Source organism: Flavobacterium sp. MMS24-S5 (genome assembly GCF_050320125.1).
GTDB classification, from domain to species: domain Bacteria; phylum Bacteroidota; class Bacteroidia; order Flavobacteriales; family Flavobacteriaceae; genus Flavobacterium; species Flavobacterium tyrosinilyticum.
In genome coordinates this window covers 5,365,982-5,481,324 of record NZ_CP190016.1, presented here as the reverse complement: position 1 = coordinate 5,481,324, position 115,343 = coordinate 5,365,982, and the positions used below count along the sequence as shown (strand labels likewise).

Sequence of the window (115,343 nt, the reverse complement as noted above, 5' to 3'; positions counted from 1 at the left end):
ACAGAATCAAAACGACTACTGTTGCAATGGTTACGTTTAAACCTTCAAAGATTCCGTGCAAATAATGCATTCCTTCAGAAGCAGAAATAACAGCTGTTGCCATATAGGATAAAACCGTTAAAGTCGCTGCTAAAGAGGCCAGACGTTTGGTTGAAGTGTTTAATAAAACATTATAAGCGCCACCATTTAATGGAATTGCTCCAACAACTTCGGCGTAAATTTTTCGGAAAAGAAATAATACAACAGCAACAATTAGAAGTGAAATCCAAGCATATTGACCTGCGTATAAAATGGTTAACGCTGAAACATATAAGCAAGAAGAGCTAATGTCGTTTCCGCAAATTGCAGTTGCCTGTAATTCATTTAATTTTTTGTGTACGATTTCTTTCATTAGTATCTAAAATTTACACTTTTAGTAAAATTAATTAACAAAAAAATTAGAATCGAGCGTCAGGCAAATATTGATATATTAATTGTAACGTACTGTTTTATTTGGTCTTCTGAAATTGTTTGAGTGCTGATAAGGCTTGCGATTGAACTTTCTTCTGAAAAAATCCTGTCCAGCCTAATAAATAACCAGTGATGCCAAAAGCTTGTTTTGACCATTTCCAGACATCAAAACTATCGGTGTGTTTAATAATTAATCCGTCTTGAAAAATAAAATGGGCAGAGATATTATTTACAACCTTTCTATTTGTTTTGCTAAAATTATAGGTGGCGGTCCAATTTGCTGAACCAGTCGAATCGTCGGCAGTTACGTTTGAAAATTCGATTTTTAAATTGCCTTTACTTTTTAGAAGCAGCATTTCCCACATTTTAGAAACCTGTTCTTCTTTTAGTAATCCAAAAGCTGGATCTATAAAATGAACTTTCGGATGATAGCATTCACTCATCGTTTTAGCATCTGCATTTGCGAAAGCAGTATAGAATTTTGCAATTAAAGCCTCATTTGCATTCATAAAAATATATTTATGTTAAATATAAGGTTTATTAAATTAAAAAATCATTACAAAACACTAATTTCTTTTGCTGTATCAAATGTTTTTTTAGTTTTATCAAATGCTGTTGAGAAATACTTCACTTTACTGTAAGCGGTAAAATGTCCCGTTAGATTTCCTGAAATATCTGAACCTCCAGCAATTATAAATCTTATCGCATAAATGTCGGTCTTTTTAAGTTTCAGCCATTCAGCAGGCGTAAAATAATAGTATGCAGTAGTTTTTCCGTCTGAAGATTCTTTAACGTTTTTATCTGTACAGGCAATAACATCTGCATTGGTCAAATCGACATAAACACCGCCAACAATTTTTGCTTTATCGCTTGCCGTTGAAACAGTTAGTTTTAAAATGCCTCCTTTTTCCGTTTTAGCTATTTGAACATTAATTTCGCCAGAATAAGCATATTTTTCGCAGATAAAAGTGTATTCTTGTGTCGCTGGATAGGGAGCTGAACCTTTTACACTCATTGTTTGCTGTGCTGAAGCAAAAGTCGAAATAAAAAATAATAGGAGTAGTGGCAGTTTAAAATTCATATATATATGGTATTTATTGTTCGGCTAATTTAGCATCAAATTTCTCATCCCAATCCATAGATTTTATGGCAGAAATAAGATTGTCTTCATTTACAAAAATGCGTAACTCTTTATTGGCCACTTTTTTAGTGTACAAGGCATGATAGCGGTAAATGACTTCCTGTTTGGTTTTGTAAACTCCATCTAATTTTAAATCTATAAAACTTCCGTAATATTGTCTAAATCTTTGGCAGGTCTTAGTCAAACGCTCTTCTGTAGTGTTTTCCATAACCGATTTAGTTACTTCAGTTTCATTAAAAGGTTTAAATTTTGAAGTGTTACAAGTTTCTAAAACTCTCTTTCCTAAATCATACGCTTTTCGCTGCTGATTTGCATTTATTTCTTCTACAGAAACTTTTTTAATTTTTAAATCTTCTGTATCTCTACTTACTGTTTTCGATTTACATCCAATTAACAATAACAAACATATAATCAATCCTGCTTTCTTCATAACTATTTAAGTAATTTTTAATAATAAGTTAGGATCGGGACAATTTTCGATATAAAAGTTTAGGTCATTTGTATTGCAGACGCCTGGATAGTCTCCCCAATAATCGCCAATATTATGGATAATCTGAAAATGTAAATGAGGGGCGTAATCTCCATTTACTGAGGCATTTCCTAAAGTCGCAATCTTGTCGCCTTTCTTAAATTGGTCTCCGATATTTAAATTTTCTATACTTTCTAACGATAAATGTCCGTATAAAGTATAAAATTTCTCATTTTCTACTTCATGTTCTAAAATAATTGTCGGTCCATAATCGCCCAGACCAATATTGTTTTTAAAACTATGAACAATTCCATCAAGGGCAGCAAGCACGGCTGTTCCAGCTTCGGCCTATAAATCTAATCCGATGTGAATATTACGTTCGGGTTTGGATACATCTAAAAAAATAGGACTTCTTTGATATAAAAATCTTCCTTCTATATAACCGCCAAAGGCAACTTTAGCGTTGTTTTCTTTTAAAAATTTTGAAATGTATTTTTCAAAATCTTCTGAGGTATCCAATTTTTGACTTACTAATTCCTCATTCGAAACCGATAAATTTAACGGCGTGTATTCTGAAATATTAATTGAGGCATCAATAATTTTAGTAGGTGGCTGGGCATTTAAGATTGAGGTTAGGGGCTTCATAAAACTAGGCAACTTTGTTAATAATTATTAATTCATTATGTACTTCGATTCGGGGTAGCATTTTGGTTTGAAACAATTTCGGATTAACTTCTGTCACATACTTTCTATTTCGAACATTATGTGCTTCGTCTAATATCATGGTGTTGAATAAAACAAAGCCCTCATCTTTTAAAATCGTGCAGATTCTATCTACAAAAAACTTCTCAAACAAAAAGTTAGGCATATGCGTATCTTCAAAAATATCAATTATTATAAGATCGTATTTCTCTTTTGTTTTTAATACAAATTCAAATGCATCATCAATAACCACTTCCAACTGCTTAATTTGATTAAGGTTAAAATACTGATTTGCAATCTCAATCATGTCGGGATCGATTTCTACGCCAGTAATCTTTTCCTTGTATTCGATCTCATCTACTAATGTTTTAACTACGCTTCCGCCCGCTACACCTAATAATAAGATGTGTTCCATTTCTAGAATTTTATCGTAACCAATATTTCGAAGTCCGTATCGTAATATACGTTGCAGGCTTCCGTAAGAATAATTTGTGTTTTCAGTGTCCAATACTAACTCCCCATTTGCCCAAGTAACTTCGATAATTTTACTTCGGGTTGATTTTTTCTTAAATATTTTTATAGGAATTAAGTAACTGAAAAATTTTCGAATCATTTTTTATGCTTTTACTCAAATTTACCATTAAATCTTTTATTTTGCACGAAATATTGAATCTTTAATGAAAAAACTATTCTATAAATTCGTCTTTTTTAAGCTAATGGGCTGGAAAATAGTGGGAATCGAAAATGCAGAAATTAAAAAATGTATTCTCATGGTAATGCCTCATACGAGTAATCATGATTTTTATATCGGACTTTTTACTCGAGGCATCTCTGGACTACAGATGAATTGGGTAGGAAAGAAAGAATTGTTTCGTTTTCCGTTTGGTTATTATTTTAGAAATGTTGGAGGAGAGCCTTTAGATCGTTCCGGCAGATTAAATAAAGTAGATTCTATTGCTGCAATTTTTGATAGAAAAGAGATCTTTCGTTTGGCTGTTGCTCCAGAAGGAACTAGGAAAAAAGTAAATGAAATTAAAACAGGATTTTATTTCATCGCGCTTAAAGCGAATGTTCCAATTGTTCCTGTAGCTTTTGATTGGGGTAAAAAAGAAGTAAATCTGGGCAAACCATTTTATCCAACTGGAAATTACGAAGCCGATTTTGAAATCTTAAAAAAACATTATGAAGGAGTTTTGGGGAAAATTCCTGACAATGGAGTTAAATTGTAATTTCTGAGAATTTTTTCAAACGCGTGAGAATTGCATATTTGAAAAATTTCTGGACTAGGAATCAAATACGCGCTAATTTTTGCATCACGGAGAATAGGCTTTAAAAGTTCCATTTTTGTAGAATAAGACTATTTTTTCAATTTCATCATCTTCAAAATTAATAGTTGCATTTTTTGAAGGTGATACTTTTTTTATTTCCCTCTTTTCTTCTTCATTTTTTTCAATGGAAGAAAATAAATCTGTACCCATATTTTCATGAGATGAAATTGGAGTAGGAGATTCTTGAATTTCTAAATTTTCGTCATGGTTTTTAGGAAAACTTCCTTTCCCAACTAAAATCCAATATAGATCAACATCAGGGAAAACCTCTAGAATTTTCATTACAAAATCTAAACTCGGCTTGTTTCTACCAGATAAAAGATGAGACATACTAGAACGTTGCACACCAATTTTATCTGCAAAGGTAGAAGCATTTAAACCATAATAATCTAATATGGTTTCGAGTCTTTTTACAAAATCATCTATGTTTACCATTGTGAATTTATGTTTTAAATTATTCTATTTACAAATGTAAACAAAAAGTAAAAGCACTCCAATCTTGTTGTTGCATTTTTAATAAGAGTTTAGTTTTATGTTAAATATGAAATTCATATAAAGCTTTATAATTGACTGAAATTAATATATTTATGAATCAAAAATAAATTAAACGACTCTATTAAAACAAGTTAAAGCTTAAACAAATAAATCCTTTCTGAAACTGTTTACAAATCTAAATTATTAAATTTTTCCTTTGTTTACAATTGTAAAAATAAAGATATTTACTTTTGTAAACTAATCAAAATATAATGAATTTAGAACAGCTTTTTACACAATACAAGGAACAGTCGATATCTGGAAGATATCTTACTTTAGACCATATTAAACCTCTATTAGATAAGTTAAATACAAATGGCCAAGTAGAGATTATTGGTACATCTGTTTTAGGCGAACCTATATATAGTTATCAAATCGGAACAGGAAAGATACGTGTTTATTTATGGTCTCAAATGCATGGTAACGAAAGCACAACAACAAAAGCTTTATTTGATTTCATTAATTTATTAAATGATGATACTGATTTTGCTAAGCAAATGCTAGAGACTTTTACTTTCTACTGTATTCCAATGCTTAATCCTGATGGAGCGAGACTATACACACGAGCAAATGCAAATGAAGTAGATTTAAATCGTGATTCTCAAGACCTGACACAGCCAGAAAGCAAAGTTCTACGTGAAGTATTTGAAAAATTTAAACCTGATTTCTGTTTTAACCTTCACGACCAGCGTACTATATTTGGCGCAGGAACAACTGGAAAACCTGCTACAGTTTCTTTTTTAGCTCCTTCTTATAATGAGGAGAGAGAAGTGAACGATAACAGATTGAAAGCGATAAATATTATTGCAGGAATCAATGAAGAACTTCAAAAATACATTCCCGGACAGGTTGGCCGCTTTGATGATTCGTTCAATATTAATTGTATAGGAGACACTTTTCAATTTCTAGGTGTTCCTACTATCTTATTTGAGGCTGGCCATTTTCCAGAAGATTACGAGCGAGAAATTACAAGGAAATTCATATTTTTCTCGTTAATTTTAAGCTTCAAACTAATATCCGAAAACGATTTAGTTGATAACAGATTTTCTGAATATTTGAATATTTCACAAAATAACGTGGTTTTTTATGATTTTATGTATAAAAATGTCAAAATAAATTATGATGGTATCGAAATTATTACGAATTTTGTCGCACAATACAAAGAGGAATTAATCGAAAATAAGATTCATTTTAATGCTTACATAGTAGAAGTAGGTGAGCTGGAAAATTATTTTGGTCATTACGAATACGATGCAAAAGGAGCAGAATATTCGGACGATTTCCAAAATTTTCCAAAAACGGGTCAGAAAGCAAATTTTTATTTAAATAAAAATGTTAAATTTGTTAACGGATTAATAAAAAGTTAATTTTTATGTGAATTTGTTGTTTTTTATATATAATTTTATACTTTGTAATAGCAATTAGTAATATTAATTAAACAATTATGAGTAAATTTCGTTTAGATGAAGTAGATCACCAGATTTTAGATATGTTAATAGACAATACGAGAGTTCCGTTTACTGACATTGCAAAAAAACTATTGATATCTGCTGGTACAGTACACGTTAGAGTTAAAAAGATGGAAGATGCCGGTATCATCATGGGGTCTTCATTAGCCTTGGATTACGATAAATTAGGTTATTCATTTATTGCTTATGTAGGGGTTTTTCTTAATAATACATCTCAAACTAAATTTGTATTAGAGAGAATCAATCAAATTCCATTCGTAACTGTAGCTTCTGTAACTACAGGAAAATTCAACATCTTTTGTAAAATTAGAGCAAAAGATACTAAACACGCGAAAGAAGTTATCTTTATGATTGACGATATTGATGGTGTTTACAGAACAGAAACAATGATTTCATTAGAGGAAAGTATAAACGATAAGAAGCGTTTGATGCATACTATTTTCAAAAATATGTAAGAACTTTTCTTGAATGCTATATTAAAATATAACCTCAAGTTTATTCTTGGGGTTTTTTTATGACTAATTAACCAACCAACTATAACACGATTATGTATACGTTGCCAAAAATTGAGCGTTTTAATCAAGACGTTCTCTCAAAATACCACATTTATAATAGTGTTTTCATAACATTACCTTTTGACTCTATAGATAATACAGGAGTTTTACTTCCTTTATTTACAGAGACTTGCGAAACGGGCTTTAAAAAACAAGAAACACCAAAAGAAATCGTAGATTTCTTTTCTAATAAATTCTTAAACAATACTTCTGAAGATGAAAAAATCGATCTTATGTTTCGATTTATTCAATATATAGAACGTCAGATTGTATTGTTTGATGCCATTGAAGATGCTGCTTTTCCAGAAGTTAACAATATGGAAGGCCGTGGATCTCTTCGTGATATTAAGGAGAAATCGGATGCTAAAGAGAAAGATGACGAATTGGTAGAGTTTCTAGAAAACTTTAACGTTCGTACGGTTTTAACAGCGCATCCTACTCAGTTTTATCCAGGACCCGTTTTAGGAATTATAAATGACCTGACAGAAGCTATTCGTCAAAATGATTTACTTCAAATTAAACAATTACTTGCTCAATTAGGAAAAACGCCTTTCATTCAGAAAGAGAAACCAAATCCTTATGATGAAGCAGTAAGCTTAATTTGGTACCTAGAAAATGTATTTTATGCTACTGCAGGAGAAATTGTGCATTATTTGCAGAAAAACATTTTAAATGGAAATCCGATTCATAATCAATTAATAAAATTGGGTTTCTGGCCAGGAGGTGATCGTGACGGAAATCCTTTTGTTACTACCGATATTACACTTAAAGTTGCAGATCGTTTGCGTACCTCAATTTTGAAGTGCTATTATGTAGAAATGAGAAATTTAAAACGTAAGCTAACTTTCTCAGGTGTAGATGATTTGGTAGCAGAACTTGAACATAAGCTTTATCGTTCTGTATTCTATTCTAAAGGGGATATTTTTATTACTTTAGAAGAATTACTGACTCAACTAAACAAAATTAGAGATATAATTATTGAGAAACATCAATCTTTATATTTGGATGAATTAGATGCGCTTTTAGTAAAAATTAATTTATTCGGATTCCATTTTGCAACTTTAGATATTCGTCAGAATAGTAAAATTCATAATGCTGTTTTCAAAGATGTGGTTGATTACTATTTAAATTCTGGTTCAGATGTTTTTCCTAAGAATTATTTCGAATTGACAGAAGATCAAAAAATTGATGTTCTTTCTAAGGTAAAAGGAAATTTAAATCCAGTCGATTTCGAAAATGAAATCACCAGATATACTTTAGAATCTGTTCAAGCTATTAAAACCATTCAGCAAAATAATGGTGAAGAAGGAGCAAACCGTTATATTATCAGTAATAACGAAAGCGCGCTGAATGTGATGGAAACATTTGCGATGATTCGTTTGAATAATTGGGAAAAACCAACAGTTGATATTATTCCGCTTTTTGAATCTGTAGACGATTTACAAAATGCACATGCTATTATGGAGCAATTGTATACCAATCCAGAATATGCTAAGCATTTAAAATCAAGAGGAAATAAGCAAACTATAATGCTTGGATTCTCTGATGGAACTAAAGATGGCGGCTATTTAATGGCAAACTGGAGTATTTATCAAGCTAAAATTTCATTGACTAAAATTTCTAGAGAATACGGAATTAAAGCTATTTTCTTTGACGGACGTGGTGAGCCTCCAGCTCGTGGCGGTGGAAAAACACATAAATTCTATGCTTCTTTAGGTCCAAAAATTGAAAACAACGAGATTCAGATTACAGTTCAAGGTCAGACTATTAGCTCTAATTTTGGAACTTTAGATTCTTGCCGTTACAATATCGAAAACTTATTGAGCGCTGGTGTTACCAATCAAGTATTTAGTAAAGAGAAAAATGAACTGACAGCTGATGAAACTCAAATTTTAACGGATTTAGCTAATTTAGGTTATGAGAAATATTTAAGTTTCAAAAACCATCCAAAGTTTATTCCGTATTTAGAAAAAATGAGTACGCTTAAATATTATTCAAAAACAAATATTGGAAGCCGTCCTTCAAAAAGAAGTAAATCTGAATCTTTAGATTTTGCCGATTTAAGAGCAATTCCGTTCGTAGGTTCATGGAGCCAATTAAAACAAAACGTTCCAGGATTTTTTGGAGTAGGTTCGGCTTTAAAACATTTTGAAGAATCTGGTCAATGGAACAAAGTAAGTGATTTATATCACAATTCATTGTTTTTCAAAACTTTGCTTGAAAACAGTATGATGTCATTAGCAAAATCATTCTTGCCTTTGACAGCTTATATGAAAAATGATCCTGAGTTTGGCGAATTCTGGCAGATTATTTACGATGAATTCTCAGAGACAAAACGTCTTTTGTTGAAAATTGCTGATCATAAAACATTGATGGAAAATTATCCTGATGGTATTGCTTCTATTCAAATAAGAGAGCGTATTGTTTTACCTTTATTGACAATTCAGCAATATGCTTTATTGAGAATTAATGAGCTAAACAAAGAACAAACTCCTGATGAAGAATTGATTAAAGTTTATGAGAAAATCGTAACGAGATCACTATTCGGAAATACGAATGCAAGTAGAAACTCAGCTTAAAAAAATAAAAAATGAGAGCATCAGAATTATTGGAAAATGAATATTCAGGTCATTTTGGAACTTACATTAAAGCAGCTGGAGATGGTATTTTAATTGAAGAATTGGAAATTTCTCTTCATGAGTTCATTCGATTTGTTCAAAATATTCCAATGGATAAATTTGATTATCGCTACGCGGAAGGGAAGTGGACAATCAAAGATATTATTCAGCATGTAATAGATACCGAAAGAATTTTTGCATATCGTGCTTTGCGTTTTTCAAGAAACGATAAAACGCCTTTGCCAAGTTTTGAAGAAAATGATTATGCTGACAATACAAATTCAAATAGCAGAAGTATTCAAGATCTGCTTACTGAATTTTCAGCGGTAAGACATGCGACTTTATTGTTTTATAAAAGTTTATCTGAAGAACAGTTGAAGAGAATTGGTACTGCATCAAATAATCCGATTTCTGTTCGCGCTTTAGGTTTTGTCATAATTGGACATCAAAAGCACCATCAGAAAGTTTTTGAAGAACGATATTTGTAAAAATTAAAGATTTAAATATTTAAAATTCCAAATTCCAATTTCGTTGGAGTTTGGGATTTCTTATTTATTTGATACTTAGTAAACCTGACAGTTTTTTAAAACCTGTCAGGTTTGTTGCTTAATCACTAGAAAATTCACAAAGTTTGACGACCGAATTTCTAGTGTGATCTTTCCTTCGTCAAGATGACAAAAGTGATTTTTATTTTCTCTCCAGGAACGCCAATCCAAATCTAATCTTGTCATAAGACATTTTTTCTTCAAAGTAATCGAAATAAGGTCTTAATGCGTTTGGATTTTCTAATTCAATCTGAGCTTTTTCAATTTGAAGAATTTCCTCTTCCGAAACAAATTGATTTAAATCTATATCATTTCCGTCAACATATAATTTAGCCAAATGAGAAATGATTGTAGTTTCGCCCAGATTTCGTTGCTCAGCAATTTCCTTCACAGAAAGTCCGGCTTGAAATAATTCTAACGTTTTTTTATAAGTATTCTCTTTTTTATCTTTTTTGACAACCGATTTATTTCGCTGAAATTCAATTATAGCATTTATAAAATCAGCTCCGTATTTTTCTAGTTTAGCTTTACCAACACCTTCCACGGCAAGAAAATCTTCATCAGACATTGGTCTTAAAATTTCCATTTGCCTCAATGAAGCATCGCTAAAAATAACATATGCTGGAACTTCTTCTTCTTGAGCAATTTCGTAGCGTAGTTTTCTAAGCGTTTCAAAAAGAGAATTTTTAGCAGCTTTTTGTTTTGTTTCCTTGACTTCGTTTTTATCAATTACTTTTTTGACAACCGTGGTCAGTTTTACTTTTTCTCCCTCAAACAAAACTTTCTTCGCAAAAGGAGTAAGCAAAATTTTATTATGTTGATGAAAAGCAATTTCGCAATATCCTAAGTTTATAAGTTGGATAAGATATTGATTCCAATCGTACCAAGAAACATCAGCGCCTATTCCGTACGTTTTTAGCTCTTGATAATTTTTTTCGTAGATATACGCGTTTCTCGAACCTCTCAAAAAATCGACAATTACAGCTAGAGGTTCAGATTCTTTTAATCGTACAATTGCAGATAAGGCTTTTTGCGCGAGAATCGTCCCATCGAAAAAAGTTGGCGGATTTTTGCAAATATCGCAGTTTCCGCAATTTTCAGTTACCAGTTCGCCAAAATAAGACAGCAGAATTTTTCTGCGACAGCTTACAGCATCGGCATATTGCTTCATACGATCTAACTTTGCAAGCTGAATATCTGAGTTCAATCCTTCTGATGCAAATTTCTGCAATTGAATTACATCGGCGTAACTTTCAAATAAAACGGTTTCGGCTGGAAGACCATCTCGGCCCGCACGCCCAATTTCTTGGTAATATCCTTCAATATTTTTTGGCAGATTGTAATGAATAACCCAGCGGACATTTGATTTGTCAATTCCCATTCCGAAAGCAATAGTAGCACAAACTACTTGACAATCGTCATTAATAAATTGATCCTGAGTTTTAGCACGTGTTTCATTATCTAAGCCCGCATGATATGCTTTAGCTTCAATTCCGTTCTTTTTGAGTTTTTCAGCAAGTTCCTCTGTAGTTTTACGACTCAAACAATAAATTATTCCAGATTCATTGGGTTTGTTTTTAATAAAATCAATGATTTGCTTAACGCGATCTAAAGCAGGACGAACTTCAAGACTCAAATTTGCTCTATCAAAAGAAGCAATAAACGTTTTTGGATTCTTAAGATTTAATTGCTTGGTTATATCTGTTCGTGTTGCTTTGTCAGCAGTCGCAGTTAAGGCTAAAATTGGAGTAGAAGGGAAGCGACTTTTTAGATAACCCAAATTAGTATAAGCAGGTCTAAAGTCATGACCCCAAGACGAAATACAATGTGCTTCATCAATTGCTATTAAGCTAATGTTCAACTCATTGAAAGCCATATCCAAATAAGAAAGGCTTTCAGGCGCGATATAAACTAACTTAAAATGATTTGTTTTTAAATTATCAATATAATATTGCTGCTCTTGAGAAGATTGGCTGCTATTAATAAAACAAGCAGAAATTCCGTTTGTCTTTAAACTATCAACCTGATCTTTCATTAATGCAATCAAAGGTGATATAACAACTGTTATTCCTGGTAGAATTAAAGCGGGTAGTTGAAAACATATTGATTTTCCACCTCCAGTAGGCATAATTGCCAAGGTATCTTGTCCAGATAAGATGGTATTAATTATGGTTTCTTGATTGGGTCTGAATCTTTCGAAACCAAAATTTTCTTTTAGTGTAGTATGTAGAATTTCTGAAGTCATAGGCATATATTTTTTATTCAAGATTTAAATGTAAAAATAATCCTATAAAAATAAAAATATAAATTGGTTTTGTTTATTTTTTGTGTGTCATAAAAAAAAGGAACTCCCAATAGAGTTCCTTTTATTTATTAAAAAGAAAATGAATTAATCTTCATCGTCTTCGTCTTCTTCGTCATAATCAGTATCTGCTTTGTCATCATCATCGTCATCATCGTCACCACCGTCAGTATCTGGCTTGTCAAGATTATCATCATCTTCGTCATCGTCATTGCTAATATCATCATCAAGATCGATACCTTTAACTGGTGCAATTGCATCTACATCAACATCTAAATCATCATCTTCATCGTAGTTTTCAATTCTGTCAGCCAATTTAGTACTAATTTTTACTAAGTAAATTGTATCTTCAGTACGAACCTCTACAGCTTCAACCAATTCGTTTTTAGCATTTCTAAAACGGATAACATCCGAATCATCATAACCATCAGGAAATTTTTCAACCAAAAGGTTTAAAATTTCGTTGGTAAGTTTGGCGTAGTCTACTATAACTCTTTTCATAAATTATCTTATAAATCTAATAAGTATGCAAAAATTAACGGCGCAACGATTGTAGCATCCGATTCAATAATAAATTTTGGGGTTTTGATGTCTAATTTACCCCAAGTGATTTTTTCATTTGGAACTGCCCCAGAATAAGAACCATAACTAGTTGTTGAATCTGAAATTTGGCAGAAATAACTCCAAAATGGAACATCGTGCATTTCCATATCTTGGTATAGCATTGGCACTACACAGATAGGGAAGTCACCCGCGATACCACCACCTATTTGGAAGAATCCAATTCCGTTTGAACTGTTTTTAGAATACCAATCTGCTAGGAAAGTCATGTATTCAATTCCAGATTTCATAGTAGACGCTTTTAATTCTCCTTTAATTACGTATGAAGCAAAGATGTTACCCATTGTACTATCTTCCCATCCTGGAACGATAATCGGTAAGTTTTTCTCTGCAGCTGCATACATCCAGCTATCTTTTAGATCAATTTCATAATATTCTTCTAAAACGCCAGACAACAACATTTTGTACATAAATTCATGTGGGAAATAACGCTCACCTTTGTCATCAGCGTCTTTCCAAATTTTGTAAATATGTTTTTGCAAACGACGGAAAGCTTCATGCTCAGGAATACAAGTGTCTGTAACACGGTTTAATCCTCTTTCTAATAAAGCCCACTCATCTTCTGGTGTTAGATCACGATAGTTAGGAACTCTCTCGTAGTGAGAGTGAGCTACTAAATTCATGATGTCTTCTTCTAAGTTTGCTCCAGTACATGAAATAATATGCACTTTGTCTTGTCTGATTACTTCGGCAAAAATTTTACCAATTTCTGCTGTACTCATTGCGCCAGCCATACTTACCAGCATCTTAGCACCATCAGCTAATTGCTGCTCATAAGCTTTTGCAGCATCTACTAATGAAGCAGAGTTAAAATGCAAATAATGTTTTTCAATAAACTGACTGATTGGTCCTTTCATTTTTTTTGTTTTTTTTTGAATTAAAAAGTTTTAACCTTTTTTGATGTTAACGCAAATTAAGAATTTTTTAAGAAAAATTATTACTTAATCTGCCCTTTTTTTTACACCTTTTTTTTGTATCCTAAAATCTTTAAAACGTCGTCTGAAGTTTGTTGTTCTGAGAACACTTCGGTTGCCAGAATTCCATTTTCATCACGATCAATTAAAATATGTTTAGGTTGCGGAATCAAACAGTGGTGCAGACCTCCGTATCCTCCAATTGTTTCTTGATAAGCGCCAGTATTAAAGAATCCAATATACAAAGGTTTCTCTTTGTTGTATTTAGGCAAATAAATGGCGTTCATGTTTTGCTCAGAATTGTAATAATCGTCACTATCACAAGTCAGACCTCCTAACAGAACCCGTTCGTAAGTATCATTCCAGCGATTTACTGCCAGCATAATAAAACGTTTGTTTATAGCCCAAGTATCTGGTAAAGTGGTAATAAAAGATGAATCAATCATATTCCATTTTTCTCTATCATTTTGTTGTTTTTGATACAAAATCTGATAGATTGCACCACCGCTTTCACCTACAGTAAATGATCCAAATTCCGTAAAAATATTCGGAACATCAACTTCGGCTTCATCACAAGCAATTTTAATCTGATTGATAATTTCATCAATCATATATTGATAATCATATTCAAAGGCAAGTGAGTTTTTAATTGGAAAACCACCTCCGATGTTCAAACCGTCTAGAGTAGGGCACTCTTTCTTAAGAGCAATGTATACTTTAATACATTTTACAAGCTCATTCCAGTAATATGATGTATCGTTAATTCCGGTATTGATAAAAAAGTGAAGCATTTTCAGCTCTAATTTATCATTTTCCTGAATTTGTTTTTTATAGAAAGAAACTATGTTTTTGTAACCAATACCTAATCTAGAAGTATAAAACTCAAATTTAGGCTCTTCTTCAGCAGCAATACGGATTCCGATTTTGAATTTTCCTTTAATTTCCGCCTGAAGCAAATCTAACTCTTCATAATTATCAATAATCGGAATAGTGTTCTTATGTCCGTTGTTGATTAATCTTGCAATGTTAGAAATATATTCATCTCTTTTAAAACCATTGCAAATTACATAAGTACTTTTGTTGATTTTTCCATTTTCTAATAAATTTTCCACAATATTCACGTCAAAAGCAGATGAAGTCTCGATGTGAATGTTATTCTTGAAAGCTTCATTCATAATATATTCAAAATGAGAGCTTTTTGTGCAATAACAGTAGTAGTATTTTGCTTCGTATTTATTCTTTTCCATTGATTTTCTGAACCAAGCTTTTGCTTTGTTGATGTTTTCAGAAATCTGAGGCAGATAAGTAAACTTTAATGGTGTGCCATATTGTTCAACCAATTTCATCAAATCGATGTTGTGAAACAATAGGTTGTCTTTGTTTAGTTTGAATTCCTCTTGTGGAAAGTAGTATGTTTGATTTATTAGATCAGAATATTTTGTATTCATTTATTTGTCAATGTTTAGAGATTGTAATTTTACTTAATGTTAGGCTTTCTGGGGCTTAATCTTAAATTCAAACTCTAATATTGGCAAATATAATTGGCAGTTTTTCATGCTCAGCTTTAGTACATTGGAAAACATCAAAACAAAACGGGCTTTTACTATTATAGAAACGGTTCAACATTCTTAATAAAGAACTATTGAGTCTGTTTCTGTAAGAGCTAAAGCGCCTTTGCTGATTCTTTGTTTTCATGGGGCAAATGTAAAAAATAATATATACCAAATGCAATGCTTTTGATTAAAAAAAGTTTAAGATTTATAATCCTCAAACGCTTCTAGAATCAATTTATTTTCAACGGATTGGTTAATTTTTATTTTTCCGATTCCTTCAATCAATGCAAATTGAATTAAACCGTATTCATTTTTTTTGTCGTGAATTAGCAATTCTAAGATCGGATCGATGTCTTTTTCTTCAAAAATCACATCGTCATAAATGTCTTTAATTACAGTTTTAATCTCTCTATATTCTTCTTCAGAAATCAGTCCTTTTTGAAGTGAAATATAGCTTTCTAAGATCATTCCAACCGCAATGGCTTCTCCATGCAGTAAAGTGTTTTTTTCTTCACTTTCTAAAAAATATCCTTCAATAGCGTGCCCTAATGTATGTCCGAAGTTTAAAGCTTTACGGATGTTTTTCTCAGTTGGATCCTGAATAACAATTTCATTCTTGATTTCAACCGAACGATAAATCAATTGATCTAATTCATCAAAAACAATCGATTTTAAATCTGAAAATTGTCTCCAGTACGGTGCATCATATATTAACCCGTGTTTTAGCATTTCTGCCAAACCAGAACGCATTTCACTTTGTGGTAAAGTTTCCAAATATTGCGTGTCAATCAAAACCATTTGAGGCACGTTGATAACGCCAATCTGATTTTTAAGATTCCCTAAGTCAACACCTGTTTTTCCTCCAACAGAAGCATCAACCATAGATAATAATGTAGTAGGGATATTAATGAAATTTACACCTCTTTTAAAAGTAGAAGCGACAAAACCGCCCAAGTCTGTAACAACGCCACCGCCTAAATTAATAACTAGCGATTTTCTATCTGCACCAAGTTCTGTCAATATATTCCAGATTTCAATACAAGTCTCAATATTTTTATTTGCTTCTCCAGCTTCAAATTCAATAATTTCGATCGCCAAATCTGTCTCTAAAAGAGGAATAAATTTAGGCAAACAATGTTCATTGGTCTGATCGTCTACGATTATAAATATATTAGAATATTTATTCTCTCTCAAATGTTTATTTAAAGCTTCGTAAGCATTCTCATTAAAATGTACGAGATAATTATTGGCTTGAATAGATTGCATAATACTTTAGTTAATTGAAAGCGCAAAATAAGGCATTTTTAACGTAATAATATTCAAACTTCTGGGCTAATTTGTTTTAAAATAAATTATTCGATATAATTTAAACAGCTTTCTTAAAATCAAAATTATTACTGCTTAGCTAATTGCATTTATTAGCAATTAGCGCTTGAGCATCACGATAGCTTTTGCTTTGTGATATATGCAAATACTTACATGCATTACTGTTATCATTTTCCTGGAGATAACAAATTGCAAGGAAATATTCTGTTTTTCCGCCATTTAAGCCGGGATACTTTAAAGCATTTAATAAATAACTTATCGCTTTTTTTGATTGACCGACTTTTAAATAATAAAAACCAATATTTTGTGCAGCGTAAATACTTTTTGGATCAATTTTTAAAGCTTTTTGGTAAGACTCAAGAGCTTCATCCATTTTTTTCTGTTCTTCAAATTTTTGTCCTTCTGTAATTAAATCTGCGATTAAAAGATCATTTTTACGCTTTTTAAATGCAGCTTCTTCTGCATCAGTATTCTGAATTTTAGACATTAATTGTTTTGCAACCGAATAATTTTTCTCTTTTGCTAAGTTCAAATACTTAAGTGCATTGGCTTTATCATTTTCTTTTAAATAACAAATACCTAAGAAAAACTCTGTCTTTCCGCCATTTAAACCAGGCGATTTTAATGCTTCAAGAAAAGCATTTATTGCTTTTCTATTTTGCCCCTGCTTTAAATAATTAAATCCTATATTTTGAGATACGTACACATTTCTAGGATCAATTTTTAATGCTTTTTCATAGGATTGCAAAGCATTTTTTAAATCCGATTTGTTTTCAAAATTTTGACCTCCAATTAGATAACTTGTAATTAAAAGCTCATTTTTTTGTGTTGTTAAGATACTATCTTTAGGAAATTTCCTCAATCCTTCATCAATAAATTTAACTAAATTTCGATAATTATAACCGGAATATTGAAGTCCGCGAGCTGCAATATCCCATGTTTGAGGCATTGGTCTGTATTGCGAAAACAACTTGTTCTGTTTTATTATTTCTAATGTGTCCCTTTGAGATATAGCAAATTTAATTGCATTGTTAAATATGTCATAATTTCTTGGACGCAGATAAAAAGCTTGTTTTGAGTAAATATAAGCACTATCAATATTTCCTTTTTGTTTGGATATAATTTGTTTATAAAACTCAATACGTCCGGCATAACCATTAATTTTACTTGCTTTTGAAAAACAGTTAAGTGCCTTTTCGTAATTTTTCTCGCGTACATAATAAATTCCAGCATATTCAAAAAATGACTCTGAACTACTAAGTGTATTGGGATACGCTGGCATTTTATTCACTACTTCATCTCCGCTAAGAACACCTTTTGTGTTCATGTTTATATCGTCACTAGCAATTAAGTACTCTAAGTTGGAGGCTTTATAAATTATAAAAGCAGAATAACTTGTTAGTAGAGATATTATAATTATAATTGAAGCTATAATTTTAAATAAAATTTTATTTGATGGCACGATTTGATCTATTTCAGTATTAACCAAGCTAAAGGCTAAAATCAAACTAAAAAATATTGCCATTGTGGGCCTGTACATCGGGAAATTAAAGAAAGAATCTATCCCGTAAACAATTAGCAACATCAATGTTAAGATTGCGATAAGTTGCTTTTCGTTGCTATTTGGCTTAATTATCTTTTTCAAATTAATAATTAAAAGATAAATAAATATAGAAAGGTAAATTAAACCATTAAAAATACCTGTTTCAGCCAAGATTTCAAGAAAGTCATTATGGGCATGCAAAGAAACAGTTGAATCGTTAGAAGTAGTCCTTTCATAAGGAATGGATTCGACTTGATAATTACCTAATCCAATTCCAAAAATTGGATTTTTTTCGCTCATTTTAATTGCATTACCCCAAAATGTTAATCTAGCTTTTGATGAAGCGTCATCAGCATTAATCTGGCTAACTCTGTTCTCCAACGATGCATATCGTTCCTTGTCTTTAGATTTTTCAAAAATTGAATTTACAAATAATACAGCTATTAAAACAGGAATTATTAAGTATATAATCCTTGTGAAATTCGATTTGCTAAGAGATCCTTTAAGCAGATAAATGATATAGACCGTATAGATTAAAAAAAGATTTATTAAAGGAGTCCTTGCACCAGTTAGAAAAATGACTGCACTTACAGAAAATAATGCGACGAGAAGGAACCATTTTTTATAACCATCGTAATAAGTTATTCCAAGCAATAAAAATGGAACTTTGATTGTAAGACTTGCTGCAAGTATATTTATATTTCCTGTATTTCCTTTCATTGCATGCAAAAGATTTATTATGGAAGCATGTCGCGGAATAATTATAAAATTGCATAATTGCAACCAAGCCTGCAAGAAAGCGCTAATACCTACGATTATAGCAATTTTATAAAGTAGATCTAGCTTGTCTTTAAGTAGAATAGTGAGATTTATGAATAAGCAAAAAACAATTACTATTTCAGTAAATTTAGTATAAACTAGAGATGTGTTTTTTGCGGCAAAAAGAGATATTCCGCAAAGAAATACAAAAGCTAAATAAAGTTTAAAAAGAAAACTCTTTTTTAATATTGCCAATGCGGTAATTGAAGTTTTATCTGAATAAAAATAAAAGCCCAATAGCATATTTATCAATGACAAATAAAGGAATTGAGGATTGATGATTTCTAAACTTTTAAAATAAGGGAAAAAGTCAATTGCGAGTAATGAAATAATAACTGTTAGAACAGTAAAGCTTGAAGTGCTTTGCTTTCTTTTTGTTTCATTAAGTATTTTATCAATTGCATTCATAACACTCATTTTTTTGCAAAATTAGTAAAAATTCAAAGTAATTTCTTACTTATTTAGAAAATAATTATTCTATAGCATTCTTTAGCTAAAATTGATTTCTTTTTTATTGCTAAAATTGAAAAATATGATACCATTTAGTGAATAATATTCAAAACACTCTATATCTTTGCACAAAAACTAAACTTAATGGAAAAAATATTCGATAACACACAAGTTGCGTTTTCGCTGAAAAGTGATACAGAACTTGATAGAGCTTATTTCCTTTTCAAAATGATTGACAGTGAGCCTCTAGTAAGAATAGGAACTGCTGTAACAAATTTTGCAATTAAAGCTCATTTACCAGTAGAAGGATTAATTCGTGCAACTGTTTTTGATCACTTTTGTGGTGGTGTAAACGAAAACGACTGTCTTACTGTTGTAGATAAAATGTTTACAAAAGGCGTTTCGTCTGTTTTAGATTATTCTGTTGAAGGAAAAGAAGAAGAGGAGCAATTTGATGCTGCATTAGAAATGACTTTAAGAACTATTGATTTTGCTAAAGAACGTTTAGCAATTCCGTTTGCAGTTTTTAAACCAACAGGTTTAGGTCGTTTTGAATTGTATGAGAAATTAGGAGAAAAACAAACTCTTAATCCATCAGAACAAGCAGAATGGGATAGAGTAGTGGCTCGTTTTGATAAAGTTTGTGGCGAAGCTCATAAAAAAGATGTTGCCTTATTAATTGATGGTGAAGAAAGCTGGATGCAAGATGCAGCTGATGATTTGGTTACCGATATGATGCGCAAATACAATAAAGAAAAAGCAATTGTATTTAACACTTTGCAAATGTATCGTTGGGATCGTTTAGATTATTTGAAAAAACTTCATGAGGTTGCGAAATCCGAAGGTTTTTATATCGGAATGAAACTAGTTCGTGGCGCTTACATGGAAAAAGAAAACAAAAGAGCGGAAGAAAAAGGTTATGTTTCTCCAATCTGTGTTTCTAAAGAAGCTACAGATATCAATTACGATAATGCTGTACAATATATGTTAGAGCATATTGAAAAAATGGCCATTTTTGCAGGAACTCACAACGAATTGAGCTCTTATAAATTGATGGAAATGATGGCGCAGAAAGGAATCGCAAAAAATGATTCTAGAATTTGGTTCGGACAATTATACGGAATGAGTGATAATATTAGCTACAACTTAGCAGAAAATGGATATAACGTTGCTAAATACTTACCATTCGGACCTGTAAAAGATGTTATGCCATACTTGATTCGTCGTGCAGAAGAGAACACTTCTGTTGCTGGTCAAACTAGCCGTGAATTATCTATGATTAAAGCAGAACGTAAACGCAGAAAAGGGAAATAAGTTTTAGTTTTCAGTCTCAGTTTATAGTTTACAGTTTATATAAAAAAAGCTTCAATTTTCGTTGAAGCTTTTTTATTGGAATTTGGATTTTATAAAAATTGGAATTTCAAATTAAGAGTTACTAAACTGTAAGTTGCTTAAATTCTTATAAATTCCGTTTTCTAAGTTTATTAGTTCTTGGTGTGTTCCTTCTTCAGAAATTCTTCCGTTATCTAAAACTAAGATTTTGTCCGCATTTCTAATTGTTGAAAGCCTGTGCGCAATGATAATGCTTGTTCTTCCTTCCATTAGAACTTCTAGAGCTTCTTGAACTAGTTTTTCGCTTTCACTATCTAAAGAAGAAGTGGCTTCGTCTAAAATCAAAATACTTGGGTTTTTAAGCAGGGCTCTCGCAATTGCAATACGCTGACGCTGACCTCCAGAAAGCTTAACTCCACGTTCTCCAACCAAAGTTTCAAATTTCTCAGGGAAACCGTCTACAAAATTGAACGCATTTGCTTGTTTCGCGGCTGCTATAATTTCTTCTTCTGAAGCGTTTGGATTTCCATAAGCGATATTTTCTCTAATCGTTCCACCAAATAAAATAACGTCTTGAGGAACGATACTCATATTGCCGCGAAGATTTTCTAAATCATAATCGTAAATATTTTTTCCATCAACTAAAATTTCTCCTGAAGTTATATCGTAAAAACGCAATAAAAGCGAAGAAATAGTAGATTTTCCGGCTCCACTTGGTCCAACGATTGCTATTTTCTGGCCGAATTCGGCATTGAAATTCACATCTTTTAAAACCTGAACTTCCTTTCTTGAAGGATAACTAAAAGCAACGTTATTGAAAGCTACATTTCCTTTTATTTTTTCAACTGCCGAAAGCCTTGGCTTAGCATTGATTTCTTCTGGAGTTTCTTCTAATAATTCAAAAACACGCTCTGTTGCGCCAACTGCTTTTTGAATTTGTGCGTACATTTCTGCAATTCCACCAAAAGAAGCACCAATAAATGTAGTATATAATACAAATGAGATTAAATCACCAACACCTTCAACTTCTCCTTTAATCGTTAATGTGATTCCGTACCAAACAACAGCAACAACACATCCGAAAAGGCAAAGAATAATAAACGAAGCAAAATAACCTCTATATTGACCACCTTTAATAGCGATTTTTACAATTTCTCTAATTTTGTTTTTATAGCGCTGAATTTCGTACCATTCGTTAGCAAATGCTTTTACATTGCTAATTCCTTGTAGCGTTTCTTCAACTATAACCTGGCTTTCGGCAACTTTATCTTGTGTTTTTTTTCCGTATTTGCGAATGAATCTTCCAAAGATCACAGCAGCAACTGCTACAATAGGTACAATTGCCAGCATCATTAAGGTTAATTTTGGACTAATGCTTCCTAAAATTACAAAACCTCCAATAATTAAAATAAACTGACGCAGAAACTCTGCAATAGTGGTGCTAAATGTATCTTGCAATTGCGAAATATCGGCACTGATTCTACTATTAAGTTCTCCAACACGTTTTTGAGAATAAAACGACATGGGTAATTTTATCAGATTCTCATATAATGCAAAACGAATATTAGAAAGAGAGTTTTCGGTAAAATTTACAAACAATGAAATTCTGAAAAACGAGAAAATTGCCTGAAGTCCAAGAATTACCATTAAACCAAGAGCAATTTCGTTTGCTTTAGAAAGGTCTTTATTCGTAACGCAATCAACCAGCATTCCCATCAATTTAGGAAAGGCTAGGGCAGTGGCGCTTGTTAAAAATAAGAAAATCAAACCTAGGAAGAATTTCCATTTGTGGTTTTTAGCGTATTTAAAAATTCGGAGAGCTTTTTGAAGGGAGTTAGAGTTTAATTTAGCTTTAGGTAAATCATTTTCTTGAAATCTTGCCATTTGAATATACAATTAAGGTACGCAAAGGTATGACTATAGCAAATGAATACAAAAAGAATATTCTGAATTAGCTTTCGAGCATTGAATTTTTAACTTAAATTTAGAAATTGCAGATTTTTTTGCTTTTTTAATTCACTGAAAAATAGTTTTCTAGATATTTTTATTGATGTTTTTTTTACTTTTTTCAAAAAAAGGCTTGGAAATATAAAATCTAGCTGTATATTTGCACTCGCAATCACAAACGATAGCAACCTAGTAAAATAGGGCGATTAGCTCAGCTGGTTCAGAGCACCTCGTTTACACCGAGGGGGTCGGGGGTTCGAACCCCTCATCGCCCACAAAAATATCCTTAAGAAATTAAGGATTTTTTTTTGAATTTCTTTAATGCAATAAATTGTAATTTGCAATCCGATTTTGGGGAGATACTCAAGCGGCCAACGAGGGCAGACTGTAAATCTGCTGTGTGAACTTCGCAGGTTCGAATCCTGCTCTCCCCACAAAGAAACGAAAATCCTGTAAGTCTTTTGATTTACAGGATTTTTCTTTTTTAGCACCTTATTTTATTTCTATACTTCCGCACAAAATTTCTTTATCTCTTATTTTATAAAAAAGATTTTGTCGCTTTAAACTAAATTCTGCTCGCAAGACACCATATTGATTTCCTCCAATCAAACGAAACATTACAACATAAAATCCAGTTGATTCTTTTGGTTTAATAGTTCTTTTTAATGAAGACGGTTTATCAATATTCTTATCAAAAAAAGGTTCTAAGTTTGTCAAACCATAATTAAAAAAGGTATTTTCTGAATTGTCATCGTGTCAGATGGAATCAATGTTTTGTAATATTTTCCAGGCAAAGTAGGAATCTCATAAGAATCTATAGGAAAGTTAATTCTCAATTCAATAGAATTATCTGTTTCATTGATTATTCGAGTCCAAAATCCAGCATAAATGTATTCGTTTCCTTTAGGATCAGTATATTTTATTCCGCCTTTGGGCAGACTATTTTGTACTATTAGACTTTTGTCTTTAGAATTAGTGTATACATATTTAGTATAAATGCTCTTATCAATATTACTATTAGATTTTTTATTCTTTTCTGTATTCTTTACTGAATCTAAAGTTTGTTTATCAACAGTATCAAATCCTGAATTAATATCTTTCTTACAGGAAAAAAGTACGGTTACTAGTATCAGTAGTATTGTTATTTTATTCATTTTCTGTAAATAATAAATTGATTTCTATTTCAAGCAATTTAAAAAATATTTCAGGTTAATACATTAACCTTTTTAATATAAACAAAAGCCCTATAGCAAGAACAGTTAGAATGTTAAGTTTATGATTTTTGGAGGAAACTGGAATTATATAAAAAAAGACCCTATTTTGATACTTTAAAGTCTTAATAGGCAAAAATATACATTCAATTCATCTTTAATTTTGCAACTCCAAAAATTAAAAATTTGATGTTATGACTGAATTGAATATACCTGACTCTTTATTGATAAAAAAATACGTAGAAGGCAACGAAGAAGCATTCTCAAAATTAATCAACAGACATAAATCTCGAATATATGGTTTTATATACTCGAAGATTAAGGATACAGATATTGCAAATGATATTTTTCAAGATACGTTCATTAAAGTAATTAAAACACTTAAAAGCAATTCTTATAAGGAAGAAGATAAATTCGTTTCTTGGGTTATGAGAATTTCTCACAATTTGATTATGGATCATTTCCGTAAAATAAAACGAATGCCAATACATAGAGATACCGATGAATTTTCCATTTTTTCTATTTTATCTGATAATTCTCCAAATATTGAAAATAGAATAATTACAAACCAGATTCAAATTGATTTAAAAAAACTCATAGAAGAACTCAATGACGATCAAAAAGAAATAGTTGAAATGCGATTATATCGTAATATGAGTTTTAAAGAAATATCTGAAGAAAAAGAAATTAGCATAAATACAGCGTTAGGAAGAATGCGTTACGCAATAAACAATTTAAGAGCAATTATTAAGAAAAATAAAATTACACTAACATAAAAAGCTTATTTTATATTAGGGTAAATGGCATTGCACTAAGATTATCGAATTAGCCGAGAAAGGCAATTAAATTCTAAATTTTAGTTGTTTGTGTTTTAGTATTTGTAACAAATTATACAAAATACTACTTATACTAAATCAATATATTTTTAGTATAAAAAGACAAACAATTAAACCCTCAAAAATATGAATTTATCGCAATGGCTTATTTTTATCTTAATCGTTCAAATTATCCATGGATTATCTACTTGGAAACTTTACATAAAAGCTGGAAGAAAGCCGATAGAGTCATTTATTCCTTTTTACAATTTAGTTGTAATGATGAAAATTATAAAACGTCCTCTTTGGTGGGTGTTATTACTTTTCATTCCGATAATTAATCTTTTGATGATTCCTGTAGTTTGGATCGGATTCATTAGAAGCTTTGGTAAAAACTCCACAAAGCATACGCTATTGGTTTTGATAACATTTGGCCTCTACATTGCGTTTTTAAACTACGCTTCAAAAGATGTATACTATATTGAAAATAGAGATTTACGCTCAGAATCCAAAACAGAAGACACAATAGGATCTCTTGTATTTGCTATCATTGTCGCGACATTGGTTCACACCTATATTATTCAGCCCTTTACAATTCCGTCTTCATCTCTAGAAAAAACATTGTATACGGGTGATTTTTTGTTTGTCAGTAAAATTAATTTTGGCGCACGAGCACCAATGACTTCGGTTGCATTGCCTATGGTTCATGATTCGATTCCTATTTTGGGCTTGAAATCTTATTTATTTAATGATGATTTTACCAAAAAGGAAACCTCATTATTGAATAAGTTTCAGTTGCCGTATTTTAGATTTCCAGCCTTAGAAGAAATCAAACGTAATGAAATTGTGGTTTTTAATCAACCTGCAGATACTTTGCGAAATATGGATAATTTTAATCCGGATCGAAACTATTACAAACCAATTGACAAAAAAACAAATTTAGTTAAACGATGTGTTGGAATACCTGGTGATACTCTAGAAATTCGCGACGGAGATATTTATATTGATGGAAAAATGTCTGTATTGCCAAAAAGTGCAAAACCTCAATATAATTTTCTAATTGACACAAAAGGGCAGGCAATAAGCCAGGATGAGCTTAAGTCTTATGGAGCAAGAGAAGGTTTGAGATATGACAACGGCTATTTTGCATTAACCAATACTGGAGCATATTTTTTGACTCTAACAGATGATGAAGCTAAGTTAATGGCAAGCAATCCTGTTGTAAAAAGCGTTAAAAAACAATTGACACCAAAAGGCGAAGACGGAAATGTATTTCCTCATATCCGATCATTGGGTTGGAATATCGATAATTATGGTCCGATTTATATTCCGAAGAAAGGAAAATCCGTAAAATTAAATATGGAAACGCTCCCTTTTTACAAACGAATTATCGAAGAGTACGAACACAACAGTTTAAATATTAAAGGCAACCAGATTGTGATAAACGGAAAACCAAGCGACACTTATACTTTTAAACAAGATTACTATTGGATGATGGGAGATAATCGCCAAAATTCTTTAGATGCAAGATTCTGGGGATTTGTTCCTTTTGATCACGTAATTGGAAAACCCGTATTTATCTGGTTTAGCTGGGAGAAAAATGCTTCTGGCATTAATAAAATAAGATGGAATCGTGTTTTTTCTGTAACAAATGGAAGCGATGAACCTAAATCATATTTAATCCATTTTTTAGTCGTTCTAGGCCTTTTTATGATAGCAAACAAATTGATAAAAAGTAGAAAAAAGCAATAGGTTTAAACACATAAAAAAGAAACTCCTTAATTTCTTAAGGAGTTTTTTTATGCTATATTTTTAAGCTTTATACTTCTATTTGTTTTGAAAAGAAATCATCCATTGATTCTTTATATTTTGGCAAAGCATAATCAATTATTTCTTCTCATAATCGAGAGCTGTATAAAATTCGACAAGGCCTATTTGCGCTCTTTTTAGGTTTTATGCTACTATTAAATGGTTTGGCAAAAATTCCGCAGAAGATCAATTATATTCTTATTGGAATTTTTATTGCAGCCATAGCCATTATGCGATTTTTTGAGATAGGGCGATATTAATTTTAAACTTTAAAACGATTGCAGATCTTTAGAAAAAGCAATACATTACAACAATATAAAAAACTACAATACACAAGACAAATGAAAGAGTACAAAGACTGGTCAATAGATGAAATTCAGAATATTTGGAAACTGGTTTCAAAACTTCATGATGGACAAAAATATGGTGGATTTGATGAAGGTGAAAAAGTTGAATATCTGAATCATATCGGAGGTGTGGTTTTCGAGATTCTAAATGCCGCGCGATTCACAGAAAATATGAATATTGATTTGGCAATCAAATGCGCAATGCTGCATGATACTATAGAAGATACCGAAATGAAATATGAAAAAGTGATTGACTTATTTGGCAGTCAGGTTGCATCTGGCGTTCTTGCTTTAACTAAAGATGATAAAATCGAGGATTCTTCAGAAAAAATGATGGATAGTTTAAGAAGAATCAAACAACAGCCAATAGAAGTTTGGGCAGTTAAAATGGCCGACAGAATTTCAAATCTATACGAACCACCTTTTTATTGGAATGATGATAAAAAGCTAAAATACATTGCCGAAGCCGAAGTTTTGCACAATGAACTGAAAGACGGAAACGAATATTTGGCAAACCGATTGAAAATTAAAATTAATGAATATCATCGATTTTTGAGTTCGAATCAAGTGTTATAATAGAAAAACTCCTCAAGTAATTGAGGAGTTTTTCTATTTTTTCTATTTAACTTTCACTAGCATTTATTGTTCAATACAGTCACAATTTTTATCTCCATAATAACCAGCTTGTCTTCTTTCAGTTTTTATTTTCTTAAATACAATTGTGTCCGTTACTATTGGTTTAACATCAGCACTGTCTTTTGATATATACTGTGAAAAAAGAATGATTAAATCTTTTTCCAACTTATCAGTACTAACATTATAACAATTACAATCTTCTCTAAAAGAGCTATCATTCAGAGAATTTTCTAAAAATCTAAAAGAGTATGTTTGTTTATTTGGACACTGTTATTCTAAGTGCAATTCTAAAAATAAAATAGGAGTCTTTAGTTTTATCAACATAATTGTTTTCAGAGGTGCAGGCTTGACCAATTTGAATAATACTATTGTCAAATAGCTTTACTTGTTTTTTATCTGGTTCGTATAAATATCGGTTATAATCTAAAATATTTTTGTCTACATAAGATCTTGGATAACAGAAATAAAATATAGATGAGTAAGACAAAAAGTTTAATAAGAGAAGTAGAAAGCGAAACTCTTTAGACGGATTAACTTTAAAAGTTTTTTTGTAAATGAATATCTCAATAATTGACAATACGGCTAAGGACAAAATAAAAACTAGCAGAATTATAATTATTTCTGTCTTTTCATTTCTGCTAAAAACAGAAATATTTACTCCTTGAAAAATTGATACTAGGTATAGAGCAAATGATAAGATTAAAAACGAGAAATTTGGAAGGATAGCCTTAAAAAACAGGTTGTTTTCTTTACACTTCAATAGCAAAAAAAATAATGAAACTATCGAAGACACTACAAATGAAAAAAATAAAACAATTATTAGAAAAATAATCGCATCTAACCCCTGATTCAAATGATACATATTTATCTCTATAATTATTAAGTTCTAATATTTTATTCTTCCTTCGTCAATCTATCCAATTCTTTCAGTAAAGTTGGAAATCTAAACTCGCCGGCCATGCTCTCCACTTTTTTGTACGCTTCATCCAAATCAATTCCGATAGAAGTTATGTATAGTGGTTTCTTGCTATCGCCTCTGAATAGGGCTTTTTTATTCTTTTCTATAGAAGCGAAATTCGTTTTGGCAACACCAATAATCGGAATTTGTTTATTCAGTTTCTCGTATAAATAACCGCCTAGACCGTATTTGTTTTCATCGTTTAAATAAACAAAACCATCAACTACTATAACATCAATAGTCGACAAATCTATTTGTTTTAACAAGCTCAGGATACAAGGCAATTCTCTTTTGTAGAATTCTCCGGGTATATATTCTTCTACGTTATCTATTATTTCTGAATGAACTTTGAAGTTCTTATCTTCATTCCATTCTGCGAATTCAAGGCAGATTGTTTTTGCTTTTTGGTCAAAATAATAGGTGTCAAAGGCTAAGATCATATGGGTATGGTATGTTTATTTTGAATTAATTTTCTGCAATTCGGCGTACATTTCATTTAAAAAAGACTGCTGTCTGGAATCGTCTTTAAAATAACGCTGATAAATGACACTGCAACTTTGTACATCAGCTATATTTTCTTTATTAAAAGACCAATCATCAGTGTTTTTAATTGTTATTCCTAAACCGTCATTGCAGCTTTGCCAAAGTTCTGAGAATTTAGTTTTTTGATCCTCGTTCAATTTACTAAAATCAGCAGTAACAGTATAACCGCGCATTTCTGAATTAAAAAATTTATAAATCGATTTTACAGGAACGCCGCCCCAAATTAGTTCTTTTCCTTCAGGGAATTCTATCGTAGTCAGTTTTTCTTCTTTGAGTTTATGATCTTGCTTTCCTTCTTTAAAAAACTGCTCCTCGTAAACCAACTTTGATCCTATTGGAACTGGAACTTTTTTTACAATTAAAGGTTCAGTAGTAATGAAATAGGGATAGTTTGGAGTTGAATTTCCGCCTGTCGGATTCATGTTTCCAACGCATCCTGCAACTATCAAAGCAAATAATGAGCTAAATGGTCTTAAGAGTTTCATATTCAATAATTTTACTAGTGTCCTAAATAAGGAGCGGCCATCATTTCTGTCTTAATATATTTTTCAGAAACAGTATCTGTATCTATAGGTTTCATTTCACTTTTAACCTCTTTTAACCAGCCTTTTTTATCTGGGACATAACTTTCAATTAATGCGCCACCATGATAGGGATTGTAGTAATTAACCGTAAGAATTAAAGTATCTCCTTTTACTTTATAAAATCCCTCTCTGGCAATCTTACCTTTTATGGTCGCATATTTTTGAATATTTGCTACAGTAGATTTAGTATTACCGAATGTAAAATCGTATTCAATCAATACATCATTTGGAGTTTGTTCGGACATTAAAGTATTCATGCTGTTTTGGTAAACATCATAGACATGGCCTTTCAGTTTTATTTTTGCTATTCGCTGGCTTTCTTTAGTGGTATTACTATAAGAAACAGGAACCGTTGTCGTTTTTTTAATTTTCTTTTGTTGAGAATGTCCACTAAAAGCACCTAAAATAAAGGCAAATACAAGAAATATACTTTTCATGTTTTATAATAAATCGATTAACTAAAATCCTTTCTCATTTAGGTTAAAAAAGAATTCTTTTGAAGCTAATATAGGAAAAATCATCACTTAGGCAGTGAAATAAATTAATTAACTTAAATAAACGATTTATTAAATTCAAAATCAGGTTTTTGAAAAATCCTAAAATAATGTAGTTTAGCTAAATTTTAGAAAACATTCTTCAAATAGTATTTCAAAATGAAATGGATTACCAGAGAGAGACCTAAAATAGATCGAATTGCCTGTCCGTGGCTGATTCGAAAATTTGTCGATCCTGAATCTGAATTTATCTATGTTCCTTTTGATGACGTTTTAACCAAAGCAAAGAAACTTGGCGCCATTCCGTTTGATATTCCAGATGTTGAGTTTACTCATTATAATGAAGAAAGCACTTTTGATTATATAGTCAAAAAATATGAGATTAAAGATCCAGCAATTAAGATTATTGCAGGAATTGTACGCGGCGCTGATACTGATAGGCACGAAATTGCTAAAGAATCGGCGGGACTTTGGGCCATTTCTGCTGGACTGGCTTATAATATTACCAATGATTACGAATTGTTAGAAAAAGGAATGCTTTTGTATGATGCCTTATACAGTTGGGCAACACATTTATATCAGCAAAATCATTTGCAGAATAGTCCATTCGAAAAACTATTGCATGAAGTGTATAATAAGTTTTTAAATGACAAGAAAACATCGGGCAAGACGCCGTCTTGGGTAAAGGATTTAAAGAATATCATTCAAGACCAAATTGACACTCAGTTTACTTTTGATTTAAAGAAAATTTCAAGCGAATTAGATTTGAATCCGTCGTATTTGTCTAGAGAATTTTCAAAGCATTTTGAAGATTTGAATTTTGGCGAATACGTTAGAAAACTTCGTATTGAAAAAGCAATTCATCTCATTGAAAATTCCTCGAGTACTTTAACAGAAATTGCTTATATAACGGGCTTTTCTGATCAAAGTCATTTTACGAGAATTTTCAAACTTCATACAGGAAAAAATCCTTCTTCCTATAGAAAAAAAACAAAAAAGTAAACCAGATACAAAAGGTAAATTGGATTCTATTTTTTGAAAATGAATGCTTCTAGCTTTGTTTATCTAATCAAAAACTAGAAACAATGTCATTTAAGCATATTTTATTTTTTACAGTACTACTTATTGGTTTTACGTCTTTTTCTCAAACTACATATCCTAAAATAGTGGGATATTCTGGCATTATGCATCCAATAGTTACTATTAACGAAGATGAAACTACTATAAATTTTAGAGATTATTACGCTGTTGGTTTTCCTACTGGAATAAATATCTGGAAAAACGAAAAAATCGGATTCTCATTTGAAATCGTTCCCAACATAAAAGAGGATCAAGGAACGAGCAAAGTAACCAATTTGTTATTCCATCCAGGTGTTTTGGTCGCTTTAGGAAAAGGCTACACATTTGCCGGACGAGCCGCTTTTGAAAGTGGTGGCAGATATGGTTTTACTCCGGTTTTTAATAAAACAATTATAAAAAATACAAGCTGCAGTTATTACGTTGCTGTGCCATTGCCCGTTCGTTTTGGAAATGATCATCCTGCTAGTTTTACCGTAGGTTTTCAGTTTGGAATTGCTTTTTAAGGTTCGTAAATAGAATTAAACCAAGTGTTTACCAAATTAATTGATTAATTTAGTTATCAATAAAAACTTAAGTTTATGAAAACTAAAATGATATGGGCCAACTTGGTTTCGAGCGATATACAGAAAACAATTCAATTTTATACTGCTCTTGGTTTTAAGCAAAACGGAGAAGAGACAAAAGAATTAGTTAGTTTTGTTTTTGGAGAAAATGATTTTGTAATTAATTTTTTCGCGCCAAAAAGACTAGAAAATGCTATAAAAGGAAAACTCTCCAACACGAATGTAGATAACGAAATTATATTTTCTTTGTCTGCAAATAGTGTAGAAGAAGTGGATCTTTGGCATCAGAAAATTAAAGAAATAAAAGGAACTGTTTTTTCTGAGCCTGAAAATTTTGAAGTCGGTTATACTTTTGGTTTTTCGAATCCAGACGGGCATAAATTTAATTTTCTATATTGGCCAGAAATGTAAATTTTAATCAAAAAACATCTTAATTCTAGAAACAAAATAATGCAAATAATAGAATACACATTTGGAGAATTTCTTATTACAACAGACAAATCTAAACTCGACATTACTGCAATACATGATTTTTTGTCTAAAGATTCTGGATGGAGCGATAATATTCCGTTAGAAAATGTAAAAGTTTCAATTGATAATTCATTGAATTTTGGGCTTTTTCATGGAGAAAAACAAATTGGTTTTGCTAGAATTATATCCGATTTTTCTACTATTGCCTATTTAGGAGATGTTTATGTTTTGGATGATTATAGCGGAAAAGGACTTTCTAAAGAAATGATGGACTGCATTATGTCGCATCCTAATTTACAAGGCTTGAGACGATGGATTTTACTGACTTCTACTGCAGAATGGCTTTATAAAAAATATGGTTTCCAGAATGTTCCTAACCCAGAAGTTTACATGGAACTTTACAATCCCAATGTTTATAAGGACACTCAAAAAGTTTAATTCTTTTTGCCATATGGCAAATTCTCAATAAAAACTTATACTTAACTTTCGTGCATGAAAGAATTAGTTAATTATATATTGCAGTTTGGCAATTTGAATCAGCAGCAGATTGATTTGATTTTGACGAAAGCCAAAGAAAAAGAAATCAAAAAAGAGGAATATTTTTCTGAAGCCGGAAAAATAGCCGCAGAAGTTGGATTTATCGTTGACGGAATAATGCGTGTTTGTTACTACAACAACAAAGGTGAGGAGATTACAAAATACTTTATCGACGAGAATAATCTGGTTGTAGACTTAGAAAGTTTTGACAATAATATTTGCTCGTCTGCTTATGTCCAAGCGGTTACAGACTGTAAAGTTATCGTATTTTCTAAAGCCGATTGGCAGGAATTGCTCGATACAATAGTAGGCTGGGACACGATTGTGCATAAAATCATTTCGAAAGCATTAATTCAAAAAGTGGCTAGAAGAAGTCCGTTGGTTTCAGAAGATGCTACAACTCGTTATTTGTCATTTATGGAAATGTTTCCAAAAGTAATCAATAGAGTTCCGCTTTCGTATCTCGCTTCTTATCTCGGAATAACACAATCTTCTTTGAGCAGGATTAGAAAAAACATCCGTTAAAATCGTTTTTTGCCATATGTCAAATGTTTTTATTTTTTATCCATGCAACTTTGCTTCAGATAATTTTAAAACATAAAAAATGAAAATAGTATTAATTACAGGCGCAAATAGAAGCATTGGTTTAGAAACTGCTAAACAGCTGTCCAAGAAAGGATTATTTGTTTATTTAGGAACGCGTGATCTTGCAAAAGGAGAAGAAGTAGTAAAAGAATTGCATGAAAAAGGATTTCAAAACATTAAAGCTATTCAAATTGATGTTACAAATGCAGCAAGTGTTTTAGCAGCAAAAAACAGCATTGAAAAAGAAAAAGGCAAATTGGACATTCTGATAAATAATGCTGGAATTCTAGGTGATGTTCCGCAAGATCCTTCTACGACTTCTATAGAAAACATTCAGAAGGTTTTTGATACGAATTTCTTCGGAGTCATAACCGTTACGCAAACTTTTCTTGAATTATTGAAAAAATCAGACAGTCCGAGAATTAGTAACATAACATCCGGGCTTGGTTCTCTTACTTTGCATAGTGATCCAACTTGGAAATATTATGCAATAAAGGCAATTTCATACGTTTCTTCCAAAACTGCTTTAAATGCCTTTACAGTTACTTTAGCTCATGAATTAAAAGAACTGCCATTCAAAGTAAACTCAATTGATCCAGGCTATACCGCAACCGATTTTAATCATCATAGCGGACCAGGAAGTGTAGAAAGCGCAGCTAGTTTTATAATAAAACACACTTTACTGGATGAAAATCGAACCAACAGGAAAATTCTTCAGTAACGATATTGAAGATGAAAGCGAAGAAAGTCCTTGGTAAAAGAAGAAAACCTTCCAAAGTCATTGATTTTGGAAAGTTTTAGCATTATAATAATGATTCGTTCTAGAGAAAAGTAGTAAATTTAACCCGTTATTAATTTTTAAGAAGCAAAACAATGTCCATTACAACTGAAGCAGAATTAGCAGGAATGAAAAAAATAAGTGAAGCTGTAGCTTTTACTTTAAAAGAAATGAGAAAATTTGCCAGACCTGGAATATCTACAAAAGAATTAGACGATTACGGCGGACAAATTTTAAATGATTTAGGAGCTAAATCTGCGCCTTATCTAACGTATGGATTTCCTGGTTGGACTTGTATTAGTGTTGATAATGAATTTTGCCATGGAATTCCTTCCGAAAAAAGAATTTTACAAGAAGGCGATTTAATTAATATCGATGTTTCTGCAGAATTAGACGGATTTTGGTCAGATAATGGAGGTTCTTTTGTAATTGGTTCAGATGTAAACGAACATCAAAAACTCGTCGATGCTTCTAAAAATATTTTGCATAAAGCGATTCACAATATAAAAGGCGGCGTTCGTATTTCTGATATTGGTTTTTTAATTGAGACAGAAGCAAAAAGACGCGGTTACAAAGTAATTAAAAACCTAACGGGACACGGAGTAGGGAGAAGTCTTCATGAAGCGCCACATGAAATTGCGAATTACAGAGATCGTTTTAATCAAACTAGATTTAAGAAGAATTCTGTTGTAGCAATTGAAACGTTTATTTCTACCGCTTCTACATATGCTGAAACCCTAAAAGATGGTTGGACAATGGTTGGAAATAAAGGCGGATTCATGGCACAACACGAACATACCATTGTTGTAACTGATGGAAAGCCCATCATCTTGACAGAAATGAATGAAATTTGGAATTAAGAAGAACATAAAATAAAAGCTCCTTTAGAAATAATGGAGCTTTTGTGTTTTTAAACAGATTTATTCTGTTTATTAAATTCGTTAACTAAATTTTTATTTGCTTCAATTATCTTACTTGGATGTATCATATTTGGGTTGAATATAAAATCGTAATTCACGTCTTTTGGTTTAAACTTATTTACTCCAAAAGCTACACTATTGGGCGGAATATCTTTTGTGATAATAGAACCAGCACCAATAACAGAATTTTCTCCAATTACTACTGCGCAAAATTTTAGCTCCATCGGCTATTACAACATTTTTAGCAATAATAGGGTTTCCAACATTTTCCCATTCTTTACTAATTTTATTATACTTTAAATTGGCTCCGATAGAAACGTTTTGAAAAATTACTACATTTTCGCAAATTTTAGAAGCAACAATTGTACACCCGCGTCCGTGATGCGCAAACAAAACACTCTTGTCCATTTCAGCGCAATTGATTTCACAGCAATAGAGTTTCTCTAATAAATTGCAAGCAATTAGTTTTAAAAACCTATTTTTTGAATGACAGTTTATTTTAACTAATGTATTAAACATATTATTTTCCAGCTTTGGGAATAACTTCTAACTCATAATCCATAACTCACAACTCAATTAAGGTTCCCAAAGTTCAATTTTATTGCCTTCTGTGTCCATTATATGAACAAATTTTCCGTAATCGTACGTTTCAATGTCATCAAGAACAGTAACGCCGTTTGCTTTTAATTGCGTTACAAGTCCTTCGATATTTTGAACACGGTAATTGACCATAAAATCTTTCTTAGACGGAGAAAAATAGGCATCCCCTTTCTTAAAAGGGCACCATTGTGTTGATTCGATTTGCTCTGGATTTTCAAGATTTCGAGATTCAAAACTTGCAGAACCCCAATCGTTTATTTCCAATCCTAAATTTTTAGCATACCAATCTTTTGTTTCTTTCGGATTGTCAAGAAAAAAGAAAATTCCGCCAATTCCAGTGACTTTTGGAGTAATTTCATTTGAATTATTTTCCATATAATTAGTTATTTAAGATTGTTTAAACAATGTAATTTTTAAGTCTAAGTTATTAAAAATATTCATTGCGTTTTCCTTTTTTTATTCTTTTGATTTATCTTTACATCAAAGCTTTTATCCTAAAACATAGCATTATGAAAACGGAAAGAATTTACAAAATACTATTTTCTAGCGTATATCCTTTATACATTCAAAAAGTCGAAAAAAAGGGGAGAACGAAAGAAGAATTAGATATCGTAATCAAATGGCTTACAGGATATAGCGACGATCAAATTAAAGTACAAATTGAAAAGAAAGTAGATTTTCAAACCTTCTTTGCTGAAGCTCCAGAAATCAATCCGAATGCATCCAAAATTACTGGAGTCATCTGCGGATATCGAGTAGAGGAGATTGAAGATACATTAATTCAAAAAATGCGATATCTGGACAAATTGATTGATGAAATTGCCAAAGGCAAAAAAATGGAAAAGATTTTAAGAGAATAAAAAAAGACCTTCAAAACTACTTGAAGGTCTTTAATTTTTAAACTCTCAATAAACCGCGAAAGCCTCTCGCGGCATAATAAGAATCGGCTCCATTATGATATACAAAAACAGTATTATATCTGAAATCGGAGAATATTGCACCTCCCAATTTTCGTATTTCTGGCGGAGTTAGAATCCAGCTCGAAGTTTTAGCATCAAATTTTCCTAGCTTTTGAAGTTCTTTATATTGCTCTTCGGTTAAAATTTCAATTCCCATTTCTTGTGCCATATTAATAGCGCTGTCCGCGGGTTTGTGTTCTTTTCTTTTTTCGAGCGCCTCATGATCGTAACAAATGCTTCTGCGACCTTTAGGACTCTCAGCCGAACAGTCTACAAAAAGATATTCATCTGTTTTTTTATCATAACCCATAACATCCGGTTCGCCTTCAGTTCTTTCCATTTCGTCAAGAGACCACAATTTTAAAGGACTAGCTTTTAATTTTGCTTCTATTTTTGCCCAATCCAAATTCTCATGTCTACTTTTATTTTTCTCAAAACGTTTTTCAAGAATGCTCAAAAGTTCTTCTTGCTCATTTGCTGTCAATTGCTTTTTCATGATTTGAGTTTTTTAGTTAGAGCTGCATTTTCTGTTTTCTGGTCTGAAATACCAAGAAACTACAGTTAAAACAATTAATAATACAGGTCCGAAAAAGGGTTGAAGCCTCATCTTTTATAGCCAAATGCGACACTACAGCCCCAGACATTGCAAAAAAGAAGCCTGCATATGCCCATTCTTTCAATAAGCCAAATTTAGGAATCAAAATTGCGATAACGCCTAAGAGTTTCCAAACACCTAAAAGCGTTAAAAAGTATAGAGGATAGCCTAAACGTTGTATCATTTCTGCCTCTTCTTTCATTGGTATAAGTTGTACAATACCGGTAGCCGTCATTCCTAAAGCCAGCCAAAGTGTAGCAATCCAATAAATAATTCTATTACGTTTTGTCATGATTATTTTATTTTAGTTACAATTTCTTCTAGTCTATTATGTGCCATATTCAAACCTTGAGCAAAAGGCAGTTTCAATTGCGCCGCTCTATGTTCGATTGATTTGTAAATAATCTGCATCGTTAATTTACTCGTGTCATCTGTTAGTTTTTCGAATTCAAGAAACTCCAACTGAGGCGCAAAATTGATGTTTTCCATCTCAAACGTGCGCACTATCTTTTGATTGGGAACAAAATCATGAATAACACCGTTGGCTTTAAAAACTACATTTCCGTTAGCGTCGCTTGTCTCAAACTCCCAGCCACCATATTTTTTATTTTCGAGTCTCAAGACTTTTGTTCCCATCCATTGCGCTACAATTTCAGGATCTTCATAAGCCTTAAATAGCAATTCTACAGGCAAATCAAATTCTCTTGTAATGACAAGATCATGTCTGTCGTCTTCAGCATGAATTTTGGTTTTCTTTTCCATGTTTTATTTTTTGTAGTTTTTCATAATTGATTCTAATTTATTAAAACGATCGTCCCACATTTTTCTAAAAGGCTCAATGAATTTGTCAATTTCTTTCATTTTTTCAGGATTTAAATGATAATAAATTTCTCTTCCGTTTTGTGTCTGATGCAATAATTCACATTCGTTTAGAATTTGAATATGCTTTGAAATCGTCTGTCTTGACGAATTAAAATTCTCTGCAATTGCCCCAGGAGTCATAGCCTGAATGGCAACTAAACTTAAAATAGCTCTTCGAGTAGGATCGGCTATTGCTTGAAAAACGTCTCTTCTAATTTCCATTGCGCAGTTATTTGACTGCAAATATAATGAAGTCATTTGACTGCGCAATATTTTTTTTAGCTTTTTTTCAAAAAGAAAACCTTCAAACTTATCAATTTGAAGGTTTTACGTATGCTTTTCATTTAGATTAATCTAAACCAGCAAACTGAAAAGGTTTTGTTTCTTTGAAGTTTAGAAGAGAATCTCCTGCATAGTTTTCATTATTGGCGAGACTCAATTTCTTGATTTTTCCTTTTTCGCTAAAATCAATTTTACTGAATTCGACCCAAATCACATTCGGATTTAAAACGTTGTCAAAATAATAAACCAAGTTTTTCTGGTCGGCTACCGTTCTCCAACGCGTAGAGGAGATGTTAGGCTCAGTTTCAGACGAAATCCCAAGAGGAACAGAACAATTTCGAATTACACCAAAAACACTAGCCAACGCCGTTCTTGTATTATCTGTCTTTGGAATTGCATCAATATAATAGGAAGCCCGTACAAAGCGATCTGCTGCGCGATTCGTTCCAGGAAGCATAATCGTGCCGGGAATTCCTTTCCAATACGCATTGATTGCCAATTGCTGGTCAAAAATCGGAGAATTGGCCATTGTCACATATTTTCTATCATGATGAATAACCAGTTTGCCATTTATATATTCAAAAATGGCATTGTCTCCACTAGAATCGGAAATAGATAAATGGACGGTAGCAAAAATATTGGTTCCTGGAATATGTGAAGAGGCAATTACAAAATCGTTTTTTTCTAATGCTGATACCGTTTCTGCAACTGTCGAAAAATTATCCAAAACATATTGAAGCCATAAAGAAACAGCCAGACCTTTTACTTTTCCATTTTTCTCAAATGCAGGATATTGCGATTCTACCAGCCACAAAAGATTGCCTACAAGTCCTTTTTCATTCATCCCATCAGAAGAAGCAATATCCCAAGAACTCGTAATAACGCTTCCATATTTGGATTTCCATTTAATAGAACTTGTTCCGGCTTCTCCAGCTCTTTCAATTCCGCGAGGAAAAATCCATAAATTGGCAGGAATTTCTCCACGCCAATCCATTGAACGTGCTGTAATAATTGTTCCGTTCAAACCTTCGTAAACAACTCTTGTACAAGGAAGAGCAGTTTCGGTTATTAATAAAGTAAAAGCAAGTAGGACAGGAAAAATTCTGTTTTTTGGTTTCATAAAATTTTAATTTTGAATTAAACGTTCAATTTGAATTTCATCAGTTTTTACTGCAATTTACGGAAATTTTAATTTAATATTTTGAATATCAAATTAATACTAAAGAAAAGCGCCAAGAGAATTCTTAGCGCTAATTGTTTTCGTTTTAAAGTGAAATACTTTTTCCGATATTAATTTGTTCCAAAAACGACTGATCGTGCGAAATCACAATTAAAGTGCCTTGGTATTCATTGATAGCCGCAGTGAGGATTTCGATATTTTGAATATCCAAATTGTTTGTTGGCTCATCTAGAATGATAATTTCTGGCGTTTCGTTACTAATCGTTAGACAACACAGCATTAAACGCATTCTTTCGCCACCACTGAGCGCATTACAAGGTTTGTTCCAATCATTTCTAGAAAATAAAAAACGATTTAATCTCATTTTGATATCATGTTCTTCTAAACCAGAATCGTTAAAAATCTGAGCTTGCTCATAAATTTTCAAGTTTTGGTTTAATAAAGAATAATCCTGATCGATGTAAATTGCTTTTTTGGCTAAAGAAGTAATTTGTCCTTTTGTTGGATTCAACTCGCCCAGAATAATTTTAATTAAAGTAGTTTTTCCCGAACCATTTAATCCCCTTATGACTAAGCGATTACCAGACAGAATTTCAAAACTGAGACTTTTATTCCAAAGATCTTTCTCACCATAACTATAATTGATTTCTGAAGCTTTAAGAAGCGTTTTCCCTTTAAGAAAAGAAGTGTTATTAAAACCAAATTTCATTTGATCTATAGCGGGAAGCGACGAACGCAGGTTCCTTAAATCTTCAGAAATACCACTTATTTTTTCAGCATGAACATCCTTGATCTTTGAACTGCTGTTTTCGGCTTTATTTCGGAGTGTATTCATCATAATTCTGGCAACACCCGATTTTTCCTGTTTCTTTTTTCCTCTCGAATCTAATTTGTTTTGGCGTTCGATACTTTCTCGTTCTTTTTCTTTGGCTTTTTTCAATGCCTTTTCTTTACTCTGAACGTCTTGTTCTAAAGCATTATTTTCTACTTTTTTCTGTTCGCTGTAAAAGTCATAACCCCCGCCATAGACCGAAATTCCGTTCTTTGTCATTTCTAAAGTCTTATTCAGAATATTAAGCAAAGTTCTGTCGTGGCTGACAATTAGGAGCGTGATTGATGTTGATTTTATAAAATCGTACAATAATGTTCTTGCCGCAAAATCTAAATGATTACTAGGTTCGTCCAATAAAACCAAATCGGGTTCATGAATCATAATTCCGGCCAGAAATACTTTTGTCTTCTGTCCGCCACTTAACGTTTCCATTTTCTGGTTCAAATCCAAATCGTGCAATTTCCAATAGGAGAGAGCTTCATTACAGCGTTCTTCAATTGTCCAATCATCATCCAATAATTGAAGATTTTCTTCGGTTACTACACCTTCAAGTATTTCTTTAAGTGAAGCTATTTTTTCCTTTATTTGCAAAGCTTCAGCAATCGTTAAGTCATTAAACTGACCGAATAATTGCGGAACAAAATAAGGCTTAGCATTCTGAATGATTTGCCCTGAAAAAGGTTGCAAGTCGCCAGCAATAATTTTTAATAAAGTTGATTTTCCGACACCATTATTTCCGACCAAAGCGGTTTTGTCGTGATTATTTAGCGTAAAGCCAATGTTTTGAAACAGCATGTCTTTATTCTCATGCTGATAAGAGATATTTTGAAGAATAAGCATAATTCCTTTCTTTTATAGATAAATATTCTAGCCATCACAAAATCGTGATCGCTTACTCAATTTTCCTGAAAGAAATTATTTTTCACATATAGGAGTGCTTATTTAAGTAGTGCAAAGATATTTATTTTAGTTTTAAAAATCAAAAAACCATTCTTTACAATTGTAGTGAATGGTTTTTTGTATCAAATTACAAGGTAATTTGTATTCTAAATTTTATCAAATGTTAGTTTGGCTTCTTTGGTATCTAAAATTAATTTATCATCTGTGATCGTGCTTTCACAAACATATGGTGTTCCAACTTCGTCTTTAATAACAAGTTTTTTACCTTTTTGGCTTAACGCGTAAGTTCCGTCTGTAATTTCACGAAGCAAATATCCAGTAACATGCCCATCTTCAGTAAAAGTAAGCATCCCATTGGTTAAAATTGCATTTTTTGTAGAATCAGAAACGGTTTCTTTTGGTTCTACGGCACTAACTTTCCATGAATTCACAAGCTTGTCTCTTTTACGATGACATGAAACAATTAATACAACGACAGCAATGGCAATTACGAGGGTAAATAATTTTGAGTTTTTCATGATTTTGTGATTAAAAGTTAAACAGGAAAAAGTTACAAAAAAAAATAACATTAAAATATTCGTAATCAAATATTTATAAAGATTTTTTTTACTTCTAAAAATGAATTGCTTTTAATACAGAAAGTCTTTGTTTTCGGGACTTTTACTGATAACCAGTCTTTTACAAATTAACGATTAAAATCGTCTTAATTGGACAAATTGCCTTTTAGAGACCGTTAATTTAGAGTTAAAGCTCCTAAAATTTCCTCATACATGAACGGACAGCTCCAGGATAAGTTGCAGTATAATCCAGATTCATCCAGACCTGTCCGCGCTCGTCTATGTGGTAGTGGAGTTTTTTGCCGTAGCTTTCTTTTACAAAAAGAACGTTTTTGATTAGATAATTGACTTTTTCCAAATCGATCATCGAACCAATTAAAATTTCAGGATAAATGTGCCCTTTGGTATGAATAAGGCGAGGAGTTCCGCCAATAGAACGCACAGCAGCCGCCATCAAAATAGAGTGATCATCGCAATCGCCTGAGAAATACTCAAGTGATTCGCTGGCGGTTGCGATATAATCACCGTCTTTTGGATCGTTTACATAATTCCATCTGCCGTTTATTTCTTTAAAAACAGCAAAACATTGAATTATGGTACGATAATCTGAATAGCCTCTAATGCCTTTAAAATGCTTTGAAGTTGCCATAATAGCAAAATTTCGCACTTTAGGGTTTTGATATTCAATAGCATTTATAATCTTTGATTTATTAGGAAATGGAAGCAGTTTTGCCACAATAATATCCTGCGGATATGGATTATCTGACATGGTGTAAATCATAGAATTGTAATCTTCTGAGATTTCGTTAAAACCATAATTTCCAATTACCGATCCGTAAAATAGAATCAACAAATAAACTGCAACGCACAGAATAATAATTGTTCTGAGATACATCAGAAGAAAAAACACAGTTGCAAAAACAAAAATAAAGATAAATATACGATCTAGATTGAATGCCCACTCTAAATCGATCAAATTTTGATGCAGTATGATGAAAATCGGTATGGTGATCAAAAGACTCAACAGCGAAATAATAATCCTATCCCACGGCGATTTCACCTGTAGTTTGGATTTTAAATGCGGTAAGTCAATTTTAGGGAATTTCATCATACGAATCAAAAAGCAGTATTTACAAAGCTTTTACTGTTTCTACAAAAATACTTTTTTTATCAATAATTCCCAGATCAAATAATTGATTTTGAATTTTATTAAAAGATTTTTCTGTCAAATTTTTCTGTGACCACTGAGTCAGTTTCAACCATTCTTTAATATCTTCTGCTTTTTGATTAAACAGTTCAGATAATTTTTTGTCAATTTCTGGAATTTCTTTAAAATCAACCGTTGTTTTGTTGATTATTTTAAGAATCGTCTCTACCGTTTTGGCATTCTTTTTTAAGAACTCATCACGTCCTACAATAATAAATGAAGGCCAAGGAGTAGGGCAGTCGTCAATTCTTCTAAAAACACCTTTATCTACAAGTGGTTTAGTCATAAAACGTTCCCACATAAAATAATCGGCTTTTTTATTGGTCAAAGCATCGACAGCACCATCTATAGTATTTACAATTTCAAATTCGAGATCATCCATTTCCCAGCCTTGCTCATTTGCATTTACATAAGCCATTAATTGCAATCCCGATCCTAATCTGGAAATAGCTGCTTTTTTGTTTTTAAGATCTTTCAACGTCTGAAAATCAGATTTTGCATCAACGTGAATTCCCCAAATTAAAGGAGATTGCACATAAACCTGAACAATTTTGCTCGGATTTCCAGCTGCAATATCTTTTAAAATTCCTTCGGTTAAAATAACAGCAAGATCTGTTTCTCCGTCTCGAAGCATTTGACACATTTTCCCGGTTCCCTCGGGTACATTTGTCCATTGTAAATCGATGTTCTCTTCCTCAAATTCGCCGTTTTCGATACATAGATGCCACGGCAAATTGAAGTGTTCTGGAACACCCGCAATTTTGACAGTTTTCATTTGTTTTAAGTTTAAGTTAAGTTGCTTGGTATGCGTATGCGTAATCTTATGGTTAGTTTTTTATTCGTCAAAATTGTTTTGACACATAAAAACACAGCTACTTTATAACATTTACTTTTCCTACAAAATTAAAAGGATATAATAAAAAGCACTGTTTTTATGTATTCAAATTTTTAATTTTTTAATAAATCTGCTCGGTGCTTTTCTGAAAGACAAGGTTCTGCAAATTCGATAATGTCTTGTGATTCGTATTCGTTCAGAAGGCTTCTTACCAAAGAATAATCAATATCTTTGGTAATTTCTGCCGCAAAAAAAGTTTCATTTAATCCTTCAGACAAACAATTTAGCGCTTTTAATTTCTCCCGAATGATTTCTTTATCAAAACCTTTTTCTAAAACTGCAACCTGAATAATCGAGTTACCAGAATTTTGGATCGTTTTCCTATGCATAAAACGTTCTTCTGTTTCGTCATACTCTGCATAAAAAATGTCATCCGTAGCAATTAAAGGTGCCAAAGAACGGAATATTATCCAATTTAAAAAGTCCTTTTTCTAGATCTATAATTTCTGCCCACATGGTTTCAGACACTACTTCATCTAGATAATCACTATAATATTTAAATAATATTTTCTTATGAGTTTCCTGTTCCATTATTCAATTTCGCTAATTACAGCTTTTAAAGGTGATATTACAATTCTATAACCATCTGGATCCTGAATCATTTTTCCATTTTCATTCCAAAACGGATTAAGCGAAGGTATAACTGCAATATCCTGTTGCGTTAATTTATTTACTAATTTATCATAATCTGCAATAGTTTTAGGATATAATACCACTGCGTCATCTTCATCAAATGTATGTTTGGCCGTGGCTTTAGATTGCGTAAACTCAAAATGCCAGTCTAAGCCTGGTTTTCCAATAAAGACGCCATCATAATTATTATGATTTTAAAATCCTCCCAATTGTTCAAACCCGAGTATATCGACATAAAAATTCTCTATTTTCTCTAAATCATTCGTATGTCGTGCCACTCGTAAAAACATAAATTCTATGATTTTATTTGATTAATATGATGTTCTAAATGCTCTACATAATCGCTCATCAAAAACCTTAAATCAATTACAGATTCATCGCTTAAAATAATTTTATAATCCAAAGCATTTTCGTCTACAGATTTCATGATTCTCACAATCTGGTTGTTTATTGAAAACCACAACTGAGTCAGGTCACTTAATATCTGTTTTCTGATACTGATTTAAATTTACTAAATCGATCTGATTATACGGTCTGTGACGATATGGTTTTTCCGAATAATTAATCTCTGTAAAACGTACCAGATTATGGATTGCAGAATCTATCAAATGACCTAAAACCTCTTTCTTAGACCATTTGCCAGGATTTTTTGCGTCTAAAATTTCATTCTGTATTGTTGGAATATAATTTACATTCTCATTCAATAACTGCTCAAATTTGAGAATAACACTTTCCATCAAGTTCTAATTAATTAGTTTCCTGCCAATTTATTTAATGTATATGCAATAAGCTCATATACTGCTTTATACGGATCTTCACTAAAAGTTCCGCTAGCACGATTTGCAATAATAGCATTAAGCGATAAAGCATTGTGACCTAACAGAGCCGAAAGCCCGTAGATTGCCGCTGTTTCCATTTCTAAATTAGTGATTTTAGTTTCATTAAAACTAAAATTATCCATTTTGTTATTCAATTCTTCATCTTGAATGTTCAAACGTAAAACTCTTCCTTGTGGACCATAAAATCCTCCAGCAGTTGCCGTAATTCCTTTAAAAATTTTATCTGATTCTATTAGTTTTTCTAATTTTTCAGAACATTGCGTTACGTAAGGTTTTCCTTTTTTTGGATCCCAGTTTGTATGTGCTACAAATGCATCTTCAATTTCTGTAATCGAAACGCCGTCAATTAAGTAGGAGCGAAGCATATTGTCTAATCCCAATCCGAATTTTGACATCACAAAGCTATCAACAGGAATATCTTCCTGCAAAGAACCCGAAGTTCCAATTCTGATAATGTTTAAAGAAGTTAATTTTTCTTTTGGCTGACGCGTTTTCAGATCAATATTTACTAAAGCATCCAATTCGTTTAGTACAATATCAATGTTATCAGGGCCAATTCCTGTAGAAACTACTGAAATTCTTTTGCCTTTATAAATACCGGTTTGGGTTTTAAATTCTCTCTTTTGAGCAGAATGTTCGATTGAATCGAAAAATTGAGTGATTTTTTCTACTCTATTTTGGTCACCAACAAAAATAATGTCGTGTGCTATATGTTCAGGACGAAGGTTTAAGTGGTAAACGCTTCCGTCAGGATTTAGTATTAATTCTGATGATTGAATCATTTTTTTTTAGTTTCTAAGGTTCTAAGAGGCTAAGGTTCTGAGTTTTTTAACTTGGAATTTGGAATTTTAAATTTGGGATTTTATTATTCTAGCCTCCTACACGTTTGGTTTTGAATCCTTTTTCTTTTAGGATTGCCATAATTTTATCTCTATAATCGCCTTGAATTATAATCGAATCGTCTTTAAAAGTTCCTCCAACGCTCAATTTGGTTTTAATTTCTTTGGCTAAGATTTTAAAATCTTCATCAGAGCCTTCATAACCTTCAATTATAGTAGTTGGTTTTCCTTTTCTTTTTTCAAATTTACAAATCATTGGTTCTTTCTGAACATAAAGAACGTGTTCCTGTTCTTCAACTTGCTCAGGTTCATTCGATTCTACGTGATCTGGAAATAAGTTTTTTAATTGATCTTTAAAGTCCATATTTTTTTATTCTAAAAATAAATTTCAAGCATAAAGATATTTAAAAATTAAATTCCAAACCCCAAGAAAAACTTGGAATTTGGAATTTTTAATTTAAAATTTATGTAAGTTTATTTTTTAATTAAACCTAATTCTACTAAACGTTCGTATAAGAACTCTCCGGCAGAAATATCTTCATATTTCTTCGGGTTTTCTGCATCAATACAATTTTCAAGGCAATCCAAACGCATATCGCTTACTGGATGCATAAAAAATGGAATCGAATAACGTGAAGTTCCCCACAATTCTCTTGGCGGATTTACAACTTGATGAATTGTAGATTTTAATTTGTTGTTGGTATGTCTAGACAACATATCTCCAACATTGATCACCAATTCGTCATCTTCAGCAATAGCATCAATCCAATCGCCATTGTGGTTCTGAACTTGTAATCCTTTACCTTGAGCTCCCATTAATAAGGTAATCAAGTTAATATCACCATGAGCTGCTGCACGAATTGCGTTTTCTGGCTCAGAAGTAATAGGTGGGTAATGGATTGGTCTTAAGATTGAGTTTCCTTCTTTTGCATAATTATCAAAATAAAACTCATCTAAACCTAAATGTAAAGCCAAAGCTCTTAAAACATAAACCCCAGTTTTTTCTAGTTTTTGGTACGCTTCTTTACCCACTATATTAAAACGTGGTAATTCGGTAACTTCAACATTGTCCGGGTATTCTGAAGCCCATCTTGAATCTTTGTCAACGTATTGACCAAAATGCCAAAACTCTTTTAAATCTCCTTCTTTGCGTCCTTTAGCATGTTCTTTTCCAAAAGAAACATAACCTCTTTGTCCGCCGATTCCAGGAATTTCATATTTATGCTTAGTTTCTATTGGCAAGGCGAAAAAATTTCTAATTTCACCATAAAGTTCGTTTACCAACTGATCATCAAGGAAATGACCTTTTAAGGCAACGAAGCCAATGTTTTCAAATGCACTGCCGATTTCATTTACAAATTTTTGTTTACGTTTCGGGTCGTCCGAAAGGAAATCACGTAAGTCTACACTAGGAATGTTTTGCATACTTTACATTTTTTATTTTAAAAGATAAAAGGTGTCATAAGCACCTTTCGCTAACAAAGGTAGATAATATTTTAGAAAATAATCTTAAGCTCAGGCATTAAAAGCAGATTTCTTATTAAAATTTTATAGCATAATCCAATAAAATTGGCGCAAATTGTTATATTTGAAACACTAAAAAACAAAAATTTTCATGATTTTTTACCGACAAAACCTTACTAACACCGAGTTATTAGATTTATATAAAAAGATATTAAAGCCAAGATTGATCGAGGAGAAGATGCTGATCCTGATACGACAAGGAAAAGTCTCTAAATGGTTTTCTGGAATAGGACAAGAAGCCATTGCGGTTGGAGTAACTGCCGTTTTAGATCAGTCCGAATACATTCTTCCAATGCACCGAAATCTTGGCGTTTTTACAACAAGAGAAATCCCGCTTCATCGTTTATTCTCGCAATGGCAAGGAAAAGCAAATGGTTTTACCAAAGGAAGAGACAGAAGTTTTCACTTTGGAACGCAAGAATACAATATTATCGGAATGATTTCGCATTTGGGTCCGCAGTTAGGAATTGCTGACGGAATCGCACTTGCGAATAGACTTCAAGACAATAAAAAAATTACAGCAGTTTTTACTGGAGAAGGCGCTACAAGCGAAGGAGATTTTCACGAAGCTTTAAATATTGCCGCCGTTTGGAAATTGCCTGTAATGTTTATCATTGAAAATAATGGCTACGGACTTTCAACTCCGACAAACGAACAATATGCGTGCGAAAACCTTGCCGATAAAGGAATTGGCTACGGAATTGAAAGCTGGATTATTGACGGAAATAATATAGTTGAAGTTTATAATAAATTGTCTCAGCTAAAAAAGGAAATGCAAGAAAATCCGCGTCCTATTTTGTTGGAATTTAAAACGTTCAGAATGCGCGGGCACGAAGAGGCGAGTGGTACAAAATACGTTCCTCAGGATTTAATGGATCAATGGGAACTGAGAGATCCTGTTACCAATTACAGAAAATATCTAACGGATAACGGAATTTTAACGGCAGAACAAGACGAACAATTTCACGCTGATATAAAAAAAGAAATTGATGAAAATTGGGCGATGGCAAATGCAGAACCTGAAATAGAACCAACTTACAGTGGAGAATTAGATGATGTTTATAAACCATTTCAATATGAAGAATATACACATAACTCTGATTCTACAAATATTCGATTTATAGATGCGATAAGAAACAGTTTGGAGCAATCTATGTGGCGCCATAAGAACCTAGTTATTATGGGGCAAGATATCGCCGAATACGGTGGAGCCTTTAAAATAACAGATGGTTTTGTTGATGCTTTTGGAAAAGATAGAGTACGAAATACACCAATTTGCGAAAGTGCCATTGTTTCAACAGGAATGGGATTATCAATCAACGGATATAAAGCAATTGTAGAAATGCAGTTTGCAGATTTTGTTTCAACTGGATTTAATCCAATTGTAAATTTATTGGCTAAATCTCATTATCGTTGGGGCGAAAATGCCGATGTTGTCGTTCGTATGCCTTGCGGCGGAGGAACTCAGGCAGGACCATTTCATTCGCAGACCAATGAAGCTTGGTTTACTAAAACTCCAGGTTTAAAAGTCGTTTATCCTGCATTTCCTTATGATGCAAAAGGACTTCTAAACACTTCTATTAATGATCCGAATCCCGTTTTATTCTTCGAACATAAATTATTATACAGAAGTATTTATCAAGATGTTCCAACAGACTATTACACTATTCCTTTAGGTAAAGCGGCGTTGGTTAAAGAAGGGAATTCGGTTACCATTATTTCGTTTGGAGCACCTGTGCATTGGGCTTTAGACACTTTAGCAAAGCATCCAGAAATTGATGCCGATTTAATTGATTTAAGAACTTTACAGCCTTTAGACACAGAAACAATTTTTGCCTCAGTAAAAAAGACAGGAAAAGCCATAATCTACCAAGAAGACACTATGTTTGGCGGAATCGCAAGTGATATTTCGGCTTTAATTATGGAAAACTGCTTCGAATATCTTGACGCTCCTGTAAAACGTGTAGCGAGTTTAGATTCTCCAATTCCGTTTACAAAAGCACTTGAAGATCAGTTTTTACCAAGAAATAGATTTGAAGAAGTTCTCCTTGAGTTACTAAGATACTAAGTCTCTGAGATGCTGAGTTGCTAGGACGCTAAGAAAAAACTTAGAATCTTAGCAACTTAGAACCTTAGCCTCTTTACTTAGCCTCCAATTCAAACAATTGCACCTGATTTTTCAAACGATCAATCAACAAATTCATCATTCGTTTATTCAAATCAGAAGAATTCTTAATATAGGTATTGTATTCGTCAACTGTAAAAAGCGCCATTACAATTCCTTTTAAAGAATTTCTAAATTTAATGTCTTTCTGAATGGAGTTTTCGATGGTCTGAAGTTTCTTTTCAACCGAGTAAGAATAAAAATCTGGTTTATTTTTGTTTACATAATTGATAAAAACAGCTATAAATAAGTCGTTTTGAAGTTTTAAAATTGGACGGATGGTCTGGTTTTGAAAGATCTCATCTGCTGAAGATTGAGCACTAACGGTTCCTAAAGTTTCGCCTCTGAATTCTTTTAAAAAAGTGTCTCTATCTTCCATGGTATTTGCTTAAAGTTTTTCTTAAAGTTAAAGAAATAATCCCATAGTAAAAACCTATTTTTGTTTTTATAAAAATAAATTATGCGATTCTTTCTGTTTCTCTGCTTATTACTAGCTTCTTGCAATTCTAAAGAAGATAAAGAAAAATACAATCATCAATTATACCGCGCTGTAAACAATAAAGACACCGCTATTTTGGATATTCATATAAATGACAAACGTTTTTACGGACGCTATGAAATTAGTCATTACGGAACTGGAAAAGATTCTGGCGATGTACGAGGAGATTTAAGAGGCGATACGCTTCGAGGAGATTATCATTATATTTCGTTTGGCGGTGCTTGGAAAAGGGTTCCGTTGGCTCTTTTAAAGAAAGATGAAAAGCTTTATCTAGGAAAAGGAGTTATCGGAACTTATTTTAATCTTCCGTGTTACGTCCCAGAAGTTCCAATTGAGTATCATAATCCTGAATTTCTGTTTGAAAGGATAGAGGAGAAGTAGTTTTTTTTGTTTCAAGTTTCAAGTTTCAAGTTTCAGGTTGATATAGCATATGTATATTTAACCGCAAAGTTCGCAACGGTTTACGCAAGGTTCGCAAAGTTTTAACAAAAAGCTTTGCGAACTTCGCGTTTTTATTAAGTCTAATATATAAAAAAAATTGCGTGCTTTGCGTTTAAATATACACAATCCAATTCAACTTGAAACTTGAAACAAAAACTAACTCAACGTAGAAGGCAATTCAAAAATTTCAAGATCAAAATATCGTACTGAAGCCATAACATGGTCGAAAATATCAGCCATGATGTATTCGTAATTAGCCCAACGTTTATCGCTCGAAAACACATAAATTTCTAAAGGAACACCATGTGCAGTTGACTGTAATTGTCGGCACATGATATGCATATTTTTGTTCAATCCTGGATGATCATTTAAATATTGCATGATGTATTTTCTAAACAAACCTAAATTGGTCATATTTCGGCCATTTAGCGAAAGCGTTTTATCAATTCCTCTAAGATCATTGTATCGGTCAATTTCCGCTTGACGGCTATCTATATAAGAGGTTATCAGTTGTACTTTTTTCAGTTGGTGCAAATCTTCATCATTCAAAAAACGAATTGTGCTGCTCTTTATCAAAACATGTCTCTTGATACGTCTTCCATCAGATTTCTGCATTCCGCGCCAGTTCTGGAACGAATCTGAACTTAATGCATACGTTGGAATTGTGGTAATGGTATTATCAAAATTTCGAACTTTTACTGTCGTTAAATTGATTTCGATTACGTCTCCATCGGCACCGAATTTATCCATTGTAATCCAGTCGCCAATACGAACCATGTCGTTTATCGCAACCTGAACACTCGAAACAAATCCTAGAATTGTATCTCTAAAAATCAAAATGATAATGGCCGAAAGTGTTCCTAAAATGGTTAATAATTCGCCTTTTTTAATTCCGAATAAAGTCGAAATAATCATGGCAACTCCAAAAATCCAAAGCACAATCATAATAACCTGAACAAAGCTATCGATTGGTTTATCGCTATATTCAGGCTTTTGTTTTAAGTAATCTCGTAACGAATTAAAAACTGTTCGAACAATCCACAATCCAAGTAATACAATATAGATACCGACAATTTTTCCGAAAATCGATTCCCAATATTCATATTTATCTAAAATAACAGGAACGGCTTTGTATATAAAGAAAAACGGAATTAAATAAGCGGTATATCTTGTTGTTTTGTTTTGGATTAAATAATCGTCAAACTTGGTTTTGGTACGTTGCGCAAAAACAGCGGTCAAAGTGACCAAAAGGAATTTGGCTGCGTAATAAATTACATAAGCCAATGCTATTAAAATAGCGATATTAAAGATCAGACTCGTATAAGACGCCACATTACGGCTCATTCCCCAATCTCTAAAAACAGGATATAAAAAATTAAATATTTTCTCCAAAAGCTTATGCATTTGCTTTAGTTTCTAAATATTTTTTCTCGATGTAAAAAGTTCCAAACGGAATAAGAGAAGCAACTAGAATGATTGCAAATGTTTTTAAGTCCCAATTCATTGATTTTTTCAATAAAAAAGCTAAAAGAATATATCCGATAAATAGAACACCGTGTGTCATTCCTAACGGACGTAATAATGTATGGTAAAGTTCAGGATTATTATTTTTGATAATCAACATATTAGCAAATAATACTAAATAAGAGATTCCTTCTAAAATGGCAGTAATTTTGAAAATCTTGAGCATGTATATATTTTTTAAGTTTTATGCCAGCAAAATTAAGGATTCTGGATTGATTTTAGGATTTAAAAACTCAAAATTAAATTAGTTAAATAGCCTTAAAATTCGAATTTGGAATTTAACAATTTGGAAATTATCTTTACTGTATGAGCAAAAGAGATTTAAAAAAATATTTAGGCGAATTAACTAAAGAGCAACTAGAAGAACAATTGATCGAATTGTATGAGAAATTTGCTCCTGTAAAAGTGTATTATGACTTCGTTTTCAACCCAAAAGAAGACAAATTACTTCAGGATGCAAAAGTCAAAATCTCGCATGAATATTTTCCAATCAAAAAACCTGGAGCAAAATGGCGCCCAAAAGCTAAAATGCGAAGATCGGTTGCTCAAAAATTAATTAAGCATTTTATGATGCTTGGAGTAGATTCTTATATTGTTGCCGATATTATGCTTTATAATATCGAAATTGCGCAAACGTTTTCTTCGCAAAACTTCATCAAGCAGGAATTATTTTACAAAAGCATTCTTAATTCTTTTGAGCAAGCAGTAAATTTTATTGTTTCAAACGGAATTTTTAACGATTTTAAATTGCGAATTAATGCAATTCAGCATGAAACTTCCGAGCAAAAATGGAAAAATAAGTACGATTTTGAGGCAATTTTGGAAAAAATCGACTATTAAAACCCTTTCTCATAAAAAATCTTTATTTAAAAAAAACATTTATTTTAAGTTAAAAGAAGATGAATAACTGTTTTTTCGGTGTATTTTTGCAAAAATCCAAAAATAAACAATGTCTCAAAACACTTTAGAAATACAAAGAGAAGAGAAGAAAGAACTGTATGCATACCAAAAAGGCGATATTGATGCCATTTTTGACCGTTTAGACAATGCTCCTCCAAAACACCACTTATTGTATCAGCTTCCAACAGGAGGAGGAAAAACAGTAATATTTTCTGAAATCGTTCGCCGCTATTTATCTCATAATGATAAAAAAGTGGTGGTTTTAACGCACCGTATCGAACTTTGTAAACAAACTTCAAAAATGTTAACTGGTTTTGGTGTAACAAACAAAATAATCAATAGTAAAGTAAAAGAATTGCCTGATCAGAATGATTTTTCTTGTTTCGTGGCGATGGTTGAAACTTTAAAAAACCGTATTAACGATGAAAAACTTCATTTAGACAATATCGGTTTGGTTATTATTGATGAGGCACACTACAACTCATTTAGAAAACTATTAAACTCATTTAAAAATGCTTTTATTCTTGGAGTAACAGCAACGCCTTTGAGTTCAAACATAAAATTGCCAATGCATCAAAGTTACAACGAGCTTATTGTTGGTGATACTATTGGTTCTTTGATTGAAAAAGGTTTCTTGGCAAAAGCTACAACTTACAGCTATGATGTTGGTTTGACTTCGCTAAAAGTGGGTATCAATGGAGATTATACTGTAAAATCTTCAGATGATTTATATACGAATACTTTGATGCAGGAAAAACTGCTTCATGCCTATACAGAACGTTCTTTAGGAAAGAAAACATTAATTTTCAATAACGGTATTCATACTTCATTATATGTTTATGAAACGTTTAGAGAAGCGGGTTACGATATTCGTCACTTAGATAACACAAGTAGTTCTGAAGAGCGTAAAGACATTCTGCAATGGTTTAAAAAGACTCCAGATGCCATTTTGACTTCTGTAGGAATTTTGACAACTGGTTTTGACGAACCAACTGTAGAAACTATTATTTTGAATAGAGCAACAAAATCATTGACGCTATATTTCCAAATGATTGGTCGTGGTTCTCGTAAATTGCCTGGAAAAGATGAATTTACAGTTATCGATTTAGGAAACAATGCCGCTCGTTTTGGTTTATGGAGTGATCCTGTAAATTGGCAGCATATTTTTAAATCGCCAGAGTTTTACTTAGAAAATCTTCGTGATGACCACGAAATCGAGATGTTCTTTAAATACAGTATGCCACCAGAATTGCGTGCCAAATTTAGTAAAACTGCAGACGTTAGTTTTGATGTTGATGAAGAACACAAATTAATCATCAAACAAAATCTTCGTTCAAAAGTAGTTTTAGACAAATCTTTAGATCAGCATGCTGGAATGTGTGTAGACAATACAGAAACACTTCAGGAAGCAAAAATGCTAGCTAAAGAATTAGAAGATGATATCGAAGACCGTATCAAGCGTTATTCTAAATGTTTGAGCCAATGCAGTAAAAACTACCGCGAATGGTTGGTTGACGATTACAAACAAAGATTGACTTTATTGATCGGGAAAAAATATCGTGAGAAAATCATGAACGAACCAGATTGATAAATCTGAGTTTTTAAAAATATTTGTATGATCTTTGTCAAAGTTTAAAACTTTGACAAAGATTTTTATTTTCAAGTCATTCCAAAAAAAATATTTAAATATTGAGTATCTGTATTAAATCTAAAATCTAAAATCAGAACTCTAAAATCTAAAATAATCATGTCTAAACTATTCTCAACATTAGGAATTTCAGCTCCAATTTTAAAAGCTTTAAGCGAATTAAATATTGTTGAACCAACAGAAATTCAACAAAAAACAATTCCGTTATTTTTGAGCGAAACCCATGATATTGTTGGTTTAGCAAAAACAGGAACCGGAAAAACTGCTGCTTTTGGATTGCCTTTATTACAATTGGTAAATGCAGAATCAACAATAGTTCAAGCTGTTATTTTAGTTCCAACGAGAGAACTGGGACAGCAGATATTTAGAAACTTAGAAAGTTTTTCAAAATATATTCCTAATATATCTATTGCTTCAATTTGCGGAGGAACTCCAATAAAACCACAAATCGAAAGGTTAAAAGAAGGTGCTCAAATCGTGGTAGCAACTCCAGGACGTTTAATCGATTTGATTCAGCGTAAAGCAATCGATTTAAAACAAACCGAATATCTGGTTTTGGATGAAGCCGATGAAATGGTTGCCATTCTTAAAGAGAGTTTAGATGAAATTGTTGCGGAACTGCCTAAAAAGCACCGTACTTTATTATTTTCTGCTACACTTCCTGGAACCATAAAACAACTGATTCAGAATTATTTGAACAAAAATGTAGTTCAGATAAGCGCCAATATGGAAACTGTTGGAAATGAAGGAATCGACCACGAATATATTGTGGTAGACCCAATTGAAAAACTAGAAGTTTTAATGCATTTCTTGAATTCTAGAGATGGAGAAAGAGGAATTATTTTCTGTAAAACTAAAGCTGCTGTTAATAAATTAGCTAAAAATCTGGCCATCAATAAATTTTCTTCGGGAGCACTTCACGGAAGTTTGACACAGGGAATTCGTGATCGAATTATGGAACAGTTTCGTGAAGGGCATATCAATATTTTGGTTGCAACCGATTTGGCTGCGAGAGGAATCGATGTAAAAGAAATTTCGTATGTAATTAATTATCATTTACCTGATACTTACGAAAATTACGTTCACCGAAGCGGAAGAACAGCAAGGGCAGGAGCAAATGGACTTTCTTTGACAGTTTTACAGCAAGAAGAAGTTTTTGAAATTGCTGATTTTGAAAGAGAATTAGGAATTAAATTCTCTGAATTTAAAAAACCTTCAGCAGCAAGTCTTGAAGAAAACAATATGCTTTTGTGGGCCAAACAAATCTTCAAAACAAAGCCCAATCATGAGCTTTCGCAAGATTTGAAAACGAGAGTAAAAACCGTATTCCATCATTTGACAAAAGACGAACTAATCGAGAAATTAATAGCAAGTTATGTCTTACAGAACAAAATCGATGTAGTTGAAAAAACAGTTAAAAAATTCAAAAAGTAATAAATATGACAATTGTCATTGCATATTAAAGTTGTATATTTATAAGGAATTATTTTATAATCCTACTTAATACAACATATATGAGAATAGTCATTATTGGAGGGGGATTTGCAGGAATTAACCTAGCAAAAGAACTTGTAAATCAGCCTCAAATACAAGTAACACTTGTAGACAAGAATAATTATAACTTTTTCCCACCACTTATATATCAAGTTGCTACGGCGTTTTTAGAACCTTCGAGCATTAGTTATCCTTTTAGAAAATTTTTTGCAGGTAAAAAAAATCTAAGTTTTCGTCTAGGCGAATTATTATCTGTTTCTCCTGCAGAAAAGAAAATCACTTTAAGCAACGGGGAACTTGAATACGATTATCTTGTTTTTGCAACTGGTGCAGAAACAAGTTATTTTGGCATGGAAAACGTAATGAAAAATGCCATTCCGATGAAAACCTTAAATGATGCCATCGTAATGCGTAACACATTGCTTAAAAATCTTGAAAAAGCAGCCATTTGTAAGGATATGCGAAAAAGACGTAAATTACTTACAATTGTAGTAGCAGGAGGGGGCCAACAGGAGTGGAGGTTTCTGGAATGTTTGCTGAAATGAGAAAAAGTATTCTCCTTAAAGAATATCCAGAATTGGATACTTCTGCAAGCAATGTTTATTTGGTTGATGGTGGAGACGCACTTTTGGCGCCAATGAGCAAAGATTCACAAAAAGATACTCTGGAGGCATTGACAAAACTTGGGGTTGTAGTAAAACTAAACACTAAAGTTGTTGATTATGTTGATGATACGGTAGTTTTTGAAAATGGAGAAACCATTAAAACCAAAAACTTAATCTGGGCTGCTGGTGTTTCTGCAAAAATCTTTGAAGGAATTCCGAAAGAAAGTTACGGACGCGGCCGACGCATGGCAACTGACGAATATAATAAAGTAAACGGTGTAGATAATATCTATGCCATTGGTGATACAGCAATTGCGGCAGGAGATAAAAATTTCCCTGATGGACATCCGCAGGTTGCTCAGGTTGCCATTCAACAAGGTTTAAATCTGGCTAAAAATTTCAAAGCCATGGTGGTCAATAAGCCTCTTAAACCATTTGCCTACAAAGACAAAGGATCTATGGCTATTATAGGAAAAGCAAAAGCTGTTGTAGATTTACCTAGTCCAAAATGGCATTTTAAAGGTTTCTTTGCTTGGATCATTTGGTTGTTTATACACTTAATTTCTTTGATCACTTACAGAAACAGATTAAACACATTCTGGAACTGGATGGTTGCTTATTTCGCAAAAGATCAATCGCTTAGAATGATTATTCGACCAGATAAAAAGACACAAAATTAGGTTTTGTAAAATTCCAATAAATTTTAAAAATTTCAATTTTTTGAAATTCCAAAATCCAAAAAATATAAAGCCGAAATCATTAGATTTCGGCTTTATTGTATATAATCCAATTGGAATTTGGATTTTAAAAAAAAATGGAATTTAATTCTTTTTAATGTCCTATCATAATATCGTCGCTATCTGACAATTCAACTTTTTCTTTTATAAATCGTTTTCCGATATTTAAAATAATAAATGCTGTAATAGTTGTAGTGGTCATAATGGCAACCATAGGTATTACAGAACTTTTTACAAAAACACCAACTGCAAACGAGGCCAAAGCTCCAATTCCTAGCTGAATTGCGCCCATTAATGCAGAAGCACTTCCGGTATTTTTAGCAAAAGGAGCAAGCGTTAACCCAGCCGTATTTGGATTTGAGATTCCTAAACAGGCTAAAAACAAGAACAACATTCCGATCGTTTGGTATAATCCAAGAAGATCATTTAAAGCCAAAATCAAGAATACGATACTAATAATAGATTGCGAAATTAAAGCTCCAAAAATCATTTGTTCGCTTGAAAATCGCTTCAACAGCATAGAATTTAACTGACTAGATCCAATAAAACTAACAGACATTAGCGCAAAAATCCATCCATAAGTTTTAGCGTCAACCTTATAAATATCCATAAAAACTAGAGGCGAAGCCGCTACATAAGAAAATAATCCCGAAAATGCGACTGCTCCAGTAAAGGCATAAGTATAAAATTGAGGCTCTTTTAAAACTAACAGAAAATTAGATATAATTGGTTTGGGTTTCAAAGAAATTGAAGTATCTGGTTTATAAGTATCTGGAAGTCCGAATTGTGAAGCTGCTAAAATCAAAATTCCCATGCACATCAAAATAAAAAACACAGCGTGCCAGCCTAAATCTTCTGTAACATAACCGCCAACTGTTGGCGCCAGCATTGGAGAAAGTCCAACAACAAGCATTAAAAGCGAAAACACTTTTGGAATATCTTTTACAGGAAATAAATCTCGAACCATTGCTACAGAAGCAACTGTGGCAGCGCAGCTTCCAATAGCCTGAATAAAGCGGAGAAATATAAATGAATCTATATCAGCAACATAAATGCATCCTAAAGAAGCGAGAATGTATACCAAAAGTCCAATAAATAACGGTTTTTTACGTCCGAAACGGTCTAATAAAGGTTCGATAAAGCAATTGTCCAGCCGAAATTCCGATGAAATAACTGGATAAACTCATAGAAACTTTAGCGACAGTAGTATTTAAATCTTTTGCAATTCCTGAGAAACCAGGCAGATACATATCTATTGAAAAAGTAACCAAGAGCGGTTAAAGAACCTAATATGAGGATGAGCTGAATATATTTTTTTGTTGTCATTATATTAAAAAAGGGCTTATAATTTTTTGCAAAGGTAAAGATTTCATACCTTGTTATAGAACTTGAAGAAGTTTATAACAATAAATTAAAGTAAGCGCGAAAATTATTGAGCGTAACTATCTATTAATCTTTAAATTAAGACAGTATGAAAAAGTACCTTTTGTTATTAGCAGTTTTATTTACATCAATTTCATTTGCTCAAACTATTACGTCAAAACAAGAAGAAGCCAGCGTTGAGCAGTATGAGCTTCTTAAAAAAGTAAATCAGTATTATCCAGACATTACATTAAGCAAATCGGTTACCAATTTTTACGCTGACGGAAAAATTATCGATTCGCAACAAGATTTCGATTTAAGAGGAACAAAATTTTCTAGTTACAAATTAGGTATTGAACCAGGAAACAAAAAAGTAAAATTTGATTATACTTCTAGTGAAGCGGGTCATGTGTATGGCGACGTTACTATTTTTAACGGAAATGCTTTACGAACAACTTTTAACGAAAAAAATAATCAAATTGATGTTTCGTTAAATGGAAAATCGGTTTATTTGAAAAAATTGTAAATTTTAAAAGATTTAGAAAAAGCATCACAAATTTGTGATGCTTTTTTGATTTATATTTGGTTCAGATTTTAATAAAACAAACTACAATGAAAAAATTTCTTTTCCTGGCATTTTTAATTTCCTTGCAAGCATTCTCACAGCAAAACAAATTCTCAGGAACTTGGGGAAACCAAAAATGCAAAGACTGCAAGAAAGAGTATATTTTTACAATTACGATTGCACAATCCAATTATAAGATTTTTGGAACCGCCGAAGTTACAAGCGATCATAAAGAATTAAACTCAGGAATTTTGGAAGTTTCCGGACATGTATATCCGCATGGCGATAAAGCTCAAATAAAATTGAAAGACAAAAATGGAGTTACATCTAGCGCAGTTTTATTTGTAAAAGACGAAGTATTGCAATTTAATAAAAATGGCGGAGGCGATATTGTGCCAAAAGATATGATTTTGAATAAATTATACGAATAAGCTCCTTCTCGGAGTTATTTCAATTTGACCTATAATTTATATTATGTAAAATAGAATATTTTAAAAACTGCCCTACAAATACGCTCTACCAGTTTTAGTTTAAAATGTTTTCATTTAGCGGAAATTTATCATACTTGCTTCTAGAGTTATATTTTGCTTGAGAGTTTTACTTTTTATTTCTAAAACTAAAATCTCTGAGAATGCGTTATATAATTTTATTTTCAAAAATTTCTAAAATATCGAAAATTTAGACTGTACTTAATATTTTACTTTGTTTTTAAATTCAAACATTTTCATTAAATTCAAATCGCTCATAAATACGCTGTATGATTTTTATTTTCAAAAGTTCTCAAATATTGAAAATTTACCGTGCTCGATTATGTAGTTAATTTTTTCAATTCAAACATTTTCTTTAAATTCAAATCGCTCATAAATACGCTGTATGATTTTTATTTTCTAAAATTCTTGAATATTGAAAATTTAGCAAGCTGGATTTATGTACAGTTTGTTTTCTAATGAAAACATTTTTCTTAAATTCAATTGTTCATAAATGCGCTGTATGATTTTTGATTTAAAATAATTTCTAATATCGCAGTATTATCAATCTGGTTAATCAGTGTTGCTTAAAATAAATCATCTTTTTGTCGATCATAAAAATTCAAAATTTCAAAACCTAAAAGTTTTTGCAAGTCTTATTGTCATTATCTTTTAACATTTCTTTAAAATAATTAGTTTCTACTAAAGAACTTTCATTGTAAGAGTTTATTTTACTATTTTTACATTCGATACTTTAAAAATAAATTATCAGATATATGAATACAGTTGCTGAACATATTGCAGATTTTTTAAAAGAATACAAACCATTTGATAATTTAACTTTCCAAGAGTTATCAGATATTGCTACGAATATTCGTGTCATTAATTTAGAAAAGCATGCAGTATTATTTCAAAATAACGATCCGCTTCATGACAGTTTTTATGTTGTAGCTTCTGGTGTCATCAATCTTACCACAATTGCCGATGCTGAGGAAACGATTATAAATAAATGTCATGAAGGCGATATTTTTGGCTTACGTCCATTTTTTGCAAAAAACAACTATATGATGACGGCTAAAGCACGTGAAGAAAGTATTATTTATGCTATTCCTATCGCTGTATTTAGACCTTTTGTAGCCAATAATTCTGATGTATTAAACTTTCTTCTAGAGAGCTTCGCTGTTAATTCGCGCCATACCAAAGACAGCATGAGTTCTAACGGTAAATTAGTTTCAGACTCTGATTATATAGATCAGCAGACAGAAATGCAATACATTCAGTCACTTAACTACAATAATTCACCGTTAACGACAAAAGCAGATTCTATAATTAAAGACGTTGCCATTTTAATGACAGATTCTATGTTAGATAACATTATAATCTGTGGCGAAAAAAATCACCCAATTGGTATTGTTACCAATGCCGATTTATCGTCAAAAATTGCAACAGGACGCTTTCCTATCACTGAAACTATCGATAAAATTATGTCGTCGCCAGTTGTTACAGTTTTAGAAAATGTGTCTTTGGCCGAAGCACAATTATTAATGCTGAAGCACAATGTAACGCACTTATGTGTTACCAAAGATGGTACGAGTAAATCTGTGGTTAAGGGAATTATTTCTGAGCACGATCTTATTGTAGCTCAAGCTAGTAACCCAGGTGTATTAATTAAAGAGATTAAGCGTTCTCAGCTTCCAAAAGATTTAAAACAAATACGTGATCGTCTATCAGATTTGATTCAGAATTCAATCCAAAAAAATATTCCAATCTCGCACGTTAGCAATATTGCAAGCGAGATTAACCTGGCTATTATTAAAAGAGCAGTTGAATTATCCATTTTAGATTTAGGCTCCCCTCCTGCACGTTTTGCTTGGTTAAGTATTGGTAGTCAAGGGCGTAAGGAGCAATTACTGCTCACAGATCAAGATAGTATCTTAATTTTTGAAGATGTTACGCCAGAAAAATATAGAGAAGTAAAAGATTATTTCTTAAGATTAGCCAAACGCACTACTTCTATATTAGAGAAAGTGGGTTACGATTATTGTCCAAACGGACATATGGGAAGCAATATGCTTTGGTGCAAATCATTGAGCGACTGGACAAAACAATATAACAGCTGGATGAATACTCCAGGAGAAAACAGTAATGATTTGAGCAGTATTTTCTTTGATTACGAAATTGTTTTTGGAGAACCAAAAATTGAAGAAGCTATTGAAAACGTGATTTTTAAGAATGCCGTTAACAACACTTTATTCTTTGACTTTTTAGGGAACGATGCCCTGAAGAGAAATTCTCCTTTAAGCTTTTTCAAGAAATTCATTGTTGAAGAAGACGGTCCTAACAAAGATAAATTTGATATTAAGACAAGAGCTTTGATGCCATTAATTGATGGAGCACGTTTATTGATATTAAATGCAAATATTAAAGGAATTCAAAATACTTACTTAAGGTTCAAACAATTGGCAATTACAGATTCTAAAAATGCTGAAATTTATTTAAGCTGTGCAGAAGCTTTCTTAACGCTTTCTAAATTTAGAACTGTTGAAGGATTAAAAAATGACGACTCTGGCCAATATATTAATTTAAGAGAAATGTCAAAAACTGACAAAGAGAAATTAAAAAATGCACTATCCCCAATGAAAGACCTGGAGGAACTGATTAAGAGTAAATTTCAATTGACACAATTCTCATAAAATATGCTAGACTGGCTAAAAAACATTAACAAAGACTATCCAGAGTTCTGGAAAGACTATTTGACTAAATTCGAAACCAAACCTAATAAGTTTGTTGTTTTGTCTACTGAAACTTCTGGTTTAAATCCGGATAAAGATGTTGTTTTGTCTCTTGGAGCCTTCTCAGTTATAGATGACAGCATTGTTATTAAGGAAAGTTTCGAAACAGTCTTATTACAATATAAATACCTTCAGGATAACGGACTTTCTAATGAATTTATCATTGAAAGTAAAATGATGAAAATGCCTGAACCTGATGCTCTTGAAGCTTTTGTAAAATTTATCGGAAATTCAATTTTAGTTGGACATCATATCAATTTCGATATTGAAATGCTGAATGCTGCCCTAGAACGCTTGAATTGTGGCCGATTAAAAAATGAAGCTCTAGACGTCGATGTGATGTATAGAAAATTGACTGATATAAACGACAAACAGTTTTCGCTTGACGATTTATGCGAAATTTATAAAATTCCAAAAAGTGATCGCAATTCTTCTTCTGAAGATGCATACCGAATTGGACTTTTATTCTTAAAACTAAAATCTAGATTGGGAATCAAATAAATTTAAAAAACATTAATTACTAAAAATACAAAAAAGCCCCTCGTAACTTTGGTATAAATTATCTCTGCAGTACAAACAAAAAATCTACTTTAAATTTAAATTCTATGAAAAAACTATTATTTATTTTACCCATGCTATTTTTTGCAACAACAATTTTTGCACAAAAACAAGATCCCTCATCTAAGCGTATCTTAGGAAGCTGGTATTCTAAAACAAATGTGAATACTAAATGGGTTTTTAATCAAGATGGGAATGTTTACAATTATGACAACAATCAAATGAAAGTGATGTACAAATACACTGTCTCACGTAGCTGTCAGAATTACTCGGATAACAATACTGAATATGTAACTTTACGAGATAAAGATGGTAATGAATTTTGTTTTAAAATAAATGGAGTTAATGAGAAAAAAAATGGAATTTTATCTCTTACTAACTTAAGTAATTCGGAAACTCTTGTTTTTGTAAATGATGTAAACATAAAAATTGCAGAATAATAGAAAAAAATCTACATTTTTAATTAACAAATTAAAATCGATTTATAAAAAAATGCCTCTTAAATTTAAGAGGCATTTTTTTATATTTTACTTAAGAAATTCTTTCTTTCATAATTTGCTCAACTACTTCAGGATTTAATAAAGTTGAAGTGTCTCCAAAATTAGAAAAATCTCCTTCGGCAATTTTACGTAAAATTCTACGCATAATTTTTCCAGAACGCGTTTTAGGCAAACCAGAAACGAACTGGATTTTATCTAATTTAGCGATCGGCCCAATGTGGTCTGCAATATATTGGTTGATCTCTTTAGAAAGGTTTTCTTTATTTCTAACTTCTCCAGTTTCTTTCAAGATTACATAACCGTATAAAGCATTTCCTTTAATATCATGAGGGAATCCAACAATAGCAGATTCTGCAACAGCTGGATGCTCGTTGATCGCATCTTCAATTGGCGCAGTTCCTAAATTATGTCCAGAAACAATCACAACATCATCTACCCTACCCGTAATTCTGTAGTATCCAACTTCATCTCTTAAAGCGCCGTCTCCTGTAAAATATTTTCCAGGGAAAGCAGAGAAATAAGTGTCTTTATAACGTTGATGATCTCCCCAAATAGTTCTAGCGATTCCTGGCCATGGGAATTTAATACATAAACTTCCAACTACTTGGTTTCCTTCAATTTCATTGCGTTTTTCATCCATTAAAACAGGTTGGATTCCAGGTAATGGCAATGTTGCATAAGTTGGTTTGGTTGGTGTTACAAAAGCAATTGGCGAAATCATAATTCCTCCAGTTTCTGTCTGCCACCAAGTATCTACAACCGGACATCTCTTATCTCCAACGTGGTCATTAAACCAGTGCCAAGCCTCTTCGTTGATTGGCTCTCCAACAGATCCAATAACTTTAAGAGATTTTAGAGGATATTTTTGAATATAATCTAAACTTTCTTTTGCCAATGAACGAATTGCAGTTGGTGCCGTATAGAATTGTGTAATCTTATGTTTTTCAATAATATCCCAAAAACGGCTAAAATCTGGATAAGAAGGAACTCCTTCAAAAATTACAGTTGTAGCTCCGTTTAATAATCGAACCATACAATATATAGGAGTGACCAGTGATCCATCCGATATCTGCTGTACACCAGAAAATATCATTGTCTTCGTAATTGAAAACATTTTTGAAAGTATACGCCGTGTAAACCATGTAACCGGCAGTAGTATGAACCATACCTTTTGGTTTTCCTGTTGATCCTGAAGTATATAAAATAAATAACGGATCTTCGGCATCCATAATTTCCGCAACGCTGTTGTCTAAAGCTGCGTCTAATAATGGCTGCAACCAAACATCACGGCCTTCTTTCATTTTCACATCAGTATTAGTTCTTTTTGCAACTAACACTTTTGTAACAGAAGGGCAAGTGTCTAAAGCTTCATCTACAATTCCTTTTAAGTCAATTGTTTTGTTTCCTCTATAACCTCCATCTGATGTAATTACCATTTTACACTCACAATCGTTGATTCTCGCAGAAACTGCAGAAGCTGAAAATCCAGCGAAAACAACAGAGTGAATAGCTCCAATTCTAGCACAAGCCAAAACAGAAACTGCCAATTCTGGAATCATTGGCAAATAAATACAAACTCTGTCTCCTTTACGAACACCTTGCTCGCGAAGAACGTTTGCCATTTTTGAAACTCTTTCGTATAATTCATTATACGTTATATGTAAAGCTTCTTCAGAAGGATTGTTCGGTTCAAAAATAATTGCCGTCTTCTCTCCTCTTTTGCTTAAATGTCTATCAATACAGTTTTTGGTAATGTTAACTTTAGCATCTGTAAACCATTTTACTTCTGCTTCAGCCATATTAAAATCAACAACCTTTTCCCATTGCTGGTACCATGTGAAATTCTCCTCAGCTATTTTTCCCCAAAACTTTCTTGGCTCTCTTATTGATTTATTGTAATGTTTAAAGTATTGTTCTAAATTTTCAATTTTGTAATAGCTCATCGTTTGTTGAATTTTTTTATAAATGTATTAAATCTGAACGTATCCGTGAAATAATTTAATTCATAAATTTTATTAAAAAAAAACATTTATTTAATAAAATATGATAATTATCTGAAATTATTTTAAATCCTTTATTTTTTATTGGCACTTAAGGCAAAAAAGGCATAATAAATAGATATTATGCCTTTTTTAATTTAACAAATTTCAATAACAATTAATTTTTTGCAAACCGCACTGCGAGACTTTTCTCTATTTTGAAAATAGCAGCATCATTATTAATTAAAACAGAAATTTCAACAAGTATATTTTATAAATATACCCCATTATTAGGGATCCGCTTCACTTAACTCTCTTATCGAAGTTAAGTGAATGCAATATGCATCTATATCTTTTATCTTAATAAGTGCTTACTAATTCAAAATATTACAAATCATTGATACAGTGCAAATCCCGCAAAATCGAATTCTGCGGGAATTCCCTTTTTTTTATTATCCAATTTTTTTCATTGCTGTCATAGACTCTCTCAACCAAGCTCCTACTTCTTCGATAGGGTGTTGACGAATTTCTTTGTTCACAGCGATCAATACTGCATTATCAACTCCGTTTGATGTTGAAAATGGTTTACCAATAATATTAGTTTCTACTTTTTTCATGAATTCAGTCAATAATGGCTTACATGCATGATCAAATAAGTAACATCCGTACTCAGCAGTATCAGAAATTACACGGTTCATTTCGAATAATTTCTTTCTTGCGATTGTGTTTGCAATTAATGGCAATTCGTGTAATGACTCGTAGTAAGCAGATTCTTCGATGATTCCAGCCTCAGTCATTGTTTCAAAAGCTAATTCAACACCAGCTTTTACCATCGCAATCATTAATACTCCATTATCAAAATATTCTTGCTCTGAAATTGGAGCTTCTTGTGGAGCTGTTTTTTCGAAGTTAGTTTCTCCTGTTGCAGCTCTCCATTTCAATAAGTTAACATCGTCATTAGCCCAGTCAGCCATCATCGTTCTAGAGAATTCTCCAGAAATAATATCGTCTTGGTGTTTTTGGAATAATGGACGCATGATATCTTTTAATTCTTCTGCCAATTCGTAAGCTTCAATTTTAGAAGGATTGTTTAAACGATCCATCATATTGGTGATACCACCATGTTTTAAAGCTTCAGTGATAGTTTCCCATCCGTATTGGATTAATTTAGAAGCATAAGCAGCATCAATTCCTTTTTCAACCATTTTGTCGAAACATAAAATAGACCCTGTTTGCAATAAACCGCAAAGAATAGTTTGCTCACCCATTAAATCTGATTTTACTTCAGCTACGAAAGATGATCTTAAAACTCCTGCTCTGTGTCCTCCAGTTGCTACAGCGTAAGCTTTTGCTTGATCTAAACCAAATCCGTTTGGATCATTTTCTGGGTGAACAGCGATAAGAGTTGGAACTCCAAATCCTCTTTTGTACTCTTCACGTACCTCAGAACCTGGACATTTAGGAGCACACATAATAACAGTGATGTCTTTACGAATCTGCATTCCTTCTTCTACAATGTTGAATCCGTGAGAGTAAGACAAAGTAGATCCCTGTTTCATTAATGGCATAATAGCAGTTACCACAGCAGTGTGCTGTTTGTCTGGTGTAAGGTTACAAACTAAATCTGCAGTTGGAATCAATTCTTCATAAGTTCCTACCGTAAAACCATTTTCAGTTGCATTTTTATAAGAAGCTCTTTTTTCTGCAATTGCATCTGCACGCAATGCATAAGAAATGTCTAAACCAGAATCTCTCATGTTTAAACCTTGATTCAAACCTTGTGCTCCACAACCAACAATTACAACTTTTTTTCCAGCCAAAGCTGCAATTCCGTCTGCAAATTCAGATTGCTCCATAAATTCGCAAACTCCTAATTGTTCTAATTGTAATCTAAGTGGTAATGTATTGAAATAATTTGCCATTTTTGTTTTAATATTTAATGAAATGAAATTTTAATATTGATTATATATAACTAAGATTTTATTATTTAAAGGTTTCTAATAATGCAGAAATCTCCATTTTTTGTTTAGAAACTGATATTCTTCCCGAACGCACAAACTGCATAATTCCGTATGGTTTGAACTTTTCGTATAATTCTTCAATTTCAGAACGCCTTCCTGATTTTGAAATCACGAAGAAATCACGAGAAACCGTTACAATTGTAGACTGGCTTTCTTTGATAATATTCTGAATTTGTTTCTCGTCAAACAACAAACTTGAAGCGATTTTAAACAAAGCATTTTCTAAGAAAATAGTCTCTTCATCTGTATGATAAAATGCTTTTATAACTTCAATTTGTTTTTCAATCTGGCCTACAATATTCTGAACCCATTTTTCTGTCGTATTTACTACGATGATAAATCTTGAAACATTCTCTATTTCTGATTCTGAAACATTTAGACTTAATATATTAATGTGACGCTTTAAGAATATTCCAGATATTCTATTTAACAAACCCACATTATTTTCTGAGTATACCGATATGGTAAATGTTTTATCTTCCATGTTGTTTTTTAGTTTTTTTTTCCCGATAAAAATCGGGATTGAAACTTTTTTCTTAACTTAATCTAATTTCTGATACACAAGCTCCTGTTGGAATCATTGGGAAAACGTTGTTTTCTTTTTCGACTACAACTTCTAAGAAGTATGAGTCTTTTGAAGCTAGCATCTCTGCGACCGCTGCATCTAGATCTTCACGCTGTGTAACTTTTTTAGATTTGATATGATATCCTTCAGCAATTGCAACAAAATTTGGATTAATCATTTTTGTTGAAGCATATCTGTTATCAAAGAATAATTCCTGCCATTGGCGAACCATTCCTAAGAATTCATTATTTAAAATAACAATCTTTACCGGAACTTGAGTTTGGAAAATAGTTCCAAGTTCTTGAATTGTCATTTGGAAGCCTCCATCACCAATAACCGCCACTACTTCACGCTCTGGTTTTCCCATTTTTGCTCCAATTGCAGCAGGTAATGCGAATCCCATAGTTCCTAAACCTCCAGAAGTAATGTTGCTTTTAGTTGAATTGAATTTAGCATAACGGCAAGCAAACATTTGGTGCTGACCCACATCTGAAACGATAATGGCATCTCCTTTTGAGTGTTTGTTGATCATTTCGATAGTTTCTCCCATCGAAATTCCTTTACCATTTGTTGGATTTAATTCTTCTTTTATTACTGAATCGTACTCAATTTTATTCAATTCTTTGAATTCATTGTGCCATAAATCATGTGATTTTGCATCAAGAAGTGGCAATAAAGCAGCTAAAGATTCTTTTACATCTCCTAAAACCGCAATCTCTGTTTTCACATTTTTATCAACCTCTGCAGGATCAATTTCGAAGTGAATTACTTTTGCTTGTTTTGCATAAGTGCTTAATTTACCCGTAACACGATCGTCGAAACGCATACCGAAAGCAATTAAAACATCACATTCGTTTGTTAGTAAATTTGGTGCATAATTTCCGTGCATTCCTAACATACCAACATTTAACGGATGATCTGTCGGTAAAGCTGATAATCCTAAAATTGTCCAAGCTGCTGGAATCCCAGCTTTTTCAACCACCGCTTTAAACTCAGCTTCTGCCTGACCCAAAATAATTCCTTGTCCAAAAACAATAAAAGGTTTTTTGGCATTATTGATTAAAGCTGCTGCTTCAGCAACTTTATCTAAATTTAATTTTGGAACCGGAACATAACTTCTAATTCCTGTACATTTTTCATAACTAAATTCGAACTCATCAAATTGAGCGTTTTTAGTAATATCAACCAATACAGGTCCTGGACGACCAGAACGAGCAATGTAAAATGCTTTTGCAATAATTTCAGGAATTTGAGAAGCTTCAGTTACCTGAAAATTCCATTTTGTAACCGGAGTCGAAATTCCGATAATATCTGTTTCCTGAAATGCATCAGATCCTAATAAATGTCTTCCAACTTGACCTGTAATACATACTAACGGAGTTGAATCGATTTGAGCATCTGCGATACCAGTTACTAAATTTGTAGCACCTGGTCCAGAAGTAGCAATGGCCACCCCTACTTTACCCGTAGCTCTTGCATAACCTTGAGCTGCATGTGTTGCACCTTGTTCGTGACGTACTAAAACGTGGTGTAACTGATCTTGAAATTTATATAATTCGTCGTAAACTGGCATTATAGCTCCACCTGGATAACCATAAATTAAATCTACTCCTTCTGCTAATAAACATCTTATAACGGCTTCTGCCCCTGATATTTTCATAGTATATTGTTTTTTCAATGTCAAATTTCAATATCAAAATTCAATGGCAACGGCAAAAATCAATTTTAAATTAATCTTTTATATTTTTTATTGTAATTGCTATTGACTTTTGATGTTGTAATTGTTATTGCTTTTTGAAATTGTTATTGTAATTAATTATCGGTTACACATCCTGTTGATGCACTCGAAACCGATCTAGCGTATTTAAGTAAAACCCCTCTGTCAACTTTTAATTTCGGCTGAACCCAAGCCGCTTTTCTAGCTGCAAATTCTTCGTCAGATATCTTCAGGTCGATTGTATTTTTCACAGCATCGATAGCAATTAAATCTCCATCTTTTACTAGCGCAATACCACCACCATCATATGCTTCTGGTGTAACGTGACCTACCACGAAACCGTGCGAACCGCCCGAGAATCTACCGTCTGTGATTAGAGCACAACTGCTTCCTAATCCAGCTCCAATAATCGCAGATGTAGGCTTCAGCATTTCAGGCATTCCCGGACCACCTTTTGGCCCACAACCCCTGATGACGACTACATTACCTGGTTTAATTTTTCCGGCTTGAAGACCTGGAATTACTTCAAATTCACCTTCAAATACAACAGCTGGTCCTTCGAAATATTCTCCTTCTTTACCGCTGATTTTTGCCACAGCACCTTCAGAAGCAAGATTTCCGTATAATACCTGAATATTTCCTGTTGGTTTTAATGCTTTTTGAATTTCATGAATAACTTCTTGTCCGTCTTGTAAATCTGGAGTTGAAGCTAAGTTTTCTGCCACTGTTTTTCCTGTTACTGTCAAACAGTCTCCGTGAATAAGTCCTACTTTCAGCAAGTATTTCATTACTGCAGGAATACCTCCAACTTCGTGAATGTCTTCCATCATATACTTACCGCTTGGCTTCATGTCTGCCAATACTGGTGTTCTATCATTAATCGCTTGAAAATCATCCAAAGTGATTGTAATTCCAACTGAGTGTGCCATTGCGATTAAGTGCATAACCGCATTTGTAGAACCACCTAAAACAGCTACGATTGTAATAGCATTTTCGAAAGCCTTACGAGTCATAATGTCTCTTGGCTTGATATCTTTTTCTAATAATATTTTGATTGCTTTTCCGGCTTCCAAACATTCGTCTCTTTTCTCTTGACTCAAAGCAGGATTAGAAGAACTGTAAGGCAAACTCATTCCCAATGCTTCGATTGCAGAAGACATTGTGTTTGCAGTATACATACCACCACAAGCACCAGCTCCTGGACAAGCATTCTGAATAACACCTTTAAAATCTTCTGGAGTGATTTCGCCTTTTACTTTTTTTCCTAAAGCTTCAAAAGCAGAAACAATATTAAGAGATTCTCCTTTCCATTTTCCAGAGTGAATAGAACCACCGTAAATCATCATTGACGGGCGATTCAATCTCCCCATTGCAATTAATGCTCCAGGCATATTTTTATCACAACCAGGAATTGCAATAATACTATCATACCATTGCGCTCCAGCAACAGTTTCAATAGAATCTGCAATTACATCTCTAGAAACCAATGAGTAACGCATACCTTCAGTTCCGTTAGAAATACCGTCACTGACACCAATGGTATTAAAAATAAGTCCGACAAGATCCGCATCCCAAACACCTTTCTTAACATCTTTTGCTAAATCATTAAGGTGCATGTTACAAGTGTTACCATCGTAACCCATGCTCACAATACCAACTTGTGCTTTCTTTAAATCTTCTTCAGTTAAACCAATTCCGTACAACATCGCTTGTGCCGCTGGCTGTGTTTGATCTTGTGTGATGGTCTTGCTGTACTTATTTAATTCCATTATTGCTTTTATTAATTTTTAATTTTTTATTCAAAAAAAAACCTTCCAGTATTTGGAAGGTTTGTAATATAGTCTTTCAATTATATTTATAACATTCCCAATGCAGATGTGTGAATCACATTGACAACAACGACAGAAGTAATAATAATTGAGATTTGCATCATTTATTTTTTTAGTGTCACAAAAGTAAGTAAACTTCTGGAAGTAAAAAAATAAAATCTCAACATTTCAAAGACTTCTTGTTATTATCTTCACATTTTAACAAAAAATATTAAACAATTGTAGATTGTCCAATACTTACATTATCATTATTGAAATACAGCAAATCATCTTTGCTGAAAATAAAATTAGAAACGAACTCTCCTACTTCGTTTGTTCCAAATTTTGAATCTGGTTTCAAATCAACTGTAACCACTTTGTATTCAATTGCTTTTTCTACAGCTTTATAGATTACATGAGCTTCTTTAGTTAATCCAAAATGTTCTAACAAAAGCGCTGCCGCTAAAATCGAAGCAATTGGATTGGCTATATTTTTTCCTTTTGCCTGCGGATATGATCCATGAATTGGTTCAAACAAGGCATTCTTTTCTCCTAAAGATACTGATGGCAGTAAACCTATAGATCCTGTAATTACACTAGCTTCATCCGACAAAATATCTCCAAACAAGTTCTCAGTCAAAATCACATCAAATTGTTTCGGATTTAAAATCAGCTGCATGGCTGCATTATCCACAAATAAGAAATCAAGCTTAACATCTGGATAATCTTCGCTTACTTTCTGAACTACTTTTCTCCATAATCTTGAAGTCTCCAAAACATTTGCTTTATCTACCATGGTTAGCTTTTTGCGTCGTTTTTGTGCCGACTTAAAAGCTAAATGTGCAATTCTAGTAATTTCTTCTTCTGAATATTCACATAAATCAGAAGCGTGTGTTCCTTCTTCATTAAGTGTTTTTTCTCCAAAATAAGCACCACCTGTTAATTCTCTAAAAATGGTAAAATCAGCTCCTTCAATAATTTCTCTCTTTAAAGGAGAAGCTTCAATTAAGGCTTTATAAGGTTTTATAGGACGAATATTAGCAAACAATCCTAATTCTTTTCGCAGTTTTAATAATCCTTGCTCCGGACGAACCTTTGCATTTGGGTTGTTATCGTATTTTGGATCTCCAATCGCACCAAGCAAAACTGCATCTGTATTTAAACAGAGATTCAGCGTTTGTTCTGGCAAAGGACTTCCCGTTTTATCGATAGCAACCGCTCCCATCAGCGCTTCCTCAAAAACAAATTCATGATTATACACTTCGCCAATGGCGTACAAAGCTTTCTTAGCTTGTAAAATTACTTCAGGTCCAATTCCATCTCCTGGTAAAACTGCTATTTTTAAATTCATAATCTCTCGCTCTTTATGTCTTTAAATCCTTATTGTTCCTTAAATTCTTATTTTGAAATATTAACTTCTGATTAATTCTCCTTCTATTTTAGAAGCTTCGATAATCTGATGAATATCTGCATCAACCACTTCTTTTTTAATATCAGCGAATTTTAAAAATTCGATATAAACGATATCTAATTGTGTTTTTGTCAATTCGTAACCTACTTTTTTAGCACGGTAAGCCAAAGCAGCTCTTCCGCTTCTTGCTGTCAAAATGATTGAAGATTCATTTACACCCACATCTAGCGGATCCATAATCTCGTAAGTTGCTCTATTTTTGATAACACCGTCTTGGTGAATTCCAGAACTATGCGCAAAGGCATTTGCTCCAACAATCGCTTTATTTGGCTGTACAATCATTCCCATACTTTCAGAAACCAAACGACTCATTTCGTTCAATTCTCTTGTATTGATGTTTGTGTCTAAATTTAAGTAAGGGTGTTGTTTGAAAATCATTACCACTTCTTCAAGCGCCGTATTTCCTGCTCTTTCACCAATACCATTAATAGTACATTCTATTTGTCTTGCTCCATTGATAGCTCCTGCAATTGAGTTTGCAGTTGCCATTCCTAAATCATTATGACAGTGACATGAAAGGATTACGTTTTCGATTCCTTTTACGTTTTCTTTTAAGTATTTAATTTTTGCTCCGTATTCTTCTGGAAGACAGTATCCAGTAGTATCAGGAATATTCAATACAGTTGCTCCAGATTTAATAACTTCTTCACAAACCTTAGCTAAGAACGCATTATCTGTTCTACCTGCGTCTTCTGCGTAGAATTCTACATCTTCTACATAAGATTTAGCATGCGCTACAGCAAATTTTGCTCTTGCAATAATATCTTCAGGCGTAGTTTGTAATTTGTGGAGTATATGAGATTCTGAAGTTCCGATTCCAGTATGGATTCTTGGTTTCTTAGCGTGCTTTAAAGCAGCTGCTGCAACATCAATGTCGTTTTTTACGGCTCTTGTAAGTCCGCAGACGGTTGCATTTTCTACAATTTTACAAATCTCAGAGACCGATAAAAAATCGCCCGGACTTGACACAGGAAAGCCTGCTTCGATAATGTCAACTCCCATTTTGTCTAGTCGTTCTGCGATAACTAATTTTTGCTTAGTATCTAACTTACATCCTGGAACTTGTTCACCATCTCGCAATGTGGTGTCAAAAATTTGAACTTTCTCTCTATTCATATTCATTAATTTAATGTAATTTCACATCTTGATAACAAATATATATTGTACTATTACAGTATGAAATTCATTTTAATGAAATTATACTGTTCATAAAACGTTTTATCTTATACTAAACAACTCATAATCAATAAGTTATATTATTATTTTTTACAATGGCTAACCATCAAAAAGATTTCTTATTTGTTCTAATCAAATCACTTTCGAAATCAGAAAAAAGGCAGTTTAAAATTTTTGCAAGCCGATTAGAAACGAGTTCAAACACAAAATTTATCGAATTATTCAATATTTTAGATAAATCTGAAGTTTATGATGAAAAACTCATTCTTAAAAGTGGTATTATCCAAAAAGTACAGTTATCTAATTTAAAATCATACTTATACAAACAGATTCTAGTCAGTATAAGATTAAATATTCCTAGCCAGAACATTCGTTATCAGCTTCGAGAGCAAATGGATTTTGCCGTTATTCTATATAATAAAGGATTATACAAGCAGAGTTTAAAAATTCTAGACAAGACCAAACAGCAAGCTTTAGAAAATGACGAAAAATATATGGCGTATGAAATTGTTGAATTCGAAAAACTAATCGAATCGCAATATATTACCCGAAGTATTCAAGGGCGCGCTGACGAATTGGTTGTTCAGGCGAAAGAATTGAACTACCGAAATACGATTTCAAGTAAATTATCCAACTTATCGCTTCAGCTATACGGCATCATGCTAAAAACGGGTTACGTAAAGAGTGATGAAGAATACAAATATATAGACGACTATTTTAACAGACATATTGCAAAACTAGACGAAAGCAAGTTTGGTTTCCGCGAAAAATACTGGTTTTATAATGCTAATCTTTGGCGAAGCTTTCTGGTACAGGATTTCTTGGCGAGCTATAAATTTGCCTATAAATGGGTTCAGCTTTTTTATGATAATCCAAATATGATTTATCTGAATCCTGTGTTTTTCTTAAAAGGAAACCACTATTTTCTGGAATCGCTTTATATGCTGAAATATACCTCGAATTTCAAGAGATATTTGAATCTTTTAGAAGAAACCATTGCAGACCCTAAGTTTCCTTCAAATGATAATCTTGCTTCCTTGTCTTTCTTATATGTATACAACAATAAATTAAATCTGCATATTTTAGAAGGCACTTTCGCGGAAAGCGAATATTTAATTCCTGAGATTTTAAATAAACTGAAAGTACACAGCGAACATCTTGATGAGCATCACGAAATGTTGTTTTTCTATAAAATTGCTTCTATTTATTTTGGTAACGAAAAATACAATGAATGCATTAATTATTTAGATAAAATCATCAACAACAAAAACTTGACCATGCGCGAAGATTTAATGTGCTTTGCAAGATTATTGTCTCTGATTGCACATTATGAGCTTGGAAAAGATTATTATTTAGAAAATCATTTGAAAAGCACGTATAAGTTCTTATTGAAAATGAACGACTTGCACGAAGTTCAAAAAGAGATTATCAAGTTTTTAAGAAACCTAAACAACTTCTACCCTGCTGATATTAAAAAGGAATTCAAAAAAATGCATACTCGTTTCGTAGAACTTGAAAAGAACACCTACGAAAAAAGAGCTTTCTTATATCTTGATATTATTTCGTGGTTGGAAAGCAAAATCGAAAATAGAAAAATTGCTGATATTATAAAGGAGAAAGCGAAATTGAACAACAGATAAATGTTTTAAATTCCAATAAAGAAATTCCAAATTCCAATCAAAAGGGTTGAAAAACTTTGTTTTTCAACCCTTTTTGTCATCCTGAGAAACTAAGGATCGCACTCGTAAATCAACTAAGATTGGAGAATTACCTTTCGATAGTTTCTAGTGTGATTCTTCGTTCCTCAGGATGACATACTAAATGCTAAAAACAACAAACCCGACAGTTTCTTAAAACCTGTCGAGTTAATAACCATAAAAAAATCCCAAACTCCGATAATTGGAATTTGGGATTTTATATATTGAAAATTTAAAAAAAAACTATTCGACTATATTAGAAGTAGTAACATAGAAATCTTTATCTACTTCTACTTTTCTGTCTTCGTTTGTTGTTTTTACTGATTGCCATTCTGTAGTTGGTTTCAGCCAAGTTTCAACACCGTTTAATTTTACTCTTACCGGCATATCAAATTTAGAAACACAGTTTGTCCAGTGGTAACCGAAAGTTCCGTTTTTAAACATATATTCAAAAACCGGAATTTGAGTTGTAGTTAAATATTGGGCAAAAACTCTGTTGAAGTTAATTCCTGACTGATCGTTGATATAATCTTGAATCTGTTTTCCTGTAACTGTCTGATGATAGAAAGTCTTATTCATACCTCTTAAAATCGATTTCCATTTTGCATCATCATTGATTACCTGACGAATCATATGTAGCATTGAAGCTCCTTTTGGGTACATATCGCCAGAACCTTCATTGTTTACATCGTAATGTCCGATAATTGGAATATCATTTTGAATGTTTTTTCTACAGCCTATAACATATTCTGCACCAGCTTCTTTTCCGTAATAGTATTCAACAAATAAACTTTCTGAATAGTTTGTAAAACTTTCATGAACCCACATATCAGCAATATCTTTGTAGGTAATATTATTAGCGTACCATTCGTGCCCAGATTCGTGAATAATGATAAAATCAAACTTTAATCCCCATCCTGTTCCGCTCAAATCACGTCCTAAATATCCATTTTTATATTGATTGCCATAAGTTACAGAACTTTGGTGCTCCATTCCTAAATATGGAACTTCAACCAATTTATAGCTGTCTTCGTAGAACGGATAAGGTCCGAACCAGCTTTCAAAAGCCTTCAGCATTTTTGGAGCATCTTTAAACTGCTCTTTTGCTAAAGCTAGATTATCTTTTAAAACATAATAATTGCAGTCTAAGTTTCCTTTTTCGCCTTTAAAAACCTCAGAAAAATTCACATAATCACCAATATTGATATTTACGCCATAATTATTAATCGGATTTGCAACATACCAATTGAAAGTTTTAGTTCCGTCTTTTTCTTTTTTAACGCTCTGTAATCTTCCGTTTGAAACCTCTGTTAAGTCTCCTGGAACATTTACGCTGATTAGCATATTTTCTACTTCATCGTACATGTGATCTTTACATGGCCACCAAACACTTGCACCTAAACCTTGGCAAGATGTCGCAATAAAATCTTTTCCGTTTTTATCTTTTTTCCAAGAGAAACCACCATCCCAAGGAGCTCTAACAGCTTCTTTAGGTTTTCCTTCAAAGAAAACTACGATTTCTTTTACTGCACCAACTTTTTGCTTTTCTATTAAAGTAATAAAGAAAGCATTTCCATTTCTTTCAAATTTTAAATCTTTACCATTCTGAGTTACTTTGGTAATATTCATTGGTTGCTGCAAATCGATCTGCATAAGATTGTTCTCTGTTAAAACAGTATAACGAACAGTATTTGAACCTGAAATAAATTTTTCTGCAGGCTTAACCTTTACATCAAGATGATAATATTTTAAATCCCACCAGGCTCTTTCTTTTGTGATGCTTCCGCGTAAAGTATCCTGATGTGTAAAAACGGTTTCTGACTTATTTAAAAGTCCCTGAGCATTGGCAGTAAAACCAACCAAAAAGGCGATAAAAATGCCACTAAAATATTTTTTCATTATTTATAAATTTGTACGAAATAAAGGATTTAAATCAGTTTATTTTCAACAAATGTAAACATTCAGATCAAGTATTTTAAAATTTTATGATTTCCGACAGAAAAAAAAATCATTTATTTCAATTAATCTTCTCTATTTTAGTGGTTTTAAAATACTAGAATCATATATGAGATTTGGCACAATACTTTCGTTTTTGCTGGTAATAATTGCAACTACTGTTAATTCACAAAATATCCTCATTCATAAAACAAATAAAAAAATAAAGATCGATGGTGATTTAACCGACTGGAAAATACCTTTTCTTGGCCTTTTTGTAATTCATAATACAGGAGAAAGCGCCACTCAAAAAACCTTGGTTTCGCTTTCGTGGAATAATAAAAACCTTTACATCGCTTACAACTGCACTGATTCTAAAATTGTTGGAACGCCACAAATAAAAGATTCGCAGATTTTTCAAACAGATGATTTAGCTGAAATTTTTCTTGATCCAGACGGAGATAGCCAAAACTATATTGAAATTGGAGTAAACGCATTTTCTACAAAATATGATTTACTTTTAAAATGCATTTCGGAAGAATGCGGAGGATGGAATACCTCAATGGATTTTGATGCTAAAGGTTTAGAAACTGTCAGTAAAATCAATAAAGACGGATACACTGTAGAAATAAAAATTCCTTTTTCTAGTCTTAGAAAAATTAAAAATGGCGGTTTTTCGAAACCTAAAGTCGGAACTAAATGGAAAGGAAATGCTTTTAGAATCGATTACGGTAACACAACCGAATATCTTGCTTTACAGGCTTATAATAGTTTAAAGTTTGGATTTCATCAACCGCAAGAATTTGCTGTTTTTGAGTTTGTGAAGTAATTATATAATGGGAAAAAATTGTACTTCTGTTGGCTTAAAATATTCTGCATCCTCAACTAAAAACTTAAAAGCCGTATTAGTTTTTGTCATTTTATAAACTTCAAAAATAGACTTGTTGCGTACAAAATGAGCATTTTGATAAAATCTATCATTAAAATTTCCATAAAATGCATACGTTTCCAAAAACATAGAAATCCCTTTCTTTAGAATTGTAAGATTTAAAAAAGCTTTGGGTAAGAATATATCGAGAAAAGCATTATTATCTACATACAGCTCTCCAGTACTTTCATTAATTGGATAAAAATTTCCATATGGAGATCTTTCCAAAAATAAAATCATTCTCTGTCCTTTTTTTAATTCTTTATTTCTTGGATCACATAACCATTCTTTCCAGATTGCTATATTAATTTTTGAGCTCGATTTCCCTTTTATGAACTCACTTATCGTGAACTCATATTCATTTTTAGAAACTTTAGAAATAGTTCCGTCAACAATCAAAACGGCTTTAGAAATAACCAACGAATATGGCATTACATTTTTCTTAAAGCCATAGTTTAAAATCGGAACCAAAAGCAAAAACAAGTATACAGCTAATCGCATAAATTATTATTTCATACTAAAATAGTATATTTTTTTGTTATAAAAGATAATACAAACATAGCCTGCGGTTTCAACCGCGGGAAGACATGCAATATAGCAATACGTTTCCCGCGGTTGAAACCGCGGGCTATATCATATAGATGCTTACGGAATTATTTGAAACTATTTTTGACGTTTCTTCAAAACTTCCACAACATCATTCAATTGATATCCTTTTGCTTGAAGCAGAATCAAATAATGAAACAATAAATCAGCGCTTTCGCTAAGGAACAAATCATCATTATCATCTTTAGCTTCAATAACGACTTCTATAGCTTCTTCGCCTACTTTTTGGGCAATTTTATTGATTCCTTTTTCAAATAGAGAAGCGACATAACTTTTCTCAGAATCAGCATTTTCTCTTCTAGTTTTGATTGTGTTTTCTAGTTGAGAAATAAAACCGTAATTCGCATCATTTGGTTCTTGCCAACAAGTATCTGCACCAGTATGGCACGTTGGCACAGGTTTTGCTTGAATTAAAAGCGTATCACCGTCGCAGTCGTTTTTAATGCTTACTAAGTTTAAAAAGTTACCACTTTCCTCGCCTTTTGTCCAAAGTCTTTGCTTAGAACGGCTAAAGAAAGTTACTTTTTGTGTTTCTATTGTTTTTTGAAGCGATTCTTCATTCATATATCCCAACATCAAAACATTTTTTGTTTCTGAATCTTGGATTATAGCTGGAATTAATCCGTGTGCGCTTTTGATATCGATGTCCATAATTATTTTAGATTTTTGATTTCAGATTTTTGATTCTCAAAGCTGAAATTGATTTTTTTATTTATTGATTGAAATTTGGATTTTTTACAACCTTACTTCAATACCATTATTCTTAAGTTCTTGTTTCAAAGCTTTGATTTCGATTTCTTTAAAGTGAAAAACGCTTGCCGCTAAAGCTGCATCAGCTTTTCCTTTTTTGAAAGAATCTACAAAATGGTGAATATTTCCAGCGCCTCCCGAAGCAATAATCGGAATATTTACTAGTTCTGAAAGTTTAGCCAAAGCTTCATTTGCAAAACCGTTTTTAGTTCCGTCGTTGTCCATCGAAGTAAAAAGGATTTCTCCAGCGCCTCGTTCCGCAACTTCAACTGCCCAATCAAACAGATTCAGTTCTGTTGGTACTTTTCCGCCAACCAAATGCACAATCCATTGTCCGTCAATCTGTTTAGCGTCGATTGCAACAACAACACATTGACTTCCAAATTTCTGCGCCAAATCATTAATCAACTGCGGATTTTTAACAGCCGATGAATTAATTGAGACTTTATCGGCTCCATTATTCAGCAGAATATCAACATCTTCTACAGATGAAATTCCGCCGCCAACTGTAAACGGAATATTGATTTTCTCTGCGACGCTTCGCACCATATTTACCAATGTTTTGCGTCTTTCTTCTGTAGCCGAAATATCCAAAAAAACCAATTCATCTGCTCCTTCAGCCGAATAAATTTCAGCTAATTCAACAGGATCTCCAGCATCACGCAAATCCACGAAATTAACGCCTTTTACGGTTCTTCCGTTTTTTATATCTAAGCAAGGTATTATTCTTTTTGCTAACATATTTTTGTTGTTTCACAGAGTCTCACAAAGAGTCCGCAGAGATTCGCAAAGATTTTTTTGTGAATCTTTGCGTTTTACTTTGTGCATCTTTGCGAAATAATCTATTTATTTAAAATATAATTTTCTAACTGTTTTAAAGTAATTCTTCCTTCGTAGATCGCTTTTCCGATAATTGTTCCTTCACAGCCTAACTCAGCTAGTTTTGGAAGCTCATCAAAAGTTGAAATTCCGCCAGAAGCGATTAGTTTTATGCCTTCAGCTTCTGCTAAAATTTTACTGTATAAATCAAAACTTGAGCCTTGAAGCATTCCATCTTTGGCAATATCTGTACAAATAACATACTGAATCCCTTTTGATTGATAATCTTGAATAAACGGAACCAAATCTTCATTTGATTCTTCTAACCAGCCTGAAACCGCAATTTTTTCATCTTTAGCATCAGCTCCTAAAATGATTTTTTCTGAACCATATTCTGAAATCCATTTTTCGAAAATTGCTCTGTTTTTGACCGCGATACTACCGCCAGTTATTTGGTTTGCACCACTTTCAAAAGCAATTCTTAAATCATCATCTGATTTTAATCCGCCGCCAAAGTCAATTTTTAAACCTGTTTGTGTTGCTATTTGTTCTAATATCTTATAATTGACAATTTTACTTGATTTTGCACCGTCAAGATCAACTAAATGCAGATATTCTATTCCGTGCGCTTCAAATGATTTTGCCACTTCAAGGGGATTTTCGTTGTAAATTATTTTAGTATCATAATCACCTTTGGACAAACGAACGCATTTTCCTTCAATGATATCTATGGCTGGTATTATTCTCATGTTTTGATATTTTAGATTTTAGAGTTCAGATTTTAGATTCTCTAAAAATTGATATTTTGATTGAAATTGATTTTTGATATTGATTTTCAATTGGAATTTAAGAGATTGGAATTTCAAAATTTTACATTTTTAAAAAATTTCCTAGAATCTTTTCTCCAACATCACCGCTTTTTTCTGGGTGAAATTGAGTTCCGTAAAAATTATCTTTCTGCAAAGCCGATGCATATTCAACGTCGTAATTTGTTGTAGCAATAGCTTCATCACAATTTGGCGCATAAAAACTGTGAACCAAATACATGAATTCATTTTCAGAAATACCTTTAAACAAATCGGTTTTTAAATCATAAATCTGATTCCATCCCATTTGTGGCACTTTTACGTTGTTTGAAAATTTCAAAACATCAACATCAAAAATCCCTAGACCTTCTGTATTTCCTTCTTCAGTTTTATTGCACATCAATTGCATTCCAAGACAAATTCCTAAAACAGGCTGTTTCAATTCTGGAATCAAACCATCCAAACCGCTTTCACGAAGTTTAGCCATTGCCGAACTCGCTTCGCCCACGCCTGGGAAAATCACTTTATCAGCCGATTTAATTTCGTCCGGATCATTACTCAAAACTGCCTTAAATCCCAATCTTTCAATAGCAAACATAATGCTCTGAATATTTCCTGCTCCGTAATTTATAATTACTATTTTCATTAAAAAAGCTTTAAGCTTTAAGCCGTAAGCTTTAGGCTTATTGCCTATTGCTTATAGCTTATAGCGTTTTACAACATTCCTTTCGTTGAAGGCAAAATCATTTTTTCGGTGTCTCTTTTTACGGCTACTTTTATCGCTTTTGCGAAAGCTTTAAAAATGGCTTCAATTTTATGATGTTCGTTGATTCCTTCTGCTTTGATATTTAAGTTGGCTTTTGCGCCGTCTGTAAATGATTTAAAGAAGTGATAGAACATTTCTGTCGGCATTTTACCTACCATTTCGCGTTTGAATTCCGTTTCCCAAATTAACCAATTTCTTCCTCCAAAGTCAATTGCTGCTTGTGCTAGACAATCATCCATAGGAAGACAGAATCCGTAACGCTCGATTCCTAATTTGTTTCCTAACGCTTTCGCGAAAACTTCTCCTAAAGCAATTGCAGTATCTTCTATGGTGTGGTGTTCATCTACTTCTAAATCGCCTTTTACAGTAATTTGCAAGTCCATTTGACCGTGACGTGAAATTTGATCTAACATGTGATCAAAAAATGCAATTCCAGTATCGATTTTACTTTTCCCTGTTCCGTCAAGATTCAGATTTATGTAAATATCCGTTTCGTTTGTTTTACGCGTAATAGAAGCAGAACGCGCTTCTAATTTCAGGAATTCGTAAATCTTCTTCCAATCCATTGATTGTAAAACGATTGTTTCGTTCAATTCTTCACGTTTTGCTGAAATTTCATTGCTTCCAGCGCCATCTGTATCATTCATGAAAATGGCTTTCGCACCAAGGTTTTTAGCCAATTCGACATCTGTTAAACGATCTCCTAAAACAAAAGAATTCTCTAAATCATATTCTGGATTGTTTAAATATTTAGTCAGCATTCCCGTTCTTGGTTTGCGTGTTGGCGCATTTTCTTCTGGAAAAGTTCTGTCTACAAAGATTTCATCAAAAACAACTCCTTCATTTTCAAAAGCTTTTAGAATAAAATTCTGCGTTGGCCAAAAGGTATCTTCAGGAAAACTATCCGTTCCTAAACCATCCTGATTGGTTACCATTGCCAATTCGTAATCTAATTCATTGGCAATTTTAGCCAGATATTGAAACGCTTTTGGATAAAACTCTAGTTTATCCAAGCTGTCTAATTGTAAATTTTCAGGTTCTAAAACAATCGTTCCATCACGATCGATAAAAAGTACTTTTTTCATATATTTTATTTTTCTGCCACAGATTTCACAGATTAACATGATTTTTTAGCCACGAATTCACGAATTTCTCTAATTCAATTCGTGTAATTTGTGTAATTCGTGGCTAAAAATCACGCACAGAAAGAAATCATTTTAATCATTATAATCTGTGGCTAATATTTTTATTTCAATAGTTTCAATTCTCTAATTACAACTGCATTTTCTTCTTTTGTTCCAATTGTAAAACGAAGGCAATTTTCGCATAAAGGCTGTGTTGTTCTATTGCGAATAACGATTCCTTTTTCAATTAATTGATCGTATCTTTTGTTAGCATCATCTACTTTGGCTAGAATAAAATTAGCTTCCGTTGGATATACTTTTTCAACAAAACTCACTTCAAGTAAAACTTTAAGCAATTCTTCTCTTTGCTCAATAATAGAAGCTATTTCTTGTTTTATTTTATCAGAATCTTTCAAACGTTCTTTCGCTCTTTGCTGCGTCAATTCGTTTACATTATAAGGCGGTTTAATTTTATTTAAAACCGAAATCACAGCTTCAGATGCATAACAGATTCCTAAACGAATTCCAGCCAAACCATACGCTTTTGAAAGCGTTTGTGTAATCACTAAATTTGGATATTCGTCAATTTCCGTCAGCCAGCTTTCTTTGTCTGAGAAGTCAATATAAGCTTCATCAATAATAACTAGACCTTTGAAATTTTGCAACAGTTTAACTACACTTTCATCTGAAAATGAATTTCCTGTTGGGTTGTTTGGCGAACATAAAAAGATGATTTTGGTATTCTCGTCAACCGCTTCTAGAATCTTTTCAACTTGAGGCTGAAAATCTGTCGATAGAAGAACTTCTCTGTTTTCAACAGCATTAATATTAGCTAAAACACCATACATTCCGTATGTTGGCGGCAACGAAACAACATTATCTTTATTAGGCTCGCAAAAAGCTCTAAAAAGCAAGTCTAAAACTTCGTCACTCCCATTTCCTAATAAAATCTGATTTTGCTTTACCAAGTTATTTTTAGCCAATATAGCTTTAACTGAGTTCTGCTGCGGATCCGGATAGCGGTTTACGCCATTTTGAAACGGATTTTCATTAGCATCCAAAAAAATCATTTCAGCTGTATCAAAATCTTCAAACTCATCTCTTGCAGACGAATATGGTTTTAAGGATTTTACGTTTTCACGTGTTATTGTATTTATATCGAATTTCATTTTTATTTATTTTTTAGAATATAGAATAAAGACGATAGACTCTCTTCTGATTTGCAGTTTTTTTACTCTATGTTCTATATTCTATACTCTTTTCTCTTTATAAACTCTTCAATCTTAATGTTACAGCATTTTTATGCGCTTGTAAACCTTCAGCTTCAGCCATAGTTTCAATGGCGCTTCCGATATTCAGAATTCCTTCTTTAGTAATTTTCTGAAAAGTCATCGATTTCATAAAACTGTCTAGATTTACACCGCTGTAATTCTTTGCATAACCATTTGTTGGCAAAGTATGATTCGTTCCTGAAGCATAGTCTCCGGCACTTTCAGGCGTGTAATTTCCAATAAAAACAGAACCTGCATTTACGATTCCGTTACAGTAAAAATCATCATATTCAGAACAGATTATAAAGTGCTCTGGCCCATATTCGTTGATTAAATCTAAAGCGATTTGATCGTTTTCCACATAAATTAATTTCGAGTTTTCGATCGCTTTCTCTGCAATAGCTTTTCTTGGGAGCGCTTCTAACTGAGATTGTACTTCTTTCTCTACTTCTCCAATTAGTTTTTTTGAAGTCGAAACTAGAATCACTTGGCTATCTGTGCCGTGTTCTGCTTGAGATAATAAATCTGAAGCCACAAAAGCTGGAACCGCTGTATCATCGGCCACAATTAATAATTCTGAAGGCCCTGCAGGCATGTCAATTGCAACTCCAAATTGCGTTGCCAATTGTTTTGCTACCGTTACAAATTGATTTCCTGGACCAAAAATCTTGTATACTTTCGGAATGGACTGGGTTCCAAAAGTCATTCCAGCAATTGCCTGAATTCCTCCAACTTTTAGAATTTTCGTTACGCCGCATAAATTCGCCGCATACAAGATTGCTGGATTAATTTTCCCTTTTTTATCTGGTGGAGAACACAATACAATTTCTTTACAACCCGCAATTTCAGCAGGAACTGCCAACATTAAAACAGTAGAAAACAAAGGCGCTGTTCCTCCAGGAATGTACAAACCAATTTTTTGAATTGGTCTTTTCTCTTGCCAGCAATTTACTCCTTCAATTGTTTCCACTTCGACTCTTTCTGTTTTCTGAGCGTTGTGGAATTTATAAATATTTTCTTTTGCTAATTCAATAGCTTCTTTTAATTCATTCGGAATCAAACCAATCGCTTCAGTTATTTCTTCTTCTGAAACTTCATAATTATCTTGTGAAATTCCATCAAAAATAGAAGTGTATTTTGCTACAGCTTCATCTCCTTTTCTTTGTACTTCCTTGAAGATCTCTTTTACTGTAATTTCAATATCATCAACGGTTTTGGTTGGCCTTTTTAATATTTCTGACCAGATTTCTGGTTTTGGATTATCTATTTTATTCATGCCTTTATTTTTTTAACGCAAAGGGCGCAAGGTTTTATTATTCTCTTTGTCTAGAAAAACGCTAAGTTCGCAAAGCTGCAATTACAGTTTGGAATTTGGAATTTTCATATTGAAATTTCTATTTTTATAACACCATTTTCTCAATTGGGCAAACTAGAATCCCTTCTGCTCCTACTTCTTTTAGCTGGTCAATTACATCCCAGAAAGTGTCTTTGTCGATTACAGAGTGAACACTACTCCAACCTTCTTGAGCCAGAGGAAGAACCGTTAAACTTCTCAAAACGGGAAGGATTTTTCCAACCGCTTCGATTTTATCGTTTGGAACGTTCATTAGGATATATTTCGAATTTCTAGCTCTTAAAACCGCTTGAATTCTGAATTTTAAAGTATCAATGTGTTTTTGAATTTCTGGAGAAACTTTTGGAGAAACTGCCAAAACGGCTTCGCTTTTTAAGATTACTTCAACCTCTTTTAAGTTGTTTTTAAAAAGCGTGCTTCCGCTTGAAACGATATCTACAATTGCATCTGCAAGCCCAATATTTGGCGCAATTTCCACTGAACCAGAAATTTGGTGAATATCTACCTTTATACCAAATTTACTGAAATATTCGTTAACCGTGTTTGGATAAGAAGTTGCAATACGAAGATTGGCTAAATCTTGAACTGAATTGTATTCGAAAGTTTTAGGAACTGCAACCGAAACTTTGCATTTTGAGAAACCTAGTTTCTGAACTACTTCAATTCCTTTTCCTTTTTCTACCAAAAGATTGTCGCCAACAATTGCTAAATCTACTACTCCATCAATTAAATACTGTGGAATGTCTGAATTTCGAAGATATAAAACTTCAAGAGGAAAGTTTGAAGCTTCTGCTTTTAACTGATCGATTCCGTTGTTGATTGAAATACCGCAGTCTTTTAGAACTTGAATGCTGTCTTCGTTTAAACGACCCGATTTTTGAATTGCAATTTTTAAAGTACTCATTTTTTTAGTTGTTTGTTGGATTAATAGTTTGAGTACAAAGAGAGTTAGAATTAAAAAACCCGTTTGATGTACTCAAACGGGTTTTAAAATATGATGATTTACACGCATATCATTAACACATCGCTTGAGAGCAATAATGTAAATGATGATGATGTAATTGAATTGAAATCATGATTGGTTTTGTTTTTACTTCTTTGATTCGGTTGCAAATATACTAGATAAAATAATTAAAAAGCAATTTTTATTTTAACTTAACGACAGTTTATTGTTAAAAATCGTTTTCTACAGCATTTTACTTAATGAATTTAAAATTACTTTAACGAATTATCATATTCTTCAAAAACCAATAATACCTTGGTTCCTTTCCCAATTTCACTTTCAATTTTAAATTTAATCTGTAGCAAATCTGTCATTCGTTTTACTATAAACAAGCCAAGTCCTGTTCCTTTTATTTCAGAGTGATTTAAGGAATCTGACCTAAAAAAAGGATTCAAAATAGACTCTAAATCTTTCTTTGCAATTCCAATTCCATGATCTGAAATAGTGCACGAAATTTTTTGATTTTCTCTTGATAATGAAATTCTAATTTCACTATTCGGTTTAGAATACTTAACAGCATTTGAAATGATATTTCGAAGAATAGTTACCACTAAATAATTATCAGAATAAATATAAAATTCTTCTTGAGCATCCAAAATCACATTTATTTGTCCAGACTTTATTTTCTCTGTATTTAATGTCAGCACGTCCAAAACTACTGCGTTCAGATAAACATTTTCTTTTAAAATGTTCTGTTTTTGATTCTCAAAACGAGCCATCATAAGCAACTGATCTACAAGAGAATTCAAATGGTCAACCTCATTAATACAGTAGTTTATTTTTTCTTCGTATTCCTTGTTATCACGAGGTTTACGAATAAGTACTTCAAGTGTTCCTTTAATAACAGTTAAAGGCGTTCTTAATTCATGCGAAGCATCAGATGTGAACTGTTTTTCACGTTCAATCGCATCTTCAATTCGGTTCAACAAATTATTAATTGTTTTCGAAAGCGTAAACAATTCATCCCTTGTTTTTGGCAACGGAATTCTTGCTTTCAGATTGTCTTTCGTAATAATCTTTGAAGTTTGAATAATATTATTAATTGGCTTAATACTTCGCCCTGCATAAAATCTTGCTAGAAAAAATAAAATCAAAAGAATAATGGGAAAAGCAATCAATAAAGTGTCCATTAGATTATCCAAAACTTTTGAAGAATCAGAAAGCGACATTGCAATAATCAAATAACCCACTTTTTTAGATTGTACATGAAGTGGAACTTGTATCTGGCGAATTTTATTTCCTAATAATTTCGTATCAAAAGGATGAAACTCTTCTTTCTTACCATGAAAAACGAGTTTCTCATTTTTTAAATTAGGCGATTTTTCGATAATTTTTTTGTTCAAATCCAAAAACTGAACAAAAATAGGATTTACATCTACTGAATTATGTTCTCTTTCCTCCCATTCTTCGGCATCCATAAAAATTACAGCGCCTTTTTCTATTCTTAGTTCTTTAAAATGGTCCTGAACTTCTATATTTAAATTCTCGTCGATATGATTGTAAACGGTAAGTCTTACAATAAAATAAATAGCAGAAAAGACTGCCAACACTAGCAATCCTGTTCCTACTATATAATTTAATGCAATTCTATTTCTAAAGGATAATGAAGTCATTTTATTAATCATTGGCGATATATCCAATGCCACGGATAGTTTTTATATAATCTTCTTCAATTTTAAGATTGAGTTTTTTTCTAATTGCATTCATAAAAACATCAATAACACCCGTGTCGTATTCAAAGTTGATTTCCCAAACATCTCTTAAAATCTGATTTCTTGTGCAGACTTTTCCTTTATGCTGAATTAAATAGGCTAATAGTTCGAACTCACGCTGTGTAAGAGAAATTTCCTCCTCACCTTTTAGAACAATATGTCTCGCCAAATCCATTGTAATGTTTCCAAGATTCAAAGTTTCAGCTTGTTGTTTATTTCTAAAATGAACTTTAATTCGCTCAACCAATTCCTCGAAGCTAAATGGTTTTTTGATATAATCGTTTGCTCCAGCTTTTAATCCTTCTATAGTTTCCTGAACTGTATCTTTTGCAGTCAAAAAAATAATTGGAGTAGTATGGTCTTTAACTCTGATTGCCTTGCAAAGATCTAAACCATTGATTTTTGGCAACATCCAATCTAAAAGAATCAAGTCAAATTTTTGTTCCTGAACCAGTTCAAAACCTTTAGAACCATCGGCAGCGGTTGTAATTTGATACCCTTCTTCTTGTAAGCCTTGTTTTAGAAACTGAACAATTCCTACTTCGTCTTCTACTATTAAAATATGCATCTATCGTATTTAATTAAGATTCGCATTCAATTATACAATTCAAAGATAGAGAATTTCACTCTCAGAAATAAACCTAATTATCAAGAAATAAAGATAATCAGCATCTTAAGCAAACTTTAAGTTAACGTTAAGTAAGGTAAAAGTGGAACTTAATCTGGCATTAATCATTCGAAAGTAATTTTGTAAAAAAATAAAACATATGGATTTTTATAAAAAACTTTCACCTTTTTACAATCTTACAGTATTCTATTTTATTGTGAGTTTCATACTTAGAATAGTTTTACTGTTTCATCCAATTACACAAAGTTCGTTTACTTTTGCCGAAAGCTTGAAAATCTTTTCATTAGGTTTAGTGTCAGACTTTTTTGTTTTTATTTTAGCTTCAGGTTTCTTGTGGCTGTATCTTATTTTTATTTCAAATTCTAAATACAACAAACCTTACGGATATATTATACTTGGAGGTTTTGTGGCGCTTTTAATTTATATCGCTTCCGGAAAAAGCATTTTTGATGAATACGGTGGCGCTTTGCCTAGAATCATTTTGATTTTTGTTTCGATAAAAACACTTCTTTTTGCGCTTTTTCTTTTCTTGCCCCAACAGAGAGATAAGATCCGATTTTGGCTTTTTGCTTTTGTAATTTTTCTTTACGTTTTACTGATTTTACAAAACGCAATAAGTGAGTTTTTCTTTTGGAATGAATTTGGTGTTAAATATAATTTCATCGCTGTCAATTACTTGATTTACACCAATGAAGTAATTGGAAACATTATGCAGTCTTATCCTGTAATTCCTATTTTCTCTGCATTATTTATTATCACTGGAATTATTACGTTTTTTATCATAAAAAAATCAAGAAACTATATTGACAAGATTCCTAGCTTGAATGAAAAATTGAAAATTACAGCCATTTACGGCGTTTTATTTGTTTTTTCTTTATTGGCGATTCCTAGCTTAGCTAAAACAGAAAACTCTAAAAACATATTTGTTAATGAGCTGCAATCGAATGGTATTTATAAGTTCTATTTGGCTTTTCAGAACAACAAATTAGATTATTTTAAATTCTACAAAACGATTCCAAACGAAAAAGCTTTTGCAATTCTAAAGCAAGAAATGCCCACTATTTCAGGGAAAAATACTTTACATGAAATAAAAGAGGATTCGCTCGAACAACGTAAAAATGTAGTTTTAATTACAATTGAAAGTTTAAGTGCCGATTTCATGAAAACGTACGGAAACGAACAGAATATTACCCCATTTTTGGATAGTCTTGCTCAAAAAAGTCTGCTATTTACAAATGTGTATGCGGCTGGAAATAGAACTGTACGCGGTCTAGAAGCCGTAACTTTGTGTCTTCCTCCAACGGCTGGAGAAAGCGTTGTAAAAAGAGAGGATAATAAAAACAAATTTTCGACTGGATCTGTCTTTCTTCAAAAAGGTTACAATGTAAAATTTATGTATGGAGGAGATGCTTTTTTTGATAATATGCAGGATTTCTATACTGGAAATGGTTATCAAATTATTGACAAATCTAGTTTTGCCGAAAATGAAGTTACTTTTTCTAATGTGTGGGGAGTTTGTGATGAAGATATGTACAACAAAGCGATTAAAGTGATGAATGCTGAAGCGAAGGAGAATAAGCCTTTTTTCAATCATATTATGACAGTAAGCAACCACAGGCCTTTTACTTATCCTAATAATAAAATTGACATTCCTGGGGATATTAAATCTCGCGATGGCGGTGTAAAATATACCGATTTTGCTTTAGGCCAATTCTTTAAGCAAGCTCAAAAACAGCCTTGGTTTAAAAATACGGTTTTTGTAATTGTTGCCGATCACTGTGCATCGAGCGCAGGAAAAACGGAACTTCCGTTAGATAAATACAGAATTCCAGCTTTAATATATACTCCAGATATAAAGCCTGAAAAATGCACTAAATTAATGTCTCAAATAGATGTTATGCCAACATTATTTGGTCTTTTAAATTTTGATTACCAAAGTAAATTCTTTGGATGTGATGTTTTCAAACCAGATTATCAGCCAAGAGCTTTTATTGCTACCTATCAGGATTTAGGATTAATAAAAGATAATGTTTTAACTATTTTATCTCCAAAACAGCAGATCAAACAGTTTCAATTAAAACAAAATAGCAAAGCCAGTATTTCTCCCGAATTCCAAATTCATTATGATGAAATACCATTGAAAACAGAAAACAAGAATCTAGTTAACGAAACTATTTCTTATTATCAATCAGCTTCTTACGTATTGAAAGAGAAAGAATACCAGCTTAAAGATTTAGCCAATAAGAATAAAAAATTATACGCAAACATTCGTTAATGTAAGCAATCAAAAAAGCCGCAAATTATAGAATTTGCGGCTTTTTTCTATTTCAATATGAAACTTGAAACAAAAATTTAATCGTTTTGATTTTTCATTCCAAACAAATCACCTTTTTGGAACATTTTCAAATCATCCTGTAAAAATTGATAGTTTCTTTGAGTCACAGCTGGCGCATCTAAATCGCTCAAATCTGGTTTTCCAGCATTTATCCAAGCCGTATACCAGAAACTTGCAGTTGCTGCAATAGCTTTTTTCATTTGGCTTTCAACCATTCCGTTCAATTGTTCATGCAGTTTTTTAGCATAGTCATCAGAGAAAACAGCTGTATTGTATTTCGTTTTCAATACATTTCCTTCAGCATCCATTTTAAACACTTTGTCTTGCGGAGTTGCTACTCTTAGTTTTTTATCGATATCCAATAAAGGCTGTGCTAAACTGTGCGTATCGTTGATCAAGTCCCAAATTGCTTTGTGAACATCTGGATAATATTGCGCTTCAGGAACATTTAATTTGTAATTTTTAACAAACAGCTCTGGCAATCTGCTTTCCCAAAGTGAATGAATTCCTTTTTGGTCTGTCAATTGTCCATCATGATTTGCAGAAGTATGCAATGGCATATGTGCATCACCAACATAATGACCTAAATCTGCCGCTAGGAATAAGATTTCAGCTTTATTTTTTTCTTTAAAAGCTTTAGTCAGTTTTGCCATCATTTCTTCCAAATACCATGGCAAGATTCCGTTATCTGATAAGAATTTAGCATCGTATTTTTGTTTCGCTTCTTCTAATGTTTTTGGATAAGTATCAGCAGCACCAAAGTTTTCCATATCAAAATAGTGTCTTTGGCCTTCTTCTTTATAATTTAAAGCATACTTACGGATATCTGGAACCGAAGCTTCTTGTGTAATAAAATCAATGTGATTGTAGAAAAATATCTGTAATTGTTTTGGTAAAGCCATTACAGCAGCTTTGTTAATACGCTCATGGCCAACATTTCCCCATGACAGCATAATAAAGCCAATAATTAATGCACCGAAAGCGATTAATTTTGGTCTCATTTGGATTTTTTTCATTTGTTTTTTTATTAGAGGGAGCAAATTTAGCTTTAATTAAAGAATACGCAAAAAATACTATCAATAAGATTCTACAATTTTAATTTTTTTAGATTTTAAGCTTTAAAAAGAGTATAAGCTTATATTAACACTAATTTTCTTTATACATTTGCTTTACTAACAAAATTCAATTTTATGCGCCAGATTACCTTAAATTTATTTCTACTCATATCTACTTTTTGTTTTGCACAAGAAACTGATTTACAGCTAAAAAATATTAGCGACACCCTATTAAACCCAAAAAGAATTCTTAAAGTTTCTGATCCGTTAAACGGTGAAAAAACAATGCAAAAACTGTTTCCTGGCAATTTATATCATCTTTCTGATAAAAACACTTTTATAAGCTGGAAATGCAAATCTTGTACTCCTTCTCCTTTTCTTGATGTAAATGGCGTAGAAGGCGATCAAATGTTTCCTTATGCAGAAGGTGTTGCCACAAGACTTATTGCTAATATTGATTATAGCGATTCAAAAGGAAATCAGTTTAAAATTTTAGCCTTCAACCATTCTGTTCATGACGAAGACGGACTTCAAACGGGACGTTTTTCTGGCGGATTGTTAGGCGTGGCTAAGTTTGCAAAGAATGATAATGTTTGGGAAATGAGATCTTTTCAACCTGCAGTAGCTGCGTTTGGGGCTTTTGCGCGATGTCCTACTCCTAAATTAGTTGAAATTGGAGAAGATCAATATGCTTTCACTTTAATTCATGCAAACGGTGGTGCTGGCGGCGCTTATGAAGGCTATCTTTATCTGATTGCTGGTTTTGGCGGGAAATATCAGCCTATTCTGGAAGTCAATAATTATCAGTTGACTAACTCTTCTTTTATTGCTTGGAGCGGATCTTACAAAGTAGTCAATGAGAATTCTAAGAAACATTTTAGAGACATTATCATTACCACAAAAGGAACTTATAATATAAAAGCAAGAGGTGAAGACGAATTTGACGTTGCATTTCCCGAAGAAATTGCAACAATGGCCAAAACCAAAAAAGCATTTGATTTTGAGATTGAAAGACGTTATTCATTCAAAGGAAAATTTTACAAAATGATGGACAAACCAATTGTAAAATTCTCTAATGTAAAATAATAGTTTGAAAACTTTGAGTATAGTTTTACCGCAAAGAACGCAAAGTTTATTTACCTAAAATTTTGAATAAAACGCAAAGTTCGCAAAGCTTTGCACAAAAAACTTTGCGAACTTTGCGTAATTCTTTGTGCTCTTTGCGGTTAAAAAAATATTAATTCAAATAAAGAATAGTTTTACCGCAAAGAACGCAAAGTTTATTTTATTCCTATTTTTCAAGAAGTGAAAAGTTCACAAAGCTAGATGCATAAAAACTTTGTGTGCCTTAGCGTAAAACCTTGCGCTCTTTGCGGTTAAAAAAATATTAGTTCAAATAAAGAATTGATACTAAAGCTAAAACAGCAATAAAAATCCAAAGAAAAACCCCTTGAAGCAATGGCTTTACTCCTACTGCTTTTAAAGTGGCAAAGTTTAAAGTCGCTCCAATTAAGAACAAAGTTATGGTTAGACCAATTTTTGCAATACCTACAAGATGTCCTGTAAAAATGGCTGTTGACGGAACATACGTATTTACTAGCATTGCTATAACAAACAAACCTATAAAATAAGGAATCTTGATTTTTGAATTCTTGCTTTTAAAAAGAAAAGCGGTCAAGATTGAAATGGGAATAATCCATAAAGCTCTGGCTAGTTTTACTGTCGTAGCAACTTGCAATGCTTCTGCACCATATTTATTGGCAGCACCAACTACAGAACTCGTATCGTGAATGGCAATAGCGCACCAAAGACCGAAATCTTTTTGTGACAAATCTAATTGATGTCCGATAAACGGAAAAACAAATAAAGCAATTGAATTGAGTATAAAAATAACTCCCAAAGCAATTGAAGTCTGATTTTCGTTTGATTTGATAACGGGCGAAATAGCTGCTATTGCACTTCCTCCGCAAATTGCTGTTCCGCAAGAAATCAAGTGAGACGTTTTTTTCTCTGTTTTAAGCCATTTGCCTAACAATAATCCAAAAAGTAAAGTGCTGAAGATTGAAAAAACCGTTAGAACAAAGCCTTCTTTTCCAGCTGAAACCGCACTATTAGCATTCATTCCAAACCCTAAACCGACTACCGAAAACTGCAGCAAAAATGTGATGGCTTTATGATTAAATTCTACAAATGGATTTCCGAAAAGATTCACAATTAAAACGCCTAATAAAAGAGCCATTGGCGGAGAAATAATCGAAAATACACATAATAGAATTACGGCAAGAAAAAGGACTTGCTGTAAGGACTGATTAATTTCAAATAATTGTTCTGTTGTTTGTTCTTTTGTTTTCAAAATAAATGGATTGCTATTATGAAGCAAAGTTCCGCCGTTTATATTGAAAACGCCAATCGTAAATTGCAATTGCCTATAACTTCAAGTTATAATGAGAAGCTAAATTTTGAATAAACAGTTCTGATAATGAATCTGATTTTCCTTGTAAGGTAGCCACATAAAAATATCTTTCTATTGATAACTTTTCTACATCTAAAACAATCAATTCTTTATTTTTCAGCTCTTTGCTCACAGCATGAATAGACATAAAAGCAAAACAATCTGAGTTTAGCAAATATGATTTTATGCTTTCTGTACTTCCTAATTGCATTTCTATCTGTAAATCTGAAAATTTCAAACCCGCTTTTCTCAATGCATATTCTATAACTTCAAGTGTTCCAGATCCACGTTCGCGAGTTATGAATTTCATTGATTTTAAATCGTTTACCGAAATTTCATTTTGTTTGACAAAAGGATTATTGCTGTTACAGACCAAAACCAATTCGTCTTTTAAAAACGGAATGTATTTTATAGATTGATTTTTAGATTGTCCTTCTACAATTCCGATCTCGATTTCTTTATTGATTAAGGCATTTTCTATTTGTTCTGTATTTCCATTCAGCAAATTCACTTTTATATCTTTTTGCTTCTGATGAAAACGCGCCAAAACGGGAGAAATAATATATTGTGAAATGGTTGTACTGGCTCCTAATCGCAATAACCCTTGGCGTTCTTTATTGAAAGAACTCATTTCAAAGTCTATTTCGCGATAGATATCAAAAATACTTTTAGTATATTTTAGAAGGATTTTTCCAGCTGGAGTTAAAGCGATTTTAGAACCGTTTCGTTCAAAAAGTTTGGTTTTATACGTTTCCTCTAATTCCTGAATATGTTTAGAAACCGCTGGCTGAGTAATATACAATTCTGTTGCCGCTTTAGTAAAATTAAGGCGGAGCGCAACAGTGTAGAAAACTTTTAGCCTGAAGTCCATTTCAAAAAAATTAAAGATAAATAATTATTGCCAATCTATTGGAAATGTTCCAGATTCGTTTAATAATAAAACTAAATTATATTTACCTATTTTTTTATCTTTTCTATAAATATAAACTTTTTTTGAAAATGCTTTTTTAACTAAACTGTCGTCTTTTTGAATATCGATCTTATAAGAATTAAAATTAGCAAAATTGAATTTCTTTTCCACACCATCCACAGTGATGTTACCTTTTGCATTTTCATTAATTTCAGTGATCACAAATTGATAGTCATTTCTATTTTCTTTTCTAGCGTTTATGTAAATCCAAAAAAAAATAGTACAAAAAAACAGACTAAAGAAAATGAAAACTTTTTTAAAAGACATAACACTTCATTTTAAAGCAACCCATTATACTTTCTAACAAACCATTCAATTGTTAGTAAAGTAGCAATCAAAATCAATAACCAAACCCAGTCAATAATTGGCGTTTTGCTAGAAATATTCTTTTCAATTGATTTGTATTCTTTGTTTTCTAAAAGTGTATTAATCAATTGATCGGCTTGATCTTCGAAGAAAGCTTTTCCTCCTGTTTGCTGAGCCAATTGCTGTAATTTAACTAGATCTGGATTTACGAATTGCTTTTCGATATCAAAATCTAAAATTTCAAAATGACTTGCGTATGAAGTATTCGAGTTTAATTCTTTTACTGTAAAGTTATATTTTCCTGCAGGAAGTCCTTCTAAATTAGCCGAGAAAGAATTACTTCCCTTCAGTAAATCGTAGTTTTTAGTTTGTTTCGTCGCAGCATTTACAACAGTAATGGTAAGTCTGGCTTTTTCATCAAACTCATAATTTTTATTGAAATATTGAGCGTTAATAATGATTTCTTCGCCAGAATTATAAAAACTTTCGTGAGATACTACTAATGATTTCTTTGAAGTCGATGATGCTAAATATTGAATAATTTTATCCATAAAAACATCATATTTCTCAAATGACTGATTATCGACATGACTTTGCAAACGCCACTTCCAGCTATTTTCTCCTAAAAGAAAAGCGGTTCTTTTTCCTTGATTTTCGGCGAAAGCCAATAAAGGCGCATTGGTAGAAACGTTTCTAATTTTTGACGAAAGCAAAACAGACACATTTCCGTTAGTGCTGATATTTCCAAACGGATTTTGCAAAGGCGGGAAATTTTCAAAACCAATATTATCAATTGCAAACAGGTTGAAAGCTGATTGGAATTCACATAAAAAATCTTCTCGCTGATTACTCATTTTAAAAACCAGATTGTTCTGCTGCTGATTTAGAAAATTGAAATCGGTACTGTTTCCTGTTATGATAAAGGTATTTGTTCCTTTTAATTTATTGTTGTCAAATATCGCTTTGAAAGCTGTTGTTGGCTGATATAAAATCAAAACAGAAACATCATCTAAATCGCTAATTTGATTTGGTTTAGCTAAAATTACTTTACGCTGTGCATTAACTTCAATCGAACGTTTTAAAGCGGCAATATCTGGATGATTTATAGCAGAAACAATTGCAACAGTTGATTTTTGATCTATGATTTCTACTGCAAAATTTTTGACATTATTGTAACTATTTTTTTCTTTTGCAGATGATTGAATATTGGCTTTATAAATCTGCAATCCTACTTTGTCTGCTGGAAGAAGCAAGTTTAGCGAAGCTGTTTTCTTTGATGGCGAAAAAGAAAGTTTTTCTTTTGCTACAACCGTGCTTCCTTGCGTAATGGTAAATTCTGCATTTGTGGTTTTATCTCCTGCATATTGCAGAAAAACTTCAACTGGAAATTTATTTTTGTGAAAAGCGTATTTATTTACGTTTAACTGATTGATTTTTAAATCAAAAAAAGTGGTTGTATCTCCCACAACCAAAGGATAAACTTTATTGACAGGATCAAAACGATATACATAATCGTTTCCTGTAGTTTGATTTCCGTCAGTAATAATCACTGTTGGGAAAATCAGATTTTTGTGGATGCTTTTTAGATTTTTAGCAACTTCGTCTAAATTAGTCTGATTTCCTTTGAAATCAAATTGGTCTGAAGTTTTAAAATCATTATCAAACTGATAGGTTTGAACATCGAATTTTTCTTTTAAAGCTGGATTCGAAACCAGTTTTTGGTATAATTCAACCGCTTTCTGGTCTGATTTTAAAGCAGCAATAGAACTCGAATTATCAACCACAACTGCTAGAGGTGTTTTGGTGATTTCGAGAGAATTCTTTGAAATAATCGGATTGATCAATAAAACCAACAATCCGAAAATGGCTAGAAAACGTAAAAAAGCCAAAAGTATAATCACATTGGATTTACTTTTGGCTTTGAAAAAATATTGAAAATACGACAAACCACCAGCAATTACTAAAGAAAGCAATAATAAAAGAATCGTGTTTGTAGTCATATTTATTTAGTATTCAGTATCAGTTTACAGTCATCAGATTTAAAAGTCAATTACTTGACTAAAGTGTTCAGCTATCTAGAATCAGAATAGACTGAATACTAAAACCTTTGAACCTTTGCAACTTAGCACCTCAGTACCTTAGGTTAGCATTCCTCCGCAAACATTAAGAACTTGTCCTGTAATGTAAGCACTCATGTCTGAAGCTAAGAAAAGACATGCGTTAGCAACGTCTTCTGTAGTTCCTCCGCGTTTCAACGGAATACCTTCTCTCCATCCTTTTACTACATCTTCGCTTAATTTTGCAGTCATTTCAGTTTCGATAAAACCTGGAGCGATTGCATTGCAACGAATGTTACGAGAACCTAACTCAAGAGCTACAGATTTAGTAAATCCGATTGCACCTGCTTTAGAAGCTGCATAATTTGTTTGACCTGCGTTTCCAGAAACTCCAACAACAGAGCTAATATTGATGATAGATCCTGCTCTTTGTTTCAAGAAAGTTTTCTGAATCGCTTTTGTCATATTAAAAACCGATTTCAAATTCACATCAATTACTTGGTCAAAATCTGCCTCAGACATACGCATTAACAAATTGTCTTTTGTAATTCCAGCGTTGTTGATTAAGATGTCAACAGTTCCAAAATCTGCTAAAACAGCATCAACAAAAGTCTGCGCTTCGTTAAAATCTGCTGCATTAGATTGGTATCCTTTAGCTTTTACTCCTAAAGCATTTAATTCTGCTTCTAAAGCTTCTGCAGATGCTGCAGATGAGCTGTATGTAAAAGCAACATTTGCTCCATGTTTAGCAAAAACTTCAGCAATTCCTTTTCCAATTCCACGGCTTGCACCAGTAATAATTGCAACTTTTCCTTCTAGTAATTTCATATTCAAAATTAATGTTAATATTTCTTTACAGCTTGTGCCATTACTTATTTGCATTTTCTGCTAAAAAAGAAAATTCCATAAGTTTTACCTACGCTATAAATGACTTGTCAAATATATAATATTTCCCTTTTTAAAAAAAATAGCATTAGTGTAATTTATAAATAAGAGCTTTTCTTTAGCATAAAAACAAAAAACCGTTTCAATTTGAAACGGCTTTATTACTTAAAAGTTTACCTGACACTATGATTAAGGTAGATCAAATTCTGGAGCTGGAATAATCTCAACTGGCTGATCAATACAAGGATGAATGTATTGCCCCATTACGGCTCCATCTCCTGTTTGACAATCCCAAGTTAAATCACCAGCTTTAATACTTCTTTGCTCTTCGCGGTTCAAAATCTCAACCCCTTGAAAATTTAAAATTGATTTTAACATAATTATTTGTTCTTTGGTTTTTTGGTAAACTCAATCCGTTAATGTCTGTTGAGTTTTCAGACATGAAAAATTAATTTCAGCTTTAAATATAAGAAAAAAAGTATAATATTTTTACATAAAGAAAGATTAAACTTAAAAAACAAAAACAGCTCATAAAATGAGCTGTTTCCCCCAAAATAAAAAAACAAAACTAAAAATCTTCAATGTGATTGTGCAGCATTTTTAAAGATGCAGTTGGTACCACTATTATATTTTTGCAGCCTTAAAACTTATTGGCAATATTTATTCGTCTTTATCTTCATTAATCTTATCCATGACTACACAAGCAATCGCAATTATTATTGACAGATACAAATAAGGTCTTAAATATGGATAATAATATTCATTTACAATCAGCAATCCTATTAGCCAAAAGAATATTGCTATTGTTGCTGGCGTAATTATTTTTTTAATCATAATATCTATAAATTAAGAAGTTATATACTTGATTCAGAAATTATGCTAGATAAAAGCAGCTCAAGAAATGAGCTGCTTTTTTAAAATTAATTAAGTTTCCAAGTTGTCATTCTAAATGGGCTTGATGCACTTGTAAATGTATAAACCGGATCTGCGTAGAATAATCTGAAACTTTCTGCTTTTACATAAATTCCTTGCGGATCCATGAAGTATTTATCAATACTTGCCAAGAAGAATGGTGTCGCTACGGTAGTATTTCCGTTCCATGATTTATGTTTCAAAATCATTTTCTTACCTGCTGCGTCTTCTTCAATAGTAACATGATGCTGTAAAGGAGATCTACCAACAAAAGTGTAATAGATAAAAGTTCCAATAGCATGATTGCTATAGATTTCAATAGATGCGATGCTTTGTCCTGCCGGCAACGATGCGTTTACTTTTGCTAGTTCAGAGTAAAATAACGGTGAGTTTGCAGGAGAATCGATTGTGTAATCGTCTACAAAGAATCCAAACCAAGCTAATGGCTTACCTGGAAGCAATAGTTTATAATCATCTGTAAGAACTAGCGGTTTGTCAGTATACTTTATAACTGCAGACACACCACCCGTTCCAGTAGCAGTAAAGCTTCCATCGGTATCGTTATAAACAAAGTTTGATAGTTTTTGCCCGCCTACTTCAACTGCTGGACTTACAACAATTCCTGTTGGAGAATATCCTATTCCCATGTCGTAGCTTACAGAATAACCGTTTTCAATAGAATTTGAGTTTGCAAAACGCGTTACTGCTGTAAATGAAAAATCAAATTTATGCGTAGTCGTACCATCATTTGTTTCTAATAGTCTAAAAAGTGGTCTTTCTTCTCCTCCAATAACATTCTTTTCCATCAGAAGATTTTTAGGCAATTCTGTCCAATCTTCTGCAGTTGCTTTTACAAAACGTAATTCCTGATTACTTCTGTTGGTTCTAAAAATGATTTCTCCATTTTCTTGTCCATAGTACAAAAATTGAAAATCTCCTAAATAACCTTTTGCTCGCAATGCTGGAATGGGATAATTGTCTGAATCTGACAAAAGATGAATTCTATTTTTTGTAGTAAAAGTTAAACTCACCGTGCTTCCTACTTGAATCGCGTATTCACTTTTATAAGTAGCTGTATCAGCATCAAAATCTGATGCCATTTGCACAGTTCCATCGTCAGCAAATCTAAATAAATGAGTATATCCTCCTAAAACTGTATTATCTGTAAAATAAACCACTTTCCACCCGTATTGAGATGAAAGCAATGCTTCGCTTAACTCTGTTTTTTGCTTATTTAATCGAGCAGTAGGCGTATCATTAAAAAGTTGTTCTGCATCTGTATTATTATTACAGGCGATCAATTGCAGTATTAAAACAGCTGCAAATAAGTACTTATATAGTTGTTTCATTTTCATAATGCTTGTTTTAATTTATTACAGATGTTGTATTCTTTTCTGCTTCGTCTCTTAAAGCATAAAAATCCATATTGAATGCTTCTTTGAAATACTTTACTACAATAGCTTCTTTTGATTTTAAAGCCTGAAGAGCAAAAGGATTTTCTATACCTTCCAAAAATGCCGCGTATTCTGCTTTTGTATAAATTAGAATCATTGCCGCTGTTTCTGCAAAATCTTCGTTAATATTTGATCTCGCATAACTTGTAATAAATCCAAGCTCATTTGATTCTTCAATTTCAAAATTGTACCAATCTGCGGTATAACCTCCTGGTGTTAACGTTTTCCAAGTTTTTTCGTCAAAAGGTTTGTTCTGATTTAAAATATGGATGTATTCGTGCTGAATTGTATGTATAAATTGTGCTACGTTTTCGCGATCCGATTTATCGATATAATCTGTTTCAAACAAAGTAACTCTCTGTCCTCCTTCAGCCAACCCTAAGGTTTTGGTTCCAACACTATTTAAATTAACTCCTCCAACCAAAACAATTTCTCTTGGCGCAATTTTCTTTACAAAATCTGGACCTCCAATTGCGGCATAACTTTTTAGCCAAATGGTTTCCACTATTTCAAGAGCAGGTTTTACTTTATCAACTTCAGGCGGGAATAAATAGCGACTGTTGTCTACCGTATTTTGATTCCATTTATACTGAACATTAATGTTGTATGAATTTAAATAAGTAGCGTCAATCCAATTATCTAAACTTGTTTTCTCTGGTTGTGTAAAATCTAATTGGCTTTCTCCAGGCAAGTCATCGCTTCCACATGAAAATAGAGTTATCGAAACTAGAGCTAAAACCGCAATTTTATTATATTTTAATAATTTCATAATTTTCATTTTTAAGATTATCTAGGATTTAGTTCGATACCAGTACTGGAAGCGTGCAACGGAATTTGCAATGCTCTTCTGTTATCGTCTTTTACTAAAATATTAGCTGGTTTATTTGATGTCTCGTGTCTAACTACTAGGTTAAAACGTTTAATATCAAACCATCTAAGTCCTTCGTGTATAAAATCTCTTCTTCTTGTTTCTGCAATTGCTTTTACATAAGAGGTCTGTACTGGAGTCATTGTATAGAATGGCGTATATTCGTCTGCAATTACAGGGAATTTAGCCACTACTCTAGCCTCAGTCAATTTATCTGTTGTCGGATTGTATGTTGGAGTTCTTGTCGCTAAGAAATATTCTAATTCTCCTGTAGCCGTAGCAATATCTCCTTTCATTACATGCGCTTCGATTCTGTTTAAGAAAAACTCATCGTTGCTTAATAATACTTCAGCAACATAAGGATCTCCAATTCCAGCTGTTACGTTAGAATATTTAAAGTATTCATAAAACTTAGGCAAGAACAATGTGATACTTCCGTTTGAAGAATAGAAATTATAATAATACGCTTTTCCGAAAAGATTTGTGCTTGTTCCAAAGATTTCTGGACGGCGTAAACCTGATAAATTAAAACGATTTAAATGGTATACCCTACTTACGATAGTATTTGCAGAAACGATCAAAAGATTGGTTCCAACATCACTAGCTCCGTATTTTAACTGCTGATCTTCTACACTTAAAGGTTCGTAAACTGAAAAATCTCTTATTGCTGAAGGCCTAGAACCTAAGTCATCAGACAATTCAATTACTTTATCCCAATTTCCTTTTACCAAATAAAATCTGCTTGCAAAAGCCTTTGAAGCCGCTACGTTAAAGTGAAATTTTGGTTCTTTATAATCGTTTGTCACGTACTTTAAACCTTCTTCAATATCTTTTTCAAGAAAAGCATATACTTCGGCAAGTGTATTTCTTTTGTATTTTGTTATCAATTCCGTTTCTGGTTTTGTTACATACGGAACCCCTAAATCTGTATCGGCAGTTGCTGGATTGTAACGTTTTGACCATAATGAAACCAGCATAAAGTGCGAATACGCTCTAGCCATCAATGCCTCACCTTTCTGCGGATTTAAGCTTGCCGGACTTCCCAACTCTTCTATTGCTTCCAATGCTTTGTTTGCGTGTGCAATTGCTCTATAACAAGCATCCCAGTAATACGCTTGAGTATCAATATCAGTAGCTTCTGTATTAATTTCCCAATTGTAGTTTTGCTCGTTTCTTACTAATGTTGTAGCTAATCCACTATCAAAAACATTATCAGACATAGTTTCAGCAATCTCGAAATAACTCATTTGAGGATAAGCTTCTACTAATAATTCTTTTATTTTTTCTGGCGTATCAATTTCGGTTCTATTATCTGGTTTCTCCGACAAGAAATCATCGCAGCTAGTAATACAAATAAGTATTAATAGGGATAATGCTATTTTTAAGTTTTTCATGATTTTGACTATTATAATGAAAGGTTTAAAGTAAATGTGTATTGAGTTGTTACAGGAAAAGCAACTCCTCCAGAATTACGAAACTCAGGATCTTGTCCATTTAATCTTTTATCAGAATAAACTAACCAAGGATTTACCGCCGAGCCTTTTAATGTAAAAGTGCTCACACCGATTTTCTTTTTAAAATCAGCAGGAAATTCCCAGCTTAATGATATATTTTTTAATCTAACAAAATCTCCATCTGCAATACGAACATCAGAATAATTATACGTATTATAAGCTCTTGCCAATGTACGTTCTCCGCCATAATTAGCATTTAAACGTCTGTCTGCAATAACGGGCACATTGGTATAATTTTCATCTCCAGGATTAATCCAACGGTTTGTAAAGTCTTTTGTAAATACGGTTAAATCATCGTAAGTACTATCGTATACAGGATTTAAACGAACTTTATTTCCTCCTGAACCTACAAAGAATATGTACAGAGACAAGTTTTTGTATGTAAATGTATTGGCAAAACCAAATGATTTATTAGGCTCGATTGAACCTTCATATTTCAAATATTTAGTAACATTTAAATTATCCTGAAAATTAGCATCTGTAATATTATTCTCTGCTCCGTCTTGCAATATAAACGTAGGAAGGCCTTGGTTGTTTAATCCTGTAAATTGGTAGGAGTACAATGAATTTCTTGGATGTCCAACCGTATTTCCTCCGTTTGAATCAACTAAATCGAATGCCGTTGGCGTGTTCTGCAATTTTGTAATCTCTTGATGATAAACAGAAAAATTAAGGTTTGTAGACCATTTAAAATCTTTACCATTAATATTTTTAGTCGTAATACCAACCTCCAAACCTTTAGTCTCCATATCGGCATTATTACCTTGTCTAATTCTTTGTCCGCCAATACCAGAAGTAATTACATAATCTACAAGATCAAAAGCTTTACGACGGTAAACGTCTGTTGTAAGCTGTACTCTGTTATTAAACATTCCAAGATCAAGTCCGATATTAGTTTCAAACTGTTTTTCCCAAGTTAAATTTCCGTTTTGAAGCTCTTCAATTCTAATTCCTGATTCTCTATCATCAAGTCCGAAACGATCTGTAATGGCACTTTTGTAAATCGCCAAAGAGTTTGTAGCTGGCCCTGCAGTAGCTGTTAAACCATATGATGCTCTTACTGCTAAAGTATTCACTGATTGCACATCTTTCATGAAGCTTTCTTCAGCCACATTCCATTTTCCACTAAAAGTGTAAGTTGGCAGCCATCTTGACGAATCGCTATCTCCTTGTCTATTAGACCCATCATAACGTCCTGTAACAGAAGCTGTATAACGTCTATCATAAGTATAACCTACTTTACCAAAGAAACCTACTGTTCTTTCTTTTTCTTCATTAAAACCGTAGTATGAATCTCCAGCATTAATTATTTTTTCAATAATTCTCGGATCTGTAAAAGCAGTTAAACCACGATCGTATTGCAAACCTGCAGCCGTAAATTGATCACTAGTTCTGTCAACAACTCTCATTTCAGTTCCGAACAAACCTTCTACTTCGTGCTTGTCACTAAATATATTTCTGTAGCTAACACTATTTCTTAAATTGTAAGACGTCATGTCGTTTGTAAACTTTCTTAAGAATCCTCCATTTGGCAAGACTGATTCTTTTGGAGCTGTTAAATCATTTGGATCTTGGTATAAAAAGATATTTTGATCTCTAACCAATGTGTTTACCCCATCTTCTCCAATTGCTGTTCCTGCTCTGTATGCACCAACAACGTTTGAACCTTCCAAAATTTTATGCTCACGGCTTGTATTAGCATAACGAGCTGAACCTGTTAAATTATAAGTTAAATGCGGATTAATTTTATAATCTAAATCCAATTGAAAACGAATGTCTTTTACCTCAATTTCCATGAAGTTGTTTGCCAATTCGTTTACAATGTTCATTTTTGCCCAGTTATTTCGGTAGTATTCCAAATTTCCATTATCGTCATACGGACGTAAAGTTCTACTTGTATTCAACACATAATTAAAAGGATTGATATCAAAATCACGGGTTACTTTACCAAAGACAACATCTTTTTCACTTTCATAACTTCCTGGAGCACCTTGATCTCTAATAGATGCCAATGTAGATAAGGTTATATTTAATTTATCATTAACATAAAAAGTACCTTTAATGTTACTAGAAATCTGTTTTACATCATCGGCAATAGTCCATCCTGGATCTGTATAATAGCCCAATGAAGCATAAAATGTATTGTTTTTGCCTCCACCAGAAAAACTTAAAGAGTGATTTTGAGTAATAGATGGTCTAAACAAAACGCTGAACCAATCTGTATTGGCTTGTTCGTATTTCTTCAAAAAATTATTACGGCTAACAGGATCATTATTAACCAAATAAGTTCCAGTTTCAGGGTTGTAAGTATTTATAGCTCTTCCTAAAATATTGTAAGCGCCTCCATATCTTCCGTTTACAGTAGTTGGCAAGTCCAAATAACCTTTAGCTTCCATTTCTTTGAAAATACTCATAGATTCCTGAGAATTTAGAATATCAAATTGGCTATAATTCGGAACTGTTCTTACAGTCTGCTCCAATCCGTAACTAATTTTTAACGGAGAATCTCTACGTCCTTGCTTTGTTGTTACAACGACAACTCCATTTAACGATCTTGAACCATAAATTGACGTAGCCGATGCATCTTTAAGAATTTCAATACTTTGAATATCGTTTGCACTTAAGCCTGCTACAGAAGAACTTAATAATGTTTCTGAATTTCCAGATGCCAAATCAGCAAAAGACATATTGATAATATCTTCTTGGACAACACCATCAATAACCCATAATGGCTTTGTATCTCCAAAAATTGAAGAAGATCCACGAACGGTAATTTTAGGAGCTGTACCAAAAGTTCCTGTAACATTCTGTACGGTAACCCCAGCCGCTTTACCTTCGATCATTCGACTTACGTCAACTACACCATCTATTTTTAATTCGGTGCCCGAAATTTTACTAATAGCACCAGTAAACGTTCTTTTTGAAGTTTTTTCGTATCCAGTAGTAACCACAACCTCTTTTAGGTTCTGACCCGCTTCGATTAAAACAACTGTTGGAGAAGTATTGTCAATACCAATTTCTTTCGTCTCCATACCTACATAAGAAATAAGCAAACGGTCTACATTTGCAGGCATTTCAATCGTGAAATTCCCATCAAAATCTGTCAAGACAGCTGTTTTTGTGCCTTTTGCCATTACAGTAGCGCCAGGTAGCGGACTTCCTGATTGGTCTGTAACTTTTCCTTTAATAATGGGTCCAAAAGTTAAAATCTCAAACAAAGAATCATGATTGTTTCCATAAGAAAAAGTATTAATCGTATTCTTTTGAAGGACAATCTGATTGCTTACTTCTGAAAAAGTAATGTTAAAAGGAACCAATATTCTGCTAAGTACACTCGACAGAGTTTCTTGGTTTGCTTCTATACTAACCTTCTCTCCTAGTTGAGGAAGTCTTGAGTTATAGGAAAATTTTACATGAGCAGACTTTTCGATTTTTGATAAAGCATTGTCTAAAGTTAGATTGTCAACTGTAATAGTAACTTTAGTATCTAATTTTTTCTGCCCATTTACATTATTTGCGAGAGTAACACTTGAAAACACAAGCGCTAACACAAACTGAAACAGCGTTATTTTCATGATTTGGTGAAGTAATCGTTGCTTGACAACAGGTTTTTTCATAATTTTGGTTTGTTTTGATTAATACTATTCGCGTGTATTTTAAGAAACATCATAAATTACCCTTTACAGAGAGTGATTTATTCAGATTTAAGTGTCGATAATGTTACAGCATTCTCGGCACTTTTTTATGCATTCATTTTTTACATAGGCAATTACAAATTATTTTTTAGTTTTTGAATTAGTTAAATTTTTGGATGTTTTTCTTTTATTTTAATTGAATTAAGAACTCTAGTTACAGCCAGAAGTCGTAATTACAATCTGATTTCCATTCATTTCATAATTGGTATCATTGCCGATGCTTTTGCAGATTATTTTCAGCTTTTCGGCCAGCGGCTGATCGCTTAATGAAGTGGTTAATCGGCAGTCTTTTAATTTGTCGTGAGGAAAATCTATATCTACTAAATAAGCCTGCTCTATAGTTTCAAGAATTTGTGCTACAGGAATATCAGTAAACTCAAAGCTTAATTGCTCGATATTTCGAACACTGCTCACTAAAATTGGATCTTGCGTAATATTGGTTATTTTATTAAAAACCAATTCTTTACGAGCAAATCTAAGCGCCTGATTTGGAAGCAGTACAATTTCTTTGTTTTCGTTACTTCGAACTAAATCATTCGATTTTACCTTTACTTTACCGGTGCGAACAAGAACTTCAACATTTTGCTGATCTGGATAAGCCTTTATTCTAAAGCTTGTTCCCACAACTCGAGTTACAATTTCGTTAGCATAAACAAAAAAAGGCTTTTTAGGATTTTTACTAATTTCAAAGAAACCTTCGCCGGATAAATACACCTTTCTTTCGTTTCCGGTAAAGATTTTAGGGTAACTTAATTTACTATTAGGCTGTAATAAGACAGAACTTCCATCAGATAAAGTAATGGTCTGAGATTTTTCAGTATTGTTGGTTTGTTCTACTAAACCTTCATTGTTTTCTTGAACCAGTTCGTTGTAAGTAACTTCATTATCATTTGCAGTCCATTCAGTTCTAAAAAACCATACAGAAAAAATACCAACCAGAATAGCCGCTGCGACACCGCTAATCCAGTATCTCTGCAGTTTTATTTTTTTGATTTTTGAAGTTTGCTGAGAAAGCTCTTCTCTTTGTTCAATCTTACGCCAAGTTTCCTGCAAGGCTTCATGAACTTCATTTGAAGATAAGTTAGATTCTGGAACTCGCATTGCCAACAGTACAAGCCTTGCATCTTCAACAAGTTTGGCTCTTTGAAGATTTTCGAGAGTCCATTCTTCCCAGCCTTGTTCATCAATCTTGGACAAAATCCATAATTGAAAAGATTCATCAGCTAAGAAGTCTTCTATTTCGGTATAATTGTTACGTTTTTGCATCTCACTATTAGGGTTACAAAAACATAGAGGACAGTTTTTTTATTATATACTCATCTATTTAAGATTTTTTTTTAATTTTTTCTTAAATTTTTAAAAAACCCCTGAAGATATAAGGATTAAAAGCGGAATACTGCCTTTCCATTCTTTTCGAAGACTTAACAAACCACGATGCAAAAGATTACTCGCAGATTGATAATTTACGTCTAACAAATCGGCAATTTGATCTACGCTTAATCCTTGATGATAGCGTAAATACAGCGCCTCTTTCTGACGACCAGGCAGATCATTTAATAATTTATTTAAAAGTAGGACGCGCTCAGCTGTTACTTCATCTTCAACCAAACGGTTTTCTATAGAAAAGTCAAAAAGAAATTCTAAAACATCAGTCGTCGTTGTTTTCCTAAATACATGATCTCTTTCATGCAAACGTGCAATTCGCTTTCTAACACTAGAAAGCAAATAAGCTTTAACAATAACATTATCTTGAAGAGAGTCGCGATAAAGCCAGATATCAGCAAAAACATCTTGAATACAATCTTGCACTTTCTCTTCATACGGACAAAGTGAATTGCCGTAACTGATTAAGTCTCTATAATATTTTTCAAAAAGTAAAGAAAATGATTTCTCATTACCATTTTTCAAATTATTCCATAGAATAAAATCGTCTAAAACTTTGTTCTTTAAAATTTGGCTCATACAAAAAAGCTTTGGGGCGTAAAATCAAATTATTTAAAATCAATTTCTTTAAATAACAGATTAATTACAAGGATTAAATTGTATACTAAATTTGATTTTTTTCTAGAATTAAAGCTAATCTATAAAACGTTTAATTAACAAAAATTAAACAAGTATTTTACATGCCAACTCATTTTAAGAGCTTCTAAAAGAATCAAATTTTAACATTATTTTTTGTTTTTGTTTGATAAATATAGAAAAGTCAATAATCAAAAACCAACTTATTACAAAAAAAGATAAACTTTTTCCAAAATCATCAGAATTTACCTTTTGTTTTTGATTAAACTTAAATTTACTATAATTTAAATTTTAATTAACTAAAGTAGATTCAGTTATTAAAATTTTAAGTTCTCAAAACATTTCGCCACTATTTTATAAAATGAAGTACACTTATAAAAACTGAAACTTTATAGCATAAAAAAAGCCTTACTGAAAACAGTAAGGCTTTTCTTGTATAAATTTTGTATTGCTTAAAAAGCTACATTCCATCTTGGCAATTTACCATTTGCCTCTAAGAAATTTTGCAAAACTTGCCCTTCTACAGCAGTTGGAATCGCTTTTACATCTCCAGCAAAAGTTTCGTACCAAACTACTTCTAATGCTTCAATGTTCTCTAATTTCATTTGTGCTGGCCAAGAATATTTTCTTCCTGTTTTAGCAAATTGGTGTCCGTTTACTATTTTGTCATAAAGTCCGCCATTTTTGCTTTTTAAAGTTCCGTCATTCTGAACAGTTCCTGTAGAACCAACCATGATCAATTCTTTTTCATCACCTTCAACAGCATAAACAACAAAGATTCCTGCACTTCCTTCTGGCGCGTTGCAAGCTTCTTCTAAACTATCATTTACAGTAAAAACAAAACTGTTTGTTGACTTAAATTTTTCTAATTCTTTGTACATATTTCTTCTTTAAGCTTCTAAGATACTGAGGTTCTAAGTTGCTAAGTTTTTTTCATTTACGCCTCAGCCTTTAAAATGGAAAAAAGTCTCAACAGAATATTGAGACTTTTTTTTTGGAATTTTTTATTTTGAAACTTGAAAATTATCCAAGTACTTCTTTTACTTTTTTACCAATTTCAGCTGGTGAATCAACAACGTGAATTCCGTTGTCTCTCATAATTTGTTTTTTAGCTGCAGCTGTATCATCAGAACCTCCAACGATTGCACCTGCGTGCCCCATTGTTCTACCAGCAGGAGCAGTTTCTCCAGCGATAAATCCAATAACAGGTTTACGGTTACCATCAGCTTTTACCCATCTTGCAGCATCAGCTTCAAGTTGACCACCGATTTCTCCAATCATAATGATTGCTTCAGTTTCTGGATCGTTCATTAATAATTCAACAGCTTCTTTAGTTGTAGTTCCAATAATTGGATCTCCACCAATTCCGATAGCTGTAGTGATTCCCAAACCTTGTTTTACAACTTGGTCAGCAGCCTCATAAGTTAAAGTTCCTGATTTAGAAACGATACCAACTGTTCCTTTTTTGAAAACGAAACCTGGCATAATACCAACTTTAGCTTCACCTGGAGTAATTACACCTGGACAGTTAGGACCAATTAATCTTGAATTTCTTTCTTTAACATAATTATTTGCTTTAATCATATCTGCTACAGGAATTCCTTCTGTAATAGCAATAATTACTTTAATTCCAGCATCAGCAGCTTCCATAATTGCATCAGCAGCAAAAGCTGGCGGAACAAAAATGATAGAAGTATCAGCACCAGCTTGATCAACAGCATCTTTTACTGTATTAAAAACTGGACGATCTAAATGGCTAGTACCACCTTTTCCTGGAGTAACACCTCCAACAACATTAGTACCGTACTCAATCATTTGAGAAGCATGGAAAGTACCTTCGCTTCCTGTAAATCCCTGAACAATTATTTTGGAATCTTTATTAACTAAAACACTCATGATATATATTTTATGTAGTTTTTAAATTTGTGTTGCAAAAATAAGGTTTTGTAATGTATTTTGCCTCTTTTATTGTCAAAAAAATATTAAGAAAATTGACTCATTTGATAACCTCTATAAAGTTTATCATCTTTTATCTGCCAAATGGTTGCAAAATGCGCTAAAAGCATTTCTTCTCTCGGGTTCTCGATTGTTTTAACAAAATGAGAGTAACGTACTGATACTAAATCATCTTCGGTAATAATATGGCTAATTCTAACTTTAGAGCGCACATAGGCACGGCTAAGCTCATTGGCCATTTCAACTATCGAATCATAATCCATTTGAATAAAACCTTTACTGCTGTTCCATTCAAGGATAACATCAGGATGCAGATAAGTTTTTAAAATTTCGCTATCAATTAAGGCATCTGACTTGTAAAATTTCTGAACAAATTCTTTAATAGACATATTACTTCAATTTACTTAAAATTTCAGGAATCTTCTTAATATTGGCTAATTGTTTCAATTTTTCTCTAGACTCCTCAATTGGAGTACCAAAATATGATTTTCCACCTTCAACAGACTTAGTAACACCCGTCTGCCCCATTACAACGGCTTTTGCACCAATTGTAATACCGCTAGTCGTTCCTACTTGCCCCCATAAGGTTACTTCATCTTCAATAATCACACAGCCTGCAATACCAGTTTGTGAAGCTATTAAACATTTTTTACCAATTACGGTATCATGTCCAACATGCACTTGATTGTCTAGTTTTGAACCAGCTCCAATTGTTGTATCTCCAGTAACACCTTTATCGATTGTGCACAAAGCTCCAATACCAACATTATCTTCAATAACAACTCTTCCGCCAGAAACTAACTGATCAAAACCTTCTGGACGTTTCTTATAGTAAAAAGCATCGGCTCCTAAAATAGTTCCCGCATGTATGATTACATTATCTCCAATTACAGTATGATCGTAAATAGAAACATTAGAATGTATTAGACAGTTTTTACCAATTTTCACATTGTTCCCAACAAATGTATTAGGCTGAATTATAGTTCCCTCACCTATTTCTGCAGATGCTGCAATAGCGACATTAGCAAACTGGAATGGTTTAAAATGCTTCGTAAGAATATTGAAATCTCTAAATGGATCATCAGAAATTAAAAGGGCTTTACCTTCTGGACATTCTACTTCTTTGTTTATTAAAACAATAGTAGCAGCCGACTGCAAAGCTTTATCGTAGTATTTTGGATGGTCCACAAAAACAATATCGCCAGGCTCTACAACATGTATCTCGTTCATGCCTAAAACTTGAAAGTCTTTGTCTCCAATAAATTTGCAGTTAAGCAAATTGGCAATTTCTTGTAAAGAATGACTCTTTGGAAATTTCATATAGTATAATTAGAAAACTTGTAAATTAGAAAATGAGTCAATTAGAATGTGAATATACAAAATTATGTCGATTCACAGATTATCTAATTGACTCATTGTCAAATTATCTTAATTAAAATAACTATTCTTTAACACGCTCCATGTAAGAACCTGAAGCTGTATCAATTTTAATTTTATCGCCTTCGTTTATAAACAAAGGAACGTTTATGTTTGCTCCAGTTTCTACCGTAGCATTTTTTGTAGCATTTGTAGCAGTATTTCCTTTTACTCCTGGCTCAGCATAAGTAACTTCAAGAATTACAGATGCAGGCATATCTACCGATAATGGCAAATCTGTTTCTGTGTTGATTTGTACCATAACGTTTGTTCCTTCTTTTAACAAATCTGGAGCATCCAAAATGTTTTTGTTTAAAGAAATTTGCTCAAACGTTTCAGCATTCATAAAGTGAAATTCATCACCTTCTGGGTATAAATATTGAAATGTATGTGTTTCAACACGAATAACGTCAATTTTGTGACCTGCTGAAAAAGTATTGTCTAATACTTTACCAGAAGTTAAACTTTTCAATTTTGTTCTTACGAAAGCTGGGCAGCTTTTCCAGGTTTTACGTGAAGAAATTCAATGATTTTATAGATATCGTGATTAAATTTAATGCACAATCCGTTTCTAATATCTGATGTAGATGCCATTTGTTTTTTTATTTTAGATTTTAGAATGTAGATTTTAGATTCTAGACAAAGAATCAATCTTCATTTTTTTTTATTTTTTATTTTTCAATTATAGCTTAGAAATCTAAAATCAGAAATCTAAACTCTAAAATTAATAGTTCCCTGAGTAACCTTTCATAATTCCTCGAGAAGAATTTCTAATAAAATCTAGAATTTCATCTCTTTCTGGAGTCGCTTCCATTTCAGCCTCAATAATACTTAAAGCTTGAGTTGTATTGTAATTCTTTTGGTATAAAATTCTATAGATTTCCTGAATTTCTCTAATCTTTTCAGTAGTAAAACCTCTTCTTCTTAAACCAACAGAATTGATTCCCACATAAGACAACGGCTCTTTTGCCGCTTTTGTAAACGGAGGAACGTCTTTTCTAACCAATGATCCTCCAGAAATCATGGCATGATCTCCAATATGGATAAACTGGTGAATTGCAGCTAAACCTCCAATAACAGCATGATTACCAACTACTACGTGTCCAGCTAATGCAACACCATTTACAATAATTGCATTATTTCCAATCTCACAATCGTGCGCGATGTGAGCATAAGCCATTACTAAACAATTATTACCAATTACAGTCTGACCAGAAGCAATTGTTCCTCTATTTATAGTTACACATTCTCTAATAGTACAATTATCACCGATAATAGCAAGAGAATCTTCACCTCCGAATTTTAAATCTTGTGGCACCGCAGAAATTACAGCTCCTGGAAAAATGTTACAGTTTTTTCCAATTCGAGCACCTTCCATAATGGTGACGTTTGAACCAATCCAAGTA

108 protein-coding genes, 2 tRNA genes and 7 pseudogenes (2 of these 117 running past the window's edge) are annotated in these 115,343 nt (G+C 32.5%); 34 read left to right on the top strand and 83 right to left on the bottom strand.

The features are described from left to right. The 6 genes and pseudogenes from ACPWTF_RS25315 to ACPWTF_RS25290 form a co-directional block, all read right to left on the bottom strand. On the bottom strand, window positions 1–391 hold the 5' portion of the coding sequence (locus ACPWTF_RS25315) for an APC family permease (RefSeq protein ID WP_427873806.1). 857 nt of this gene lie to the left of the window's left edge; the window shows 391 of its 1,248 coding nt (coding positions 1–391); the start codon lies at window positions 389–391; its stop codon lies beyond the left edge, outside the window. 97 nt (window positions 392–488) lie between these two features. After that, window positions 489–959 carry a nuclear transport factor 2 family protein gene (locus ACPWTF_RS25310; RefSeq protein WP_427873805.1) on the bottom strand — a complete coding sequence of 157 codons (471 nt, stop codon included), beginning with the start codon at window positions 957–959 and terminating at the stop codon, window positions 489–491. Window positions 960–1,006: 47 nt separating this feature from the next. Further along, window positions 1,007–1,531, bottom strand: a complete 525-nt coding sequence (locus ACPWTF_RS25305; RefSeq protein WP_427873804.1) for a hypothetical protein — start codon at window positions 1,529–1,531, stop codon at window positions 1,007–1,009. 13 nt (window positions 1,532–1,544) lie between these two features. Beyond that, entirely contained in the window at window positions 1,545–2,021 is a 477-nt protein-coding gene (locus ACPWTF_RS25300) for a hypothetical protein (protein WP_427873803.1), read from the bottom strand. Window positions 2,022–2,027: 6 nt separating this feature from the next. After that, window positions 2,028–2,705 (bottom strand): annotated as a pseudogene (locus ACPWTF_RS25295) (peptidoglycan DD-metalloendopeptidase family protein). Window positions 2,706–2,709: 4 nt separating this feature from the next. Continuing rightward, window positions 2,710–3,375 (bottom strand): spermidine synthase, encoded by a 666-nt coding sequence (locus ACPWTF_RS25290; protein ID WP_427873802.1) that lies wholly within the window; start codon window positions 3,373–3,375, stop codon window positions 2,710–2,712. A 64-nt stretch (window positions 3,376–3,439) separates the two neighbouring features. Here ACPWTF_RS25290 and ACPWTF_RS25285 point away from each other — a divergent pair, with 64 nt between their 5' ends. Beyond that, window positions 3,440–3,991, top strand: coding sequence for a 1-acyl-sn-glycerol-3-phosphate acyltransferase (locus ACPWTF_RS25285; protein WP_427873801.1), 552 nt, complete (start codon window positions 3,440–3,442; stop codon window positions 3,989–3,991). An 84-nt stretch (window positions 3,992–4,075) separates the two neighbouring features. Here the strand turns inward: ACPWTF_RS25285 and ACPWTF_RS25280 are convergent, their stop codons facing one another. Continuing rightward, window positions 4,076–4,525, bottom strand: coding sequence for a helix-turn-helix domain-containing protein (locus ACPWTF_RS25280; RefSeq protein WP_427873800.1), 450 nt, complete (start codon window positions 4,523–4,525; stop codon window positions 4,076–4,078). 311 nt (window positions 4,526–4,836) lie between these two features. On the opposite strand from ACPWTF_RS25280, the gene ACPWTF_RS25275 reads away from it, so the two are divergent. The 4 genes from ACPWTF_RS25275 to ACPWTF_RS25260 all read left to right on the top strand — a co-directional run bounded on the left by ACPWTF_RS25275 (window position 4,837) and on the right by ACPWTF_RS25260 (window position 9,753). After that, a complete protein-coding gene (locus ACPWTF_RS25275) occupies window positions 4,837–5,991 on the top strand; it encodes a M14 family metallopeptidase (protein ID WP_427873799.1) in 1,155 nt (384 codons plus the stop codon). Between the two features lie 77 nt (window positions 5,992–6,068). Further along, window positions 6,069–6,548 carry an Lrp/AsnC family transcriptional regulator gene (locus tag ACPWTF_RS25270; RefSeq protein ID WP_008468989.1) on the top strand — a complete coding sequence of 160 codons (480 nt, stop codon included), beginning with the start codon at window positions 6,069–6,071 and terminating at the stop codon, window positions 6,546–6,548. A 92-nt stretch (window positions 6,549–6,640) separates the two neighbouring features. Then, window positions 6,641–9,226, top strand: a complete 2,586-nt coding sequence (locus ACPWTF_RS25265; protein ID WP_427873798.1) for a phosphoenolpyruvate carboxylase — start codon at window positions 6,641–6,643, stop codon at window positions 9,224–9,226. Window positions 9,227–9,237: 11 nt separating this feature from the next. Beyond that, complete coding sequence (locus tag ACPWTF_RS25260) at window positions 9,238–9,753, top strand: DinB family protein (RefSeq protein WP_427873797.1); 516 nt, start codon at window positions 9,238–9,240, stop codon at window positions 9,751–9,753. A 199-nt stretch (window positions 9,754–9,952) separates the two neighbouring features. Here the strand turns inward: ACPWTF_RS25260 and recQ are convergent, their stop codons facing one another. The 6 genes from recQ to ACPWTF_RS25230 all read right to left on the bottom strand — a co-directional run bounded on the left by recQ (window position 9,953) and on the right by ACPWTF_RS25230 (window position 19,296). Then, on the bottom strand, window positions 9,953–12,055 hold the full coding sequence (gene recQ / locus ACPWTF_RS25255; RefSeq protein ID WP_427873796.1) for a DNA helicase RecQ: 2,103 nt from the start codon (window positions 12,053–12,055) through the stop codon (window positions 9,953–9,955). 144 nt (window positions 12,056–12,199) lie between these two features. After that, window positions 12,200–12,613 (bottom strand): DNA primase, encoded by a 414-nt coding sequence (locus tag ACPWTF_RS25250; protein WP_379801030.1) that lies wholly within the window; start codon window positions 12,611–12,613, stop codon window positions 12,200–12,202. Between the two features lie 8 nt (window positions 12,614–12,621). Beyond that, a complete protein-coding gene (locus ACPWTF_RS25245) occupies window positions 12,622–13,590 on the bottom strand; it encodes a deoxyhypusine synthase family protein (protein ID WP_095931202.1) in 969 nt (322 codons plus the stop codon). Window positions 13,591–13,691: 101 nt separating this feature from the next. Further along, complete coding sequence (locus tag ACPWTF_RS25240; protein WP_427873795.1) at window positions 13,692–15,095, bottom strand: arginine decarboxylase; 1,404 nt, start codon at window positions 15,093–15,095, stop codon at window positions 13,692–13,694. A gap of 303 nt (window positions 15,096–15,398) precedes the next feature. After that, entirely contained in the window at window positions 15,399–16,466 is a 1,068-nt protein-coding gene (gene aroB, locus ACPWTF_RS25235) for a 3-dehydroquinate synthase (protein ID WP_427873794.1), read from the bottom strand. A gap of 139 nt (window positions 16,467–16,605) precedes the next feature. Continuing rightward, the gene (locus ACPWTF_RS25230) at window positions 16,606–19,296 is read right to left on the bottom strand and encodes an O-antigen ligase family protein (RefSeq protein WP_427873793.1); all 2,691 of its coding nucleotides are present in this window, start codon (window positions 19,294–19,296) and stop codon (window positions 16,606–16,608) included. A gap of 186 nt (window positions 19,297–19,482) precedes the next feature. On the opposite strand from ACPWTF_RS25230, the gene ACPWTF_RS25225 reads away from it, so the two are divergent. Then, entirely contained in the window at window positions 19,483–20,652 is a 1,170-nt protein-coding gene (locus tag ACPWTF_RS25225) for a proline dehydrogenase family protein (protein ID WP_427873792.1), read from the top strand. Window positions 20,653–20,763: 111 nt separating this feature from the next. Here the strand turns inward: ACPWTF_RS25225 and ACPWTF_RS25220 are convergent, their stop codons facing one another. Further along, window positions 20,764–22,554 carry an ABC transporter ATP-binding protein gene (locus ACPWTF_RS25220; RefSeq protein WP_379801025.1) on the bottom strand — a complete coding sequence of 597 codons (1,791 nt, stop codon included), beginning with the start codon at window positions 22,552–22,554 and terminating at the stop codon, window positions 20,764–20,766. Between the two features lie 263 nt (window positions 22,555–22,817). Here ACPWTF_RS25220 and ACPWTF_RS25215 point away from each other — a divergent pair. After that, window positions 22,818–22,892 (top strand) — tRNA-Val (locus ACPWTF_RS25215). 78 nt (window positions 22,893–22,970) lie between these two features. Next, window positions 22,971–23,051 (top strand) — tRNA-Tyr (locus tag ACPWTF_RS25210). Between the two features lie 58 nt (window positions 23,052–23,109). Here the strand turns inward: ACPWTF_RS25210 and ACPWTF_RS25205 are convergent. Together ACPWTF_RS25205 and ACPWTF_RS25200 are read right to left on the bottom strand one after the other, a co-directional pair. Next, on the bottom strand, window positions 23,110–23,334 hold the full coding sequence (locus tag ACPWTF_RS25205; protein ID WP_427873791.1) for a hypothetical protein: 225 nt from the start codon (window positions 23,332–23,334) through the stop codon (window positions 23,110–23,112). Beyond that, the gene (locus ACPWTF_RS25200) at window positions 23,331–23,771 is read right to left on the bottom strand and encodes a hypothetical protein (protein ID WP_427873790.1); all 441 of its coding nucleotides are present in this window, start codon (window positions 23,769–23,771) and stop codon (window positions 23,331–23,333) included. The genes ACPWTF_RS25205 and ACPWTF_RS25200 overlap by 4 nt, the downstream gene beginning before the upstream one ends. 251 nt (window positions 23,772–24,022) lie before the next feature. Here ACPWTF_RS25200 and ACPWTF_RS25195 point away from each other — a divergent pair, with 251 nt between their 5' ends. The 3 genes from ACPWTF_RS25195 to ACPWTF_RS25185 all read left to right on the top strand — a co-directional run bounded on the left by ACPWTF_RS25195 (window position 24,023) and on the right by ACPWTF_RS25185 (window position 27,375). Next, window positions 24,023–24,604, top strand: coding sequence for an RNA polymerase sigma factor (locus ACPWTF_RS25195; RefSeq protein ID WP_427873789.1), 582 nt, complete (start codon window positions 24,023–24,025; stop codon window positions 24,602–24,604). 186 nt (window positions 24,605–24,790) lie between these two features. Further along, the gene (gene lepB, locus ACPWTF_RS25190; RefSeq protein ID WP_427873788.1) at window positions 24,791–26,395 is read left to right on the top strand and encodes a signal peptidase I; all 1,605 of its coding nucleotides are present in this window, start codon (window positions 24,791–24,793) and stop codon (window positions 26,393–26,395) included. A gap of 398 nt (window positions 26,396–26,793) precedes the next feature. After that, on the top strand, window positions 26,794–27,375 hold the full coding sequence (locus tag ACPWTF_RS25185) for an HD domain-containing protein (RefSeq protein ID WP_427873787.1): 582 nt from the start codon (window positions 26,794–26,796) through the stop codon (window positions 27,373–27,375). 63 nt (window positions 27,376–27,438) lie between these two features. On the opposite strand, the gene ACPWTF_RS25180 is transcribed toward ACPWTF_RS25185, so the two are convergent. From ACPWTF_RS25180 to ACPWTF_RS25160, 5 genes are all read right to left on the bottom strand, one after another. Beyond that, on the bottom strand, window positions 27,439–27,600 hold the full coding sequence (locus tag ACPWTF_RS25180; RefSeq protein WP_427873786.1) for a hypothetical protein: 162 nt from the start codon (window positions 27,598–27,600) through the stop codon (window positions 27,439–27,441). Between the two features lie 91 nt (window positions 27,601–27,691). Then, window positions 27,692–27,922, bottom strand: a complete 231-nt coding sequence (locus tag ACPWTF_RS25175) for a hypothetical protein (protein WP_427873785.1) — start codon at window positions 27,920–27,922, stop codon at window positions 27,692–27,694. A gap of 407 nt (window positions 27,923–28,329) precedes the next feature. Further along, window positions 28,330–28,833 (bottom strand): endonuclease V, encoded by a 504-nt coding sequence (locus ACPWTF_RS25170; protein WP_427873784.1) that lies wholly within the window; start codon window positions 28,831–28,833, stop codon window positions 28,330–28,332. A 15-nt stretch (window positions 28,834–28,848) separates the two neighbouring features. Next, window positions 28,849–29,421, bottom strand: coding sequence for a hypothetical protein (locus tag ACPWTF_RS25165; RefSeq protein WP_427873783.1), 573 nt, complete (start codon window positions 29,419–29,421; stop codon window positions 28,849–28,851). Window positions 29,422–29,435: 14 nt separating this feature from the next. Next, complete coding sequence (locus tag ACPWTF_RS25160) at window positions 29,436–29,957, bottom strand: hypothetical protein (protein ID WP_427873782.1); 522 nt, start codon at window positions 29,955–29,957, stop codon at window positions 29,436–29,438. Window positions 29,958–30,173: 216 nt separating this feature from the next. On the opposite strand from ACPWTF_RS25160, the gene ACPWTF_RS25155 reads away from it, so the two are divergent. The 7 genes from ACPWTF_RS25155 (at window position 30,174) to map (ending at window position 34,888) form a co-directional block, all read left to right on the top strand. Continuing rightward, on the top strand, window positions 30,174–31,016 hold the full coding sequence (locus ACPWTF_RS25155; RefSeq protein WP_427873781.1) for a chromate resistance protein ChrB domain-containing protein: 843 nt from the start codon (window positions 30,174–30,176) through the stop codon (window positions 31,014–31,016). A gap of 83 nt (window positions 31,017–31,099) precedes the next feature. After that, window positions 31,100–31,597 carry a hypothetical protein gene (locus ACPWTF_RS25150; RefSeq protein ID WP_427873780.1) on the top strand — a complete coding sequence of 166 codons (498 nt, stop codon included), beginning with the start codon at window positions 31,100–31,102 and terminating at the stop codon, window positions 31,595–31,597. Window positions 31,598–31,672: 75 nt separating this feature from the next. Further along, window positions 31,673–32,068 carry a VOC family protein gene (locus tag ACPWTF_RS25145; RefSeq protein WP_427873779.1) on the top strand — a complete coding sequence of 132 codons (396 nt, stop codon included), beginning with the start codon at window positions 31,673–31,675 and terminating at the stop codon, window positions 32,066–32,068. A 39-nt stretch (window positions 32,069–32,107) separates the two neighbouring features. Continuing rightward, entirely contained in the window at window positions 32,108–32,566 is a 459-nt protein-coding gene (locus tag ACPWTF_RS25140) for a GNAT family N-acetyltransferase (protein WP_427873778.1), read from the top strand. 54 nt (window positions 32,567–32,620) lie between these two features. Continuing rightward, complete coding sequence (locus tag ACPWTF_RS25135) at window positions 32,621–33,190, top strand: Crp/Fnr family transcriptional regulator (protein ID WP_427873777.1); 570 nt, start codon at window positions 32,621–32,623, stop codon at window positions 33,188–33,190. 79 nt (window positions 33,191–33,269) lie between these two features. Then, the gene (locus ACPWTF_RS25130; protein WP_427873776.1) at window positions 33,270–33,971 is read left to right on the top strand and encodes an SDR family NAD(P)-dependent oxidoreductase; all 702 of its coding nucleotides are present in this window, start codon (window positions 33,270–33,272) and stop codon (window positions 33,969–33,971) included. A 152-nt stretch (window positions 33,972–34,123) separates the two neighbouring features. Further along, window positions 34,124–34,888: a type I methionyl aminopeptidase gene (map, locus tag ACPWTF_RS25125; protein WP_427873775.1), complete on the top strand. Its 765-nt coding sequence runs from the start codon at window positions 34,124–34,126 to the stop codon at window positions 34,886–34,888. 50 nt (window positions 34,889–34,938) lie between these two features. On the opposite strand, the gene ACPWTF_RS25120 is transcribed toward map, so the two are convergent. After that, the gene (locus tag ACPWTF_RS25120) at window positions 34,939–35,172 is read right to left on the bottom strand and encodes a hypothetical protein (protein WP_427873774.1); all 234 of its coding nucleotides are present in this window, start codon (window positions 35,170–35,172) and stop codon (window positions 34,939–34,941) included. Window positions 35,173–35,524: 352 nt separating this feature from the next. After that, a complete protein-coding gene (locus ACPWTF_RS25115) occupies window positions 35,525–35,923 on the bottom strand; it encodes a VOC family protein (RefSeq protein WP_379801351.1) in 399 nt (132 codons plus the stop codon). A 134-nt stretch (window positions 35,924–36,057) separates the two neighbouring features. On the opposite strand from ACPWTF_RS25115, the gene ACPWTF_RS25110 reads away from it, so the two are divergent. Beyond that, entirely contained in the window at window positions 36,058–36,408 is a 351-nt protein-coding gene (locus ACPWTF_RS25110; RefSeq protein WP_427873773.1) for a DUF2200 domain-containing protein, read from the top strand. Window positions 36,409–36,445: 37 nt separating this feature from the next. On the opposite strand, the gene ACPWTF_RS25105 is transcribed toward ACPWTF_RS25110, so the two are convergent. From ACPWTF_RS25105 to ACPWTF_RS25025, 17 genes and pseudogenes are all read right to left on the bottom strand, one after another. After that, window positions 36,446–37,003, bottom strand: coding sequence for a DUF4256 domain-containing protein (locus ACPWTF_RS25105; protein ID WP_427873772.1), 558 nt, complete (start codon window positions 37,001–37,003; stop codon window positions 36,446–36,448). A gap of 12 nt (window positions 37,004–37,015) precedes the next feature. Then, window positions 37,016–37,394: pseudogene (locus tag ACPWTF_RS25100) on the bottom strand (DoxX family protein). A 2-nt stretch (window positions 37,395–37,396) separates the two neighbouring features. After that, window positions 37,397–37,864 (bottom strand): SRPBCC domain-containing protein, encoded by a 468-nt coding sequence (locus ACPWTF_RS25095; RefSeq protein WP_427873771.1) that lies wholly within the window; start codon window positions 37,862–37,864, stop codon window positions 37,397–37,399. Window positions 37,865–37,867: 3 nt separating this feature from the next. Further along, window positions 37,868–38,185 (bottom strand): ArsR/SmtB family transcription factor, encoded by a 318-nt coding sequence (locus ACPWTF_RS25090; RefSeq protein WP_008464153.1) that lies wholly within the window; start codon window positions 38,183–38,185, stop codon window positions 37,868–37,870. Between the two features lie 127 nt (window positions 38,186–38,312). Continuing rightward, a complete protein-coding gene (locus ACPWTF_RS25085) occupies window positions 38,313–39,365 on the bottom strand; it encodes a linear amide C-N hydrolase (protein WP_427873770.1) in 1,053 nt (350 codons plus the stop codon). Between the two features lie 145 nt (window positions 39,366–39,510). After that, window positions 39,511–41,097: a ribosomal protection-like ABC-F family protein gene (gene abc-f, locus ACPWTF_RS25080; RefSeq protein ID WP_427873769.1), complete on the bottom strand. Its 1,587-nt coding sequence runs from the start codon at window positions 41,095–41,097 to the stop codon at window positions 39,511–39,513. Window positions 41,098–41,303: 206 nt separating this feature from the next. After that, window positions 41,304–41,675 (bottom strand): hypothetical protein, encoded by a 372-nt coding sequence (locus ACPWTF_RS25075; RefSeq protein WP_250836136.1) that lies wholly within the window; start codon window positions 41,673–41,675, stop codon window positions 41,304–41,306. 215 nt (window positions 41,676–41,890) lie between these two features. Next, window positions 41,891–42,825, bottom strand: a pseudogene (locus tag ACPWTF_RS25070) (transglutaminase). Window positions 42,826–42,844: 19 nt separating this feature from the next. After that, complete coding sequence (locus ACPWTF_RS25065; RefSeq protein WP_427873768.1) at window positions 42,845–43,696, bottom strand: substrate-binding domain-containing protein; 852 nt, start codon at window positions 43,694–43,696, stop codon at window positions 42,845–42,847. Between the two features lie 173 nt (window positions 43,697–43,869). Then, window positions 43,870–44,211, bottom strand: coding sequence for a DUF4265 domain-containing protein (locus ACPWTF_RS25060; protein ID WP_427873767.1), 342 nt, complete (start codon window positions 44,209–44,211; stop codon window positions 43,870–43,872). Next, the gene (locus tag ACPWTF_RS25055; protein WP_427873766.1) at window positions 44,186–44,347 is read right to left on the bottom strand and encodes a hypothetical protein; all 162 of its coding nucleotides are present in this window, start codon (window positions 44,345–44,347) and stop codon (window positions 44,186–44,188) included. The genes ACPWTF_RS25060 and ACPWTF_RS25055 overlap by 26 nt, the downstream gene beginning before the upstream one ends. Next, window positions 44,347–44,739, bottom strand: a pseudogene (locus tag ACPWTF_RS25050) (VOC family protein). Before ACPWTF_RS25050 ends, ACPWTF_RS25055 begins: the two are co-directional and overlap by 1 nt. Window positions 44,740–44,744: 5 nt before the next feature. Beyond that, window positions 44,745–44,876, bottom strand: a complete 132-nt coding sequence (locus ACPWTF_RS25045; protein WP_427873765.1) for a hypothetical protein — start codon at window positions 44,874–44,876, stop codon at window positions 44,745–44,747. A gap of 46 nt (window positions 44,877–44,922) precedes the next feature. Continuing rightward, on the bottom strand, window positions 44,923–45,186 hold the full coding sequence (locus ACPWTF_RS25040) for a hypothetical protein (protein ID WP_427873764.1): 264 nt from the start codon (window positions 45,184–45,186) through the stop codon (window positions 44,923–44,925). A 14-nt stretch (window positions 45,187–45,200) separates the two neighbouring features. Then, a complete protein-coding gene (locus tag ACPWTF_RS25035; RefSeq protein WP_427873763.1) occupies window positions 45,201–46,070 on the bottom strand; it encodes a nucleoside phosphorylase in 870 nt (289 codons plus the stop codon). Between the two features lie 88 nt (window positions 46,071–46,158). Continuing rightward, complete coding sequence (locus ACPWTF_RS25030; protein ID WP_057117964.1) at window positions 46,159–46,491, bottom strand: translation initiation factor; 333 nt, start codon at window positions 46,489–46,491, stop codon at window positions 46,159–46,161. 110 nt (window positions 46,492–46,601) lie between these two features. Then, window positions 46,602–47,552, bottom strand: a complete 951-nt coding sequence (locus tag ACPWTF_RS25025; protein ID WP_427873762.1) for an isopenicillin N synthase family dioxygenase — start codon at window positions 47,550–47,552, stop codon at window positions 46,602–46,604. A 190-nt stretch (window positions 47,553–47,742) separates the two neighbouring features. Between ACPWTF_RS25025 and ACPWTF_RS25020 the strand changes: the two genes are divergently transcribed. Further along, window positions 47,743–49,719: an alpha-ketoacid dehydrogenase subunit alpha/beta gene (locus tag ACPWTF_RS25020; RefSeq protein WP_427873761.1), complete on the top strand. Its 1,977-nt coding sequence runs from the start codon at window positions 47,743–47,745 to the stop codon at window positions 49,717–49,719. Window positions 49,720–49,792: 73 nt separating this feature from the next. Here the strand turns inward: ACPWTF_RS25020 and ACPWTF_RS25015 are convergent, their stop codons facing one another. Continuing rightward, window positions 49,793–50,194: a glyoxalase gene (locus tag ACPWTF_RS25015; protein WP_427873760.1), complete on the bottom strand. Its 402-nt coding sequence runs from the start codon at window positions 50,192–50,194 to the stop codon at window positions 49,793–49,795. Window positions 50,195–50,275: 81 nt separating this feature from the next. Between ACPWTF_RS25015 and ACPWTF_RS25010 the strand changes: the two genes are divergently transcribed. After that, window positions 50,276–50,695, top strand: a complete 420-nt coding sequence (locus ACPWTF_RS25010; RefSeq protein WP_250836123.1) for a hypothetical protein — start codon at window positions 50,276–50,278, stop codon at window positions 50,693–50,695. A gap of 216 nt (window positions 50,696–50,911) precedes the next feature. On the opposite strand, the gene ACPWTF_RS25005 is transcribed toward ACPWTF_RS25010, so the two are convergent. Continuing rightward, complete coding sequence (locus tag ACPWTF_RS25005; protein WP_379801367.1) at window positions 50,912–52,159, bottom strand: mechanosensitive ion channel family protein; 1,248 nt, start codon at window positions 52,157–52,159, stop codon at window positions 50,912–50,914. After that, window positions 52,152–52,445: a DUF3817 domain-containing protein gene (locus tag ACPWTF_RS25000; protein ID WP_095929318.1), complete on the bottom strand. Its 294-nt coding sequence runs from the start codon at window positions 52,443–52,445 to the stop codon at window positions 52,152–52,154. Before ACPWTF_RS25000 ends, ACPWTF_RS25005 begins: the two co-directional genes overlap by 8 nt. Before the next feature lie 140 nt (window positions 52,446–52,585). Between ACPWTF_RS25000 and ACPWTF_RS24995 the strand changes: the two genes are divergently transcribed. From ACPWTF_RS24995 to ACPWTF_RS24980, 4 genes and pseudogenes are all read left to right on the top strand, one after another. Next, entirely contained in the window at window positions 52,586–53,119 is a 534-nt protein-coding gene (locus tag ACPWTF_RS24995) for a DUF6155 family protein (protein ID WP_427873759.1), read from the top strand. 109 nt (window positions 53,120–53,228) lie between these two features. After that, the gene (locus tag ACPWTF_RS24990; protein WP_095929316.1) at window positions 53,229–54,767 is read left to right on the top strand and encodes a DEAD/DEAH box helicase; all 1,539 of its coding nucleotides are present in this window, start codon (window positions 53,229–53,231) and stop codon (window positions 54,765–54,767) included. Window positions 54,768–54,926: 159 nt separating this feature from the next. Beyond that, window positions 54,927–56,261 (top strand): DEAD/DEAH box helicase, encoded by a 1,335-nt coding sequence (locus ACPWTF_RS24985; RefSeq protein WP_427873758.1) that lies wholly within the window; start codon window positions 54,927–54,929, stop codon window positions 56,259–56,261. 80 nt (window positions 56,262–56,341) lie between these two features. Beyond that, window positions 56,342–57,606: pseudogene (locus tag ACPWTF_RS24980) on the top strand (NAD(P)/FAD-dependent oxidoreductase). Between the two features lie 151 nt (window positions 57,607–57,757). On the opposite strand, the gene ACPWTF_RS24975 reads toward ACPWTF_RS24980, so the two are convergent. Beyond that, window positions 57,758–58,747, bottom strand: coding sequence for a multidrug effflux MFS transporter (locus ACPWTF_RS24975; RefSeq protein WP_427873757.1), 990 nt, complete (start codon window positions 58,745–58,747; stop codon window positions 57,758–57,760). 387 nt (window positions 58,748–59,134) lie between these two features. Here ACPWTF_RS24975 and ACPWTF_RS24970 point away from each other — a divergent pair, with 387 nt between their 5' ends. The 5 genes from ACPWTF_RS24970 (at window position 59,135) to ACPWTF_RS24950 (ending at window position 63,847) form a co-directional block, all read left to right on the top strand. Continuing rightward, complete coding sequence (locus tag ACPWTF_RS24970) at window positions 59,135–59,551, top strand: hypothetical protein (RefSeq protein WP_250836118.1); 417 nt, start codon at window positions 59,135–59,137, stop codon at window positions 59,549–59,551. Window positions 59,552–59,637: 86 nt separating this feature from the next. Beyond that, complete coding sequence (locus ACPWTF_RS24965) at window positions 59,638–60,021, top strand: hypothetical protein (protein WP_095929341.1); 384 nt, start codon at window positions 59,638–59,640, stop codon at window positions 60,019–60,021. 812 nt (window positions 60,022–60,833) lie between these two features. Continuing rightward, entirely contained in the window at window positions 60,834–62,750 is a 1,917-nt protein-coding gene (locus tag ACPWTF_RS24960) for a DUF294 nucleotidyltransferase-like domain-containing protein (RefSeq protein WP_427873756.1), read from the top strand. A 3-nt stretch (window positions 62,751–62,753) separates the two neighbouring features. Next, complete coding sequence (locus tag ACPWTF_RS24955) at window positions 62,754–63,350, top strand: 3'-5' exonuclease (protein WP_095929311.1); 597 nt, start codon at window positions 62,754–62,756, stop codon at window positions 63,348–63,350. A gap of 104 nt (window positions 63,351–63,454) precedes the next feature. Beyond that, window positions 63,455–63,847 (top strand): hypothetical protein, encoded by a 393-nt coding sequence (locus tag ACPWTF_RS24950; RefSeq protein WP_250836116.1) that lies wholly within the window; start codon window positions 63,455–63,457, stop codon window positions 63,845–63,847. Window positions 63,848–63,938: 91 nt separating this feature from the next. On the opposite strand, the pseudogene acs reads toward ACPWTF_RS24950, so the two are convergent. From acs to ACPWTF_RS24915, 7 genes and pseudogenes are all read right to left on the bottom strand, one after another. Then, window positions 63,939–65,850, bottom strand: a pseudogene (acs, locus tag ACPWTF_RS24945) (acetate--CoA ligase). 488 nt (window positions 65,851–66,338) lie between these two features. Next, entirely contained in the window at window positions 66,339–67,808 is a 1,470-nt protein-coding gene (gene ilvC / locus ACPWTF_RS24940; RefSeq protein ID WP_095929308.1) for a ketol-acid reductoisomerase, read from the bottom strand. 61 nt (window positions 67,809–67,869) lie between these two features. Then, window positions 67,870–68,391, bottom strand: a complete 522-nt coding sequence (ilvN, locus tag ACPWTF_RS24935; protein ID WP_144212769.1) for an acetolactate synthase small subunit — start codon at window positions 68,389–68,391, stop codon at window positions 67,870–67,872. Between the two features lie 52 nt (window positions 68,392–68,443). After that, a complete protein-coding gene (gene ilvB, locus ACPWTF_RS24930) occupies window positions 68,444–70,132 on the bottom strand; it encodes a biosynthetic-type acetolactate synthase large subunit (RefSeq protein WP_427873755.1) in 1,689 nt (562 codons plus the stop codon). 152 nt (window positions 70,133–70,284) lie between these two features. Further along, entirely contained in the window at window positions 70,285–71,958 is a 1,674-nt protein-coding gene (gene ilvD / locus ACPWTF_RS24925; RefSeq protein ID WP_250836112.1) for a dihydroxy-acid dehydratase, read from the bottom strand. A 271-nt stretch (window positions 71,959–72,229) separates the two neighbouring features. Beyond that, complete coding sequence (gene leuB, locus ACPWTF_RS24920) at window positions 72,230–73,348, bottom strand: 3-isopropylmalate dehydrogenase (protein WP_427873754.1); 1,119 nt, start codon at window positions 73,346–73,348, stop codon at window positions 72,230–72,232. A gap of 60 nt (window positions 73,349–73,408) precedes the next feature. After that, complete coding sequence (locus tag ACPWTF_RS24915) at window positions 73,409–74,584, bottom strand: 2-isopropylmalate synthase (protein WP_095929340.1); 1,176 nt, start codon at window positions 74,582–74,584, stop codon at window positions 73,409–73,411. Window positions 74,585–74,739: 155 nt separating this feature from the next. On the opposite strand from ACPWTF_RS24915, the gene ACPWTF_RS24910 reads away from it, so the two are divergent. Continuing rightward, window positions 74,740–76,284, top strand: a complete 1,545-nt coding sequence (locus ACPWTF_RS24910) for a hypothetical protein (RefSeq protein ID WP_250836110.1) — start codon at window positions 74,740–74,742, stop codon at window positions 76,282–76,284. A gap of 300 nt (window positions 76,285–76,584) precedes the next feature. Here ACPWTF_RS24910 and ACPWTF_RS24905 read toward each other — a convergent pair whose 3' ends face one another. Then, a complete protein-coding gene (locus ACPWTF_RS24905; RefSeq protein ID WP_427873753.1) occupies window positions 76,585–78,240 on the bottom strand; it encodes a M1 family metallopeptidase in 1,656 nt (551 codons plus the stop codon). A gap of 166 nt (window positions 78,241–78,406) precedes the next feature. On the opposite strand from ACPWTF_RS24905, the gene ACPWTF_RS24900 reads away from it, so the two are divergent. Further along, complete coding sequence (locus ACPWTF_RS24900) at window positions 78,407–79,105, top strand: carbohydrate-binding family 9-like protein (protein WP_427873752.1); 699 nt, start codon at window positions 78,407–78,409, stop codon at window positions 79,103–79,105. Here the strand turns inward: ACPWTF_RS24900 and ACPWTF_RS24895 are convergent, their stop codons facing one another. The 11 genes from ACPWTF_RS24895 to ACPWTF_RS24845 all read right to left on the bottom strand — a co-directional run bounded on the left by ACPWTF_RS24895 (window position 79,106) and on the right by ACPWTF_RS24845 (window position 89,983). Beyond that, window positions 79,106–79,705 (bottom strand): hypothetical protein, encoded by a 600-nt coding sequence (locus ACPWTF_RS24895; protein WP_427873751.1) that lies wholly within the window; start codon window positions 79,703–79,705, stop codon window positions 79,106–79,108. Window positions 79,706–79,867: 162 nt separating this feature from the next. Then, window positions 79,868–80,464 carry a bifunctional phosphoribosyl-AMP cyclohydrolase/phosphoribosyl-ATP diphosphatase HisIE gene (gene hisIE, locus ACPWTF_RS24890; RefSeq protein WP_427875790.1) on the bottom strand — a complete coding sequence of 199 codons (597 nt, stop codon included), beginning with the start codon at window positions 80,462–80,464 and terminating at the stop codon, window positions 79,868–79,870. A gap of 81 nt (window positions 80,465–80,545) precedes the next feature. Beyond that, window positions 80,546–81,301 carry an imidazole glycerol phosphate synthase subunit HisF gene (gene hisF, locus ACPWTF_RS24885; protein WP_427873750.1) on the bottom strand — a complete coding sequence of 252 codons (756 nt, stop codon included), beginning with the start codon at window positions 81,299–81,301 and terminating at the stop codon, window positions 80,546–80,548. A 101-nt stretch (window positions 81,302–81,402) separates the two neighbouring features. Next, on the bottom strand, window positions 81,403–82,128 hold the full coding sequence (gene hisA / locus ACPWTF_RS24880) for a 1-(5-phosphoribosyl)-5-[(5-phosphoribosylamino)methylideneamino]imidazole-4-carboxamide isomerase (protein WP_427873749.1): 726 nt from the start codon (window positions 82,126–82,128) through the stop codon (window positions 81,403–81,405). Between the two features lie 121 nt (window positions 82,129–82,249). Continuing rightward, window positions 82,250–82,831, bottom strand: coding sequence for an imidazole glycerol phosphate synthase subunit HisH (gene hisH, locus ACPWTF_RS24875; RefSeq protein ID WP_250836103.1), 582 nt, complete (start codon window positions 82,829–82,831; stop codon window positions 82,250–82,252). A gap of 68 nt (window positions 82,832–82,899) precedes the next feature. After that, window positions 82,900–84,036 carry a bifunctional histidinol-phosphatase/imidazoleglycerol-phosphate dehydratase HisB gene (gene hisB / locus ACPWTF_RS24870; RefSeq protein WP_427873748.1) on the bottom strand — a complete coding sequence of 379 codons (1,137 nt, stop codon included), beginning with the start codon at window positions 84,034–84,036 and terminating at the stop codon, window positions 82,900–82,902. Window positions 84,037–84,197: 161 nt separating this feature from the next. Then, the gene (hisC, locus tag ACPWTF_RS24865; protein ID WP_427873747.1) at window positions 84,198–85,244 is read right to left on the bottom strand and encodes a histidinol-phosphate transaminase; all 1,047 of its coding nucleotides are present in this window, start codon (window positions 85,242–85,244) and stop codon (window positions 84,198–84,200) included. Window positions 85,245–85,341: 97 nt separating this feature from the next. Continuing rightward, entirely contained in the window at window positions 85,342–86,622 is a 1,281-nt protein-coding gene (gene hisD, locus ACPWTF_RS24860) for a histidinol dehydrogenase (protein ID WP_427873746.1), read from the bottom strand. A gap of 124 nt (window positions 86,623–86,746) precedes the next feature. Then, the gene (gene hisG, locus ACPWTF_RS24855; RefSeq protein WP_427873745.1) at window positions 86,747–87,604 is read right to left on the bottom strand and encodes an ATP phosphoribosyltransferase; all 858 of its coding nucleotides are present in this window, start codon (window positions 87,602–87,604) and stop codon (window positions 86,747–86,749) included. A 311-nt stretch (window positions 87,605–87,915) separates the two neighbouring features. Next, window positions 87,916–89,316, bottom strand: a complete 1,401-nt coding sequence (locus ACPWTF_RS24850; RefSeq protein ID WP_427873744.1) for a sensor histidine kinase — start codon at window positions 89,314–89,316, stop codon at window positions 87,916–87,918. A 4-nt stretch (window positions 89,317–89,320) separates the two neighbouring features. Continuing rightward, the gene (locus ACPWTF_RS24845) at window positions 89,321–89,983 is read right to left on the bottom strand and encodes a response regulator transcription factor (RefSeq protein WP_427873743.1); all 663 of its coding nucleotides are present in this window, start codon (window positions 89,981–89,983) and stop codon (window positions 89,321–89,323) included. A gap of 199 nt (window positions 89,984–90,182) precedes the next feature. On the opposite strand from ACPWTF_RS24845, the gene ACPWTF_RS24840 reads away from it, so the two are divergent. Continuing rightward, window positions 90,183–92,318 carry an LTA synthase family protein gene (locus ACPWTF_RS24840; protein ID WP_427873742.1) on the top strand — a complete coding sequence of 712 codons (2,136 nt, stop codon included), beginning with the start codon at window positions 90,183–90,185 and terminating at the stop codon, window positions 92,316–92,318. A 77-nt stretch (window positions 92,319–92,395) separates the two neighbouring features. On the opposite strand, the gene ACPWTF_RS24835 is transcribed toward ACPWTF_RS24840, so the two are convergent. Continuing rightward, window positions 92,396–93,394 carry a zinc dependent phospholipase C family protein gene (locus tag ACPWTF_RS24835; protein ID WP_427873741.1) on the bottom strand — a complete coding sequence of 333 codons (999 nt, stop codon included), beginning with the start codon at window positions 93,392–93,394 and terminating at the stop codon, window positions 92,396–92,398. Window positions 93,395–93,568: 174 nt separating this feature from the next. Here ACPWTF_RS24835 and ACPWTF_RS24830 point away from each other — a divergent pair, with 174 nt between their 5' ends. Continuing rightward, window positions 93,569–94,519 carry a hypothetical protein gene (locus tag ACPWTF_RS24830; RefSeq protein WP_427873740.1) on the top strand — a complete coding sequence of 317 codons (951 nt, stop codon included), beginning with the start codon at window positions 93,569–93,571 and terminating at the stop codon, window positions 94,517–94,519. 301 nt (window positions 94,520–94,820) lie between these two features. On the opposite strand, the gene ACPWTF_RS24825 is transcribed toward ACPWTF_RS24830, so the two are convergent. The 19 genes and pseudogenes from ACPWTF_RS24825 to lpxA all read right to left on the bottom strand — a co-directional run. Then, complete coding sequence (locus ACPWTF_RS24825; protein WP_427875789.1) at window positions 94,821–95,786, bottom strand: YeiH family protein; 966 nt, start codon at window positions 95,784–95,786, stop codon at window positions 94,821–94,823. 73 nt (window positions 95,787–95,859) lie between these two features. After that, window positions 95,860–96,756: a LysR family transcriptional regulator gene (locus ACPWTF_RS24820; RefSeq protein WP_427873739.1), complete on the bottom strand. Its 897-nt coding sequence runs from the start codon at window positions 96,754–96,756 to the stop codon at window positions 95,860–95,862. A gap of 24 nt (window positions 96,757–96,780) precedes the next feature. Further along, window positions 96,781–97,122, bottom strand: coding sequence for a hypothetical protein (locus ACPWTF_RS24815; protein ID WP_427873738.1), 342 nt, complete (start codon window positions 97,120–97,122; stop codon window positions 96,781–96,783). Window positions 97,123–97,133: 11 nt separating this feature from the next. Continuing rightward, on the bottom strand, window positions 97,134–99,161 hold the full coding sequence (locus ACPWTF_RS24810; RefSeq protein WP_427873737.1) for a hypothetical protein: 2,028 nt from the start codon (window positions 99,159–99,161) through the stop codon (window positions 97,134–97,136). A gap of 138 nt (window positions 99,162–99,299) precedes the next feature. After that, window positions 99,300–100,046: a 3-oxoacyl-[acyl-carrier-protein] reductase gene (gene fabG / locus ACPWTF_RS24805; protein ID WP_095929284.1), complete on the bottom strand. Its 747-nt coding sequence runs from the start codon at window positions 100,044–100,046 to the stop codon at window positions 99,300–99,302. A 246-nt stretch (window positions 100,047–100,292) separates the two neighbouring features. Beyond that, complete coding sequence (locus ACPWTF_RS24800; protein ID WP_250836091.1) at window positions 100,293–100,481, bottom strand: hypothetical protein; 189 nt, start codon at window positions 100,479–100,481, stop codon at window positions 100,293–100,295. A gap of 282 nt (window positions 100,482–100,763) precedes the next feature. Further along, window positions 100,764–100,937, bottom strand: a complete 174-nt coding sequence (locus tag ACPWTF_RS24795; protein WP_379800958.1) for a hypothetical protein — start codon at window positions 100,935–100,937, stop codon at window positions 100,764–100,766. 86 nt (window positions 100,938–101,023) lie between these two features. Then, complete coding sequence (locus ACPWTF_RS24790; RefSeq protein WP_427873736.1) at window positions 101,024–102,364, bottom strand: DUF4302 domain-containing protein; 1,341 nt, start codon at window positions 102,362–102,364, stop codon at window positions 101,024–101,026. Window positions 102,365–102,380: 16 nt separating this feature from the next. Continuing rightward, window positions 102,381–103,238, bottom strand: a complete 858-nt coding sequence (locus ACPWTF_RS24785) for a substrate import-associated zinc metallohydrolase lipoprotein (protein ID WP_427873735.1) — start codon at window positions 103,236–103,238, stop codon at window positions 102,381–102,383. 17 nt (window positions 103,239–103,255) lie between these two features. Next, on the bottom strand, window positions 103,256–104,731 hold the full coding sequence (locus ACPWTF_RS24780; RefSeq protein ID WP_427873734.1) for a RagB/SusD family nutrient uptake outer membrane protein: 1,476 nt from the start codon (window positions 104,729–104,731) through the stop codon (window positions 103,256–103,258). An 11-nt stretch (window positions 104,732–104,742) separates the two neighbouring features. After that, window positions 104,743–108,468 carry a SusC/RagA family TonB-linked outer membrane protein gene (locus ACPWTF_RS24775; RefSeq protein WP_427873733.1) on the bottom strand — a complete coding sequence of 1,242 codons (3,726 nt, stop codon included), beginning with the start codon at window positions 108,466–108,468 and terminating at the stop codon, window positions 104,743–104,745. A gap of 228 nt (window positions 108,469–108,696) precedes the next feature. Then, window positions 108,697–109,812: a FecR family protein gene (locus ACPWTF_RS24770; protein WP_427873732.1), complete on the bottom strand. Its 1,116-nt coding sequence runs from the start codon at window positions 109,810–109,812 to the stop codon at window positions 108,697–108,699. Between the two features lie 90 nt (window positions 109,813–109,902). Continuing rightward, window positions 109,903–110,508 (bottom strand): RNA polymerase sigma factor, encoded by a 606-nt coding sequence (locus ACPWTF_RS24765; protein WP_427873731.1) that lies wholly within the window; start codon window positions 110,506–110,508, stop codon window positions 109,903–109,905. Window positions 110,509–111,017: 509 nt separating this feature from the next. Then, on the bottom strand, window positions 111,018–111,446 hold the full coding sequence (locus ACPWTF_RS24760; RefSeq protein WP_379800964.1) for a hypothetical protein: 429 nt from the start codon (window positions 111,444–111,446) through the stop codon (window positions 111,018–111,020). A 142-nt stretch (window positions 111,447–111,588) separates the two neighbouring features. After that, window positions 111,589–112,461 carry a succinate--CoA ligase subunit alpha gene (sucD, locus tag ACPWTF_RS24755; protein ID WP_057118027.1) on the bottom strand — a complete coding sequence of 291 codons (873 nt, stop codon included), beginning with the start codon at window positions 112,459–112,461 and terminating at the stop codon, window positions 111,589–111,591. A gap of 86 nt (window positions 112,462–112,547) precedes the next feature. Continuing rightward, window positions 112,548–112,910 (bottom strand): nuclear transport factor 2 family protein, encoded by a 363-nt coding sequence (locus tag ACPWTF_RS24750; protein WP_095929276.1) that lies wholly within the window; start codon window positions 112,908–112,910, stop codon window positions 112,548–112,550. 1 nt (window position 112,911) lies between these two features. Further along, entirely contained in the window at window positions 112,912–113,841 is a 930-nt protein-coding gene (locus tag ACPWTF_RS24745; protein WP_427873730.1) for a UDP-3-O-(3-hydroxymyristoyl)glucosamine N-acyltransferase, read from the bottom strand. A gap of 121 nt (window positions 113,842–113,962) precedes the next feature. Next, window positions 113,963–114,531 (bottom strand): annotated as a pseudogene (efp, locus tag ACPWTF_RS24740) (elongation factor P). 130 nt (window positions 114,532–114,661) lie between these two features. Then, on the bottom strand, window positions 114,662–115,343 hold the 3' portion of the coding sequence (gene lpxA / locus ACPWTF_RS24735; RefSeq protein ID WP_091497682.1) for an acyl-ACP--UDP-N-acetylglucosamine O-acyltransferase. 104 nt of this gene lie beyond the right edge of the window; 682 of the gene's 786 nt are visible here — the last part of the coding sequence; its start codon lies beyond the right edge, outside the window — the gene reads right to left on this strand; its stop codon occupies window positions 114,662–114,664.

Excerpts from the sequence above, each read along its gene's own strand:
- ACPWTF_RS25310 (WP_427873805.1), bottom strand. The coding sequence starts at position 959 with ATGAATGCAAATGAGGCTTTAATTGCAAAATTCTATACTGCTTTCGCA.
- ACPWTF_RS25305 (WP_427873804.1), bottom strand. The coding sequence starts at position 1,531 with ATGAATTTTAAACTGCCACTACTCCTATTATTTTTTATTTCGACTTTT.
- ACPWTF_RS25300 (WP_427873803.1), bottom strand. The coding sequence starts at position 2,021 with ATGAAGAAAGCAGGATTGATTATATGTTTGTTATTGTTAATTGGATGT.
- ACPWTF_RS25290 (WP_427873802.1), bottom strand. The coding sequence starts at position 3,375 with ATGATTCGAAAATTTTTCAGTTACTTAATTCCTATAAAAATATTTAAG.
- ACPWTF_RS25285 (WP_427873801.1), top strand. The coding sequence starts at position 3,440 with ATGAAAAAACTATTCTATAAATTCGTCTTTTTTAAGCTAATGGGCTGG.
- ACPWTF_RS25280 (WP_427873800.1), bottom strand. The coding sequence starts at position 4,525 with ATGGTAAACATAGATGATTTTGTAAAAAGACTCGAAACCATATTAGAT.
- ACPWTF_RS25275 (WP_427873799.1), top strand. The coding sequence starts at position 4,837 with ATGAATTTAGAACAGCTTTTTACACAATACAAGGAACAGTCGATATCT.
- ACPWTF_RS25270 (WP_008468989.1), top strand. The coding sequence starts at position 6,069 with ATGAGTAAATTTCGTTTAGATGAAGTAGATCACCAGATTTTAGATATG.
- ACPWTF_RS25265 (WP_427873798.1), top strand. The coding sequence starts at position 6,641 with ATGTATACGTTGCCAAAAATTGAGCGTTTTAATCAAGACGTTCTCTCA.
- ACPWTF_RS25260 (WP_427873797.1), top strand. The coding sequence starts at position 9,238 with ATGAGAGCATCAGAATTATTGGAAAATGAATATTCAGGTCATTTTGGA.
- recQ (WP_427873796.1), bottom strand. The coding sequence starts at position 12,055 with ATGACTTCAGAAATTCTACATACTACACTAAAAGAAAATTTTGGTTTC.
- ACPWTF_RS25250 (WP_379801030.1), bottom strand. The coding sequence starts at position 12,613 with ATGAAAAGAGTTATAGTAGACTACGCCAAACTTACCAACGAAATTTTA.
- ACPWTF_RS25245 (WP_095931202.1), bottom strand. The coding sequence starts at position 13,590 with ATGAAAGGACCAATCAGTCAGTTTATTGAAAAACATTATTTGCATTTT.
- ACPWTF_RS25240 (WP_427873795.1), bottom strand. The coding sequence starts at position 15,095 with ATGAATACAAAATATTCTGATCTAATAAATCAAACATACTACTTTCCA.
- aroB (WP_427873794.1), bottom strand. The coding sequence starts at position 16,466 with ATGCAATCTATTCAAGCCAATAATTATCTCGTACATTTTAATGAGAAT.
- ACPWTF_RS25230 (WP_427873793.1), bottom strand. The coding sequence starts at position 19,296 with ATGAATGCAATTGATAAAATACTTAATGAAACAAAAAGAAAGCAAAGC.
- ACPWTF_RS25225 (WP_427873792.1), top strand. The coding sequence starts at position 19,483 with ATGGAAAAAATATTCGATAACACACAAGTTGCGTTTTCGCTGAAAAGT.
- ACPWTF_RS25220 (WP_379801025.1), bottom strand. The coding sequence starts at position 22,554 with ATGGCAAGATTTCAAGAAAATGATTTACCTAAAGCTAAATTAAACTCT.
- ACPWTF_RS25200 (WP_427873790.1), bottom strand. The coding sequence starts at position 23,771 with ATGAATAAAATAACAATACTACTGATACTAGTAACCGTACTTTTTTCC.
- ACPWTF_RS25195 (WP_427873789.1), top strand. The coding sequence starts at position 24,023 with ATGACTGAATTGAATATACCTGACTCTTTATTGATAAAAAAATACGTA.
- lepB (WP_427873788.1), top strand. The coding sequence starts at position 24,791 with ATGAATTTATCGCAATGGCTTATTTTTATCTTAATCGTTCAAATTATC.
- ACPWTF_RS25185 (WP_427873787.1), top strand. The coding sequence starts at position 26,794 with ATGAAAGAGTACAAAGACTGGTCAATAGATGAAATTCAGAATATTTGG.
- ACPWTF_RS25170 (WP_427873784.1), bottom strand. The coding sequence starts at position 28,833 with ATGATCTTAGCCTTTGACACCTATTATTTTGACCAAAAAGCAAAAACA.
- ACPWTF_RS25165 (WP_427873783.1), bottom strand. The coding sequence starts at position 29,421 with ATGAAACTCTTAAGACCATTTAGCTCATTATTTGCTTTGATAGTTGCA.
- ACPWTF_RS25160 (WP_427873782.1), bottom strand. The coding sequence starts at position 29,957 with ATGAAAAGTATATTTCTTGTATTTGCCTTTATTTTAGGTGCTTTTAGT.
- ACPWTF_RS25155 (WP_427873781.1), top strand. The coding sequence starts at position 30,174 with ATGAAATGGATTACCAGAGAGAGACCTAAAATAGATCGAATTGCCTGT.
- ACPWTF_RS25150 (WP_427873780.1), top strand. The coding sequence starts at position 31,100 with ATGTCATTTAAGCATATTTTATTTTTTACAGTACTACTTATTGGTTTT.
- ACPWTF_RS25145 (WP_427873779.1), top strand. The coding sequence starts at position 31,673 with ATGAAAACTAAAATGATATGGGCCAACTTGGTTTCGAGCGATATACAG.
- ACPWTF_RS25140 (WP_427873778.1), top strand. The coding sequence starts at position 32,108 with ATGCAAATAATAGAATACACATTTGGAGAATTTCTTATTACAACAGAC.
- ACPWTF_RS25135 (WP_427873777.1), top strand. The coding sequence starts at position 32,621 with ATGAAAGAATTAGTTAATTATATATTGCAGTTTGGCAATTTGAATCAG.
- ACPWTF_RS25130 (WP_427873776.1), top strand. The coding sequence starts at position 33,270 with ATGAAAATAGTATTAATTACAGGCGCAAATAGAAGCATTGGTTTAGAA.
- map (WP_427873775.1), top strand. The coding sequence starts at position 34,124 with ATGTCCATTACAACTGAAGCAGAATTAGCAGGAATGAAAAAAATAAGT.
- ACPWTF_RS25120 (WP_427873774.1), bottom strand. The coding sequence starts at position 35,172 with ATGGAGCTAAAATTTTGCGCAGTAGTAATTGGAGAAAATTCTGTTATT.
- ACPWTF_RS25115 (WP_379801351.1), bottom strand. The coding sequence starts at position 35,923 with ATGGAAAATAATTCAAATGAAATTACTCCAAAAGTCACTGGAATTGGC.
- ACPWTF_RS25110 (WP_427873773.1), top strand. The coding sequence starts at position 36,058 with ATGAAAACGGAAAGAATTTACAAAATACTATTTTCTAGCGTATATCCT.
- ACPWTF_RS25105 (WP_427873772.1), bottom strand. The coding sequence starts at position 37,003 with ATGAAAAAGCAATTGACAGCAAATGAGCAAGAAGAACTTTTGAGCATT.
- ACPWTF_RS25095 (WP_427873771.1), bottom strand. The coding sequence starts at position 37,864 with ATGGAAAAGAAAACCAAAATTCATGCTGAAGACGACAGACATGATCTT.
- ACPWTF_RS25090 (WP_008464153.1), bottom strand. The coding sequence starts at position 38,185 with ATGGAAATTAGAAGAGACGTTTTTCAAGCAATAGCCGATCCTACTCGA.
- ACPWTF_RS25085 (WP_427873770.1), bottom strand. The coding sequence starts at position 39,365 with ATGAAACCAAAAAACAGAATTTTTCCTGTCCTACTTGCTTTTACTTTA.
- abc-f (WP_427873769.1), bottom strand. The coding sequence starts at position 41,097 with ATGCTTATTCTTCAAAATATCTCTTATCAGCATGAGAATAAAGACATG.
- ACPWTF_RS25075 (WP_250836136.1), bottom strand. The coding sequence starts at position 41,675 with ATGAAAAACTCAAAATTATTTACCCTCGTAATTGCCATTGCTGTCGTT.
- ACPWTF_RS25065 (WP_427873768.1), bottom strand. The coding sequence starts at position 43,696 with ATGAAAACTGTCAAAATTGCGGGTGTTCCAGAACACTTCAATTTGCCG.
- ACPWTF_RS25055 (WP_427873766.1), bottom strand. The coding sequence starts at position 44,347 with ATGGAACAGGAAACTCATAAGAAAATATTATTTAAATATTATAGTGAT.
- ACPWTF_RS25045 (WP_427873765.1), bottom strand. The coding sequence starts at position 44,876 with ATGAAATCTGTAGACGAAAATGCTTTGGATTATAAAATTATTTTAAGC.
- ACPWTF_RS25040 (WP_427873764.1), bottom strand. The coding sequence starts at position 45,186 with ATGGAAAGTGTTATTCTCAAATTTGAGCAGTTATTGAATGAGAATGTA.
- ACPWTF_RS25035 (WP_427873763.1), bottom strand. The coding sequence starts at position 46,070 with ATGATTCAATCATCAGAATTAATACTAAATCCTGACGGAAGCGTTTAC.
- ACPWTF_RS25030 (WP_057117964.1), bottom strand. The coding sequence starts at position 46,491 with ATGGACTTTAAAGATCAATTAAAAAACTTATTTCCAGATCACGTAGAA.
- ACPWTF_RS25025 (WP_427873762.1), bottom strand. The coding sequence starts at position 47,552 with ATGCAAAACATTCCTAGTGTAGACTTACGTGATTTCCTTTCGGACGAC.
- ACPWTF_RS25020 (WP_427873761.1), top strand. The coding sequence starts at position 47,743 with ATGATTTTTTACCGACAAAACCTTACTAACACCGAGTTATTAGATTTA.
- ACPWTF_RS25015 (WP_427873760.1), bottom strand. The coding sequence starts at position 50,194 with ATGGAAGATAGAGACACTTTTTTAAAAGAATTCAGAGGCGAAACTTTA.
- ACPWTF_RS25010 (WP_250836123.1), top strand. The coding sequence starts at position 50,276 with ATGCGATTCTTTCTGTTTCTCTGCTTATTACTAGCTTCTTGCAATTCT.
- ACPWTF_RS25005 (WP_379801367.1), bottom strand. The coding sequence starts at position 52,159 with ATGCATAAGCTTTTGGAGAAAATATTTAATTTTTTATATCCTGTTTTT.
- ACPWTF_RS25000 (WP_095929318.1), bottom strand. The coding sequence starts at position 52,445 with ATGCTCAAGATTTTCAAAATTACTGCCATTTTAGAAGGAATCTCTTAT.
- ACPWTF_RS24995 (WP_427873759.1), top strand. The coding sequence starts at position 52,586 with ATGAGCAAAAGAGATTTAAAAAAATATTTAGGCGAATTAACTAAAGAG.
- ACPWTF_RS24990 (WP_095929316.1), top strand. The coding sequence starts at position 53,229 with ATGTCTCAAAACACTTTAGAAATACAAAGAGAAGAGAAGAAAGAACTG.
- ACPWTF_RS24985 (WP_427873758.1), top strand. The coding sequence starts at position 54,927 with ATGTCTAAACTATTCTCAACATTAGGAATTTCAGCTCCAATTTTAAAA.
- ACPWTF_RS24970 (WP_250836118.1), top strand. The coding sequence starts at position 59,135 with ATGAAAAAGTACCTTTTGTTATTAGCAGTTTTATTTACATCAATTTCA.
- ACPWTF_RS24965 (WP_095929341.1), top strand. The coding sequence starts at position 59,638 with ATGAAAAAATTTCTTTTCCTGGCATTTTTAATTTCCTTGCAAGCATTC.
- ACPWTF_RS24960 (WP_427873756.1), top strand. The coding sequence starts at position 60,834 with ATGAATACAGTTGCTGAACATATTGCAGATTTTTTAAAAGAATACAAA.
- ACPWTF_RS24955 (WP_095929311.1), top strand. The coding sequence starts at position 62,754 with ATGCTAGACTGGCTAAAAAACATTAACAAAGACTATCCAGAGTTCTGG.
- ACPWTF_RS24950 (WP_250836116.1), top strand. The coding sequence starts at position 63,455 with ATGAAAAAACTATTATTTATTTTACCCATGCTATTTTTTGCAACAACA.
- ilvC (WP_095929308.1), bottom strand. The coding sequence starts at position 67,808 with ATGGCAAATTATTTCAATACATTACCACTTAGATTACAATTAGAACAA.
- ilvN (WP_144212769.1), bottom strand. The coding sequence starts at position 68,391 with ATGGAAGATAAAACATTTACCATATCGGTATACTCAGAAAATAATGTG.
- ilvB (WP_427873755.1), bottom strand. The coding sequence starts at position 70,132 with ATGAAAATATCAGGGGCAGAAGCCGTTATAAGATGTTTATTAGCAGAA.
- ilvD (WP_250836112.1), bottom strand. The coding sequence starts at position 71,958 with ATGGAATTAAATAAGTACAGCAAGACCATCACACAAGATCAAACACAG.
- leuB (WP_427873754.1), bottom strand. The coding sequence starts at position 73,348 with ATGAATTTAAAAATAGCAGTTTTACCAGGAGATGGAATTGGACCTGAA.
- ACPWTF_RS24915 (WP_095929340.1), bottom strand. The coding sequence starts at position 74,584 with ATGAATAGAGAGAAAGTTCAAATTTTTGACACCACATTGCGAGATGGT.
- ACPWTF_RS24910 (WP_250836110.1), top strand. The coding sequence starts at position 74,740 with ATGGCTAACCATCAAAAAGATTTCTTATTTGTTCTAATCAAATCACTT.
- ACPWTF_RS24905 (WP_427873753.1), bottom strand. The coding sequence starts at position 78,240 with ATGAAAAAATATTTTAGTGGCATTTTTATCGCCTTTTTGGTTGGTTTT.
- ACPWTF_RS24900 (WP_427873752.1), top strand. The coding sequence starts at position 78,407 with ATGAGATTTGGCACAATACTTTCGTTTTTGCTGGTAATAATTGCAACT.
- ACPWTF_RS24895 (WP_427873751.1), bottom strand. The coding sequence starts at position 79,705 with ATGCGATTAGCTGTATACTTGTTTTTGCTTTTGGTTCCGATTTTAAAC.
- hisF (WP_427873750.1), bottom strand. The coding sequence starts at position 81,301 with ATGTTAGCAAAAAGAATAATACCTTGCTTAGATATAAAAAACGGAAGA.
- hisA (WP_427873749.1), bottom strand. The coding sequence starts at position 82,128 with ATGAGAATAATACCAGCCATAGATATCATTGAAGGAAAATGCGTTCGT.
- hisH (WP_250836103.1), bottom strand. The coding sequence starts at position 82,831 with ATGAAAATAGTAATTATAAATTACGGAGCAGGAAATATTCAGAGCATT.
- hisB (WP_427873748.1), bottom strand. The coding sequence starts at position 84,036 with ATGAAAAAAGTACTTTTTATCGATCGTGATGGAACGATTGTTTTAGAA.
- hisC (WP_427873747.1), bottom strand. The coding sequence starts at position 85,244 with ATGAAATTCGATATAAATACAATAACACGTGAAAACGTAAAATCCTTA.
- hisD (WP_427873746.1), bottom strand. The coding sequence starts at position 86,622 with ATGAATAAAATAGATAATCCAAAACCAGAAATCTGGTCAGAAATATTA.
- hisG (WP_427873745.1), bottom strand. The coding sequence starts at position 87,604 with ATGAGTACTTTAAAAATTGCAATTCAAAAATCGGGTCGTTTAAACGAA.
- ACPWTF_RS24850 (WP_427873744.1), bottom strand. The coding sequence starts at position 89,316 with ATGACTTCATTATCCTTTAGAAATAGAATTGCATTAAATTATATAGTA.
- ACPWTF_RS24845 (WP_427873743.1), bottom strand. The coding sequence starts at position 89,983 with ATGCATATTTTAATAGTAGAAGACGAAGTAGGAATTGTTCAGTTTCTA.
- ACPWTF_RS24840 (WP_427873742.1), top strand. The coding sequence starts at position 90,183 with ATGGATTTTTATAAAAAACTTTCACCTTTTTACAATCTTACAGTATTC.
- ACPWTF_RS24835 (WP_427873741.1), bottom strand. The coding sequence starts at position 93,394 with ATGAAAAAAATCCAAATGAGACCAAAATTAATCGCTTTCGGTGCATTA.
- ACPWTF_RS24830 (WP_427873740.1), top strand. The coding sequence starts at position 93,569 with ATGCGCCAGATTACCTTAAATTTATTTCTACTCATATCTACTTTTTGT.
- ACPWTF_RS24820 (WP_427873739.1), bottom strand. The coding sequence starts at position 96,756 with ATGGACTTCAGGCTAAAAGTTTTCTACACTGTTGCGCTCCGCCTTAAT.
- ACPWTF_RS24815 (WP_427873738.1), bottom strand. The coding sequence starts at position 97,122 with ATGTCTTTTAAAAAAGTTTTCATTTTCTTTAGTCTGTTTTTTTGTACT.
- ACPWTF_RS24810 (WP_427873737.1), bottom strand. The coding sequence starts at position 99,161 with ATGACTACAAACACGATTCTTTTATTATTGCTTTCTTTAGTAATTGCT.
- fabG (WP_095929284.1), bottom strand. The coding sequence starts at position 100,046 with ATGAAATTACTAGAAGGAAAAGTTGCAATTATTACTGGTGCAAGCCGT.
- ACPWTF_RS24800 (WP_250836091.1), bottom strand. The coding sequence starts at position 100,481 with ATGTTAAAATCAATTTTAAATTTTCAAGGGGTTGAGATTTTGAACCGC.
- ACPWTF_RS24795 (WP_379800958.1), bottom strand. The coding sequence starts at position 100,937 with ATGATTAAAAAAATAATTACGCCAGCAACAATAGCAATATTCTTTTGG.
- ACPWTF_RS24790 (WP_427873736.1), bottom strand. The coding sequence starts at position 102,364 with ATGAAACAACTATATAAGTACTTATTTGCAGCTGTTTTAATACTGCAA.
- ACPWTF_RS24785 (WP_427873735.1), bottom strand. The coding sequence starts at position 103,238 with ATGAAATTATTAAAATATAATAAAATTGCGGTTTTAGCTCTAGTTTCG.
- ACPWTF_RS24780 (WP_427873734.1), bottom strand. The coding sequence starts at position 104,731 with ATGAAAAACTTAAAAATAGCATTATCCCTATTAATACTTATTTGTATT.
- ACPWTF_RS24775 (WP_427873733.1), bottom strand. The coding sequence starts at position 108,468 with ATGAAAAAACCTGTTGTCAAGCAACGATTACTTCACCAAATCATGAAA.
- ACPWTF_RS24770 (WP_427873732.1), bottom strand. The coding sequence starts at position 109,812 with ATGCAAAAACGTAACAATTATACCGAAATAGAAGACTTCTTAGCTGAT.
- ACPWTF_RS24765 (WP_427873731.1), bottom strand. The coding sequence starts at position 110,508 with ATGAGCCAAATTTTAAAGAACAAAGTTTTAGACGATTTTATTCTATGG.
- ACPWTF_RS24760 (WP_379800964.1), bottom strand. The coding sequence starts at position 111,446 with ATGTACAAAGAATTAGAAAAATTTAAGTCAACAAACAGTTTTGTTTTT.
- sucD (WP_057118027.1), bottom strand. The coding sequence starts at position 112,461 with ATGAGTGTTTTAGTTAATAAAGATTCCAAAATAATTGTTCAGGGATTT.
- ACPWTF_RS24750 (WP_095929276.1), bottom strand. The coding sequence starts at position 112,910 with ATGTCTATTAAAGAATTTGTTCAGAAATTTTACAAGTCAGATGCCTTA.
- ACPWTF_RS24745 (WP_427873730.1), bottom strand. The coding sequence starts at position 113,841 with ATGAAATTTCCAAAGAGTCATTCTTTACAAGAAATTGCCAATTTGCTT.